This is a genomic window from Pseudomonas mandelii (assembly GCF_024138395.1).
In the GTDB taxonomy this organism is placed as follows: Bacteria; Pseudomonadota; Gammaproteobacteria; order Pseudomonadales; family Pseudomonadaceae; genus Aquipseudomonas; species Aquipseudomonas mandelii_E.
Map to the genome: position 1 here is coordinate 1 of NZ_JAMYDU010000002.1, position 115,343 is coordinate 115,343.

Below are 115,343 nucleotides of genomic sequence, written 5' to 3' on the forward strand. Positions count from 1 at the left end.
GCGTCCGTAAGATCGCCTTCGCCGGCAAGCCTGGCTCCTACAGGGGTGGTGTTTCAGGCAAAAAAAAACGGGGACGCAATCAATGCGTCCCCGTTTTTTTGATCGTTCCCACGCTCCGCGTGGGAATGCAGCCAGGGATGCTCTGCGTCCCCTTCAACGTCAGAACGCCGGCAATACCGCACCTTTGTACTTCTCGAGAATGAAGGCTTTCACTTCCGGGCTGTGCAGGGCAGCAACCAGTTTCTGCATCGCGGCGCTGTTCTTGTCGTCCGGACGGGCCACGAGGATGTTCACGTATGGCGAGTCGCTGCCTTCGATGACCAGCGCGTCCTTGGACGGATCGAGCTTGGCTTCCAGCGCGTAGTTGGTGTTGATCAGCGCCAGGTCGACCTGAGTCAGCACGCGCGGGATGGTCGCGGCTTCCAGTTCGCGGAATTTCAGGTCCTTGCTGTTCTCGGTGATGTCCTTCACCGTCGACAGGATGTTGTTCGAATCCTTCAACTTGATCAGACCAGCCTTCGCCAGCAGCAACAGCGCACGACCGCCGTTGGTAGCGTCGTTCGGAATCACCACGTTGGCGCCGCCCGGCAGCTCGGTCAGGGCTTTGTACTTGCTGGAGTAAGCGCCCAAGGGCTCCAGGTGTACACCGGCAACGCTGACGAGGTGGGTGCCCTTGGCTTTGTTGAACTCATCCAGGTACGGCTGGTGCTGGAAGAAGTTGGCATCCAGACGCTTCTCGGCCACCTGCACGTTCGGTTGGATGTAGTCGGTGAAGACTTTGACCTTCAGGTCCACGCCTTCTTTGGCCAGGGCCGGTTTAACGAACTCGAGGATTTCCGCGTGAGGCACCGGGGTGGCCGCGACGGTCAGAGTGTCGGCAGCGTGTGCGGAAAAGGCTGCAACGGCAGCGAACGCGACGAGTAGTTTTTTCATTCAGCTAACTCCTTGTGGGTACCCGCTTGCGGCGCCCGTTTGGCGCCTGCCAGCGAATGGCCGGCTCATGACTTATTTACGTGAGAAGTGGACAACCAATTTGTCGCCAACGGTTTGCAGCACTTGAACCAGCATCAGCAGCAACACCACCGTCACAACCATCACATCCGTCTGGAAACGCTGGTAACCAAAACGGATCGCCAGGTCGCCCAGGCCACCAGCGCCGACCACACCGGCCATTGCTGTGTAGGACACCAGTGTAATCGCTGTCACCGTAATCGCCGCGAAGATGCCCGGGCGGGCTTCCGGCAGCAAGGCGTTGGTGATGATCTGACGTGTCGTCGCGCCCATGGCCTGGGTCGCCTCGATGATGCCGCGATCCACTTCACGCAGGGCGGTTTCCACCAGTCGCGCGAAGAACGGCGTGGCACCCACCACCAGCGGTGGAATCGCGCCGGCGACACCCAGGGAGGTGCCGGTGATCAACACGGTGAACGGAATCATCACGATCAGCAAAATAATGAACGGCAGCGAACGCAGAATGTTCACCACCAGCGACAGCATCGCGTACACGCCTTTGGCTTCCAGCAACTGGCGCGGGCTGCACAGGAACAACAGGACGCCCAGCGGCAATCCCAAAAGCACGGTGAACAACAGCGAACCGCCGAGCATCAGCAGGGTGTCGCAGGTGGCCAGCCAGATTTCGTACCAGTCGATATTGGAAAAGAAACTCGTCAGGACTTCCATCAGCGCAGCACCTCCATGTGGACGTCGGCTGCGGTGAAGTGAGCAAACGCCGCGTCCATGTCGCCACCGGTAATGGCCAGGGTCAATTGCCCGTAAGGGACGTCTTTGATGCGATCGATACGACCGGCCAGAATGCTGTAGTCCACGCCTGTTTCCCGGGCGACGGTACCCAGCAGCGGCGCGTAGGTCGATTCGCCCTGGAAAGTCAGACGCACGATGCGCCCCGGCACGTGAGCGAAGTCGTCACGCTGTTCGCTTTCGTCGATATGCTCGTCTTCTTGCACGAAGCGCTTGGTGGTCGGGTGCTTGGGATGCAGGAACACCTCGGCCACCGGCCCCTGCTCGACGATCTTGCCGGCATCCATCACCGCCACCTGATCGCAGACCCGACGGATCACATCCATCTCGTGGGTGATCAGGACGATGGTCAGTTTCAGCTCACGGTTGATCTCGGCCAGCAGTTGCAGGACCGACGCCGTGGTCTGCGGGTCCAGGGCACTGGTGGCTTCATCGCACAGCAGGATTTTCGGTTTGGTTGCCAGGGCGCGAGCGATGCCGACACGCTGTTTCTGACCGCCAGACAGTTGCGCCGGGTACTTTTTCGCATGGTCAGACAGGCCGACCCGCGCCAGCAACTCCGCCACACGCCGGTCAATTTCGCTACGCGACAGTTCACCGGCGAGGGTCAGCGGCAGCGCGACATTGTCGGCCACAGTCTTGGACGCCAGCAGATTGAAGTGCTGGAAAATCATTCCGACCTGCTGACGGAAACGCCGCAGGCTATTGGCGTCCAGCGCGGTGACTTCTTCGCCATCGACGATGATCTTGCCGCCACTGGCGTTTTCCAGGCGATTGATCAGACGCAGCAGGGTACTTTTTCCCGCGCCGGAATGGCCGATCAGACCAAAGACCTGACCATTCTCAATCGTCAGATTGGTCGGATGCAGGGCGGGAATATCCTTACCGGCGACGCGGTAAATTTTGTGGACGTTTTGAAACTCGATCACGTAGCGAACCTTGTGGGGCGCGTTAGAAAAGGATCAGCGGTTAGCCGGGCGCGCATTTTAGCCTGTCCGTATAGAGGTTCTTAGCATTTATTTCGCATTCAACCAGCGATTTGGCAATAACGCGATCAAAGGTCAGAAAAAAGGAACGGCGCCAACTCCCCATCGGTCACTGATTAAGCAACTCGAGAATGCCTGGATGCCGTGTCCGGGCAATGGCTCATAAGCCTTGGCCCGACGGGAATCGCAACGAGGAGTTTACGTCTGATGAGTACTAAAAAGCCTGCCGCCCCCAAAAGCGCACTGGCCGGGACCGATACCCTGGACCGCACCAACACTAACGCCAAGCTCGACAGCCTGGAAAAATTTCGCTCCGACGCCACCGAACAGGCCTTGCGCACCAACCAGGGCGTGAAGGTCGCGGACAATCAGAACACGTTGAAGGGCGGCGCCCGCGGGCCGTCGTTGCTGGAAGACTTCATCATGCGTGAAAAGATCACGCACTTTGACCATGAACGTATTCCCGAGCGCATCGTCCATGCCCGTGGTACCGGTGCCCATGGTTACTTCCAGGCGTATGAAACCCATTCCGTCCTGACCAAGGCCGGGTTCCTACAAGACCCAAGCCAGAAAACGCCGGTTTTTGTGCGCTTTTCCACGGTGCAAGGTCCGCGCGGGTCAGGCGATACCGTGCGGGACGTACGAGGTTTCGCGGTGAAGTTTTTTACCGAAGAAGGCAACTTCGATCTGGTGGGCAACAACATGCCGGTCTTCTTCATTCAGGATGCGATCAAGTTTCCTGACTTCGTACATGCGGTAAAACCCGAGCCCCACAACGAGATTCCTACCGGTGGTTCGGCCCACGATACGTTCTGGGACTTTGTTTCCCTGGTGCCGGAATCCGCGCACATGGTGATGTGGACCATGTCTGACCGGGCGATCCCCAAAAGCCTGCGCACCATGCAGGGCTTCGGCGTGCATACGTTTCGCATGATCAATGCCGAAGGCAAGGCGCGTTTCGTAAAATTCCACTGGCGCCCCGCCGCTGGCACCTGTTCGCTGGTGTGGGATGAAGCGCAGAAGCTCGCCGGCAAAGACACTGACTTCCACCGTCGTGATCTCTGGGAGTCCATCGAGAGGGGGGACTACCCGGAATGGGAATTGGGCGTACAGATTGTCGAGGAGGAAAACGAACATGCCTTCGATTTCGACCTTCTCGACCCCACCAAAATCATTCCTGAGGAAGTCGTGCCGATCACTCCGCTGGGCAGGATGGTGCTCAACCGCAACCCGGACAATTTCTTCGCCGAAACCGAGCAGGTCGCCTTCTGCCCCGGGCATATCGTGCCGGGGATCGACTTCTCTAATGATCCGTTGCTGCAAGGGCGGTTGTTTTCCTACACCGATACGCAGATCAGCCGACTCGGTGGGCCGAACTTTCACGAGATCCCAATCAACCGGCCGGTGTCGCCATTTCACAACGGTCAACGGGATGCGCAACATCGCACCACCATCGACAAGGGACGCGCATCCTACGAGCCAAACTCTATCGACAGCGGCTGGCCCAAAGAAACCCCGCCGGCCGCGCAGAACGGTGGCTTCGAGACTTATCCGGAGCGCATCGACGCTGCGAAAATCCGTCAGCGCAGCGAGTCGTTCGCCGACCACTTCTCTCAGGCGCGGCTGTTCTTCCACAGCATGAGCAAGCACGAACAGGAACACATCATCGCGGCCTACAGCTTCGAGCTGGGCAAGGTCGAACGCGAATTCATTCGAGCGCGGCAGGTGAATGAGATCCTGGCCAATATCGATCTGGAACTGGCCAAACGCGTGGCGCAGAACTTGGGCTTGCCGGCACCGAAGGCCGGCACGGTCGAGGTGCGTCAAACTTCACTCGACCACTCCCCCGCCCTGAGTCAGGCCAACCTGCTGTCGGGGGATATTAAAACCCGAAAAGTAGCCATTCTGGCGGCCAACGGGGTGGATGGTGCGGCAATTGATGCGATGAAGAAGGCTCTGATGGCCGAAGGCGCGCACGCCAAATTGCTCGGCCCGACCTCGGCCCCCGTGACAACCGCCGATGGCAAAGCGCTGCCGGTGGATGCGTCGATGGAAGGTCTGCCTTCTGTAGCGTTCGACGCAGTGTTCGTGCCGGGTGGCGCGGCGTCGATCAAGGCGCTGAGTACCGATGGCGTGGCGCTGCATTACCTGCTGGAGGCGTACAAGCATTTGAAGGCAATCGCGTTGCATGGCGAAGCGAAGCAGTTGCTGGATGTGTTGAAGCTAGAGGTTGATGCGGGGTTGATCGTGGGTACGGATGCCACGCTGTTCAAGGCGTTTTTTGCCGCGATCGGTCAGCATCGGGTGTGGGATAGGGAGCCAAAAGCCAAGGCGGTTCCGGCTTAGGATTTTTATCGCCAGGAGAGGCGCCTTCGCGGGCAAGCCTCGCTCCTGCAAGGTTTACGCTGCACCTGTAGGAGCGAGGCTTGCCCGCGAAGCTTTTAGGGCTTACGCGGACTCAAAACCATCTGCGCCGGAATGTTGCGCAGAATCTGCTTGTTAAGCTTCAGATCAAACTCCGAATCCAGTTTCTTCACCCGTTTGGTCAGCAGCGTGGCCAGCCATGGGTAATCCTGGGTGCGCGGCGCCTGAATGCTCACATCGCACTGATAATTCACCACATCGGCGGCGATGGCATCCAGTTGTCGACGAAGCTTGCTCATATCGGTGAGATTCAACGCCACCGTAGTGCTTTCAGCCGTCGGGTCGATGACTTTGGCCTGAGGTTTGGCTTCGGCAGCCTTGAGAGCCGCTTCGGCTTTATCCAGTTCCGCCTTGCGCGCCTGGACAATGGCACTGTTGACGCCACCAGTCAGCGCCGGGGCCTTGGGCATCAATACCCGGGCACGGCTAAGGGCGGTGGCTGCTGCATTCACATCACCTTTCTGCAGCACGATCCGGCTGCGCAGCAAATAAGCTTCGGCCAATTGCCGCTGGTACTGCTCGAGGGATTGATCGTTGGGCGACTCGGCCTGCAACGCCGCCAATTGCCCTTCGGCGGTGGCCAGTTCGCTGCTGGCCAGGCTTTGTTCCAGCTGTGCGATAGCCGTGGCCCGCGCATCGGGGGCCTCGGTGGCCGCCGGTGGCGTGCTTTGGCAAGCGCCCAGCAGCAGCGAAAATGCGACAAGGAGCAGATAACGGGAGGCGAACAGCTTCATTCCTGCGACTCTCTATTTGCGCAAAAAACGAGCAAGTCTACACCCCTCGACGGGGCAGGACAAAACTCAGCAGAAACAGCGCGGCGGCCGTCACCACAATCGATGGGCCCGCCGGGGTGTCCTTGAACCAGGACAACGCCAGCCCGCCACACACCGCGAGCATGCCCAGCAGGCTCGCGCCCAATGCCATCTGCTCCGGCGAGCGGGCGTGACGCTGTGCCGCAGCCGCCGGAATAATCAGTAACGAAGTAATCAGCAACACGCCGACGATTTTCATCGCCACCGCGATCACCACTGCGATCAGCAACATCAAGGCCAGGCGCAACGCCGCCACAGGCAAACCTTCCACCTTGGCCAGTTCTTCGTGCACCGTGATCGCAAGCAATGGCCGCCACAACGTCACCAACATTGCCAGCACCGCCGCGCTACCGCCGAGGATCCAGGCCAGATCGGTAGGACTGATCGCCAACAAGTCGCCAAACAGATAGGCCATCAGGTCGATCCGCACTTCATGCATGAAGCTTAGTACCACCAAGCCAAGCGAGAGCGTGCTCGGTGCGAGAATTCCCAAAAGCGTGTCGGACGCCAGTGGCTGCCGTTGTTGCAATGTCACCAGCAATACCGCCAGCAACAAGCAGCCTACGGTGACCGCAACGGTCGGGCTGACATCCAGCAGAAAACCCAGCGCCACCCCGAGTAGCGCCGCGTGGGACAGGGTGTCGCCGAAATAGGCCATGCGCCGCCAGACCACGAACGAACCCAACGGACCCGCGACCAGCGCCAGGGCCAGACCTGCAAGCAGGGCATAAAGCAGAAAATCAGCCATGCTTGCAGCTATCTCCATGAACGTGAGTCGACGGGGCCGCGCTGACCACTGAGCCATGCAGGTCGTGGGCGTGGTCGTGATGGTGGTGATAAATCGCCAGGCTTTGTGCGTTTTTTCCGAACAGCTCGACGAATGCCGGATCGCCGCTGACCTGCTCGGGATGTCCGGAACAGCAGACGTGGCGATTCAGACATACCACCTGGTCGGTGGTGCTCATCACCAGATGCAGATCGTGAGAGACCATCAAAACGCCGCAACCATGACGGTCGCGCAAGCGTGTGATCAGGCTGTAGAGCTCGGCTTGACCGGCTACATCGACGCCTTGTACCGGCTCATCGAGCACCAGCAGTTCCGGCTCGCGCAACAATGCCCGCGCCAGCAGCACCCGCTGCATTTCGCCACCGGAAACACTTTGCACCGGGCTATCGATCACCTGTTCGGCACCGACTTCCTTGAGGGCGGCCAAGGCCCGAGCGCGGTCCACGCCCGGCACCAGACGCAAGAAGCGCAGGACCGAAAGCGGCAGGGTCGGATCGACATGGAGTTTTTGCGGCATGTAACCGACGCGCAACTTCGGCTTGCGCCAGACGCTGCCGCTGTCCGGTTTCAACAGGCCGAGCACCGCGCGCACCAGTGTGGTTTTGCCGGCACCATTAGGGCCGATCAACGTGACGATCTGCCCCGGCTCGACGCTCAGCTCGATGTTGTCCAACACGTTTTGCCCGGCAAAGGTGACAGCCACTTGCTCGAGGCGAATCAGCGCGTTGCTCATCAAGCCCCCTGGCAGCCCGAGCAGAGACCGACCACTTCGACGGTCTGGCCTTCGACGACAAATCCGACATCCTTGGCGCTGCCGATGATCGCATCGCTGATGGATTTCTGTTCGAGCTCGATGGCCGCGTGGCATTCGCGGCAAATCAGGAACTGACCTTGGTGGGCATGTTCCGGGTGATTGCAGCCAACGAAGGCGTTCAGCGAGGAGATACGGTGTACCAAACCGTTTTCCAGCAGGAAATCCAGCGCGCGGTACACGGTCGGCGGCGCGGCGCGGCGGCCGTCCTGCTCGCTGAGCACTGCCAGAATGTCGTAGGCACCCAGCGGTTTGTGGCTCTGCCACACCAGCTCCAGCACCCGCCGACGCAAAGCGGTCAGGCGCAGCCCCTGACGTGCGCACAAGGCATCGGCCTCAGACAATGCGCTATGAACGCAATGAGAGTGGTCGTGGGGACGGCTGGCAATCGGTGTTTTAGGCATGAGCGGCGACGAGTTTTGTGAGAGACGTTATTATGTTACCCGTTCTCGCCTCTTCGAGTGGTCATCGTGTCCCGACTTTTTTCTATCTTTGTCGCATTTGTCGCAAGTTTTCTGCTGATCGGCTCAGCTCAAGCCGACGTCAAAGTGCTCACCAGCATCAAGCCTCTGCAGCTGATCGCCGCCGCGGTGCAGGACGGTGTGGCGGTTCCGGAAGTCTTGCTGCCGCCCGGCGCCTCGCCCCATAACTATGCCTTGCGCCCATCCGACGTGCGGAAAGTGCAATCGGTGGATCTGCTGTACTGGATCGGCCCGGACATGGAAGGCTTCCTGCCTCGCGTGCTGAAAGGTCGTACGCTGCCCACCGTCGCGGTGCAGGACTTGCCTGCCCTGAAACTGCGGCATTTCGCCGAAGACAACCACTCCCACGAAGAAGAAGCCGACGAGCACGATCATGATCACGATCACCGCCCCGGCAATCTGGATGCGCATTTGTGGTTGTCACCGATCAACGCCCGCGTGATCGCCAGCAAAATGGCCGCCGATCTGAGTGCTGTCGATCCGGCCAACGCGGCGCGCTACCAGAGCAACCTCAAGGCATTCAATGAGCGACTGGACGCTTTAGACCTGCGTCTGAAAGCCCGTCTGGCGGGTATCGCGGGCAAGCCTTACTTCGTGTTCCACGAAGCCTTCGACTACTTCGAAGACGCTTACGGCCTCAAGCACACCGGCGTATTCAGTGTCGCAGCCGAAGTGCAACCCGGCGCCCAACACGTGGCAGCGATGCGCACGCGGTTGCAGGAAGTCGGCAAGACCTGCGTGTTCAGCGAACCGCCGCTACGCCCACGCCTGGCAGAAACCCTGGTGGCCGGGTTGCCGGTGAAACTGGCGGAACTGGATGCACTGGGCGGGTACACGCCAGCGACGGCTCAGGGGTATGAGCAGTTGCTGGAAAAGTTGGGGAATGATTTGGCGGGGTGTCTGGAGTCGTTGTAAGCAGGAAGTTTTGTGGTGAATTGTTCGCGGGCAAGCCTCGCTCCTACAGGATGTGTGCCGTTCATAATATGGGTGAACGACACAAATCCTGTAGGAGCGAGGCTTGCCCGCGAAGCTTTTTAAAGCGCAAATGGCAACGGCGTACTAACCTTCTGCCGCTGCGCCAAGCGCAACTGAAATTCCATCGGATCGTGAATCAGCACGTCCTGCCCGGCGAAGGACTCCGCGGCGATCAACCGCGACAACCAGAACCGTACGCACGCCACGCGCAGCATGGTCGGCCATAGCTCGGCTTCGGCAGCGGTAAACGGTCGCAGCGCGGCATAAGCGCCCAGCAATGCCCGCGCCCGAGCACCATCAAGCTGCCCTTGTTCATCCGAACACCAATCGTTCAAGGCAATCGCCACGTCGTAGAGCATCGGCCCCGAACAGGCGTTGTAGAAGTCGATCAACCCGGTCAGGTGCGTGCCTTCGAACATCGCGTTATCGCGGAACAGGTCGGCGTGGATGTTGGCGCGCGGCAGCGCCAGAATTTTCGTCTTCTGCTGTGTGATTTCATCCAGCGCCCGTTGCAGCAAATCGCTTTGCTCGGCATTCAGGTGGGAAAGCAACTGCGTGCCCTCCTCCAGCATCCAGTCCAGGCCGCGATCGGTTTTGCGTTTGATCATGTTGGCTTGGGTCGCCAAGTGCAGATGAGCCAGCAGCTCACCGACCTGAGCGCAATGCTGCGCATTGGCATCCTTGATGTGCTTGCCTGCCAGGCGTGGCTGCAACAGCGCAGGTTTGCCGGCCAGTTCGCGCAAGGCGACGCCGTCGGTGGTGCGCAGTGCATAAGGCACCGGCAGGTCAGCGTCGTGCAGCACGTCGAGCAGCTCGATGAAAAACGGCATCTCCTGCACCGGCCCGCGCTCGACCAGGGTCAGGACAAACTCGCCCTGCTCCAGGCTGATAAAGAAGTTGGTATTTTCGCTACCGGCGGCGATCCCCTGGAAATCAAGCAGGCGGCCGAGCCCGTAAGGGGCGAGAAAGGTTTCCAGCTCGGGCCGAGCCAGGGGGGTGAACACAGACATGGTTAAAACTGCCAGTACGGGCGCCGCGACTGCCGGCGCCGATTTAAGTTAGGAGCGGTTTACCACTCGAATATTTTCCACGACGGAATCAGCATATCCGGCTGGTCCGAGCGAATGAAGTTAGCGTCGGTGCCATCAGCGCGCACCAGGAAATACGGTTTACCGACTTTCGGGGTCACCTTGATGGCATACAAAAAACCATTCTGCCGATATTCCTGAATGGTTTTGTCGCCTTCCGTGCGGATCGTTACATCCGGGTCCGCCGAGGGCGCGTCGTCCGCCGCCATAACAGCCAATGGGGTGATTGCAAACAAACCAGCCAGCAACAAGCGATTTAGTGTGCGCATGATAACCTTGTCCCTTTGTCGTCAACGGTCCCGCTATTCTAGCGCCGGACCCGCCGAAAAGGTTGATCCTGCTCATGAGCCAAGCCCCCCTCGTCCTGGTGGACGGTTCTTCTTATCTATACCGCGCCTTTCACGCGCTGCCACCGCTGACCACGTCCAAAGGCCTGCCGACCGGTGCGGTCAAGGGCGTCTTGAACATGCTCAAGAGCCTGCGCAAGCAGTACCCGGACAGCCCGTTCGCCGTGGTGTTCGACGCCAAGGGCGGGACGTTCCGCGATGCGATGTTCGCCGAATACAAGGCCAATCGCCCAAGCATGCCCGACGACATGCGCGTCCAGATCGAACCGTTGCACGCCAGCGTCAAGGCCCTGGGCTTCCCGCTGCTGTGCGTGGACAACGTCGAAGCGGACGATGTCATCGGCACCCTGGCCCGCAGCAGCGCGGCCGCCGACCGTCCGGTGGTGATCTCCACCGGCGACAAGGACATGGCGCAACTGGTCGACGGGCACATTACCTTGGTCAATACGATGACCGGTAGCGCGCTGGACGTGGAAGGCGTGAAGGAGAAATTCGGCGTCGCTCCCGAGCAGATCATCGATTATCTGGCTCTGATGGGCGATTCGTCCGACAACATTCCGGGTGTTCCGGGTATCGGTCCCAAGACCGCTTCAGGCCTGCTGGTCGGCGTGAACGGCGGCCTGACCGAGCTCTATGCACAGCTCGACATCGTCCCGACCTTGCCGATTCGCGGCGCCAAAACCCTGCCGGCCAAGCTCGAAGAACATAAGGAGATGGCGTTCCTCTCCTATCAACTGGCAACCATCAAGATCGACGTACCGCTGGACATCGGTCTCGACGATCTGCAAATGGGTCCTCCGGATCACGACAAGCTCGCCGAGCTTTACACCCTGCTGGAATTCAAAAGCTGGTTCGAAGAGAACCAGCGCGACGCCAAGCGATCGGGTCAGGACATTGTCGAGGTCGTCCAGGAACAGCTGGGCGCCGCCGAAGCTAAGTACGAAACCATCCTCGACCAGAAGCACTTCGAGGCCTGGCTGGCCAAGCTCGACAAGGCACCACTGATCGCCTTCGTCACCGAAACCAATGGCACCGATGCTCAACATGCACAACTGGTGGGTTTGGCGTTTTCCGTCGCGGCCAACGAAGCGGCCTACATTCCGTTGACCCATTCCTACATGGGCGTGCCGGAGCAACTGGATCGCGACACCGTGCTGCTAGCGCTAAAATCGCTGCTGGAAAACCCGAATAAACTGAAAGTCGGCCAACACGCCAAGTTCGAAACCAACATTCTCGCTAACTGTGCCATCGGTGGCGATCAGAGCAACGGGATTATTGTTCAGGGCATTGCCTACGACACCATGCTTGAGTCTTACGTCCTGGACTCGACGGCCACCCGCCACGACATGGACAGCCTGGCGCTCAAATACCTGGGCCAAAGCAAGACCGACATTCAAGGGATCGCGGGCAAAGGCGTCAAACAGCTGACCTTCGACCAGATCTCTCTTGAGCTGGCGGGCCCCTATGCTGCCGAAGATGCCGATGTCACCTTCCAGTTGCACTTGGCGTTGCAGGAAAAACTGGCGGCAACGCCAAGCCTGGGCAAAGTGCTCAACGAGATTGAAATGCCGCTGATGCCGGTTCTGGCCCGTATCGAGCGCCAGGGCGCGCTCGTGGATGCCAACCTGCTGGGCATCCAGAGCGTCGAACTGGGCGAGAAACTGGTCGCCCTTGAGCGTGAGGCGTTCGCCATTGCCGGTGAAGAATTCAACCTGGGTTCGCCTAAGCAACTGGGCGTGATCCTCTACGAAAAACTCGGCTTGCCCGTACTCAGCAAAACCGCCAAGGGTCAGGCCTCGACTGCCGAAGCGGTATTGGCCGAGTTGGCCGAACAGGACTACCCGCTGCCCAAAGTACTAATGCAATACCGCTCGCTGAGCAAGCTCAAAAGCACCTACACCGACCGTTTGCCAGAGCAGATCAACACGCGCACCGGGCGCATTCATACGTCCTACCAGCAAGCCGTCGCCGCCACCGGACGTTTGTCGTCGATCGACCCGAACCTGCAGAACATTCCGATTCGCACTGCCGAAGGTCGTCGGATTCGTCAGGCGTTCGTCGCGCCAAAAGGCTACAAGCTGCTGGCCGCGGACTATTCGCAAATCGAATTGCGGATCATGGCGCACCTGGCCAAGGATGAAGGCTTGCTGCACGCCTTCCGCAATAACCTCGATGTACACCGCGCCACGGCCGCAGAAGTGTTTGGCGTCGAGCTGGACGCAGTCACCAACGATCAGCGTCGTAGCGCGAAAGCCATCAACTTCGGTTTGATCTACGGCATGAGCGCGTTTGGCTTGGCCAAACAGATCGGCGTTGACCGCAAACAGTCCCAGGCTTATATCGACCGCTACTTCGCCCGTTATCCCGGCGTACTGGAATACATGGAGCGCACCCGCGCCCAGGCCGCCGAGCAAGGTTTCGTCGAAACCATCTTCGGTCGTCGTCTGTACCTGCCGGAAATCAACGCGAAAAACCAGGCCCTGCGCAAAGCCGCCGAGCGCACGGCGATCAACGCCCCGATGCAAGGCACCGCGGCGGACATCATCAAGAAAGCCATGGTAACGGTGGACAACTGGCTGGCATCGTCAGGCCTGGACGCCAAAGTTATTCTGCAGGTGCACGATGAGTTGGTCCTCGAAGTACGGGAGGACCTCATCGACCAGGTGCGTGAGGACATTCGCGTGCACATGAGTAGCGCGGCACAACTGGATGTACCGCTTTTGGTCGAGGTAGGTGTAGGCAACAATTGGGATGAGGCGCACTAAGCCGTTGTGCTGCGGCACAGTGCCGCAGCACAAAAAGTCGACGGGCTATAGAGCGGAAAATGACGTCGATTATTTCCAATCGTTTTTGAAAATAGTCTGAACTAAATCCGTGAACCGCCACTCAGAGTTACTGAATGGCTGGTGAAGCCCTTCGATGCTCCTATGTTGTGTTAAGTGTTGGCAGATAATCTGGACCCCGCCCTAGCGGTCCGGAGCTTGAACCCCGGAACTTCTTCCTCCCCATATGAAGTCCGGGGTTTTTTTTGCCCGAACTTACTCAGCGGCAGTCTCGCTGCCCTTGTCCGCCAGTTCCATCCAGCCCGCCAATACAGTGTAGGCGTCTTCCAGGCCCATGCGCTTGGGTGCCGAAAACAGCTGGATAGTGATCGCATCGCCCCAGCCTTTACGGATTTCCGTCTGAACCTTGAGCAGCGCGTTTTTCGCCGCGCCATAGGTCAGCTTGTCTGCCTTGGTCAGCAAAATATGCATCGGCATGCCACTGGCGATGGCCCAATCGAGCATCAGGAGGTCGAAATCGGTCATTGGATGACGGATGTCCATCATCAGAATCAAACCTTTCAAACTCTCTCGACCGCCCAGATAGGCTTCGAGGTGACGCTGCCAGTGCAGCTTCAACGGGATCGGTACTTTCGCGTAACCGTAACCCGGCAGGTCGACCAGACGGCGTTCATCGTCTAGCTTGAAGAAGTTCAACAGCTGCGTGCGACCCGGAGTTTTCGAGGTCCGCGCCAGGCTGGCGTGTGTCAGGGTGTTCAACGCGCTGGACTTGCCGGCGTTGGAACGCCCGGCGAAAGCCACTTCAAAGCCTTCATCGTCGGGGCATTGGTCGACTTTGGCGGCGCTGAGCATGAAGGTGGACTGTTGGCACAGACCGAGGATGGGGTTCTTGAGTTGCATGGGATTTCCGATGTGGGCGGCGCCGGGAATGGACGCGGCAAGCAGTGTCGTTTCCGTTTCAGTGACGCCAGTATATAATGCCGCAGATTTTGTGTGCGCTTTGTCCCAGCGTAGGATGAAGTTCACGAGAGCGATTAACCTTGATTGCGCATTAGAACGCAGCACGCTCTCAACCCTGAAAAGGTCGTTTTATGACGAAATGGCTGCTAGCTGCCGGTGTCTTGATGCCGCTTTACAGCGCTCAGGCTACACAGGATCCGGAAGCTGTGTACAACCGTGTTTGTGGTGCCTGTCATTCCGGCCAACTACCCATGGCGCCCCGCAAGGGCGATCAGGAAGCCTGGACGCCGAGGTTGGCGAAAGGTATGGAGACGCTGGTGCAACACGTGACCCAGGGTTTCAAGGCGATGCCGCCGCGTGGTTTGTGCATGGACTGCAGTGCCGAGGATTACCGAGCCATCATCCACTGGATGAGCGAGTAAACCCGGCCCATAACTCTTTAACCCTTAGCCGTAGTTGGATTAGCTGATGAACAAATTGATCGTGAGTCTGCTGTTGACCGTGGGGATCTCCGGCATTGCCCATGCTGCAGGTGATGCGACTGCTGGTCAGGCGAAAGCCGCAGTATGTGGCGCCTGTCATGGCCCGGATGGCAATAGCATGGCGCCTAACTTTCCGAAACTGGCAGGTCAGGGCGAGCGTTATCTGAACAAGCAGCTGCACGACATCAAGTCCGGCAAACGCACGGTACTGGAAATGACCGGCCTGCTGACCAACCTCAGCGATCAGGACCTGGCTGATATCGCCGCCTACTACGCCAGCCAGAAAGGCAGCGTCGGCGCCGCCGACCCGAAAGTCGTGGCTCGCGGTGAAGCACTGTTCCGTGGGGGCGACCTGGCCAAGGGTCTGCCAGCCTGCACCGGCTGCCACTCTCCAGATGGCAAGGGCAACGCCGCTGCCGGCTTCCCGCACTTGGGCGGGCAGCATGCTCAGTACGTCGGCAAGCAACTGACCGATTTCAGAAAAGAAGAAGGCGGCCGGACCAACGACGGCGATACCAAACCGATGCAGAGCATCGCTAAAAAGCTGAGCGACGAAGATATCGCCGCAGTCTCCAGCTATATTCAAGGCTTGCACTAAGGCCTTGTGATCGAGCGTTGTGAGTGATGCACATCTCTTGCAACGTTAACACTCGATTAATCCGTCGATGCAAACATAAAAAGGGTAGCTTTGGCTGCCCTTTTTTGTGGCCGCTGCCGTTACACTACAGCACTCAAGCCCGCCGGAATCTGTCTGAAAACAGGTCGCGCGAGGCGCCCCAATTGTCCAGGAGTAAAGCATGCGTAATCTGATCATCAGCGCCGCGCTCGTCGCTGCCAGCCTGTTCGGCATGACTGCCCAAGCCGCCGAAAAACCTGAAGCGCCCTATGTCGAGCTGAGCAATCCGGTCCCGGTGGCCGTGCCTGGCAAGATCGAAGTCGTGGAGCTGTTCTGGTACGGCTGCCCGCATTGCTATGCCTTTGAACCCGTTGTTAACCCATGGGCTGAAAAGCTGCCTTCGGACGTGAACTTCGTACGCATTCCGGCCATGTTTGGCGGCCCTTGGGACGCACACGGCCAGATGTTCCTGACCCTCGAAGCCATGGGTGTCGAGAACAAGGTTCACGCGGCAGTGTTCGAAGCGATTCAGAAAGAACACAAGAAATTGACCGACAAAGAAGACATGGCCGACTTCCTGGCGACCCAAGGTGTCGACAAGGACAAGTTCCTGGCCACCTTCGACTCCTTCGCCATCAAGGGCCAGATCAACAAAGCCAAAGAACTTGCAAAGAAATATGAAATTTCCGGCGTGCCTACGATGGTCGTCAACGGCAAGTATCGTTTTGACATCGGCTCTGCCGGTGGTGCCGAACAAGCACTGAAACTGGCCGACCAACTGGTTGCCAAAGAGCGAGCGGCAACCAAGGCCGTCGCCAACTAAGCGCGGCACCTGCCATGCGCCGCTGGGGAACTGAACGCATCGTTGGCCTGCACCATCCGCGGGTCAACGAGCATCACCTGGAATCAACGGGGTTGCCCGTGGACAGCCGTCTGCGTTTGCTCAGTTTCAATATCCAGGTCGGCATCAGTACCGAGCGCTATCGGCACTATCTGACTCGCGGCTGGCAGCATCTTTTGCCGCACAACGGACGTGCCGATAACCTGCAAAAAATCGGCAATCTGCTGGGCGACTTCGATCTGGTCGCCTTGCAGGAGGCCGATGGCGGCAGCCTGCGATCAGGCTACGTCAATCAAGTCGAACACCTGGCGCAGCTCGGCGCCTTCCCCTACTGGTATCAACAACTCAATCGCAATCTCGGTCATCTCGGCCAGCACAGCAATGGCGTGCTCAGCCGCCTGCGCCCGTGGGCGATTGAAGATCATCCGCTGCCGGGGCCCAAGGGTCGCGGGGCCATTCTGGTGCGCTTCGGCGAAGGTCCGGAAGCGCTCGTGGTGGTGATGATGCACCTGGCGCTAGGTGCTCGGGCCCGAAGCCTGCAACTGGCCTACATCCGCGAGATGATCGGCGGTTATAAACATCAGGTGCTGATGGGCGACATGAACACCCATGCCAGTGACTTGCTGCAAAACTCCCCGTTGCGTGATTTGGGCCTGCTCGCGCCGCAACTGGAAGCGACGTTCCCCAGCTGGCGCCCACAGCGTTGCCTGGACCATATTCTGCTCAGCCCCACCCTGACCCTTGAAAAGGTCGAAGTGCTGGCACATCCCATTTCCGATCACCTGCCGGTCGCGGTAGAGATTCGTCTGCCGGGTTCGCTCACGGCCGATGCATTACCCGCGTTGAGTCCTGCCTGAATGAGCGACGAAACACAGCGCTGGAAAGAGAAATACCTCAAAAGCATCGAACAACAGGAAAAACTGGAACGTCGATGGGACGCCCGGCTCGACTTGCTGCGTCGTGGGCTGGTGCGCAGCACCCTGGCCGCAGAGGGTACCGATCGCGCCGTCGACCAATGCATGAAGGAAATGCGCGAAGTCGTGCGCACCGATGACATGGACGCCGGCCTGGCTGCCTTGCTCCCTCGCTTGGAAAAAGCCGTGCTCGACTCCGAGCAACGTCGGGAAACCCGCGTCGATCAAGTCAGTGCCGCACTGACGGCGCTGGTTTCTCAGCTGCAAGCGTTGCCGCTTCCCCGGGAAGTGAGCCGGCCACTGAAAAGATTCGCCAAACAGCTGGACGGACGCGTAGGCCAGGCTCGCGAAATCCCGTTGCTGCTCAGTGAGCTGAGCGGCTTGCAAGGCAAGGCCTTGAACCTGCTGGAGAACCCCACCGAACCGGATCGTCCGGGTTTTCTGCAGCGCCTGTTCAGTAGGGAAACGGAGGAGACCGCGCCACAGATCGCCGTCCCCGAATCACAAATGCCTGCCCCGCAACCTGTCGAACCGGTTGCAGCACCAACGGCCGAGCCCCCACAAGCGATGGTCAATAAACCGCAACGGGTGTTGCCAACCGTAGAAGCCGCCCCGCCCGCCGCCATGCTTCCTCAACCACCGCAAATTCAGGCGCCAACAGTGATGGCACCTGCCGTTGAAGTTGTAGCGTTTGACCCGCCCGCCCTTGAGCCAGAAGCTACGGGCAGCCGAGTCCCGGAGCTACAAACCCAACCCAGTATCGAGCAACCACAAGAGCCAGTTCAGGCGATCGCCACACCGGCCATCCAGGCTCTGCCGGCAATCAATCCCGATGAACTGATTCCGGTGGCCATCGAACCAGAGCCGTCCGGGCACGATATTCTGTATGCCCTGCCGGACTCGCCGGAACCGTCCTACAGCTCTGTCGCCAAGCATATCGAAGACACCCTGCTGGGCCTTCTCGATGACCTGGCGTTGCCTGAGCGCCATCGTCCGCAAGCCGAGGCGATGCGCGATCGTCTTCAAAACGGCTTGAACTGGTACGAACTGTTACCCATCCTCGATGACCTGGCCACATTGATGCTGGCGATCACTGACAGCGGCCAGCATGAATTCGAAGCGTATCTGCAGCAACTCAACGAACGCCTCGAGTCATTCCAGAGCAACCTGCAAGCCGCGAGCGACGGCCATGCCGACAACCGCTCGGCCGCGCGCGAAATGGACACGCAAATTCGCGAGCAAGTCGACGGCTTGCAAAATAGCATGCAGGAAGCGGCGGACCTTGATGATCTCAAGCATGTGCTGGAAAACCATCTCGAAGGCCTGCTCGGCACCATGGACCAACACCAAAAGCAGCGCGATGAGCGTGAGCAGGAAGTAGCTGCACGCCTGCAAAGCCTGGCCGAAAGGGTCGCCCACATGGAGCAGGAAGCCCTGGGTTACCGCGAGCACTTGGAAGAACAGCGCCAGAAGGCGTTGATCGATCCACTGACGGGCCTACCGAATCGAGCAGCCTGGAGCGAACGCCTGGAGCACGAAATTGGTCAATGGCAACAGCAAGGCAATACCCTGTTGCTGGCAATGCTCGACCTCGACCATTTCAAGCGCATCAATGACAACTATGGCCATCTGGCGGGCGACAAGGTCCTGAAAATCATCGCCAGCGTGCTACGCAAACGTCTGCGCGGGACGGATTTCATTGCTAGGTTCGGCGGTGAAGAATTTGTGCTGTTGATGCCAGCAACACTCCCTATGGCTGGCGCGAAACTACTGGAAACCTTGCGCGCATCGATCGAGGCCTGCCCGTTCCACTTCAAGGGTGAGCGAGTCACCATCACCATTTCCATGGGACTGACCGCCTTCAGACCCGGGGAACATAGCGACCTTGTGCTTAAAAGAGCCGATCAGGCGCTGTACCGGGCGAAAAATACCGGACGAAATCGAATAGAACTGGGCTGACGGCCAATTGTTCCATTTTGTTTAAAGGTGCATTTTTTGCCATCAGCGCCACAAGGCAATACGTTACACTGTTGCATTATTGTCTCGCGTGTATTGCCCTTGCCATGAAATGTCTTGTTCTTATCGCGTCGCTGCTTTTATTAGCCGGTTGTGCCAGTGGCCCCCGAATCGATACCAGCCACTCTTCAGCCAATCACGACAGTCGCATTCAGTTCGTGGTGATGCATTACACCTCCGCATCCTTGGAGACCTCGCTGCAATTGCTGACCCATGGCGAGGTCAGCAGCCACTACCTGATCAGCGACGACAAGCGCGCCACTATTTATAAGCTGATGGATGAAAACTTCCGGGCCTGGCACGCTGGCGAAAGCGAATGGCAAGGCCGGACCTGGCTGAACTCCAGCTCCATTGGAATCGAGATCGTCAATCAAGGCTTTGAGGACACCCCGAACGGGCGTCTTTGGTATCCCTACAGCGAAGCCCAGATTCAGTCGATGATCTTTCTACTCAAAGACATCAGCAAGCGCCAAGGCATTCGCCCCCGCAATATCATTGGCCATAGCGACATCGCGCCGATGCGCAAGCTCGATCCCGGCCCGCTGTTTCCCTGGAAGCGCCTGGCTGCCGAAGGCCTGGGGATCTGGCCGGATGAGCAGGCCGTGGCACGGCAGCAAGCGCAGTTCGCCGTGCAACTGCCAAGCATCAGTTGGTTTCAGGAGCAGCTTGCCCGCGTGGGCTACGCCACACCGCAAACCGGCGAACTGGATGTAGCGACACGCAATGTGCTGGCGGCCTTTCAGCTGCATTTTCGCCCTTCCCGTTTCGACGGTACTCCGGACGCACAAACCGCGGCGATTCTTCAGGTGCTGAATCAGACAAAATAATGACGCCCGCCCGACGGTCAGCGCTTTTTTCAAATCAGCAGCTATAACTCATTGGTAATTCTTCGGATATTCCATGATGCCTGCTGCTCGGGAGAGACTGCATAGCTGGTTCTATCGCCCTTGGTTTTTGGCGATGCTGGCTACTGCCTTGAGCGCAACGCTTTTAACGGTCGGCAGTTTGTTCGTGGCGATGCATCAGGTCGAGCACAACGAGAGTCAGGAAATGAATGCTCAAGGTGAGCGCTTCCTCGTCCGTCTCGAGCAACTGTTCGGACAGCTGCGCGAAAGCCTCGATGACCTGCAAGCCCAGCCACTGCGAGGTTGCGATGATGACATGATCGCCACCCTGCAGCAGGTCAGCTTCAATTACCGCTTCGTTTATGAAGCCGCTTATATGGACACTTCGCGAATCTGCTCCAACCGCCCCCGTCAGGAAGGGGTTTCGCTGATCCGACCGCCGGACATCAAGGGCCCCACCTACAGCTATTGGCTGAACACCACCACCGAACCCGATGAGAACCGCGCCGCGCTGATGCTTGGGCGTGGTAATTTCCGGGTTGCGACGTCCCGCGGGCATTTGACCGACATGGTCGATCTGTCGCCGGGGAGCAGCCTGCTGGTGGTGCTCGACCGCGGCACCCGGGCGATTCCGGTACTCGGTATCGAGCAGCCCTGGCCCCCCAAGGAACCCTGGCCCCCGAAAAGCCAGGATGCACTGCAAGTCACGCCTACCCATCTGATTTACCGAATGCCCACTAACACTCCCGAATATCAACTGGTACTGATCACGCCGCGCACCGGGATGCATGTGCCGGCGGTATGGTGGTGGCTACTGCCGGCTAGCCTGGCATTGAGTGCCTGTGTCGGCATTCTGGTGTTTTTGCTGGTACGCCAGCGTCAGTCGCTGGATGCAGAACTGCAGGGCGCCATACAGCGAGGCGAGTTGCAGGTGTTGTATCAACCGATCTTCGACCTCGACAGCCGCAACTGCGTCGGCGCCGAAGCCCTGCTGCGCTGGCGAAGGCCGGACGGCACGCTGACAAGTCCCGACCTGTTCATTCCGATGGCGGAGAATACCGGCCAGATCCGCCAGATGACTGACTTCGTATTACAACGCCTGCTGGAACAACTCGGGCAACTGTTGCGGTCCAATCCGCAGCTGTACATCTCGGTCAATCTGGCGGCCTGCGATGTCATGGTGCCGCGTATCGGCCAAGTGATGGCGCGCCTGCTGAGCATGCACCGAGTGGCGGCCAGGCAGATTGCCTTTGAAGTGACCGAGCGCGGATTGGTGGATGTGGTGGTGGCCAGAGAAAACCTGCAAGCCCTGCGGGATGTCGGGCATCAAGTGCTGATCGACGATTTTGGCACCGGCTATTGCAGCCTCGCCTACCTGCAAACCCTACCGGTGGACTGCCTGAAAATCGACAAGGCGTTTATCGACGCGCTGGGCCATGATGCCGCCAGCAGCGGCGTGGCACCGCACATCATTCGCATGGCTCAGGCCCTGCAACTCAAAGTGATCGCAGAAGGCATCGAACACGAAGCCCAAGCGGTTTTTCTGAGCAGCGAAGGGGTGAAGTTCGGTCAGGGCTGGCTGTTCGCCCACGCACTGAGTGCCGTGCAGTTCATCGAACTGATTACCCGTGGCCGCCGACTGACCACGCGACGCCTGGATGACGAAGCCTGAAAGGGCTCCGGTTTATATCGCCAGTGCCATGTAGAACTGCGTACCCTGCCCCGGCCGCGAATAGACCCCCATCCGCCCGCCGTGCAGCTGCACGATTTCCTTGCACAGCGCCAGACCGAGCCCGGCACCGCCCTTTTTGCGGCCAACCTGAACAAAGGGCTCGAAAATCCGTCCTTGCTGGCCGTAGGCAATGCCTTCGCCGTTGTCCTCGACGCTGATAATCATCCGCTCACCATGGCGCCGAGCCTGCAAACGTATCAGTCCGTCGTGGGAGGTATGGCGCAAGGCATTGTCGATCAGGTTATCGAGCACCCGTTCCAGTTGAGCCTGATCAGCTTGCAGCCGCGGCAACGGTCCCTGCACTTCCACCCGCAGTTCGATGCCCTTCTCTTGCGCCGGGCCGGCAAAACGCATCCGGGCCTGATCCAGCAAGTCTTCGATGCAGCACGGTGCCAGCGTGAGTTTTTGCAGACCGTTTTGATAGCGAGAGAAATTCAGCAGGTCGTTGATCAACTGCATCAGGCGCTGCATTTCTTCGTTGACGGTGTCCAGCAGGTCGGCCTCGCGGGAGTCTTCGGCAAAATGCGTCCGCTCGCGGAACAGGCCGAATGCCATGTGCATCCCGGTAACCGGCGTGCGCAACTCATGGGAGGCGCGCAGGACGAACTCGCTGCGTACTCTTTCAAAGGCGCGCTGTTCGGTGACGTCATGCAATACCATCACGGCGCCGAGAATATGACCCTGGGTATGGCTGACCGGCGTCAGGCTATACGTCAGCAATCGCGACTCCCCATCGACCTCGATGCTCAAGTCGTCCGGCGCTCGTTCCAGCGTGCCACCGCGCAATACCAGTTGCAGTTGTTCATCCAGCTCGGGACGCTCGAGCGCCGTGCCCAACCCTTGGCCAAGGCGATCGGTGTCCCAGCCTAACTGGCGCTGAGCCACCGGGTTGAGGTGTTCGAGATGACCTTGACGATCGATAATCAGCAAACCGTCGTCAATGCTGTCGAGCACCGCTTGCAAACGTTGCTGACCGGCGAGCAGCTCGTCGATATTGGTAGCCTGGTGCTCACGCAAGGCCTCGGCCATGATGCCGAAGCGGCGGGTCAACTGGTTCATTTCCACCGCGGAGGAAATCGGCAGGGTCACTTCGAAATTACCCTGACCAATGTTGTCAGCCGCCGCGGCCAAGGCCTCGATCGGTGCCCCGAACCGCCGGGCGATCGCATGGGCGGTAATGAACCCGATAAACAACACCGCCACCCCGACCAATCCAAGCAGGCCGGCAATTAACAGTGCCCGCTCCCGGGCCTTGTGTTCGATCTCAGTGATGTTTTCCAGGGCGCGCTTCTGTTCAGAGATCAAACCGTTTCGCAACGCGTTGAATTTTTCCGTGAGACTCCCATCATCACTGACTACCTGTACCGGAGCACGGGAAAGATCAAAAGCCTGCAGTAAGCTCTGATAATCAGCCTTGGCCTTTTTGAAACCATACTGGGTGCCCTCGCTGGACTGCTCGCGAGCAATGCCTTCGTCAAACAACTCAAGGGAATGCTGCCTGGATGCCTCGAACGCCGAAGGATCAGGTTGCTTGTCGAGCATGATGATCAGTTGATCACCCAGGGTCTGACGCAGCTTCAAGCCCAGATCCAGCGTGACGAAGTTGTCACGGATCAAGGCTTCCTGAGTCCCTGCCATCTGCATCACGCTGACCAGTCCGAGCAAAAGCCCAAGCAGCGCCACGGTGATCAGCGCGGAAATACTCAGAAACAGCCGGGTGCGCAACGTCATCGCCAGTTTCATCGGTTACGACTCACAGGTTGTACTGCTTGCGTTTGCGATACAGGGTCGAGGCATCGATACCCAAGGTCTTGGCCGCCTGATCCAGCGTGTCGGCCGTGGCGAGAACCGCGCCAATGTGAGCTTTTTCCAGTTCATCCAGGCTCAGCGCAGCACCAATGCGCGGCGTGTGGTTGGCCGGAGTCTCGGCCATGCCCAAGTGGTTGAGCTCTACCCGCTCCTGCGGACAAATAATGCTCGCGCGCTCCACCACGTTGCGCAGCTCGCGAATGTTGCCCGGCCAGCGGTAGCTGAGCAGCGCTTCGCGGGCATCGTCGCTGAAGCATCGGGCTGGACGCGAGTATTCCTTGACGAAGCGCGCCAGGAAACGGTCAGCCAGGTTCAGAATGTCTTCCCTGCGCTCGCGAAGCGGCGGCAAGTGCAAAGTGATGACATTCAGGCGATAGAGCAAGTCTTCACGAAAACGCCCCTCACGCACCATGTCTTCCAGGTTGAGGTTAGTCGCTGCGAGGATTCGCACGTCGGCACGACGGGTCACCGGGTCACCCACGCGCTCGTATTCCTTGTCCTGGATGAAACGCAGCAACTTTGGCTGCAAAGTCAGCGGAAAATCGCCGATCTCGTCGAGAAACAGCGTTCCGCCGTCAGCCTGATTGACGCGCCCCAACGTGCTTTCGCTGGCACCGGTGAAGGCGCCACGGCTGTGTCCGAAGAGCTCGCTGTCCATTAATTCGGCAGTCAGGGATGGGCAATTAATGGTGACGCAGGATTTCTTCTGGCGTTTGCTCCAGCCGTGAATCGCCCGTGACAGCTCACCTTTACCGGTGCCGGACTCGCCAAGAAGCAGGATATTGGCGTCGGTACTGGCGACCTGGCGCGCGGTTTCGAGCACCACTTTCATGGCCGGACTATAGGAATCCAGTCCCTCCTTGGGTTTGCGCACTTCACCTTCGAGGGCTTCCAGCCGCGCCGAGAGTTGGCGTACTTCCAGCTGTTTGGCAGTGGCCAGGCGCAACTGGTCGGGGCTGCAAGGTTTGACCAGATAGTCGGCGGCACCCGCTTGAATCGCATCCACTGCGGTGTCCACGGCCGAGTGAGCAGTGACAATGACTACTCGCATCCAGGGCGCCTGAATACGCATCTGGGCCAGCACATCCAGGCCGTTATCTTCACCCAGGCGCAAATCGAGGAAACACAGGTCGAAAACCTGGCGCTGCAACAAGGCTTCGGCCTGAGCAGCGCTGGTCGCGGTGGCCACGCTGTAGCCTTCGTCTTCGAGGCAATAGCGAAAGGTTCGGAGGATGGCGGACTCGTCGTCCACCAGCAGAATGCGGCCTTGATGCTCAGTGGCTGATTCCATGTTCCTACGCTCCTTTAATGGTTGAATTTGGTTAGGCCCGGAAAAAATCGGGCAACTTGCATGATTGATTGTGGCCGATTTCAGCCAAATCAGCGGAGCTATCTACTTCGCCATAAGATAACCCGCTGATTTATTTAATTTTTTATTAATGAACCGTTCTTCGGCGATTGCCTGCGTCCCTTTCTGACATCCGCGCCCTTCGTTCAATTCCAAAAATATTGAAAGTTTCGGCGAATTCATCGTGCATTACGCACGGCCTTGAATGGGCCATCGTGCAGGATGCGTCCAGAGCGATTTTCACAATTCATGTAACTCATTGATTTAAATCGTATTAAACCCAACAAAAAGGTGGCATGCAGGCTGCAGGTATCTGAGTACTCAGGGCATTTAATAAATCAGTGCCCGCCAACCTACCCACAGTGGGAGGAACTTCAGGATGAATCGCCAAGGTGCCGCCCAATTGCGTATCTCGCCGTTGCATATCCAGCAAGGCTTGTTCGCCCTGCTGGCATTGTTGATCACCTTGATTGGCGGCCAGCAGTTCTTGCGTTGGGAACAGAGCCAGCAGCCAGAGACGCCGCCACACCTGTCGATTCCCCACGCCCCCCAAACCCACTTTAGTGCCGTCAGCAACCAGGCTGACAGCGACTCGATGCGAATGATGGACGTCGACCAGGCCCAGCCTGTGGACGAGACGCCTCAGGAGCGTTGGGTGTTTTAAGCAAACGAACTTGGCGCGCTCAACGCGCCGGGATAAGCACCACCAGCAACACCTTTAAATAGAAGCGTAAGGAGAATCACCATGTTGAGCTGGGCAATCACATTCCTGATCATTGCCATCATCGCTGCAGTATTGGGCTTCGGTGGTATCGCGGGCACCGCCACGGGTATCGCCAAGATTCTCTTTGTCGTGTTCCTGGTGATGTTCATTGCTTCCTTCTTCTTTGGCCGCCGCGGTCGAGGCTGAACATGAGCATTTCGTTAAAGACAGTGGCAGCCGCCCTGCTTCTGGGCGGCAGTGCCATGGCAATGGCGGCCAACGATGGCCAGATGCGAGCCAATCAATTGCTCAATGCAGACCCGCAGTACCGTGAAACCTGGCAAGGCGTTGTGAAGAAAGAAGAACGCCTGCCGGAATGGGTGATGAACCTGTCCGGCGATGCCGAACAAATGAACGCCGTCGAAGAGGATGGCGACAAGTATGTGGTCGGGCCGCTCTGCGAAACGCAGCAGACGTGTCTGAACAAACGCTTGATCGTGGCATTCAGCTTCGACAAAAAGGACGCCTACGCCATGCTGGTCGAAGTGCCAGCAGGCCTGCCGGCCGACAAGTCGCCCACGCGACATGCCGATTACCGCTTCCTCGGCAAACCGAACGAAGGCATGCAGGAGTTGTTGATGGAGCAACTGAAGAAAGATCCGAACTGGTATTGAGTTTCGAAACACGAAAGAGGCCCAGCGCTTCTTTCCACTGCGCTACCCGAGGACGGTAGACGCATGACCAAGGGGTCGGGATGTTCTGACTGCTTCAGGGTCGGAGTGACCTACGGGTACAGGGAGTACCTGCGCAAGGGCCGGGTCAGGTAAAGCGCCGCCAGTTCGCCGGGGCCAAAGTGGCCCGACGAACTTGCGGAGCGCTTCAACGTGCAAAACGTTGATCTAGAGCATTCAGCTCATCTGTTCTTGGTGCATATTCCCCGCAAAACCGTTTCGCGGTGTTTCCTCTTGACCGTATATCGAGAAAGCTCCCGACTTTCCCGAGAGAGAATTCGCAGCCAAACGTAGGATTTTTCCTAAATTTCCGCTTATTTAAAAAACATCGACCTGCGCTGAAATGGCCGGCATACGGCACTTATGCCCGCCTGAATGTCGTTTTCAAACCGGTTGGGACGCGGGTTTCAGTTAGAAAATCTCATGCCGATTCGGCATAGGGTAGGCGTTTACGGCATTAGACGGCGCTTCCCTGCATCGGAATAGTTGCGCCTTTTTCGCTGCCTGAGAGCTGTAAATGCTCGCTCGCGGGGACCTTATACGGGGCCGATGCAAGAGGTGTTCGCCATTGAGCGTTTCAGTTCATGCATCAGCCTGAGTCAAACGCAAGTAAGGGTAAAGATATGAAGAAGGCAAAGCTTAGCCTCGCCTGGCAGATCCTCATCGGTCTGGTTCTGGGGATAGCAATTGGTGCACTGCTCAACCATTTCAGTGCCGAAAAAGCCTGGTGGATCAGCAACGTACTGCAACCGGCAGGCGATATCTTTATCCGTCTGATCAAGATGATCGTGATCCCGATCGTGATCTCCTCGCTGATCGTCGGCATCGCTGGCGTGGGCGACGCGAAGAAACTCGGGCGCATCGGTCTGAAGACCATCATTTACTTCGAGATCGTCACCACCATCGCCATTCTGGTCGGTCTGGTGCTGGCCAACGTGGTTCATCCGGGCAGCGGCATCGACATGAGCACCCTCGGTACGGTGGATATTTCCAAGTACCAGGCCACTGCTGCCGAGGTTCAGCATGAACATGCGTTCATCCAGACCATCCTCAACCTGATCCCGTCGAACATCTTCGCGGCTATGGCCCGCGGCGAGATGCTGCCGATCATCTTCTTCTCCGTGTTGTTCGGTCTCGGTCTGTCGAGCCTGCAATCGGACCTGCGCGATCCGCTGGTGAAGATGTTCCAGGGCGTATCGGAAAGCATGTTCAAGGTCACTCACATGATCATGAACTACGCCCCGATCGGTGTGTTCGCCTTGATCGCGGTGACCGTCGCCAACTTCGGCTTTGCCTCCCTGCTGCCGCTGGCCAAACTGGTCGTCCTGGTTTACTTCGCCGTCGCCTTCTTCGCCTTCGTGGTGCTGGGCCTGATCGCTCGCCTGTTCGGCTTCTCGGTGATCAAGCTGATGCGCATCTTCAAGGATGAGCTGGTCCTGGCTTACTCCACCGCCAGTTCCGAAACCGTGCTGCCGCGCGTGATCGAGAAGATGGAAGCCTACGGCGCGCCGAAAGCCATTTGCAGTTTCGTGGTACCGACCGGCTATTCGTTCAACCTCGACGGTTCGACCCTGTACCAGAGCATCGCGGCGATCTTCATCGCCCAGCTCTACGGCATCGACCTGTCGATCAGCCAACAGTTGCTGCTGGTGCTGACGCTGATGGTCACCTCCAAAGGCATCGCCGGCGTACCGGGTGTGTCCTTCGTGGTGCTGCTGGCTACTCTGGGCAGCGTCGGTATTCCACTGGAAGGTCTGGCGTTCATCGCTGGTGTCGACCGCATCATGGACATGGCCCGTACCGCGCTGAACGTGATCGGCAACGCCTTGGCCGTGCTGGTCATCGCACGTTGGGAAGGCATGTACGACGACGCCAAGGGCGAGCGCTACTGGAACTCCCTGCCGCATTGGCGCAGCAAGGAAAAGCTGCCGGTTGGCGAAATTTCCAGCAACTGATGTAGATCCCTGTAGGAGCGAGCGGTGCGGCGATCCGACTTGCCCGCGAATGGGACGCCGCGGTGTTTCAGTTGCACCGCGTTATCGTTCTTCGCTGGCAAGCCATGCTCCTACAGGACGGAGTTGCACGCACATTATGTGTAGAGCGATAAACGCTCGCAGACAAACCCCGGAGAAATCCGGGGTTTGTCGTTTCTGCCTACCCCGCTATCATTCGCCGCAACTTTCGGGGGATTTGACTGATGCTTAATGGCCTGTGGCTTGGCTTCTTCATCGTGGCGGCCGTATCGGCGCTCGCGCAGTGGCTGATCGGCGGTAACGCCGGGATCTTTGCGGCGATGGTGGAAAGCCTTTTCGCCATGGCCAAATTGTCGGTCGAGGTCATGGTCCTGTTGTTCGGCACCCTCACCCTCTGGCTGGGCTTTCTGCGGATCGCCGAGAAGGCCGGGATCGTCGATTGGCTGGCCAAGGCGCTGGGGCCGTTGTTCCTGCGCCTGATGCCGGAAGTGCCGGCCGGGCATCCGGCCATCGGCCTGATCACCCTCAATTTCGCCGCCAATGGCCTGGGCCTGGACAACGCCGCCACGCCCATCGGCCTCAAGGCCATGCGTGCGCTACAGGACCTCAATCCCAGCGACACGATTGCCAGCAATGCGCAGATCCTTTTTCTGGTGCTCAACGCCTCCTCCCTGACCCTGCTGCCGGTGACCATCTTCATGTACCGCGCCCAGCAAGGCGCGCCTGATCCGACGCTCGTATTCCTGCCAATCCTGCTGGCGACCAGCTGTTCGACCCTGGTCGGTCTGTTATCGGTGGCGGTCATGCAGCGCCTGCGCCTGTGGGACCCGGTGGTGCTGGCCTACATGATTCCCGGTGCCCTGGCACTCGGTGGTTTCATGGCGCTGCTGGCGACGCTCTCGGCGACCGCTCTGGCGAGCCTGTCTTCGATCCTCGGCAACCTGACGCTGTTCGGGCTGATCATGCTGTTTCTGGTGATCGGTGCATTGCGCAAAGTGAAGGTCTACGAGGCATTCATCGAAGGCGCCAAAGAAGGCTTCGAGGTGGCCAAGAACCTGCTGCCATATCTGGTGGCGATGCTCTGTGCCGTGGGCGTGCTGCGAGCATCCGGGGCACTGGATTTCGGTCTGGACGGGATTCGGCATCTGGTGGAATGGGCCGGTTGGGACACGCGCTTCGTCGACGCGCTGCCGACGGCCATGGTCAAACCTTTCTCCGGCAGCGCCGCACGGGCAATGCTGATTGAAACCATGAAGACCTCCGGCGTCGACAGCTTCCCGGCGCTGGTGGCGGCGACGATTCAGGGCAGTACCGAAACAACCTTCTATGTGTTGGCGGTGTACTTCGGTGCCGTGGGCATCCAGCGCGCGCGGCATGCGGTGGGGTGTGCGTTGCTGGCGGAGTTGGCGGGAGTGTTGGGGGCCATCGGAGTTTGCTACTGGTTCTTCGGTTGACCAGAACCCCTGTGGGAGCGGGCTTGCCCGCGATGGCGGTCTAACCGTCAACACAGATGTTGAATGTACCGGCCTCATCGCGGGCAAGCCCGCTCCCACAGGAATTGAGTGGTGGCTTTAGACCCTCAATGGCATATCCACGAACCAGTAACGTATCCAGCCGCACGACCACGCTCGCCGCTGTGCTCTTACTTTTCTTTGGCGGGTGTGCTGTCCAGGACCTTGAAGCGCAACACACCGATCAGCTGACCGTCCTCAGTCAGTACCCGAACCTGCCATTTGCCGGCGGGGTTGCCGGGGAAGTTCTGCTTGTGGGTCCAGGCGCGGTAGCCTTCCTTGCGCCCGCCGTGGATGTCCAGAGGAATACGGTCGACCTCTTTACCGTTGAATATCCAGACGTGATAAATCCGCTCCGCCAGACCCCGCGGGGCGTTGATCGCGGTGTACGCGTACAACCCGCCTCCGCGAATCTGTTCGGCGCTGACTTCTTCCAGACTCTTGCCGGGAGTTCGATCCTGCATTTGAGTGCTGATCGCCACATCGGTCATCCACAGAGTCGCCGGCGGAACCCAAGAGCGCAGCACCCAACCGGCGGCGCCGATACCGACGGTGATGCTGAGGATCGCCAGCGCATTGCGCACGGTGCGAATCGGGAAGATCGAGGCCAGGCTCGGGAACGACAGCAGCATGGCAATGCCCAGCGCCAGCTTGAAGCTCTGGGCGGTGGTCAGGTGCAGAATGACGGGCAGGGCGGTCAGCAGGGCCGCGAACAGGGTCAGGGTGTGCAACGCCAAAAAAGCCCAGCGGCGCGGCGCCAGCCATTTGTAGTAGAGCGGGTCGATGATCGAAATCAGCGCCGCCATGCTCAATAATCCAGTGAAGAATAACTGGCCGCTGTTCCAGGTGGTGGTGATCAAAAAGAACGGCAGGACAAAGAACAGGCTTTCCTGATGGATCATCTGCGTCGCGTAACGCAGCAGCGGCGGGGGTATTTCGCGCTTGAAGACCCTGGCGAACAGCTTGGTGAGGCTGTTCTCCAGCATCAGCCAGACCCAGCTGATCAGCATGATCGTGGTGATCCACGTCGCCAGACCTTGTTGGCGATCCACCAGCATGAAACTGCCGACCCCGGAGATGAAACCGCCAAACGCAATGACCCCGGGATAGCGCTTCATCAACTCGAGGAGGCGCTGTACGTACAGGGTCAGATTCGGCATTCGGCGATTCACACTAGTCGAGGGGAAAATCCTCGACAGGGTACCGCCCGAGGGGTCCTGTGGCGAGGGGGCTTGCCTCAATGCCGCGACGAAGAACCTGTGGGAGCGTGGCTTGCCCGCGAAGAATGCACCGCGGTTTTTCAGGTATTACGCGTCATCGTTCTTCGCGGGCAAGCCACGCTCCCACAGGTTCTGCGAACGCTTACTTTCTGCGATGGAAACGCCAACCCAATATTCCAAGCACCATCAATCCAAATCCCCCCACCATCGCCCACATCACCTGGTCATAACTCATCAGCGGCTTCTCGATCCGCAGATACCCCGGTTGCAGCAGCAACTCGCGCATTGCCTTGTTCGCCTCTGCCAGTGTCACGCCTTGCAGTGCCTTGGTCGGGTTAATGAAATGTCCATCCTCGTAGTCGCCAAGGGCGCTCCAGTAATAGTCCGCCAGAGCGCTATTGCCTTGCACGGCCCAAGTCTGGCGAGCGATGGCGGCCTGCCTGAGACGGGCAAAGGTGGTGGCGTCGAGGCCGTTCTTGAGCAGATCGGCTTTAAGCTCATCCAGCACGTGTTCTGCTGCCGGCACGTCGTCGCGATCAAGGTCGGCGTTCAGACTCATGAAGCCAACTCCGCCAAATACCTCGCGCTCGGCCGAGGGCCCGTAAGACAACCCATGGGTCAGGCGCAATTGGCGATAGAGCGCCCAGTCCAGATAATCCTTGAGCAGGTCGAAAGTTTCGTCGTGCTGATCTTCCAGCACCGGTTCCGGCACCAGCCAATGCAATTTGGCACCGCCGCCGACGAAACCGTTACTCAAGTTGCGCTCATGGGCCGCGCTGGCCTGAATGTCTGGCAGGGGCAGGTGAGCGCTAGGCTCAACCGGTTCGAGTGCGCCATAGGCCCGTTCCAGATAGGCCGGCAGCAAGCGGTCGAGGTCGCCGACCACGATCAGGCTCATGTTGTTAGGCGCGTACCAGGCCTTGCGCACGTTTTCCAGTTGCTCGCGGGTCAGGTGATCGACTTGCGCGCGCTCGGGGCATTTGAGGCCCAGCTCCACCGCCAACTGATTACTCGCGGTGTGCCCCAGATCCTGGCGATCCAGCCAGCGTTGCAGGCGCGAATAATGACCACCGTCTTCGCGCTCGACCACTTGCTTGGCGACGTTGATGGCATTGTCGTCGATACGGGTCTGGGTCAGCAGCGCCAACAACAGGTCGAGAACCTTGCGCTGGTTTTTCGCCGGGGCTTCGATGACGAAGGTCGTGTCGGCGTTGCTGGTATAGGCATTCCACTCACCGCCCAGAGCCTGCATGCGTTCTTCCAGACCGCCTTCGCCGGTAGCGTCGATGCCGCTGAACAGCAAGTGTTCGAGCAGATGCGGCAGTTCCTTGTCGGCGCAGCTGAAATCGTCCAGGCCTACGCCGACCACCAGCCGGATCGCCACATGCCCGCGCTCGGTGCCCGGTTTGAGGACCAATTGCAGGCCATTGCGCAAGGTGTAGCCCTCGACTTGAAAGCGATCAAGGGCGAGTGAAGGCAATGAACCGAGCAATAGACAAGCGAACAACAGACAACGCATAACGAGTTTCCGTACGACCAGCGTAAGTTCAACAGACTTCAAGCAACTGTGGACGTTCAGGGTGAATGAGTGATGTCAGTTATATCGTCGGCCGCCAGAGCGCCGGTGTCTGAAGTGCCCAACACCGCATAGGCGCTGCTGCAGAACAGTGAATTCAAGCGTCTCATGTCAGCAATCAATTCCAGATGCAGCGAACTGGTCTCGATACTTTGCACGATCTTACGGTTTAATCGGCTGACATGAGCGTGGGCCAGGCGGCGTTCCTGTGCGCGAAAGCGACGTTTCTCACGCAACAACTGGCGGGCGCTTTGCGGGTCGGCGCTGAGGAACACCGACAACCCCAGCCGCAGGTTAGCAATCAATTGGTTTTGCAGCCCCGCCAACTCCTCCAGACCGTCCTCGGAGAAAGACCGCCGTTGCGAGGTTTTCTGCTGCTGAACCTTGCGCAGCATGCGTTCGATCACGTCGCTGGCAAGTTTCAGGTTGATCGCCAACTCGATGGTTTCCGCCCAGCGCCGGCTGTCCTGCTCGCTGAGGTCTTCGCGGGGCATTTGCGCCAGATAGAGCTTGATGGCGCTGTAGAGCGCTTCGACATCATCGGTCTGACGACGTATTTCCTGGGTGACGGCGCTCTGTTTGCCGCGCAGCACGTCGAGCATGGCTTCGAGCAAGCTATCGACCAGATCCCCCATGCGCAGGGTTTCCCGGGCGGCATTGGCCAATGCCAGACTCGGGGTGACCAATGCGGTTGGATCAAGATGCCGCGGTTTGGCCGTGCCATTGATGTCCGGTCGCTCTGGCAACAACCACGCACAGAGCTTGGCCATCGGCCCGACGCTGGGCAACAGGATCAGGCACCGCGCGGTGTTGTAGAGCAGGTGGAAGCCGATGACCATTTCCTGCGGGCTGAAGTCGAGACTATCGATCCAGTGCGCCAGCGGATCGAGCACCGGAATGATCAGCAGCAGGCCGATCAGTTTGTACAACAGGCTGCCGAGCGCCACCTGACGGCCAGCCGCGTTCTGCATGCTGGTACTGAGGAAAGCAAGAATGCCGCTGCCGATGTTGGCGCCGATCACCAGGCCGATGGCCACTGGCAGGCTGATCACGCTGGCACCGGCGAGGGTCGCGGTGAGCAAAACGGCGGCCAGGCTGGAGTAGGAAATCATCGCAAACAGCGCGCCGACCAGAGCATCGAGCAGGATGTCGCCGGTCAGGGAGGCGAAGATGACCTTCACCCCTTGCGCCTGAGTGATCGGCGTGGCGGTCTCGACGATCAGTTGCAGCGCCAGAATGATCAGCCCCAGACCGATACTGACCCGGCCCATCTGCCCGACCCGAGTCTGCTTGCGCGACAGAAAGAAAATCACCCCGAGGAAAATCAGCAGCGGCGATAGCCAAGACAAGTCGAGGGTCAGTACCCGCGCCATCAACGCGGTACCCACGTCGGCACCGAGCATGGTCGCCAGGGCCGGGGTCAGCGCCATCAGGCCCTGACCGACAAACGAGGTCACGAGCATAGCGGTGGCATTGCTGCTCTGGACCATGGCGGTCACTGCGATCCCGGCGACAAACGCGAGCCAGCGCCTGGACATGTTATGGGCAATCACATGGCGCAAGTTGGAACCATAAACCCGCAGGATGCCGGTTCGGACGATGTGCGTGCCCCAGATCAACAAGGCCACGGCCGATAACAAATTGAGCAGGGTGAGCATGCAGACCCCCTGTGGTGCCAGCGCCCCAGTGGGGCAAGTCGACGGTGCCGCGCGTTTTTTTACGTTCTGTACTTAAGCTGTAGTTGGCTAACGGTCTGGGCGCCAGCATCGCATAGCTAAAGAGGGGATTGAAACAAAACTGTCATGTAGACGGGTTGCTGCAGAAAATGAGAAAGGGACCGGAAGGACGCTGCCGCTCAGTTGAAAAGGGTGCATGAACATAACCCTTGTGGCGAGGGAGCTTGGTCCCGTTGGGCTGCGCAGCAGCCCTAACATCGGGGGGATTTCAATCGCTGAAAAGATCCTCGCATAAAAAATTCTGCTCTTGGAAATATCGGTGCCGTCGTCTGAAGCGTCTCTTCATTCGCTGTAGTAATCCGAACCTACGCTAACATCGATCAGATACTTCGCCTTTTTAGGGTCACGCTCATTACAGCGGGCATAGCATTTGACGTTAAGCGCCAGACTGTATTTATGGGGTATCAACAGCACGGTCACCACTACGTGGTCAAATAATTCAGCCTGAAGCTCGCTTTTATTATCCTCGGTAGCGGTTTCAACCCAAGGATTTCTTTCGGCATCCCGCAGTACCCAACCAGCATTTTTGAATTGGTTCTGTAACTGATCGAGCACCACAATCAATTGATCGAACGGCAACGTTTCAAGCATCGGAGAAGTCGTCATAGTCGAGACTTTCCCCTCATCAAATCCAATCGCGCCAAACTTGGTGGCCGGCAGCGTAAAGCCATGGTCGAGATCATCAAATTGGACGACAACTGGATTGCTGATCCAGGTTGAACTCGGATGGGGGTGGCTCACTTGGGTAAACGGCAGTTTTGCGTTTGACTGGAAATGTGGAGTCTTTAACGACTGCTGCATATGGCTTGCCGATATGAAGGATCAACCCATCAATCGGGTAGTGAAAAGAGGTTAGGCAAATGAACAACATAAAAAACGCTGCTCTGTGCAAACAATTTCGATACCTTGGGAAGTGGTTCTTCATTTTTCAGTGTGATCACGGCCTACGCTGATATCGATCAGATATTTTGCCGTTGTTGAATCACGCTCATCGCAGCGCGCATAACACTTAATCAGAAGCAGCAAACTGTATTTCCCCGGCACGTAAAGATCGATGCCGTCAGCCTGATCGAAAAGCTTTGCCTGTAGTTGTTCACGCTCTGCAACAGAGTCGAGTCTGAACCAATCGTTCTTCTCTTCGGGCTGAAGCTCCCATCCTTGGTTTTTAAGGGTGTTCTGCAAGCCCTCCAACCGTTCCACTGCCTTTCTAAATGACATTGTTTCTAACATGGGCGACGTGGTCAGGGTTGTGACCTTCCGGCTTCCATAGGTAACCGCGCCAAAGACCGTAGGAGGAAGCTTGAACCCGTAATCAGGATCATCAAACTCTATAACGGTCAGGCTGGTAATCCATGTAGAACTCGGATGAGGAGGGTCTTTAGCGTCGTTAGGATCACCAGGATAAATTGCCGTGCTGCCTTCGACTGAGAATGTCGAGTCTTTGATGACCTGCTCGTAGGGCTTTCCTATGTAGACGGATAAAGTCTTGGTGCTCCAACGGGAATACACCAAGCTACCTGCCACGAGAAGAACGAAAAAAAACAAAATCATTCGGCGTTGATTTGAACTGATCACTGACGTACTCCATTTCCATTTGCGATATCTGTAATGGAGTTTTTTAACTGACCTTTAGTAGTTGGATTCTTTAGCAGGTTGTTGAATTGTGCGGCGGCCCGTAGGACGAACTCCATCCTTTGATTTTTATCCGCAAGATTGGCGAACGGATTGCTGCTGAAAGAAACGCTTCGATGGTCTGGTGCTCTGCACTGACTGGCCAATGTGAGTTGTATCCCCTCTGGAACGCCAGAAAGCAGACCTGTGACTACGGAAATAATGTCTGAGGCGTGTGTGCCACGAATGAGCGAGGCGAATTGCACGTCCTCATACATCGCGGGTTGCAGGATATTGATCTGCTCATGAGCAGCCATGGAGTTAACGCTGTCGGCAATTCTCCCAGCGTCGATTGCCTCAAAAGTCTCAAAAATTTCTTTATGGGCGACGCCGAACGCTACACTTTTCCCTATTGGCCACATCACATCCTTCGCTATTTCCCTTCGGCTTTTTAGGCATTTATCCATTTCCTTGTATCCACGCACCATAAAAAAGCGATGCAGGGGATAAACATCTAGAAATAGCGCAGTGTTACCCAATGCAAGCATCTCGTGCACGTAGTCCAGTTGTTGTTGAACTAGTGAGCGAGAATTGTCGCCGAAGGTTATGTCAGCAGTAGGAACCGGATTCTCTGACCTGGCTTTGTCTACTTCCTTTTGATCTCTAGGATCGGTTCGGCTGAATTTGAACCCGAGTCCTTCGAACAAAGTTTCCGACGGTGCGTCGCGCAATTTTCGGTGGGCATCTTTTTCTGCCGCGATTCCTTTTTGTAGCTTGGCAGCATGCAACAACCCACACCCCACTTGCTTGGAAGCAAACGCCGCCAACCCCGCCCACTGAAACCGGTTATCCGCCAGCCACAACTGCGCATACGCCGCGTTGATCTTGCGGTTGCGCGCCTGCGGGTCGGCAATCAGTACACCGCCCGGTGCAACCCAATCTTCGGCTTCTTTTTGAAACCTGCGCCACAGGCAGTTACAGGTCAGCAACGGCACTTCGACACGGGTTTTCGGGTTCGGACCACCCTTGGTGGTTTCGCGTTTGCAGGCGGGCAGTTCGCAGGTACTGTCCCAGAGTTTTTTCATGTCCAGGTCGTCTGGCGCGATGCATTGTCCGGTCATTTCATTCTTCCTTGAGGCGTCAGACAGTCCAGCGGACTACGGCGAGGTCAGGCTGTAGGGTGACGACGCTCTGAGTCATGCCCTGAGCGTTGGTCTGGCCTTTGACGATACGGCCTTCGGCGGTTTCGATTTCGTAGTCTTGTTCGGCGATCGGTTCGCCATTACCGGCGCTGACGGCTTTGAACTCCACCAGTGGCTGGCCAATGATCGGCAGGGGCGGGATAAATGGCGCGGGGGTGTGACTGTCGCCGATGATGACGCTGCCAGAGCCACCGACCACCACGCCGCCATGGCTCGCAGTGCTATCGATGGTCATGGCGTTCAAACCGTTGATGAACACCGTTGAGGAGAACCCGCCACTGAGAGCCTGGCCGCAAGTGCACTTGTCGTTAACCCGTGCGGCGGCGAGGCCGTCGAAGAAAACATCGGGCGAACCGCTGGCAATCGGGTTAGTGCCGTGGCCGGGGAGAGGGCAGGTGGTGGGGTCCGTGACGCGTGCAGCCGGTTTTCCAGACATATGCATTCCTTGTCATTGTCGTTTGATGCGAGCGGGGGACGCTAACCATCGAAGCTCTGTGCGTCAACCTTTGACGGAGGCGTGCTTGGGACGCAAGAAAAAACGTCAGATAATTCCTCGATTATCTTGATGCGATTCACGGACTCTACGGCGCGTGTTTAACAACACGTAGAGTTACTTCTCGGAGGCTACAACGCCTTGCGCCGTTGCCTACGGTTACGCCAGAATCCGCCGGCTTGTGCGCCTTGACCCTGGCCTCTATCGTTTCCCGGTCGCTGAAAAACAGTGATCGGGTTTGGTAGCCCGGAGTCCTGGCGCATAGCCACATTTTGCGGACGCTTTCTTAGGTCGCAGCTTTATGGTGGCCATGCGCAGGGTCCCTTCGGGGGCGCCGGTTCCAGTACTCCGGTCTACCAACCTGTGTATGGCCGCCACCCTTCGTTTGGTAGCGAGTGTGATGGCTCCACGTAACCAGTACTGGAGTTCTATCTATGTTCAAGGTAACGCCCAACCCACCGGACACCGATCCGGCCGCCCTACGCAAACCCAGCACAATCTTCATGATCGACCCCAAGATCGATAACGAAACCCTGCTCGCCCACGCCTGCGAATCGTTGGCGTCGGCCAGCGTCATGGCCAGTGATTTCGCCAGTTTTCTGGAAGGTCCGCAGCGCAACACACTGTTGGGGATTCAGCAGATCATCATGTTCGGGGAGCTGGCGGTGAATCGAGTGCTGGATAACCTCGATCCGCCTGGGTAATCACGCAGCCAAAAATTCCTGTTCGTCAGGCAAAAAAAATGTGGGAGCGAGCCTGCTCGCGATGAGGCCGTCACATTCAACATTGATGTTGATTGACAGGCCGCTATCGCGAGCAGGCTCGCTCCCACAGGTTTTGTGCACTGACTGATTCGTCAGTGCACAGCTTCAGGTTACTGCCCCGGAACATCCTTGCGCAGTTTCACCGGATCCTGCTGTTTGCGCTTTCTCGCCATGGCGGTGCGCATCTTGATGTTGATCGCTTCCACCGCCAGCGAGAACGCCATGGCAAAGTACACGTAGCCTTTTGGCAAGTGCACTTCGAAGGACTCGGCAATCAACACGGTACCGACCAGCAACAGGAACGACAGCGCCAGCATTTTCAGCGACGGGTGCTTGTCGATGAACTCGCTGATGGTGCCAGCCGCCAGCATCATCACCAGTACGGCGACGATGATCGCAGCGACCATGACCGGAACGTGGGACACCATGCCAACCGCGGTGATCACCGAGTCCAGCGAGAACACGATGTCGATGATCGCGATCTGGATGATGGTGTACAGGAAGCTGCCACCCTTGGCGGTCGGCTCGTCGTGGCTTTCATCTTCGCCTTCCAGCGCGTGGTACATCTCTTGCGAGCTCTTCCACAGCAGGAACAGACCACCGAAGAACAGGATCAGGTCACGTCCGGAAATACCCTGGCCGAACACTTCGAACAGGTCTGCGGTAAGGCGCATGACCCAGGTGATCGACAGCAGCAACAGGATCCGCGTGATCATGGCCAGTGCCAGGCCGAAAATCCGGGTGCGCGCCTGCATGTGCTTGGGCATGCGGCTGACCAGGATCGAGATCATGATGATGTTGTCGATGCCCAGAACGATCTCCAGGGCAGTCAGGGTGAAGAAGGCAACCCAGATTTCAGGGTTGGTCAGCCATTCCATGTGTATTCCTTTGAGGATGTGTTTAAACCACGAAGGGCCCAGGCTTCAAACAGCAAAGCCTGGACCCGTCATGGTAAGTCTTGGGCTTATAGAGTGCTGAACAGCGGAAAAATCCCCATCAGCAACGCAGCGACCAGTATGCACAGGCAAACCAGCACTGCCCACTTCAAGGTGAACCGTTGATGATCACCGAATTCGATACCGGCCAGAGCCACCAACAGATAGGTCGATGGTACCAGCGGGCTCAGCAAGTGGACGGGCTGACCGACGATCGAGGCACGTGCCATTTCCACCGCGGTTATACCGTAATGACTGGCTGCTTCGGCAAGTACCGGTAACACGCCGTAATAAAATGCATCGTTCGACATGAAGAACGTGAACGGCATGCTCACCAGCGCGGTGATCACAGCCAGGTACGGGCCGAGGAAATCGGGGATGACCGCCAGCAGGCTTTTCGACATGGCATCAACCATGCCGGTGCCCGACAGGATACCGGTGAAGATCCCCGCGGCAAAGATCAACCCGACCACCGCCAGTACGCTACCGGCGTGAGCCGCAACGCGCTCCTTCTGCATTTGCAGGCAAGGGTAGTTGACGATCATCGCGATACTGAACGCCACCATGAACAGCACCGGCAGCGGCAAGAGGCCGGCGACCAGGGTGCACATCAGCGCCAGGGTCAGGGCGCCGTTGAACCAGATCAGCTTTGGACGACGGGCGTCCGGAAACTGCGAAACGCTGATTTCGCTATGATCGACTTCATCACCGACCAGATGCAGTTCACCCAGACGCGCACGCTCGCGTTTACCGTAGAAGTAGGCAATCGCCAGGATCGCCACCACGCCGGCCAGCATCGCCGGGATCATTGGCACAAAGATGTCGGACGGGTCGACATGCAGCGCACTGGCCGCACGAGCGGTCGGGCCGCCCCAGGGGGTCATGTTCATCACGCCACCGGCGAGGATGATCAGACCGGCCATGATCCGCGGGCTCATGCCGATACGGCTGTAGAGCGGCAGCATGGCGGCCACGCAGATCATATAAGTGGTCGCGCCGTCACCATCAAGGGAAACGACGAGCGCCAGTACGGCGGTTCCGACCGAAACTTTCAACGGGTCGCCCTTGACCAGTTTGAGGATCTTGCGCACGGCCGGGTCGAACAGGCCGGAGTCGATCATCAGGGCGAAGTAGAGAATGGCGAACATCAGCATGACGCCGGTCGGCGCGAGCTTGGTGATGCCTTCGAGCATCATCGGGCCGATCTTCGGCGAGAAGCCGCCGAACAGGGCGAAGATGATCGGGATGATGATCAGAGCGATCAGCGCGGACAGGCGCTTGGTCATGATCAGGTACATGAACGTGATGACCATGGCGAAGCCAAGGAAAGTCAGCATAGGAATACTCCAGGCGTAGCGCGGCTAGGGAATGGCGAACCGGATGGGTCAGCGCAGAACGGGAAGCACGAGACGTACGGGCGGAGTTGCAGCGAGTAGGCGGGTAGTAGCGGACATCAGAATCACCATTGTTGTTGTTTAATGGACCGGGCGGGCGATAAAACACTCGCATTGGCCAACCGGTCTGTTGCCGGCAGTGAGGGCGATCCTAATCGCGGAAGCTTTCAGCCAGCTTTCGCGAGTGAAAGCATTGACCGAATGTACAACCGGTCGTCGGCCCGGCTGAAAGGCCGTAAACACGGGGTCAGGAGTAAAAAACATGGGCGAATTTCACACCGGCGGCTGCCACTGCGGACAAATCCGCTATCAATTCAGCGGACCATTGCATGACATCGCTCACTGCCATTGCTCGATTTGCCGACGGGTCAGCGGCGCAATCGTGACCACCTGGATCACCGTGCCCGCTTCGGCATTTACATGGATGGCGGGTACGCCGTCCCGGTACGAGTCTTCGTCTACTTGCGTGCGATATTTCTGTCCAAACTGTGGGGCGCAACTGGCGCTGGTGACGCAGCTCAGCCCCGAGAGCATCGATGTGACCATCGCCACCCTCGACCATCCCGAGCAAGCGCCGGCCGAGCGGCATATCTGGACGGACAGTCGTTTGCCGTGGCTGCATCTGGACGAACATTTGCCCGGCGAGGCCGAGGAACAACTCTGATCAAAAAACAGACAGGTTCAGCGGCCGGATCGCGCCCATCCAGATCGCATGCTCGGTGTGGTCGAGCAGATCGTCGCCGGTGTCCGGGTGCAGGAACACCACCAAACCTTTGCGGTTGAGCGCCAGCCACGGCAATACCGCGCCAAGGTGTTGCGGCTCGAAAGCCAATTGGCAGCTCCAGTCCGGGTGCGGGCCGACCGGGCGTTCGTGCAGACGCCCCATCTTCAGCGGAAACAATTGCGCTGCCTGCTCACACAAGGCCCGTGCCTGCGGCAGGGTGTTGGCGTCGAAATAGACATGGGCGTGGTAGCCCTTGATCGTTTGCATCTGAACCCCTCTGAAACCTTGTCGAACCCTCGCCGCTTCCCGCAGGTCACACACCATATATGCAAGAAAACAGGGAGCACGGCCATGAAAAATGCCGAAACCCCGGTGGTGAAGGTAGTGCTTTATGGTGCCATGAGTAGCCTGGGCAGTGCGCTGATGGCGGAAATGCTGCGGCGCCAGCATGAAGTGATCGCGATTCTCGATGACCTGACCGCGCTAGCACCGCGGCCAGGTTTGCGCACCAAGACCGGCAACCTGTTCGATGCCAAGCGGATCAAACAAAGCGTGGCCGGCTGTTCGGCGGTGATCTGCCTGCTCGATGCGCCAGGGTTGCCGATGAACAGTGAACACATCGAAAAATCCTTTGTGCCCGGCCCGGTCGAAGAGGTGCTGGCGGTGGATGCACTGATCGACGGCATGCAAGCCGCAGGCATTGCCCGCCTGTTTGTGGTGGGCGATTTCGAGGTGCTGGACGACCCTGAAATAGAAGACCCGTTGCAACGCCACGCCGCCGAAGAAATTCGCGAGGCTCTGCAAAGCAGTTCTTTGCACTGGACTATGGTGAATGCACCACGCCGCGTGCCCGGGTTGACCATCGAGCATTTCAGTCACGTCAGCAGTAGCCTGGAACCTGGTCTGGCCGCCGCGCTGGAACGGCTGAACAGGGTAGCGGTGGGGATTGCCGATGAGCTGCACCTGAACCTGCATGTTGGTGAGCATGTGAGTTTTGTCGGGACTTCGGAATCGTAAAGATCGTCCGAACCCGTTTACACCGCAATCGAAGGCAACGGGAGACCATTGAGCGATTGCGCGCTGCTGGCCTGTTCCGCCATCAACCAATCCACAAATAGCTGAATCAATGCCCCACGCCGTTTGCGCTGGGGCAGGACCACGTAATAACCCAGCCTGGAAATCACCGTGTCGGCAATCGGGCGACACAACAGCCCTTGCGCCAACAAGTTATCCACAAGGTGCCGCCACCCGATCGCAACGCCTTGACCGCCAATCGCCGCTTGAATCAGCAAGGTGTAATTGTCGAAGCGCAGTTGCCCCGGCGCTGGGGCCGAGGTGATTCCCAGTTCGCGAAACACACCGCTCCAGTCGAACCAGTTGCTGCTGTTTTCGCCTCGCAGGTGCAGCAGCGGAAATTCCAGCAATGCCTGAGCCGGCAAGGGCAGGGGACGGTCCTTCAATAGCAGCGGGCTGCACACCGGAAACACCTCTTCGCTGAACAGCCAGTGGCTCTCGCCTTGCTTGAACCGGCCATCGCCGAACAGCACCGCCACATCGATATCGGTTCGCAGCATGTTATGGCTGCGTTCGCTGGTGACCAGGCTGACGTCCACTTGAGGGTTGGCGGTATGGAAGCGGTGCAGACGCGGCATCAGCCAGTACGCGGCGAAGGCGAAGTCGGTGGCCACCTGCAACACTTCATGCTGTTGCTGTGCGCTGATTGCGCTTAATCCTGCATCGATATTCTGCAAACCGAGCTGAACTTGCTCGAACAGAATAGTCCCGGCTTCAGTCAGCTCGATACCGCGATAAATACGATCGAACAACCGTGTCGCGAGCTGTTCTTCCAACCGCTTGATCTGCTGGCTGATGGCCGGTTGCGTGGTGCCGAGCTCCACTGCGGCGGCGGTGAAGCTGCGTTGCCGGGCTGCGGCTTCAAAAGCACGCAGCAGGTCCAAAGACAAATCACCGAGGGCGTCATACATAAGCTGTGCTTATCCTAGTCATTGCCTGGCATGGGCTTTACCACAAAGATTATGGACTCCATGCTCGATCACAGCACTCTCGCATAAATATCCACTATGGAATGCCGCGATCACATGAAGCGCAAAAATATTCTTTTCATCATGGCCGATCAAATGGCCGCGCCAATGTTGCCGTTCTACGGTCCTTCGCCTATCAAACTGCCGAATCTCAGCCGCCTCGCCGCCGAAGGCGTGGTGTTCGACGCTGCTTATTGCAATAGCCCCCTTTGCGCGCCGTCGCGTTTCACTCTGGTCAGCGGTCAATTGCCGAGCAAGATCGGCGCCTATGATAATGCGGCCGACTTCCCCGCCGATGTTCCGACCTACGCCCATTACCTGCGGCGTCTCGGCTACCGTACCGCGCTGTCGGGCAAGATGCATTTCTGCGGTCCGGACCAGTTGCACGGCTATGAAGAACGTCTGACCAGCGACATCTATCCGGCCGATTACGGTTGGTCGGTGAACTGGGATGAGCCGGACGTGCGGCCAACCTGGTACCACAACATGTCGTCGGTGCTGCAAGCCGGGCCATGCGTACGCACCAATCAGCTGGATTTCGATGAAGAGGTGGTGTTCAAGGCCCAGCAATACCTGTTCGATCACATCCGCGAGGATGGCGAGCAGCCGTTCTGCCTGACCGTATCGATGACTCACCCACACGACCCGTACACGATTCCCAAAGCTTTCTGGGATATGTACGACAACGCCGACATCCCTTTGCCCCAGACACCTGCACAGGATCAACTCGATCCGCACTCCCAGCGTCTGCTCAAAGTCTATGACCTGTGGGACAAGCCGCTGCCTGTGGATAAGATTCGCGACGCGCGCCGCGCCTACTTCGGGGCATGTAGCTATATCGACAGTAACGTCGGCAAACTTCTGCAAACACTCGAGGAAACCGGCCTGATCGATGACACCATCATCGTATTCTCGGGTGACCACGGCGACATGCTTGGCGAGCGCGGCCTCTGGTACAAAATGCACTGGTTCGAAATGGCTGCCCGTGTACCGCTGCTGATCAGCGCACCGGGGCAATTCGGCGCTGGCCGAGTTAGCGGGGCGGTTTCAACCGCTGACCTGCTGCCGACCTTTGTGGAATTGGCCGGCGGCTCACTGGAGCCGGGTCTGCCGCTGGACGGCCGCTCGCTGGTTTCGCATCTGCAAGGGCAGGGCGGTCACGACGAGGTGTTCGGCGAGTATATGGCCGAAGGCACCATCAGCCCGTTGATGATGATTCGCCGTGGCGCCTACAAATTCATCTACAGCGAAGACGACCCTTGCCTACTCTTCGATGTACATAACGATCCGAAGGAACAGGAAGAACTCAGCCAGTCGCCGCAATATCAGCAGCTTTTCGAGGCGTTTCTCGCCGAAGCGCGGGCCAAATGGGATATTCCGGCGATCCACCAACAGGTGCTCGCCAGTCAGCGACGCCGGCGTTTCGTCGCCGACGCCCTGACCATCGGCAAGCTGAAGAGCTGGGATCACCAGCCACTGGTGGACGCCAGCCAGCAGTACATGCGCAACCATATCGACCTAGACGATCTGGAACGTAAAGCACGTTATCCACAACCCTGCCAAAACCAATAATGTTAAGGGGAAGTCCATGCAAAGGTTATCCACAGTACTGACGGTCGGGCTTCTGGCTCTGGGCAGCGCCTCGGCTTATGCCGAGCAAGGCTGCGAGACGGTGAAAATGGCCGACCCTGGCTGGAGCGACATCGCTGCAACCAACGCCATCACCGGGTTTCTGCTGGACGGCATGGGCTACAAGGCCAAGGTCGACACGCTGGCAGTGCCGATCATCTTTGGCGGTCTGAAGGATGGCCAAGTGGATGTATTCCTTGGTAACTGGATGCCGGCGCAGCAAGGCTTCTATGACAAGTTCGTGGCCAACGGCGACGTTACTCAACTGGCGAAGAACCTCGACGGCACCGAGTTCACGCTGGCGGTCCCGGATTACGTTTGGGACGCGGGTGTGCATAACTTTAACGACTTGAACAAGTTTGCCGACAAGTTCGACAAGAAGATTTATGGCATCGGCTCCGGTGCCCCGGCGAACATTTCGCTGCAAGAGATCATCAAGAAGAACGACTTCGATCTGGGTCAGTGGAAGCTGATTGAGTCCAGTGAACAGGCGATGCTGGCTGAAGTGTCTCGCGCAGTGAAGAAACAGAAGTTCGTGACCTTCCTCGGCTGGACCCCACACCCGATGAACGTGCAGCTGAAAATGCATTACCTGAAGGGCGGCGAGAAGTACTTCGGTGACACCGGCAGCGTTTATACACTGACCCGCAAAGGTTATGCACAGGCCTGCCCGAATGTCGGCAAGCTGCTCACCAACCTGAGTTTTACCCAGGAAATGGAGAACAGCATCATGGCCGAGGTGGTGAACAAAAAGGTCAGCAATGCCGCGGCGGCCAAGGCGTGGATCAAGGCCAATCCGGCGGTGCTGGATAAGTGGCTGGACGGGGTGAAGACCGTGGACGGGAAGGATGCGTTGCCGGCCGTGAAAGCCAAGTTGTAAGGGTTTGATCGTTCCCACGCTCCGCGTGGGAATGCATCCCGTGACGCTCCGCGTCACATCCCGAAGCGGACGCAGAGCGTCCATGGCGGCATTCCCACGCAGAGCGTGGGAATGATCAGCGTCGGTCCTGATACTCTTCCGTAAAACCCTGCCCGAGAGGACCCATGGCCTTCCCCAGCCGCCATTCACTCTTTCCCTTCCTGACCTGGTTGCCCCGGCAAACCCGCGCCAGCGTCGGTCGTGACCTGATTGTCGGCCTGAGCGGTGCGATTCTCGCGTTGCCACAATCGATTGCCTACGCCCTGATTGCCGGGCTCCCACCCGAATATGGCTTGTACGCCGCGATTATTCCGGTGCTGATCGCTTGCCTGTGGGGTTCGTCGTGGCATTTGATCTGTGGTCCTACGGCGGCCATTTCCATCGTCCTGTACGCCAGCGTCAGTCCTCTGGCTGTCCCCGCATCGCAGGACTACGTCACGCTGATCCTGCTTCTGACATTCCTTGCGGGCATTTTCCAGTGGTTGCTGGGTTTGCTGCGTTTCGGCGCCTTGGTGAATTTCGTCTCTCATTCGGTGGTGCTGGGCTTCACCCTCGGCGCAGCGGTGGTGATTGCCATTGGGCAACTGCCGAACTTGCTGGGGCTGGATGTGCCCAACCAGGCCACGGCGCTGAACAGCCTGATGCTGCTGTTCAGTCATCTCGGTGAGGTGGACAAACCCTCACTGGTACTGGGCCTGGCCACGGTGGTGGTGGGCATCGTGTTGAAACTGCTGTTGCCGCGCTGGCCGACGCTGTTGATCGCTCTGGCCTTGAGCGGCTTGTTGGTGTGGCTGTGGCCAGCGATGTTCGGTCATGTGCAATTGGTCAGTGCCTTTGTCGGGCGGCTGCCGCCCTTCAGCCCGCTGCCGCTGGATCTGGACCTGGTGTTGCGTCTGCTGCCCAGCGCGGTGGCGGTTGGGATGCTCGGGCTGGTGACCAGCCTGTCGATTGCCCGCTCCTTGTCGGCACGCTCGCAGCAGTTGCTCGACGCCAATCAAGAAGTCCGCGCCCAGGGTTTCTCGAACATGGTCGGTGCGTTTTTTTCCGGCTCACTGTCTGCCGGTTCCTTCACCCGCTCGGCCCTGAGTTATGACGCCGGAGCCTGCTCACCGTTGGCGGGGGTTTTTTCAGCGGTGTGGGTGGCGTTGTTCGCTATCTTCGGCGCGGTATTGATCGCGCACATTCCGATCCCGGCCATGGCCGGCAGCATTTTGTTGATCGCCTGGGGATTGGTCGACCATCGCGGCATTCGCGCCTTGTTGCGGGTCAGCCGTGCCGAGTTTTTGGTCATGGCGCTGACCTGTGTCGCGACGCTGTTGCTGGAGTTGCAAACAGCGATCTACGCCGGGGTGCTGGCGTCGCTGTTCTTCTACCTCAAACGCACCTCGCAACCTCGGGTGCAACATTGGCGTGAGGGCGACGAAGACATTCTGAGAGTCGGCGGTTCGATCTTTTTCGGCGCCAGCCATTACCTGCAAGTGCGTTTGCAACGGATGCACGGGGCGCGGGTGGTGATCGAGGCGCAGCAGATCAACTTCATCGATTATTCGGGCGTGGAAATGCTGCATCAGGAAGCGCGACGGCTGCTGCGCCAGGATCGCAGCCTGACCCTGCGGCGGGCACGACCGCAGGTGGTGGAAGAATTGAGGAAGCTCGAAGGCGCGGAGAAATGTCCGATTCGATTCGAAGATTGATACACAACCCTGTAGGAGCGAGGCTTGCCCGCGAAGGGAGCGCCGCAGTGATTCAGGCATACCGCATCATCGTTCTTCGCGGGCAAGCCTCGCTCCTACAGGGGATTATGCTGCGAGCTGGCGGCGGAGTTCGGCCAGCACTGGCGCTGTATCCGGGCGCACACCGCGCCACAGGTAAAAAGCTTCCGCCGCCTGCTCGGCCAGCATTCCCAAGCCATCCATCGCCACCGCCGCACCGTGCTCGCTGGCCCAGCGGCAGAACGAAGTCGGGTCCTTGCCGTACATCATGTCGTAGCAAACCGTCTTGCCCGGCTCGATCAAACTGCTGGCGATCGGCGGTACATCGCCTGACAGACTGGCGGATGTAGCGTTGATGATCAGGTCCACTGGCTCTTGCAACCAATCGAAACCGCTGGCCGACACCGGCCCCAAATCCGCGAACAACTCCGCCAGCAATTCGGCTTTTTCCACCGTGCGGTTGGCGATAATCACCGACGCCGGTTGCTCCGCCAGCAGCGGCTCGAGCGCACCGCGCACCGCACCGCCGGCCCCAAGCAGCAGGATGCGTTTGCCCGCAAGGCTGAATCCGGCGTTGACCGTCAGGTCCCGCACCAATCCGGCGCCGTCGGTGTTGTCGCCGAGCAGCGTGCCATCAGCCAGTTTGCTCAGGGTATTCACCGCGCCGGCCCGCTGAGCTCGCTGGGTCAAGCTGTTCGCCAAACGATAGGCATCTTCCTTGAACGGCACCGTCACATTCGCCCCACGCCCTTCGCGGAAAAATGCCTGGGCACAGCCGGAAAAATCATCGAGGGGTGCCAGCAAAGTGCTGTAGTCCAGTTTTTGCCCGGTCTGCTCGGCGAACAAACGGTGGATCAGCGGCGATTTGCTGTGGCCAATCGGGTTACCGAATACGACGTAACGATCCATCAGAACTCCTCGTTCAGGCCTTGGCCAACCAATCGCGGTCTTGCAGGAAGTACTCGGTCAGGCGCGCTTCTTCACTGCCCGGCTCGGCTTTCCAGTCGTAGGCCCAGCGCACTTGCGGTGGCAGCGACATCAGAATCGACTCGGTACGCCCACCCGATTGCAGGCCGAACAGCGTGCCGCGGTCATAGACCAGGTTGAATTCGACGTAACGGCCACGGCGAAACTCCTGGAATTCACGTTGTTTGGCCGTGAACGCATCGTTCTTGCGGCGATGCACGATGGGCAGGTACGCGTCGATGAACGCATCGCCGATGGCGCGCATGAAGGCAAAGCTGGTGTCGAAGTCCCACTCGTTCAAGTCATCGAAAAACAGGCCGCCGATGCCACGCGGCTCGTGGCGATGCTTGATGTGGAAGTAACTGTCGCACCAGGCTTTATAGCGCGGGTAGACGTCCGGGCCGAACGGCGCGCAGGCCTGTTCGGCGACGCGGTGCCAGTGCACGCAATCTTCTTCATTACCGTAATAAGGGGTCAGGTCGAAGCCGCCACCGAACCACCAGACCGGCTCTTCACCTTCTTTTTCAGCGATGAAAAAGCGCACATTGGCGTGGGACGTCGGCACATGCGGGTTGTGCGGGTGAATCACCAGCGACACGCCCAAAGCTTCGAAGCCTCGGCCGGCCAGTTCTGGCCGATGAGCGCTGGCGGAGGGTGGAAGACCGCTGCCAAAGACGTGGGAAAAGTTGACGCCGCCCTTTTCGATGACCGCGCCGTTTTCGATCACCCGGGTGCGACCGCCACCGCCGGCAGGGCGGGTCCAGGCGTCTTCGACGAAACGCGCGCCGCCGTCTTCAGCTTCCAGGGCAACGCAAATGCGGTCTTGCAGGTCGAGCAGGTAGGCTTTTACGGCCTCGGTGCGGGTAGTCATGGCATCACCTTGAATCGGGCAAAGCTACGCGGCGCTCTTACAGGCCGGCGGCAAATTGCTGCGTAGGATAACACTGCACCTTGTGCCGTCGCAGTTGACGAAGGTCAAGCTTAGGAGTTCGATAGAACGCTTTCGCGCTACAACTCTAGAAGCCAAGACCCAAGGAGAGTGCAGATGGCAAAGCGTATCCAGTTTCGCGCCCATGGCGGCCCCGAAGTGCTCGAATACGTGGACTACCAACCCGCCGAGCCCGGCCCGCTGCAGGTACGCGTGGCCAACAAGGCCATCGGCCTGAACTTCATCGACACTTATTACCGCAGTGGCCTGTATGCGCCGCCATCCCTGCCGTCGGGCCTGGGCGCTGAAGGCGCGGGCGTGGTCGAAGCAGTCGGAAGCGAAGTCACCCGCTTCAAGATCGGCGATCGCGTGGCGTACGGCAGTGGCCCATTGGGCGCTTATAGCGACGTTCATGTCTTGCCGGAAGCCAATCTGGTACATCTGCCGGACGCCATCAGCTTCGAACAGGCCGCCGGCGTGATGCTCAAAGGCCTGACCGTACAGTACTTGCTGCGTCAGACGTATGAACTCAAGGGTGGCGAAACCATTCTATTCCACGCTGCGGCCGGCGGCGTCGGTTCCCTGGCCTGCCAATGGGCCAAGGCCTTGGGCGTGAGGCTGATTGGCACGGTCAGTTCAGCCGAGAAAGCCGCGCTGGCGGAAGCCAATGGTGCCTGGGCGACCATCAATTACAGCCATGAAAACGTCGCACAACGCGTGCTGGAATTGACTGACGGTAAAAAAGTGCCGGTGGTGTACGACGGTGTAGGCAAAGATACTTGGCTGACATCGCTCGACAGCGTCGCGCCTCGGGGGCTGGTGGTGAGTTTCGGTAATGCGTCGGGCGCGGTGGATGGCGTGAATCTGGGGATTTTGGCAGCGAAGGGTTCGCTGTACGTGACCCGGCCGACCCTGGCGACCTACGCCAACAACGCTGAAAACCTGCAAAGCATGGCCGATGAGCTGTTTGAGATGATCATCAGCGGCAAGTTGAAGGTGGACATCAGTCAGCGCTATCCATTGGCTGAAGCGGCGAAAGCACAGACCGAATTGTCGGCGCGGCGTACGACGGGGTCGACCGTTTTGTTACCTTGAGGACGCCATCGCGGGCAAGCCCGCTCCCACAGGATTTCGGTCGTTCACATAATTTGCATACGACTCGGACCTGTGGGAGCGAGGCTTGCCCGCGATGAACGATGACGCGGTATTAATCCGGGCGCACAACATGGCCGGTGGCCAGATCGCGAATCACGCTCGGATTCTTCCGTCCACCCAGATTACCGCCCAGCACCCAATCAATCTGACCACGGAAATACTGCTCCACGCGAAGCCGCGTCCGCGCCGCCGGCCGCCCCTGAGGGTTGGCCGAGGTCGACACCAATGGCCCGACCAACGCACACAAATCCCGCACCAACGGGTGATCGCTAACCCGCAACGCCACGGTTTCGTGCACACCGGTAATCCACTGGGGCAACATATTTTGATGCGGCACCAGCCAGGTGTTGGGGCCAGGCCAGGTGCTGGCCATACGGTCCATCCACAATTCAGGGAAGTCTTCGAAGAGGAAGTCGAACTGGCGAATATTGTCGGCCACCAGAATCAGGCCTTTATCCACAGACCGTCCCTTGATCGCCAGCAGACGATAGACCGCCTCTTCGTCCCACGGGTCGCAACCCAGGCCCCAGACAGCTTCGGTTGGATAGGCAATGACCGCCCCGGCGCGAATTTCTCGTGCGGCTTGTTGCACACGCCAACTGTTAACCATGAAAGACTCTCCGGAATAAGGCTCTGCGCAGTTTACCGATCTTCCCTGTAAAACCTAGCGTCCCCGCGCAAGCCAGCGGCCGCTTTCACAGACCGCACGGCCGTCCATTTCCAGTTCCGTCAGCGCCGCCAACACTTTCGACAACGCCCAGCCGCTGGTGATCGCCAAGGCTTCGCTGGTATGGGGCGCCGCATGGAGCAATATGAGCAGCGGATGAGTCTCTGTCGCCTGCGGTGTTTCCGTGGATAACGGCAGCCGTTGCCAGCCGCGCAAGGCTTCGAGGATGTGCTCGATGGTTTCCACCAGCACCGCGCCGTCGCGGATCAGCTGATGGCAGCCCTTTGCCCCGGGGTGGTGGATCGATCCCGGAATCGCATACACCTCACGCCCCTGTTCCGCCGCCAGCCTCGCGGTGATCAATGAACCACTGGCAACACTCGCCTCGACCACGAGCACGCCGAGGGACAAACCGCTGATGATTCGATTGCGCCGGGGGAAATTGCTGGGAGAAGGGCCGGCGTCCAGCGGGAACTCCGAAAGTACCGCGCTTCCTGAAGTGATCATGGCGTCTGCCAGCCGCCGATTGCGCTGTGGATAAAAATTTTCCAGCCCCGTGCCAAGCACGCCGACCGTTTGCCCGCCAACGTCCAGAGCCGCCTGATGCGCGGCAGCATCGATACCCAGGGCCAAACCGCTGGTGATAACAAAACCGGCGCCAGCCAGAGTGCGCGAAAACGCGGCGGCAGTGTCCATGCCCGGTCGCGAAGCACGACGGCTGCCGACCATCGCCAGCTGTGGTTTTTCCAGAATCCCCGGATCGCCCGCGACGAATAACAGTGGCGGCGCATCACTGATTTGCGCCAGCAACGCGGGGTAGTCAGGTTGGTCCCACATCAGTAAATGCTGGCCCGGGCGCTCTAACCAGGCCAATGCGTGACTGGCGCCGTCACGAATTTCGCTGGAGCGCCGGGCTTCCGCGCAAGCGAGTGGCAGGCCCAATGCACGCCAGGCACTGGCCGGTGCGCTGATGGCTTTGGAGGCAGAGCCGAAGGCCTCAAGCAATTTCTTGAAACGCGCAGGGCCGAGTTCCGGCAAACGGTGCAGGCGTAAACGGGCTTCCAGTTCCGCAGGGGAAACAGACGTACAGGCAGACAGCGACATGGATCATCCTTGATCGTTATAGAGTCCCGTCGAATCGGGAATAAGCTGTGGATAACTCTGTTGGTAACTTGTGAGCAGGCTTAAGGATTTCGTACCTTGTCCAGCACCGCCAGAGAGCGCGATGCGTTAAGGACAAGCCCGTAGCTGAGCTTGTCGTAGGTGCGAAAGACCATCAGTAAACCGGCCCGCTCGTCGGGAATTTTCAATGGCTGACCGGTGATCCGGTCACGCACGGTTTCACCGGTTTTCATCACCACCAGCACATTGCCTTCGGCCAGACCATCGCGCTGGCCCTTGTTCAGCGTCACGACATCCAGCGCGCCGATTTGGGTGACCCCACGCGGCACATCGATGATCAAGCCGTTGATGTCGGTTGTTGGCGCACTGGGCATGAAGGTCGAATTGATCGAGCGCTCTTCACCGCTGAACAGCCGGTCGCCGAGTCGCACTTCCTGTGTGGTGCGTTGCAGGGCCAGGGTGGCGACGTCGCCTTCAGTGGCAATGATCTCGCCGCCACCGATGTCGTCGGCGTTGATCCCCAGAAACTCCTTGCTCTGCGGATCGGTGTACACCTTGCCCTGACGGAAGATGCCGTACACCGGTTGTGCCGGGTCGAAATGGCCCCGGGCGAATATCCGATCACCGGTGCCGCTGAGCACCCGTTCGGCGTCGCCGGCGACGATGTAGGGTGCCTTGTCGAAATCCTCTGCCTTGTCGACGATGCGATTGCTCAACAGAAAGCTGTTGATCGATTTCAGCGGAATGCTCGGAATCGCATCGGCCACCGGCGAGCTGCGGATTCGTGGCGAAAGCTTGATGGTGCCCCGGGAAGCGCCGCGATAGAGGGTCAGGCGTGGCTGACCGTTGACGTAGACCAGCGACAGCGTATCGCCGGGATAGATGAGATTGGGGTTTTCGATCTGTGGATTGGCCTGCCAAAGCTGCGGCCACTCCCACGGTTCACGCAGGTATTTAGCGGAAATGTCCCAGAGTGTGTCCCCTGCCACCACGGTGTATTGCTGTGGAAAACCTTCCCTGAGTTGCACTTGCCCGTGCGCAAAACCGGCCGAGGCCAGAAGGAGCAAGGCGAGTAGTGATTTCCTCATGCCGTGAATCCCTTTATTATGTACGTTCGCGTGAAACGCCAGAGCCCTCGTGGCTCGCTTCCGGCTCATTATTGAAAAGCCGGAAGCTACGTTCACAACGGTAGCCTGCATCTTCGGACCTGCCAGGCCATCGACCCGACTTTACCTCACACGTGCAGCAATTGAGCTTATGGCCATTTTAGACATCCTCGAATTCCCCGACTCGCGCCTGCGCACTATCGCCAAACCCGTGGCCGTAGTGGACGACGAAGTGCGTCAGTTGGTCGATGACATGTTTGAAACAATGTATGAAGCGCCAGGCATCGGCCTCGCCGCGACCCAGGTCAACGTGCACAAACGTATCGTCGTGATGGACCTCTCCGAAGACCGCAGCGAACCGCGGGTGTTCATCAACCCCGAGTTCGAAACCCTGACCGACGAGATGGAGCAGTATCAGGAAGGCTGCCTTTCGGTGCCGGGGTTCTACGAAAACGTCGACCGCCCGCAAAAGGTCAGGATCAAGGCCCAGGACCGCGACGGCCAACCGTACGAACTGATCGCCGAAGGCCTGCTCGCGGTGTGCATCCAGCATGAATGCGACCACCTCAACGGCAAATTGTTCGTGGATTACCTGTCCACGCTCAAACGCGACCGGATCAAGAAGAAACTGGAAAAGCTCCATCGCCAGAACGCTTGATGCCCTTCTTTTCAAAGGCTTGCTGCGGCAAGCCTTTTTCTTTTCAAGACGCTTTGTAATTGAGAGCTTTCATGACTGAGCCACTGCGCATTGTCTTTGCCGGTACCCCGGAATTCGCCGCCGAACACCTCAAGGCCCTGCTCGACAGTCCTTACGAGATCGTTGCGGTCTACACCCAACCGGACCGTCCGGCGGGCCGTGGGCAGAAGCTGATGCCGAGCCCGGTCAAGCAGTTGGCTCTGGAGCACAACATCCAGGTGTTGCAACCGCCAACCCTGCGCAACGAAGACGCTCAGGCTGAACTCGCCGCACTGAAACCGGACTTGCTGGTGGTGGTCGCCTACGGCCTGATCCTGCCGCAAGTGGTGCTGGATATTCCGCGTCTGGGTTGCATCAACAGCCACGCCTCATTGCTGCCACGCTGGCGCGGTGCGGCGCCGATCCAGCGCGCCGTTGAAGCGGGCGACAGCGAAAGTGGCGTGACCGTGATGCGCATGGAACTGGGTCTGGATACCGGGCCGATGCTGCTGAAAGTCACCACGCCGATCAGCGCCGAAGACACCGGCGGCAGCCTCCACGATCGCCTCGCGGAGATGGGCCCACCGGCCGTGGTGCAGGCGATTGCCGGCCTGGCTGCAGGCACTCTGGAAGGCGAAGTGCAGGACGATAGCCTCGCCACCTACGCACACAAATTGAACAAGGACGAAGCACGCATCGACTGGCGTCGCCCGGCAGTTGAGCTGGAGCGTCTGGTTCGCGCCTTCAATCCCTGGCCGATCACCCACAGCACGCTGAACAGCGAAGCGCTGAAAGTATTGGCTGCAAGCGTGGCCGAAGGGCAGGGCGCACCGGGGGAAATCCTCAGCGCCAGCAAGGACGGTTTGATGGTCGCCTGCGGTGAACAGGCACTATGCCTGACTCGTCTGCAATTGCCCGGTGGCAAGGCGCTGAACTTCAGCGACTTGTTCAACAGCCGTCGTGAGAAATTCGCCGTCGGTACCGTTCTTGGTCAAACGGCGGATGCTCAATGAATCCACGTCTGGCCGCAGCCAAGGCATTGGCCGCTGTTCTTAACGGAAAAGCCTCACTCAACAGTTCTCTGCCGACGCAAATGGACAAGGTCGAAGACCGTGATCGCGGCTTCACCCAGGACTTGGCGTTCGGCACGGCTCGCTGGCAGCCACGTTTGTCGGCGCTCGCGGCCAAGTTGCTGCAAAAGCCGTTCAAAGCGGCTGATGCTGATGTCGAGGCACTGTTGCTGGTCGGCCTCTACCAACTGCTCTACACCCGGGTTCCGGCCCATGCCGCCATCGGCGAAACCGTCGGTTGCGCCGACAAACTGAAAAAGCCGTGGGCCAAAGCCTTGCTCAACGCCGTGTTGCGCCGCGCCCAACGGGAAAGCGAAGCGCTGCTGGCCGAGCTGGAACACGACCCGGTGGTGCGCACCGCTCACCCACGCTGGCTGCAAAAATCCCTCAAAGCCTTCTGGCCTGAGCAGTGGGAAGCCATTTGCGCGGCAAACAACGCTCACCCGCCGATGATTTTGCGGGTCAACCGTCGCCATCACACCCGCGATGCTTATCTCGGGTTGCTGACTGAAGCGGGCATCGCTGCCACCCCGTGTGTTTACAGCCGGGACGGCATCATCCTCGACGCCGCCGCCGACGTGCGCAGCCTGCCGGGTTTCGTCGAAGGCTGGATCAGCGTGCAGGACGAAGCCGCGCAACTGGCCGCCGATCTGCTGGACCTGGCGCCGGGCCAGCGGGTGCTGGACGCCTGCTGCGCACCGGGCGGCAAGACCTGCCACATCCTTGAGGCCGAGCCTGAACTGGCCGGCGTGGTAGCGGTGGATCTGGAAGCCAAGCGTCTGGTGCGGGTGCGGGAAAACCTTGCCCGCCTGGGCCTGAGCGCCGTACTGATCGCCGCCGACGGCCGCGACACCGCGACCTGGTGGGACGGCAAACCGTTCCAGCGCATTTTGCTGGACGCCCCGTGCTCGGCCACCGGGGTGATTCGTCGTCACCCGGACATCAAACTGACCCGTCAACCCGATGACATCGCCGCGCTGGCGGTGCTTCAGAGCGAGCTGCTTGATGCCCTGTGGATAACGTTGGAAGTGGGCGGCATTCTGCTTTACGCCACCTGCTCCACGCTGCCGACCGAGAACACCGAAGTCATCGAAGCGTTTCTCGCTCGCACACCGGGTGCCCGTGAACTCGACATCGCCAGTCAGGCCGGCATCAAGCAGCCCCATGGTCGTCAGTTGCTGGCCCAGGAAGGCGGCCATGACGGGTTCTACTACGCCAAGCTGATCAAGATTGCCGCCGCGCGCGGTTAACCGGTTTTAAAGGAGTGACTGGATGAAAATCATCATCCTCGGCGCAGGGCAGGTCGGCGGTTCGCTGGCAGAACACCTGGCCAGCGAAGCCAACGACATCACCGTGGTCGACACCGATGGCGAACGCCTGCGCGACCTCGGCGATCGGCTGGACATCCGCACCGTGCAGGGCCGCGGTTCGCTGCCAACGGTACTGCGTCAGGCCGGCGCGGACGACGCCGACATGTTGGTTGCAGTGACCAACAGTGACGAAACCAACATGGTGGCCTGTCAGGTCGCTCACACCTTGTTCCACACGCCCACCAAGATCGCCCGGGTCCGCGAAGCCGCGTACCTGACCCGCGCCGAACTGTTCGATAACGAAGCGATTCCGGTCGACGTGCTGATCAGTCCGGAACAAGTCGTTACCAACTACATCAAGCGCCTGATCCAGCATCCGGGTGCGTTGCAGGTCATCGACTTCGCCGAAGGCAAAGCACAGCTGGTGGCAGTGAAAGCCTATTACGGTGGTCCGCTGGTGGGTCAGCAACTGCGACAGCTGCGCGAACACATGCCGAACGTCGAAACCCGCGTTGCGGCGATTTTCCGTCGTGACCGGCCGATCCTGCCCCAGGGCGATACGGTGATCGAGGCCGACGACGAAGTATTTTTCATCGCCGCCAAAGCGAATATTCGCGCGGTGATGAGCGAAATGCGCCGTCTCGACGAGAGCTATAAACGCATCGTCATCGCTGGCGGCGGGCAGATTGGCGAGCGTTTGGCCGAGGCCATCGAAAGCCGCTATCAGGTGAAGATCATCGAGATGAACCCGGCCCGCTGCCGCCATCTCTCGGATACCCTCGACAGCACCGTGGTGTTGCAGGGCAGTGCCTCCGACCGCGACTTGTTGATGGAAGAGAACATCGCCGACGCCGACATCTTCCTGGCGCTGACCAACGATGACGAAGCCAACATCATGTCGTCGCTGCTCGCCAAGCGCCTGGGCGCGAAGAAGGTGATGACGATCATCAACAACCCGGCCTATGTCGACCTGATCCAGGGCGGCGACATCGACATCGCCATCAGCCCGCAATTGGCGACCATCGGCACCTTGCTGGCCCACGTGCGGCGCGGCGATATCGTCAGCGTGCACTCATTGCGTCGAGGTGCGGCGGAAGCCATCGAAGCCATCGCCCACGGTGATGAGAAGTCGAGCAAGGTAATCGGTAAAGCCATCGAAAACATCGGCCTGCCGCCGGGGACCACCATCGGCGCGATCATCCGCGACGAAGAAGTGATCATCGCCCACGACGACACAGTGATCGAAGCGGGCGACCATGTGATTCTGTTCCTTGTGGATAAAAAGCATATTCGGGATGTGGAAAAGCTGTTTCATGTGGGGTTGAGCTTCTTCTGATCCGGCATTTTCAGCGGCTGGACGGGCCTCTTCGCGGGCAAGCCTCGCTCCTACAATGGATCACGCATGACCCGTAGGAGCGAGGCTTGCCCGCGAAGGCGATCTCGAACTCACCCAAAACCAAAGGTGCCATTGATGATCGAATCCCTGGAAAAAATGCTCGCCAAGGGTGTGGATAACTCGCTGCTGCGCTTCGGCCTGGGCAAGGGTTATCTGGATCTGGGTGAAAATGCCAAAGCCGCAGAGCATTTCCAGCGCTGCGTCGAGTTCGATCCGAAGTATTCGGCGGCCTGGAAGCTATTGGGCAAGGCGCATCTGGCGTTGGCGGACTACGCGGCGGCTCGTCAGGCTTGGGAACAGGGCCTGGAAGCCGCCCGCGCCCATGGAGACAAGCAGGCCGAGAAGGAGATGACGGTGTTTCTGAAAAAGCTTGAGCGTCAGGCGCACTGATCAAGATCAAAAGATCGCAGCCTTCGGCAGCTCCTACAAAGGCTCGGCGTACACCCCCGTAGGAGCTGCCGCAGGCTGCGATCTTTTGATTTTACTATCGCAGCCTGCGGTCAGCTCCTACGAGGTTATCCACAGCAGCCTCAATACCAGCGTTCTTCACCCGGTGGACGCTTCTTGAAGCGTTTCATGCTCCACATGTACTGGCTCGGATAAGCCCGCACATAGCGCTCGACGACCTGGCTCATCGCCGCGCAGGAGGTTTCGGTATCGGTGCTGTACATGGCCTCCGGCGCGGCTTCGAGGATCACTTTGTAACCCGAACCGTCCGACAGCCGCAGGGCATGCAGGAACACGCCGACCGCTTTGCCGCCGGCCAGCATGTTCGGGACGAATTTACTGGTCAGGGCCTGAGTGGCGAAGAACGGCACGAAGATCCCGGCGGATTCGGCCGGTTCCGGGTCAGCCGGAATGCCCACGGCACCACCTTTGCGCACTTCCTTGATCACGCTGAGGATGCCTTCCTTGGTGGAAGCCGCAACCCGGTTACCCAGTTGCACCCGCTGTTTGCGCAACAAGTCATCCACCGCCTTGAGCTTGGGCGGACGGTAGAAAATGATCGGTTTGCACTGGTTGCAATAGAAGTGGTTCAACACTTCCCAGTTGCCCAGGTGGCTGGTGATGCCGACCACGCCTTTGCCGGAGGCGAGGGCGTCTTTAAGCACATCGAGACCTTCGACTTCACGCACCAGGTCAATGGAACGCTGGGCCGGCCAGATCCACGCGCAAGCGCTCTCGGTCAGGGACTTGCCAATGTCTTTCAGGCTCTGGCCCACCAGACGCTCGCGTTCGGCCGGGTCCATTTGTGGGAAACACTTGGCGAGGTTGATCCGCACTACGTCGCGGGAACGGTTGGGGGTTTTCCACATGATCCAGCCAATCGCTGAACCCACCGCCTGCACTGCCCGCCAAGGAAGCAGTGCAAACAACCGCAGAGCGCCTACCAGCAAGGCGCCTTTCAACTTATCCACAGGTCACTCCTGATCTTGTGCTGTGCGCGAGGCGGCTATTCTAACCGCCGTTCGCCAAGGTGGCGTAGCGATCGCAATCCCGAGTGTGGTCCATGACCATGCCCGAGGCCTGCATCAACGCGTAACAAATGGTCGGGCCGACGAACGTGAAGCCGGCTTTTTTCAGGCCTTTGCTCATCTCGATAGCGATCGGTGTCACGGCCGGCACTTCACTGCGATCCTTGAAATGATTGATCACAGGCGTTCCGCCGACGAACGACCAGAGAAACCCCACCGGATCCTCCAGCGCCAGCCAGGCCTGGGCATTGCGCCGGGCGGCATTGAGTTTGAGGCGATTGCGGATGATCCCCGGATCGAGCATCAATTCATCGATTTCCACATCGCTCATCTGCGCCACGCGTTGTACGTCGAAGCCAAACAGCACCTCGCGATAACGCTTTCGTTTGCGCAACACGGTGATCCAGGAAAGCCCGGCCTGGAACCCTTCGAGCAAAAGCAACTCGAACAAACCCTGCGCATCGCGTAGCGGCGTGCCCCACTCCTGATCGTGATAAGCCATGTACAGCGGATCTTCGGTACACCAAAAGCAGCGTGGCATAAGGCTCCAGGGGGCGTGCGCAGGACCGAATCGGGTATACTCCCGCTCTTTAAATCGCAGCCCAAGAAACAGGTGAATTTCGTGAGCCAGCCTACGCCAGCCGTGCGTACCTTCCAAGACTTGATCCTCGCCCTCCAGCAATACTGGGCCGAGCAAGGTTGTGTGGTACTTCAGCCCTACGATATGGAAGTAGGCGCCGGCACTTTCCACACTGCCACATTTCTGCGCGCCATTGGCCCGGAAACCTGGAACGCCGCTTATGTGCAGCCCAGTCGTCGCCCGACTGACGGCCGCTACGGCGAAAACCCGAACCGTCTGCAGCACTACTACCAGTTCCAGGTAGTCCTGAAGCCGAACCCGGACAACTTCCAGGAACTGTACCTGGGCTCCCTCAAGCACGTGGGCCTCGACCCGCTGGTGCACGACATCCGCTTCGTCGAAGACAACTGGGAGTCGCCAACGCTGGGCGCCTGGGGTCTGGGCTGGGAAGTCTGGCTCAACGGCATGGAAGTGACGCAGTTCACTTACTTCCAGCAAGCGGGCGGCATCGAGTGCTACCCGGTGACCGGCGAGATCACTTACGGTCTGGAACGTCTGGCCATGTACCTGCAAGGCGTGGACTCGGTCTACGACCTGGTCTGGGCTGACGGTCCGTTCGGCAAGGTGACCTACGGCGACGTGTTCCACCAGAACGAAGTGGAGCAGTCGACCTACAACTTCGAACACGCCAACGTCGAGAAGCTGTTCGAGTTGTTCGACTTCTACGAAAGCGAAGCCAAGCGCCTGATCGAACTCGACCAGCCGTTGCCGTTGCCGAGCTACGAAATGGTGTTGAAGGCTTCCCACACCTTCAACCTGCTGGATGCGCGCCGGGCGATCTCGGTAACTGCGCGTCAGCAATACATTCTGCGTGTACGCACCCTGGCGCGTTCCGTTGCGCAAGCCTACCTGCTGGCTCGCGCCAAGCTGGGCTTCCCGATGGCGACCCCGGACCTGCGTGACGAAGTATTGGCCAAGCTGGAGGCTGCACAATGAGTGCTCAAGATTTTCTGGTTGAACTGGGCACCGAAGAACTGCCACCCAAAGCCCTAAACACCTTGGCCGATGCGTTTCTGGCCGGTATCGACAAAGGCCTGCAAGCTGCCGGCCTGAACTACGAAACCAAAACCGTCTACGCCGCGCCACGTCGTCTGGCCGTGCTGATTACCGCGCTGGCGACCCAGCAGCCGGATCGCAGCATCAACCTCGACGGCCCGCCGCGTCAGGCCGCGTTCGATACCGAAGGCAACCCGACTCAAGCAGCCCTGGGCTTCGCCAAGAAGTGCGGCGTCGACCTGAGCGAAATCGATCAGAGCGGCCCGAAGCTGCGCTACAGCCAAAGCATCGCCGGCAAGCCGACCGCGAGCCTGATGCCAACCATCGTCGAAGATTCCCTGAACGACCTGCCAATCCCCAAGCGCATGCGCTGGGGTGCTCGCAAAGAAGAATTCGTTCGCCCGACCCAGTGGCTGGTGATGCTGCTCGGTGACCACGTCATCGACTGCACCATCCTCGCGCAAAAGTCCGGCCGCGATTCCCGTGGTCACCGCTTCCACCATCCTGAAAGCGTGCGCATCACCTCGCCGGCCAACTACCTGAGCGATTTGCGTGCTGCCTATGTGCTGGCCGACGCCAACGAGCGTCGCGAGCTGATCAGCAAGCGCACTGAAGAACTGGCGACGCAGCAGGAAGGGACGGCCATCGTGCCGCCAAGCCTGCTCGACGAAGTGACTGCGCTGGTTGAATGGCCGGTGCCGCTGGTGTGCTCGTTCGAAGAACGTTTCCTCGACGTGCCGCAAGAAGCGCTGATCACCACCATGCAGGACAACCAGAAGTATTTCTGCCTGCTGGATGCCGACGGCAAGTTGCTGCCACGTTTCATTACCGTGGCCAACATCGAAAGCAAAGACCCGCAACAGATCATCGCCGGTAACGAGAAAGTGGTTCGTCCACGCCTGACCGACGCCGAGTTCTTCTTCAAGCAAGACAAGAAGCAAAAGCTCGAAGACTTCAACCTGCGTCTGCAGAACGTGGTGTTCCAGGAAAAACTCGGCAGCGTCTACGACAAGGCCGAGCGCGTTTCCAGACTCGCCGGGTTCATCGCGCAACGCATTGGCGGCAACGCAGCATGGGCTTCCCGTGCGGGCCTGCTGTCCAAGTGCGACCTGGCGACCGAGATGGTCGGCGAGTTCCCGGAGATGCAAGGTGTCGCCGGTTACTACTACGCCCTCAACGACGGCGAGCCGGAAGAAGTCGCACTGGCGCTGAACGAGCAGTACATGCCGCGCGGTGCCGGCGCTGAACTGCCGACCACCCTCACCGGTGCGGCCGTGGCCATCGCCGACAAGCTCGACACGCTGGTGGGTATCTTCGGTATCGGCATGCTGCCAACCGGGAGCAAAGACCCGTATGCACTGCGCCGTGCAGCGCTGGGCGTATTGCGCATCCTGATCGACAAGAAGCTCGACCTCGACTTGAACGACGCCGTGGCGTTTGCCGTGAATGCGTTCGGTACCAAGGTCAAGGCTGCCGGCCTGAATGACTCGGTGCTGGAATTCATCTTCGACCGTCTGCGTGCACGTTATGAAGACGAAGGCGTTGATGTCGGGACTTACCTGTCTGTCCGTGCCCTGAAGCCGGGTTCTGCGCTGGACTTCGATCAGCGTGTACAAGCGGTAGAAGCGTTCCGCAAATTGCCGGAAGCCGCAGCCCTGGCCGCTGTGAACAAGCGCGTTTCGAACTTGCTGAGCAAGGTCGAAGGCTCTGTTCCTTCGGTCGTTGAAGCCAAGTACTTCGACAACGCCAACGAGTTCTCCCTGTATTCGGCGATCCAGCAGGCTGACCAGGCTGTTCAGCCAATGGCCGCTGCGCGTCAGTACAGCGAAACGCTGGCCCGTCTGGCCGCCTTGCGCGAGCCGGTGGATGCGTTCTTCGAAGCGGTGATGGTCAACGCCGAAGATGCCAAGGTGCGAGCCAACCGCTATGCGCTGCTGGCACGTCTGCGTGGGTTGTTCCTCGGCGTCGCCGACATTTCGCTGCTGGGCTAAGGGGCTGCTGTTGAAACTGCTGATTCTCGATCGGGACGGAGTGATCAATTACGACTCCGATGCGTACATCAAGTCGGTGGAGGAGTGGATTCCGCTCCCCGGTTCGATCGAAGCGATCGCGCAGTTGAGCAAGGCCGGCTGGACGGTGGCCGTCGCTACCAACCAGTCGGGCATCGCTCGCGGCTATTACGACATCGCGACCCTGGATGCCATGCACGCTCGTTTGCGCGAGCTGGTGGCGGAGCAGGGTGGCGAAGTCGGGCTGATCGTCTATTGCCCGCATGGGCCAGACGATGGCTGCGATTGCCGCAAGCCAAAACCCGGGATGTTGAAAACCATCGCCGCGCATTACAACGTTTCGCTGACGAATCTATGGTTCGTCGGCGATACTCTCGGTGACTTGGAAGCCGCCAGAGCCGTCGACTCTCAGCCAGTTTTGGTAAAGACCGGTAAAGGCGAAAAGACGCAGGGCTTGACCCTACCGGCGGGCACTTTGATTTTTGACGATCTGGCGGCGATTGCCGCGGAACTTATCCACAACTAAGGCTCTTCTGACATCCTGGCCAAGGACTGATCGGGAGTGCGCTTGAATAGGCGGGCAATGCCCGCAACGGTAAATGTCGCCATGTCGATACTGCAGGCCATCAGAACTTTCCTCTTTTACCTGCTGCTGGGCACCAGCTCTTTGCTCTGGTGCACCCTGAGCTTTTTTATCGCGCCGTTTTTGCCATTCAAGGCGCGCTATCGCTTTATCAATGTGTACTGGTGCCGCTGCGCCTTGTGGCTGAGCAAAGTCTTTCTGGGTATCCGTTACGAAGTGAAGGGTGCCGAGAACGTGCCTGACCAGCCCTGCGTGATTCAGTCGAACCACCAGAGCACTTGGGAGACATTCTTTCTCTCGGCCTATTTCTCGCCTTTAAGCCAGGTGCTCAAGCGCGAACTGCTCTACGTTCCATTCTTCGGCTGGGCCATGGCCATGCTGCGACCGATCGCCATCGACCGTGGTAACCCGAAAGCTGCGCTCAAGCATGTGGCGAAGAAGGGCGATGAACTGCTCAAGGACAATGTCTGGGTACTGATTTTCCCGGAAGGGACTCGCGTTCCTTACGGCACCATTGGCAAGTTCTCCCGCGGTGGCACCGCGTTGGCCGTCAATGCGTCATTACCGGTGCTGCCGATTGCGCACAATGCCGGCAAGTTCTGGCCAAAAACCGGTTGGGCAAAGAAGCAAGGCGTGATCACCGTGATCATTGGTGCGCCGATGTACGCCGAGGGTAGCGGGCCGCGAGCCATTGCCGACCTGAATGATCGGGTGCAAGCCTGGAACGAACGGATGCAGCGCGAAATGGGTTCGCTGCCAGCCGCGCCGGCGGCACCCAACGCCACCGATCAAGTGACTGTCTGAGATTCTGTGGATAACCTGTGTACCGTTTTGTTGAAAAACGTCGTTTTTAGTTCTTAAGCTTATGATTTTCATACATATTTCTTAAGAACATAAAACATCGGAAAAGGTGCATAAGTTTATTTCTGACGTAAAAAACCGGCTGATATAGCCGGTTTTTTTATGCCCGCTGAAATCTTCTGGCTCACTCGCTCAATAGCGGTAACTGGACACTGAACGTCGTGCCTTGCCCCACCACGCTGTGACAGGAAATCCTCCCGCCATGACGATCCACCACGGCCTTGACCATGGACAAACCCAGCCCCAGACCATCGCTGCCATGAGCCGAGGCAAAACGCCGATACTGACTGAACAATTCGGGAAGTTCATCGACAGCAATCCCTCGCCCCTGATCGGCGATTTCACACATCAACCAGCCTTCGGCATAACTCACCCGCACCGATATCTGCGACCCTGCCGGACTGTACTTGATGGAGTTTTCCAACAGGTTGAACAGTGCCCGTGTCAGTAGCGATTGATCGGCCAGGACCAGCGCTTCAGCATCTTCGTCGAGGTCATGCAGCAACTGAATGTTCTTCAGATGAGCGATGCTCGAGGCCTGGTCGAACGTATCGAGCAACAACATCGCGAACATACTCGGCTGAAACTGATAGGCCTCGGACTCGGCTTTTGCCAACTGCACAAAAGCCTCGGTCAGGTTCAGCGCCTTGCGCACTTGCAACTCGATCTGGCTGAACACTTGAGTGTCTCCGGACACCTGATGCCGCTGAACATCGAGCAAGGCCAGAATCGCAGAGTGAGGAGCTCTGAGGTCATGAGACAAAAAGCGCAGCAGTACGGCTCGCTGTTCCTCGGCGTCGCGCTCGACGCTCAAGTCAGTGAGGCTCAGTAGCCAGCCAATCACGGAGTCGCCCTCGGCCGGCAACAGCGGTGCCAGGTCCAGACGCAGACTGCGTGCCTGAGTGTCACGAAACTCCAGCGGCTCCAGGGTCGACAACGCAGATGGCATTCCGTTGGACGGCACCGGGTAACCCAGGTCGCTCAGTTGCTCGAGCATGTCCTCGCCCACCAGACCACGGCAAAACACTTCTCGAGCCTTGCGGTTGGCCAACAGAATACATCCGTTCGGATCGCTGATCAGCGTCGCCACCGGCAGGTATTCAAGTCCATCGGCAATGAAGCGCCGGGTGTCGCGGGTCCGGCTCATGGCCTGCTCCAGCGCGACGATTTGCCCTTGCAGCACATCACCGGCCGGGGCCTGGGTGCGACGACGTTCGGGAAAGACTTTTGGCTCGCTGTCCAGGCGCGCCAGTTCCCAGCCGAAATAGGCAAGCACCGCGTTCAGCCGTCGCCAGTTCCAGATCAGATACCCCAGCAAAATACCCACCAAGCTCGCAGCCGGGGACCACCACCAGCCAAGCCGCAACAGTACACCCGAGCCCAGCAGAGCGGCCGCCATTGCACCTAGGGTCAGCCATAGCGCGCGACGCGGACGCACCAACAGCAGGCCCAGCAACTCGCCGACAATTACCACCGATAGCAACGCCGCCAAGCGCTGATCAAGAACCACAATGTTGCGCTTTTGTAGCAGTCCGTTGAGGATATTCGCCTGAATCTCGATGCCCGGTGTGGTGCCGATGCTGGCCGATTGCGGTGTCACGTAGCGGTCGCCCAGGCCTGCAGCGGTCGAGCCGATCAGGATCAAGCGATCGCGCAGCAACTCCGGTGGGACTTCACCGCGCAATACGCTGACGTAGGGCACAGTGGGAAAGCCCGCGTCGGAGTGGATGAAAGGAATCCGTATTTCATGGGCTCGCTGCCAGCCTTGCACTGATGGCAGGGCCGGGGTACCCGGCATTGGTACATTTCCCTTATCGGCGAGGGTTTCTTCGTACAGCAGCCAGGCCAGTTGCGGGCGTGTTTTTTGCGTCGGGCCTTCGCTTAAATACACGCTGCGCACGATCCCATCGGCGTCCGCTTCGGCATTGATGTGCCCCACACCTTTAGCACAATGGTGCAGCGGATCCACCGGTTCAATTTCCCCCAAGGGCTGACCATAACGCGCGACATCTTCGCGCAGCAGCGGCACGAAAACATTACCGGCTCGGCAGGCCGCCTGGGCTAAAAGCTGATCGTTCTCGGGTTGGCTATCAGGTTCACTGAAAATCACGTCGAATAGAACGCCTTTAACGTTCGCGGCGCTGAGCCGATCCAGCAGTCGGGCGTGCGTGGCCCGCGACCACGGCCATTGGCCAAGCTGCTGCAAGCTGTAGTCGTCGATCGTTACGAGCAGTATTCGGGGGTCCACCGGCAGCGGGCTTAGCCGGCGAAGGTTGTCATACAGCAAATTGCTCAAGATCAGGCCCTGGCTCATGGACAGCATCGCCGTCAGCGGCAACAGGATCAGACAGACCCACAGCCACTCGCGGACCATCCGCCGAAACAATCGCTGAGCCTGGGTCGGCTCGCGGTCATCCTTCCTTGGCCAGTTCTTCATTGGTCATCGGCCAAAGCGCTATTGGACACGAGTGGTCCTGGGGTAATAGAAAATGTCATACACCCCGGTCTCTCCCTCTAACCCCTGAGCGTCATACGCCGAAAGGCGAACATGGTAGAAAAACGCTTTCAGCCCGCTGAACTTGACCTCTGGCGTGCTGGAAAACTGCTCTTGCTTGATGTCCAGAAAGGCTGCGTCGGTGGCCACTTGCGCCCGATAACGCGTGGCCCCTTCGATGGGTTTCATGATCAATTGCCAGACAGGCACATTACCCGTCTGACCGGCCTGCCCCAACAAACGTGGGGCGGGTAACAAGTCGATTGGCGTCAACATGCCTTGTTTCTGAATACGCAAACCCTGACGGCCCATGACCTGGACCTCGTCAGCTTCAGCGTTCTGAATCCGTTTGGCAGCCGACCGGGCAGGGCGGGCGCCCGACGTTTCCTGATCACGATTGACCGCCACTTGTCCGTTCAAAACTTCAAGCAGTGCCTGGCCACCCTCATCGTTGCGCACCCGAAAATGCGTGCCCCGCACGCCCAGTACACCGACCGGCGTGACGATCTGAAAGCGATCATGGTCGCTGGCACGCTTGATCACATACGACTCAACCTGGCCCTGCTCAAGAATCACTCGAGGGATCGATTGCTCTTCATTGAGATGCAGGGTGATATGGGAACTGGAGGGCAGCACCATCCGCGAGCCATCACCCAGGGACAGGCTGACAAACGCCGAGGGTGAGGTTTGGACGCCTTCTTGCTCGTCAATCGACATACCTTCCTGCAATGGCGTCTGCTTACCTTTGGCATCCAGCTTCCAGGCTTCGCCGGTCAGATGCTCGACAGTCGCCGGCAGCGGTTGACCACGGCATTGTTGGTTTTCATCGATATAAGGCAGGCGTTTTGCCGAGACGACAGCCGCGGATGCACTTTGGATGAACAATCCCATCAGGCCAGCAAGCAGTAAAAGACAGACGCCAGAACGGCGTGGGAGCATTAAGGTCATGGGGTTCATGGATTGGCTTTTATGCTCTTATGAAAATCATGCCGGATAACGCACACAAGTATTGGAGGCACGATACCTGACTGGACGCTCTGGCAGATAGCCATGGGAGCAAAGGACATGAAAGATGACACATCCCTGTGTCGGGGCCGAGCAGGCACTCCGTGTGTTTTCCCCTGAACTGGAGACCGCCGAAAACCGGCGATCGACGGTCTTGCCAGGTTGGCTTGACGCTCCCTGCGTCGGAGCACATCCCAATGCCCCTGTGCCGCTCAGCGACAACGAATTTACCGGCATAAGTAATCTTGCGAAGTAATTCTGAATATTTGTTCAGAATTGGCCGAGGGCTAAAACACCCAGCGTTGTTGTGCAGAGCGGATCGGCAAGGCGTCTGTAGGCGATTGCACAGGAGCAAACCCAAGCGAATCACCCAGAACCGTATTGGCCCCTGTTGAATCGAAGTACCGCGTGACTGAGTAATCCTGGTCGACGGCTGGAATCGACTGGCGCGTCGTGCATCCCAGCCCGAGGACAGCCGCCAACATCAACGTCGCCAGCCTTGTGAACCCATTAGAAAGAATCCTTGGACGCATTTTTCCACCGTCCCTCTTGAGTATTGTGCCGATGATTCATCGCCTACCGGCGAAGTGACATCAGCGTAGCCATACTTGGGAACTTCGCAGCAATTCACCACAATTGTTCAGATTCAATCAAACAGCCTAAACTCCCGTAGGAATTTTCTTAAACTTTGCACTTTCGAGATGAAGGAAACACTCGGCATGCGTGTCGCAATACTGGATGACGAACCTGCCGAACTCCGCCGGGTGGAACAGACACTGCGACAGATCCCCTTAAGGGGAGAGCAGGCGTGGACGTTGCACAGCTTCGAGCGGGGAGAGGACTTGCTACGGCAACTTCGACGGGAGACTTTCGACCTGCTGATCCTCGATTGGCAACTACCCGATATCAGCGGCCTGGCGTTGTTGCGCTGGACCCGTGAACACATGGACGTGCCACCAGCCGCGATCATGCTCACCAGTCGCGATACCGAAAGCGATATCGTCCAGGCCTTGAACGCCGGAGCCGACGATTACGTGAGCAAACCGTTTCGTCCCAACGAGCTGATGGCCCGGGTCAGCGCGGTGCTTCGTCGGCATGGGCTGCAACGCGCGGCAGCCACCGAAATACTGACCTTCAATGACCTCGAATTCGACGACGCCGAACTCACCGTCACCCGTGCCTCCACCCCCATCAGTCTGACCGAACGGGAATACCGTCTTGCCCGTTGCCTGTTCGCCAATCTGGGCCGACCTTTGTCCCGTGAATATTTGTATGAGCGCTTTTGGACTCATGAAGAAATAGTCTCTTCCCGCCCGCTGGACACTCATATTTATCGCCTGCGCAACAAGCTGGGCCTGACGGCTGATCGCGGTTGGCAACTGCTGACGATTTACGGGTATGGGTATCGGCTTGAGAGCGTGGCCACCGCTAGCGCATGACGACCTTTTCGCCGATCAATAAAAAAGGCCAACGCTAAGCGTTGGCCTTTTTCGTTTTAGCGGTCCTGCCGGATCAGAAGTCCAGGTTGGAAACCGCCAAGGCGTTGCTTTCGATGAAGTCACGACGAGGTTCGACCGCATCACCCATCAGGGTATTGAAGATCTGGTCTGCGCCAATGGCGTCTTCGATGGTCACTTTGAGCATCCGGCGCTGGCTCGGGTCCATGGTGGTTTCCCACAGCTGATCCGGGTTCATTTCGCCCAGACCCTTGTATCGCTGGATGGTGTGACGCTTGGTGCTTTCAGCCATCAGCCATTCAAGTGCTTCCTTGAATTCGGTGACCGGCTTCTTGCGCTCACCGCGCTGGATGTACGCGCCGTCGTCCAGCAAGGTGCTCAATTGGGCGCCCAACGACACAACAGTCTTGTAATCGTTACTGCCGAAGAAATCGCGGTTGAAGGTGATGTAGTTCGACAGGCCGTGGGAGATCAGTTCGACCTCTGGCAGCCAGACGTTACGTTCACGGTCTTCACGCAGGCTGGCTTTGTAAACCAGGCCGGACTTCTCGACGGTGCGCAGGCGAACTTCGAACTGAGCCATCCAATCCTGCATCGCTGCGTGATCGGATAGTTGCTCCATGCTCACCGCTGGCAGGTAGATGAAGTGCTCGGTCAGTTCCTGCGGATACAGGCGCGACAGACGCTTGAGGGTCTTCATTACCAGACGGAAGTCATTCACCAGACGCTCAAGCGCTTCGCCGGAGATACCCGGGGCTTCTTCGTTCAGGTGCAGGCTCGCATCTTCCAGGGCCGACTGCGTCATGTACTCTTCCATGGCGTCGTCATCTTTGATGTATTGCTCTTGCTTGCCTTTCTTGACCTTGTACAGCGGCGGCTGAGCGATGTAGATGTAACCGCGCTCGATCAACTCCGGCAACTGACGGAAGAAGAAGGTCAGCAACAGGGTACGGATGTGCGAACCGTCGACGTCAGCATCGGTCATGATGATGATGTTGTGATAACGCAGCTTGTCGATGTTGTACTCGTCGCGGCCAATGCCGCAGCCCAGCGCGGTGATCAAGGTGCCCACTTCTTGCGAAGAGATCATCTTGTCGAAGCGTGCCTTCTCGACGTTCAGGATCTTGCCCTTGAGCGGCAGGATGGCCTGGGTGCGACGGTTGCGTCCCTGCTTGGCGGAGCCGCCAGCAGAGTCACCTTCCACGAGGTACAGTTCGGAGAGGGCAGGGTCTTTTTCCTGACAGTCAGCCAGTTTGCCCGGCAGGCCGGCGATGTCCAACGCGCCTTTACGGCGGGTCATCTCACGAGCCTTACGTGCCGCTTCACGCGCACGCGCCGCGTCGATCATCTTGCCGACGACCAGTTTGGCTTCGTTCGGGTTCTCCAGCAGGAAGTCGGAGAAGTACTTGCCCATTTCCTGTTCGACCGCGGTCTTCACTTCGGAAGACACCAGCTTGTCTTTGGTCTGGGAGCTGAACTTCGGATCCGGCACTTTTACCGAAATGATCGCGGTCAGGCCTTCACGGGCATCGTCACCGGTGGTGGCAACTTTGTGCTTCTTCGCCAGACCTTCAGCTTCGATGTAGGTGTTCAGGTTACGCGTCAGTGCGGAACGGAAACCCACCAGGTGAGTACCGCCATCGCGCTGTGGAATATTGTTGGTGAAGCACAACAGGTTCTCGTTGAAGCTGTCGTTCCACTGCAAGGCGATTTCAACGCCGATGCCGTCTTCACGCTGAATGTTGAAGTGGAACACCTGGTTGACCGGAGTCTTGTTGGTGTTCAGGTATTCAACGAACGCGCGCAGACCACCTTCGTACTTGAACAGCTCTTCCTTGCCGCTGCGCTCGTCCTTGAGGACGATGCCGACACCGGAGTTGAGGAAGGACAGTTCACGAATCCGCTTGGCCAGGATGTCCCAGCTGAAGTGGATGTTCTTGAAAGTCTGATCGGACGGTTTGAAATGGATCTGCGTACCGGTGGTTTCGCTCTCGCCAACGATTTTCATCGGCTCTTTCGGAACACCGTGGATGTAGGTCTGTTCCCAGATCTTGCCACTGCGACGCACCGTGAGAACAAGCTCCTCGGACAGGGCGTTTACAACCGAAACACCTACACCGTGCAGGCCGCCGGATACCTTGTAGGAGTTGTCGTCGAACTTACCGCCGGCGTGCAGCACGGTCATGATGACCTCGGCCGCCGAGACGCCTTCTTCTTTGTGCACGTCTACCGGGATGCCACGACCGTTGTCGCGAACGGTGATGGATTCGTCCGGGTGGATGATGATGCTGATGTCGTCGCAATGGCCGGCCAAAGCTTCGTCGATCGAGTTATCGACCACCTCGAACACCATGTGGTGCAGACCACTGCCATCGTCAGTGTCACCAATGTACATACCGGGACGTTTGCGTACGGCATCCAGGCCTTTCAGCACTTTAATGCTCGTTGAGTCGTACGTATTTTCTTCGCTCAATGCCTTCACTCCCGATGGTCGTGGGTCTGGGTGATACGGCCCTGTTCCACGTGGAACAGGGCGACTGGCGTTTCCGTCTGCCAGCCTTCCCTCAATAATTCGTGATCTACACAGGTAATAAAAACCTGGCAGCGTAAGTCTTCCAGCAAGCGGCAAAGCGCGCGACGGTGGTGCTCGTCCAGTTCGGACGGCAGGTCATCCACCAGATAAATACACTGGCCGCGACGGGCCTGGCTAACCAAGTGCCCTTGGGCGATCCGCAATGCACAGACCACCAACTTCTGCTGACCACGAGACAAGATGTCCGCGGCGTTATGTGCGCCCAATCTAAGACGCAAATCAGCGCGTTGTGGTCCGGCCTGGGTATGACCCATTTGCTGATCCCGCTGAAGGGACCCGGCGAGCACTGCACTCAACTCCCGGTCTTTATCCCAACCTCGGTAATAGCTGAGCGTTAAGCCCTCAAGCTCAACCAGTTCGCTCAAGGTCTGTTCAAAGACTGGTTTCAAGGCTTTGATGTAAGCGCGGCGGTATTCATCTATTTCAGCGCTGGCCTGGCACAGTTCCCTGTCCCAAACCGCTTGCGAAACGGCGTCAAGTGTACCATGTCGCAGCCAAGAGTTTCTCTGGCGCAAGGCCTTCTGCAAGCGCTGCCACGTGGACATGAATCGGGGTTCCACGTGGAACACACCCCAGTCGAGAAACTGTCGGCGAATCTTCGGCGCGCCTTCAAGCAGGCGGAAACTGTCCGGGTTGATCAACTGCAGCGGCAGGATCTCCGCCAGTTGCGCTGCGCTTCGGGCGTTCTGACCGTCGATGCGGATCTGGAACTCACCCTGACGGTCGCGAGATATCCCCAAGGCACTGTGTCCACCCTCGGCCAATTCGACCTGGCCAAATACCGTGCATGCCAATTGCTCGTATTGAATGACGGGTAACAGACGGCTACTACGAAACGAACGGGCAAGCCCCAGCAGATGAATGGCTTCCAGAACACTGGTTTTGCCGCTGCCGTTGGCACCGTAAAGAATGTTTATGCGGGGGGAGGGGGAGAAGGTCACCGGGTGCAGATTGCGCACCGCGGTGACCGAGACGCGACTTAAGGACATCTAGGTTCTGCTGAACATAATTACAGACGCATCGGCATGACAACGTAGGCCGAGTCGTCGTTGTCGGACTCTTGCACCAGCGCACTGCTGTTGGAGTCGGACAGGATCAAGCGAACCTGCTCGGTGGTCATCACGCCCAGTACGTCGAGTAGATAGCTCACGTTGAAGCCGATTTCCAGAGAGCCGCCGTTGTATTCAACACCCACTTCTTCTTCCGCTTCCTCCTGCTCCGGGTTGTTCGCCTGGATCTTCAGCTGACCATTGGCCAGTTGCAGACGGATGCCACGGTACTTCTCGTTGGACAGAATCGCGGTACGGCTGAACGCTTCACGCAGTGCCTGGCGATCGCCGAGTACTAGCTTGTCGCCGCCTTTAGGCAGAACACGCTCGTAGTCAGGGAATTTACCGTCGACCAGTTTCGAGGTGAAGGTGAACTCGCCGGTGGTGGCACGAATGTGGTGCTGGCCCAGCACAATGCTGACATTGCCGTCCGGTTCAGTCAGCAGACGCGCCAGTTCCAGAATGCCTTTGCGCGGCACGATGACCTGATGACGATCCGGTTGACCGATATCGGCCTGCATCGAACACATCGCCAGACGGTGACCGTCGGTGGCCACGGCGCGGATGATCCCGGCCGAGACTTCCAGCAGCATGCCGTTGAGGTAGTAACGAACGTCCTGCTGCGCCATGGCGAAGCTGGTGCGTTCGATCAAACGACGCAGTTTGCTTTGCTCAAGGCTGCAGGTCAGCGAGCCTGGGCCTTCTTCCACCGTCGGGAAGTCATTGGCCGGCAGGGTCGACAAGGTGAAGCGGCTACGGCCGGCCTTCACCACGAGCTTCTGCTCGTCGACCTTGATGTCGATCAGCGCATCGTTCGGCAGGCTCTTGCAGATGTCCATCAGCTTGCGCGCAGGCACAGTGATGGAGCCCGGGTCCGCAGGCTCTTCGAGTTGCACACGACCGACCAGTTCGACTTCCAGGTCGGTGCCGGTCAGCGACAATTGCTGGCCTTCGACAACCAGCAGCACGTTGGAGAGCACCGGCAAGGTCTGTCGGCGCTCGACGACGCCTGCGACCAGTTGCAGGGGTTTCAACAGGGCTTCGCGTTGAATGGTGAAATGCATGGTCTAGTCCCTTGCCTTAATAAGCTGCGCTGGTGTTCATCAAGTAGTCAGTGTACGCAGCAGGTTCTTATAGTCCTCGCGGATGTCCGCGTCGGATTCCTTAAGCTCGTTGATCTTGCGGCAGGCGTGCAAAACAGTCGTGTGGTCGCGGCCACCAAACACATCGCCGATTTCCGGCAGGCTGTGGTTGGTCAATTCCTTGGACAACGCCATGGCGACCTGACGCGGACGTGCCACCGAGCGTGAACGACGCTTGGACAGCAGGTCGGAGATCTTGATCTTGTAATACTCGGCGACGGTGCGCTGAATGTTATCCACAGAGACCAGTTTGTCTTGCAGCGCCAACAAGTCTTTCAGGGATTCGCGAATCAACTCGATGGTGATATCGCGGCCCATGAAGTGCGAGTGGGCGATCACGCGTTTGAGCGCGCCTTCCAGCTCACGTACGTTGGAGCGAATGCGCTGGGCAATGAAGAACGCCGCGTCGTGTGGCAGATCGACTTTGGCCTGATCGGCCTTTTTCATCAGGATCGCCACACGGGTTTCCAGCTCCGGCGGCTCGACGGCAACCGTCAGGCCCCAGCCGAAACGTGACTTCAGGCGTTCTTCAAGGCCTTCGATTTCTTTCGGATAGCGGTCACTGGTAAGAATGACCTGCTGGCCACCTTCAAGCAGGGCGTTGAAGGTGTGGAAAAACTCTTCCTGGGAGCGTTCCTTGCGGGCGAAGAACTGAATGTCATCGATCAGCAACGCATCCACCGAGCGGTAGAAGCGCTTGAACTCGTTGATTGCATTCAGCTGCAAGGCCTTGACCATGTCCGCAACGAAACGCTCGGAATGCAGGTACACAACCTTGGCATTCGGATTCTTCTTTAATAGGTGGTTACCCACAGCGTGCATCAAGTGGGTTTTACCCAAACCGACACCGCCATAAAGGAAGAGCGGGTTGTAGCCATGCTTGGGATTGTCCGCCACCTGCCAGGCCGCAGCCCGCGCCAGTTGGTTGGACTTGCCTTCGACGAAGTTCTCGAAGGTAAAGGTGCGGTTCAGGTAGCTGGTGTGCTTGAGCGCGCCTTCGACCTGCACCGTGCGCTGTTCGGAGCGAACCGGGGCCTGTTGCGAACTGGCGCCGGCCATTGGATCGAAGCTGTCACGGGACGGCTCTTCACTGACTTCAGCAACCTTTTGTGTCGCACGTTTGGTCGATGCAGCTGCCGGGGCTGGCGCCGGAGCGCTGACAGGCGCTTGAGCGGCCTGAGCCTGGGATGCCGCGGCGGCCAATGGGGCATTAGGTGCCGCACGCGGTGCCGAACTGCGTTTGCTGCCTATTAATAAGGAGAGCGCCGGCGCCAGGCCGTTGCCATGCTCATCCAGCAGTTCAAGGACGCGACCCAGGTACTTTTCATTGACCCAGTCGAGAACAAAACGATTCGGCGCGTAAACACGCAGCTCGTCGCCTTCGGCTTCGACCTGTAGTGGACGGATCCAAGTGTTGAATTGTTGGGCAGGCAGCTCATCGCGCAAAAGCTCTACGCACTGCTGCCAAAGTTCCACTGACACGGATATCCCCTAAGTTGAAAGCCGGTGAGGCCAAAACAAGCGGTCATTGTAGCGACCAGTCGTCCACTTATCCACATGCAGGTTGCGCACAGCACATGATTTATCAATGCGTTAACCCTCGAAAAGAAGACCAACGGTATGTGCATAAGCTCTGTGGATAACCACCCATGAGGGCACTGGACAAGTGGGGGCCAAACTCGGTGGATAACCTGCCTGTGGATAACTGGCCTTTCCACACACAGCTTATCCGATAGCGCAGCACAGGCTGACCACCGTTTTCCACCGTAGTTGTCATTCCCTGTACATCACGGTTTAGAAGGGCTAAAGGTAGTTATCCACAGACGAACGCGGCCCTAGCTTTTATAAGCTTTACAGAAAAGCTTTAAATAATTCCCTTCTTTATTTCTATATCTAGCGGACGACCTTCGGCGAGCAAATCGTCTGGAGATCTATTTATAAGGAAACGCTGGTTGGAAATTGACCTAGAGGCTTGCTTTCTCTAGAATCCCCGGTCTCTTAAAACGGGGGCCATTCCGGCCCGTTGTGGACGAACCAGGTAACACGACAATGAAACGTACTTTCCAACCAAGCACTATCAAACGCGCTCGTACCCACGGTTTCCGTGCTCGCATGGCTACCAAAAACGGTCGTGCCGTCCTGTCGCGTCGTCGCGCCAAAGGTCGTGCGCGTCTGGCAGTTTGATAATCCGGCACTGGAGGTGAGTCAGGACTTCAGTCGGGAAAAGCGTCTGCTTACCCCCCGGCATTTCAAGGCAGTCTTTGACTCCCCTACCGGCAAGGTTCCGGGGAAAAATCTCCTGCTCCTTGCGCGCAACAACGATCTTGATCACCCCCGTCTCGGGCTGGTTATCGGGAAAAAGAGCGTAAAGCTCTCCGTCGAGCGCAATCGCCTCAAACGTCTGATGCGCGAATCGTTTCGCCTGAACCAGGATTTACTGGTCGGTTGGGACATTGTTATCGTCGCGCGCAAAGGTTTGGGTGACGTAGAAAGCCCCGAATTGATTCAGCATTTCGACAAACTCTGGAAACGTCTGGCACGCAGCAAGCCGGTACCAGCAGTCAAAACCGAAACTGTAGGGGTAGACAGTCCCGATGCGTAAACTGGCACTCGTTCCGATCCAGTTTTATCGCTATGCCATCAGTCCCCTGATGGCCAGTCACTGTCGTTTCTACCCCAGTTGTTCCTGCTACGCGTATGAAGCCATAGAAAATCATGGCCTTCTGCGCGGTGGCTGGCTGGCCTTTCGTCGTTTAGGTCGCTGTCATCCGTGGAATCCCGGTGGTTATGACCCGGTTCCATCTATCCCTACCTCCCGTTCTTCTTCGATGGCCGAGTAATCATGGATATCAAACGCACGATCCTGATCGTCGCCCTGGCAATCGTGTCCTACGTTATGGTTCTTAAATGGAACCAGGACTATGGCCAGGCTGCCCTGCCGACTCAGAATGTTGCTTCCAGTACTACCGCACCGGGCCTACCGGATACGGCGACTGGCAATAATGCTTCTGTCAGTGACGACATTCCGCGCGCCCCAAGCGATACCAGTGCAACTGCACCTGCTGAAACACCAGTAGCTGCAAGCAAAGACCTCATCCAGATCAAAACGGATGTGCTCAACCTGGCAATCGATCCACAAGGTGGCGATGTTGCGCAGTTGACGTTGCCGCTGTATCCACGTCGCCAGGATCATCCGGAAATTCCATTCCAGCTGTTTGATAACGGCAACGAGAGGACTTATCTGGCTCAGAGTGGCCTGATCGGCACCAACGGTCCGGACGCAAGTCCTGCCGGTCGTCCGGTTTACTCCTCCGAGAAGAAGATTTATCAACTGGCTGACGGTCAAGACCAATTGGTCGCGGACCTGAAGTTCAGCAAGGACGGCGTCAACTACATCAAGCGTTTCACGCTGAAACGTGGCCTGTATGACGTAACCGTTTCCTACCTGATCGACAACCAGAGCGCTCAGCCCTGGTCTGGTGCAATGTTCGCGCAATTGAAGCGTGACGCCAGCTCCGATCCTTCTTCCAGCACCGCCACCGGCACCGCGACTTACCTGGGCGCCGCCCTGTGGACAAGTAACGAGCCGTACAAGAAAGTGTCGATGAGCGACATGGACAAGGCTCAGCTGAAAGAAACCGTCACCGGTGGTTGGGTTGCCTGGTTGCAGCACTATTTCGTGACTGCATGGATTCCGGTCAAGGGCGAAAACAACATCGTCCAGACCCGTAAAGACAGCAAAGGCAACTACATCATCGGCTACACCGCCCCGGCAATGACTGTCGCGCCAGGTGCAAAAGCCGAAACCAGCGCTGTTCTGTACGCGGGTCCGAAAAGCCAGGCTGTCCTGAAAGAGTTGTCCCCAGGTCTGGAATTGACCGTCGACTACGGCATTCTGTGGTTCATTGCCCAGCCAATCTTCTGGTTGCTGCAACATATCCACGCGCTGGTCGGTAACTGGGGCTGGTCGATCATCTTCCTGACCATGCTGATCAAGGGGATTTTCTTCCCGCTGTCGGCTGCCAGCTACAAATCCATGGCACGCATGCGTGCAGTGGCACCGAAACTGGCTGCGCTGAAAGAGCAACATGGCGACGACCGGCAGAAAATGTCGCAAGCCATGATGGAGCTGTACAAGAAAGAAAAGATCAATCCACTGGGTGGCTGCTTGCCAATCCTGGTGCAGATGCCGGTTTTCCTTTCGCTGTACTGGGTTCTGCTGGAAAGCGTGGAAATGCGCCAAGCGCCATTCATGCTGTGGATTACTGACCTGTCGATCAAGGATCCGTTCTTCATTCTGCCGATCATCATGGGCGTAACCATGTTCATCCAGCAGCAGTTGAACCCGACTCCTCCGGATCCGATGCAGGCGAAGGTCATGAAAATGATGCCAATCATCTTCACCTTCTTCTTCCTGTGGTTCCCGGCAGGTCTGGTGCTGTACTGGGTTGTGAACAACGTGCTGTCCATCGCACAACAGTGGTACATCACGCGTAAGATCGAAGCGGCTACCAAAAAAGCCGAGGCGTAACTTACTCTGTGGATAACCACTCAAAACGCCCCCTAGTGGGGCGTTTTGCTATCTGTCACTTTTGTCTGGATACCGGTTTATGAGCGTTCCTCGTGAAACCATCGCTGCCGTCGCCACCGCTCAAGGTCGCGGCGGAGTGGGCATCGTCCGTATTTCCGGGCCGCTGGCGAGTCTGGCGGCCAAAGCCATCAGCGGTCGCGAACTGAAACCACGGTTTGCCCATTACGGCCCGTTCCTCAGTGCAAACGAAGAGGTGCTGGATGAAGGCATCGCCCTATATTTCCCGGGACCGAATTCGTTCACCGGCGAAGATGTGCTCGAGCTGCAGGGCCACGGCGGGCCAATCGTTCTGGATATGCTGCTCAAGCGTTGCCTGGAACTGGGCTGTCGTCTGGCGCGGCCGGGTGAATTCAGCGAGCGCGCCTTCCTCAACGACAAGCTCGATCTGGCTCAGGCCGAAGCCATTGCCGACTTGATCGAGGCAAGTTCTGCGCAGGCGGCACGAAATGCCCTGCGTTCGTTGCAGGGTGCGTTTTCCCAGCGTGTGCATAACCTCACCGAGCAACTGATAGGCCTGCGCATTTACGTCGAAGCAGCCATCGACTTCCCCGAAGAAGAAATCGACTTCCTCGCCGATGGCCATGTCCTGAGCATGCTCGATAAAGTGCGCGACGAATTATCCACAGTGCTGCGTGAAGCTGGCCAAGGGGCCTTGCTCCGGGACGGTATGACCGTGGTAATCGCGGGCCGGCCGAATGCCGGCAAGTCCAGCCTCCTGAATGCCTTGGCTGGACGGGAAGCGGCGATCGTGACCGAAATTGCCGGCACTACCCGGGACATTCTTCGCGAACATATCCACATTGATGGCATGCCGTTGCACGTGGTCGACACTGCCGGCCTGCGCGATACCGATGATCAGGTGGAAAAAATTGGCGTCGAACGGGCGTTGAAAGCCATCGGTGAGGCCGATCGGGTATTGCTGGTGGTCGATGCCACAGCTCCCGAGGCCCTTGATCCCTTTGCCTTGTGGCCTGAATTCCTCGAAACCCGCCCGGATCCGGCAAAAGTTACGTTGATCCGTAACAAGGCTGACCTGACGGGCGAAGCGATTGCCCTGGAAGTCAGCAACGATGGCCACGTCACTATCAGCCTCAGTGCGAGGTCTGCCGGCGAAGGCCTGGAATTGCTGCGTGAGCACCTCAAGGCCTGCATGGGTTACGAGCAGACCTCCGAAAGCAGCTTCAGTGCTCGCAGGCGTCACCTGGAGGCACTGCGTCACGCGAGTGCGTCCCTCGAGCATGGCCGTGCGCAGCTGACGTTAGCGGGTGCTGGTGAACTGCTCGCCGAAGATTTGCGGCAGGCTCAGCAGTCTTTGGGCGAAATTACCGGCGCATTCAGCTCCGATGATCTGCTGGGAAGGATTTTTTCCAGCTTCTGTATCGGTAAATAGTCCCTTTCGCTGTCCACAGACAGGCCATTAGCGCCTGTCTGTTCTGTCCTTTTCTGAATTTTTTCCCCCAGTGCCGAGCAGATTCTTCGCTTGAGCGGATTTCCCTTGCCCGGGATTTGCTCATTCGACGGCTTTTCTGTGGATTAAGCCCTGTGAATAAGTGCCGCTAAGGGCAGTTGATAACAAGGCCTGAAAACTGGAGATAAACCCCTCTGTGGATAACCACCCCTTTCATCCACAGGCTTACACTGGTTATCCAAGGGCCTCCTTGGCACATGACCACAGGGTTTTGAACCTCTGTACATATTGAATATAAAGGGCTGTATCAATCTATCCACAGAAAGGTGGCTCAGTAGAAATAAACATAAAAACAAAGATTTAATAAATTTCTCTCTTTTTAATTTCTATAACCTCGACTTCTCCACAGCTGGTTAAATTTTGTGCAAAGGGTTCTTTAGGAAGGGCGAAGTCCCTATACTTGCCGACCAGGTCCAAAAACCTGAGCTCAAACTATTTCCGGATTACCTGACTGAAGCAGGCACGAGGTGCGTGGTGGATTTCCCTTCCCGTTTTGAAGTGATCGTCATCGGCGGCGGTCATGCCGGTACCGAGGCAGCACTGGCGTCAGCGCGTATGGGGGCAAAAACCCTGTTGCTGACGCATAACGTGGAAACCCTTGGTGCCATGAGTTGCAACCCCGCCATTGGTGGGATCGGCAAAAGCCATTTGGTTAAGGAAATCGATGCCCTGGGCGGCGCGATGGCCATGGCTACCGATAAAGGTGGTATTCAGTTTCGCGTATTGAACAGCCGCAAAGGCCCAGCCGTGCGTGCAACCCGCGCTCAGGCAGATCGGGTTCTGTACAAGGCCGCTGTCCGCGAAGCCCTGGAAAACCAGCCGAACCTGTGGATATTTCAACAGGCTGCTGACGATCTGATCGTCGAGCAGGAACAAGTGCGCGGTGTTGTTACCCAAATGGGCCTGCGTTTCTTTGCAGATTCCGTGGTGTTGACCACTGGCACTTTCCTCGGCGGACTTATCCACATCGGCATGCAGAATTATTCCGGCGGTCGCGCCGGTGATCCGCCGTCGATTGCGCTGGCTCATCGCCTGCGCGAACTGCCATTGCGGGTCGGTCGCCTGAAAACCGGTACACCGCCGCGCATCGACGGTCGCACTGTGGATTTCTCGGTGATGACCGAGCAGGCAGGGGATACGCCGATTCCTGTGATGTCGTTCATGGGCTCTAAAGAGCAGCATCCGAAACAGGTCAGTTGCTGGATTACCCACACCAATGCCCGCACCCACGAAATCATTGCCGCCAACCTCGACCGTTCGCCGATGTATTCCGATGCTGGGTTGATCGAAGGCATCGGCCCGCGTTATTGCCCATCGATCGAAGACAAGATCCACCGCTTTGCCGACAAGGAAAGCCATCAGGTCTTCATCGAACCCGAGGGTTTGACCACCCACGAGTTGTACCCGAACGGGATATCCACATCCTTGCCGTTCGACGTGCAGCTGCAGATCGTGCAATCGATTCGCGGCATGGAAAACGCGCACATCGTTCGCCCGGGTTACGCCATCGAGTACGACTACTTCGACCCGCGTGACCTGAAGTACAGCCTGGAAACCAAAGTGATCGGCGGTCTGTTCTTCGCCGGGCAAATCAACGGCACCACCGGTTACGAAGAAGCCGGCGCCCAGGGTTTGCTGGCCGGAGCCAACGCCGCACTGCGTGCTCAGGGCAAAGATGCCTGGTGCCCGCGTCGCGACGAGGCGTACATCGGCGTTTTGGTCGACGACCTGATTACCCTGGGTACCCAGGAACCGTATCGGATGTTCACGTCCCGCGCCGAATACCGTTTGATCCTGCGCGAAGACAACGCCGACCTGCGCTTGACCGAAAAAGGTCGCGAATTGGGTCTGGTGGATGACGCGCGTTGGGCTGCGTTCTGCAAGAAACGCGAAAGCATCGATCTGGAAGAGCAACGCCTGAAAAGTACCTGGGTTCGCCCGGGCACCGAGCAGGGCGATGCGATATCCGAGAAATTCGGTACGCCGCTGACCCACGAATACAATTTGCTTAACCTGCTGAGCCGTCCGGAAATCGACTACGCTGGTCTGATCGCGGTGACCGGTGGGGGCGCAGAAGATCCACAGGTCGCCGAACAGGTCGAAATCAAGACCAAATACGCCGGTTACATCGATCGTCAACAGGATGAAATCGCGCGCCTGCGGGCCAGCGAAGACACCAAACTGCCTGTGGATATCGATTACACGAACATCTCCGGTCTCTCGAAAGAGATCCAGAGCAAGCTCGGCGCGACCCGTCCAGAGACCCTGGGCCAGGCGTCGCGTATTCCGGGCGTGACTCCGGCAGCGATTTCGCTGTTGATGATTCATTTGAAAAAACGCGGCGCGGGCCGTCAGTTGGAGCAAAGCGCTTGAGTTCGTTGGTCACCTCGCAACACGCCGAAGAGTTATCCACAGGTGCTCGCCAGCTCGGTGTCAACCTGACGGAAGCCCAGCATGCCCAGCTGCTGGGTTATCTGGCCCTGTTGATAAAATGGAACAAGGCCTACAACCTCACGGCAGTGCGTGATCCGGACGAAATGGTTTCACGGCATTTGCTCGACAGCCTGAGCGTGATGTCCTTCATCGAAAACGGCCGCTGGCTGGATGTGGGCAGTGGCGGCGGCATGCCGGGGATTCCCTTGGCGATCCTGTTTCCCGAGTCGCAAGTGACCTGCCTGGACAGCAACGGCAAGAAAACCCGCTTCCTGACCCAGGTCAAACTCGAACTCAAACTGGATAACCTGCAAGTTATCCACAGTCGCGTCGAAGCCTTCCAGCCTGAACTGCCATTCAACGGGATCATTTCCCGTGCGTTCAGCAGCATGGAGAACTTCAGCAACTGGACTCGCCATTTGGGCGACGCAGAAACACGTTGGCTGGCAATGAAGGGCGTTCATCCTGCTGATGAGCTGGTAGCATTGCCGGCAGACTTCCACCTCGATAGCGAACACGCCCTGGCCGTACCCGGTTGCCAAGGCCAACGCCATCTGCTGATACTGCGCCGCACGGCATGATTGGGAACACAAGCAAGAATGGCTAAGGTATTCGCGATAGCGAACCAAAAGGGTGGTGTGGGCAAGACCACCACCTGCATCAACCTCGCAGCTTCCCTGGTCGCTACCAAGCGTCGGGTGCTGTTGATCGATCTCGATCCACAGGGCAACGCCACCATGGGTAGCGGTGTGGATAAACACGGCCTGGAAAACTCGGTCTACGACCTGCTGATCGGTGAATGCGATCTCGCCCAGGCCATGCACTATTCCGAGCACGGCGGTTATCAATTGCTGCCGGCCAACCGCGACCTGACCGCGGCCGAAGTCGTTCTGCTGGAAATGCAGATGAAGGAAAGTCGTCTGCGCAGTGCGTTGGCGCCGATCCGTGAAAACTACGATTACATTTTGATCGACTGCCCGCCGTCGCTGTCGATGTTGACGCTCAACGCACTGGTTGCCGCCGACGGGGTGATTATCCCCATGCAGTGCGAGTACTTCGCGCTCGAAGGGTTGAGCGACCTTGTGGATAACATCAAGCGCATTGCCGAACTGCTGAACCCGAACCTGAAAGTCGAAGGCCTGTTGCGGACCATGTACGACCCGCGTTTGAGCCTGATGAACGACGTATCGGCGCAGCTCAAGGAACACTTCGGCGATCAGCTCTATGACACCGTGATTCCGCGCAACATCCGTCTGGCCGAAGCGCCAAGCTATGGCATGCCGGCGCTGGCATACGACAAATCATCGCGGGGCGCGATTGCTTACCTGGCATTGGCGGGCGAGATGGTTCGCCGTCAGCGCAAAAACTCACGCATCGCCGCTGCTCAGGCAACTTAAGGAATCCCCATGGCCGTCAAGAAACGAGGTCTCGGACGTGGACTGGATGCACTGCTGAGTGGTCCGACTGTCAGCTCGCTGGAAGAGCAAGCGGTACAGGCCGATCAGCGTGAGCTGCAGCACCTGCCCCTGGACCTGATCCAGCGTGGCAAGTACCAGCCACGTCGGGACATGGATCCTCAAGCACTGGAAGAGCTGGCGCAGTCGATCAAGGCCCAGGGCGTGATGCAGCCGATCGTGGTTCGCCCGATTGGCAGCGGGCGCTTCGAAATCATCGCCGGCGAACGCCGCTGGCGCGCCAGCCAGCAGGCTGGTCAGGAAACCATCCCGGCGATGGTTCGCGATGTGCCGGATGAAACCGCCATCGCCATGGCGCTGATCGAGAACATCCAGCGCGAAGACCTCAATCCGATCGAAGAAGCGGTGGCCTTGCAGCGTTTGCAGCAGGAATTCCAGCTGACTCAGCAACAAGTGGCCGAGGCTGTGGGGAAGTCCCGCGTCACCGTCGCCAACCTGTTGCGTCTGATTGCCCTGCCGGAAGTCATCAAAACCATGCTGTCTCACGGCGACCTGGAAATGGGTCATGCCCGTGCCTTGCTCGGTTTGCCGGAAAATCAACAAGTTGAAGGGGCGCGACACGTTGTCGCACGGGGGCTGACTGTGCGCCAGACTGAAGCACTGGTTCGCCAGTGGTTGAGTGGCAAACCGGAGCCCGTGGAACCGGCAAAACCGGACCCGGATATCGCCCGACTCGAGCAGCGCCTGGCCGAGCGCCTAGGCTCTGCGGTGCAGATCCGCCACGGAAAGAAGGGTAAGGGGCAGCTGGTGATTGGCTATAACTCTCTTGATGAGCTTCAAGGTGTACTCGCACACATCCGCTGAAACAATTCCTCATGTAGCGTGAAGTCGGAAATCACTACCTGACAGTTGAATAGGGGCAGAACCGCCCCTATACTCTGCGCGCATTTTGTCGGCACAAATTATGCCAGGTTATTGAATTCCGGCAGCCGACCATTGGGGAGCAAAAGAGATGGAAAACCGCACGCCAGACCGCTTGCCGTTCCATCGCCTGGCAGTTTTTCCGGTGTTAATGGCTCAATTTGTCGTTTTGCTGATCGCCGCTTTGGCGCTCTGGCAATGGCATGGAGTCGTTGCCGGGTACTCAGGACTCTGCGGAGGCCTGATAGCCTTGCTTCCCAATATTTATTTCGCTCACAGGGCATTTCGGTTTTCCGGCGCCCGAGCAGCTCAAGCCATTGTCCGGTCTTTTTATGCCGGCGAGGCGGGCAAACTGATTTTGACGGCAGTGCTGTTTGCATTGACGTTCGCAGGTGTGAAGCCATTGGCGCCGCTGGCAGTATTCGGCGTCTTCGTGCTGACCCAACTGGTTAGCTGGTTCGCTCCCCTGCTAATGAGAACAAGACTTTCGAGACCTTAGGGCGTTTGAGGCAACCATGGCAGAGACAACCGCTTCGGGCTATATCCAGCACCACTTGCAGAACCTGACCTTCGGTCAGCACCCAACTGGCGGGTGGGGTTTTGCCCACACCGCAGCAGAAGCCAAAGAAATGGGCTTCTGGGCTTTCCACGTCGATACTCTCGGCTGGTCGGTCGCGTTGGGTCTGATTTTCGTTCTTCTTTTCCGCATGGCGGCAAAGAAGGCGACTTCCGGTCAGCCTGGTGCTTTGCAGAACTTCGTTGAAGTATTGGTCGAATTCGTCGATGGCAGCGTGAAAGACAGCTTCCATGGCCGTAGCCCGGTGATTGCACCGTTGGCGCTGACCATCTTCGTCTGGGTCTTCCTGATGAACGCCGTCGACCTGATTCCGGTTGACTGGATTCCTCAAGTGGCCATGTTGATCTCCGGCGATCCGCACATTCCATTCCGCGCCGTATCGACCACTGACCCTAACGCTACCCTGGGCATGGCCCTGTCGGTATTCGCGTTGATCATTTTCTACAGCATCAAGGTCAAGGGCATCGGCGGCTTCATCGGCGAACTGACCCTGCACCCGTTCGGCAGCAAGAACATCTTCGTTCAAGCCCTGCTGATTCCGGTGAACTTCCTGCTTGAGTTCGTGACACTGATTGCCAAGCCAATCTCGTTGGCACTGCGTCTGTTCGGCAACATGTATGCCGGCGAACTGGTCTTCATTCTGATTGCTGTGATGTTCGGCAGCGGTCTGCTCTGGCTTAGCGGCCTGGGCGTAGTTCTGCAGTGGGCGTGGGCTGTGTTCCACATCCTGATCATCACCCTGCAGGCGTTTATCTTCATGATGCTGACCATCGTCTACCTGTCGATGGCGCACGAAGAGAACCATTAAGACCAGTCTCGACTGGTCTGATGTCCCGCCCGGTAACACGGGTGGGGGCCCGAACAGGGCTATGAAACGATTTGTTTTACCGCTTTAAAATCTAAAAAACCTAAACCATACGACGTAAAAGTCGGGAGGAAAGATGGAAACTGTAGTTGGTCTAACCGCTATCGCTGTTGCACTGTTGATCGGCCTGGGCGCACTGGGTACCGCAATTGGTTTCGGCCTGTTGGGCGGCAAGTTCCTGGAAGGCGCAGCGCGTCAGCCAGAAATGGTTCCAATGCTGCAAGTTAAAATGTTCATCGTTGCCGGTCTGCTCGACGCCGTGACCATGATCGGTGTTGGTATCGCTCTGTTCTTCACCTTCGCGAACCCATTCGTTGGTCAACTCGCTGGCTAATCACTCGAATCGTCGAGTGATTAGTGTGTTGTGCAACGAACGAGCGAGGTGTTGGCGTGAACATTAATGCAACCCTGATTGGCCAGTCCGTTGCGTTCTTAATCTTTGTACTTTTTTGCATGAAGTTCGTATGGCCTCCGGTCATCGCGGCTTTGCACGAACGTCAGAAGAAGATCGCGGATGGACTGGACGCTGCCGCCCGAGCAGCTCGCGACCTGGAGTTGGCCCAAGATAAAGCGGGTCAACAACTGCGCGAAGCGAAAGCTCAGGCAGCTGAAATCATTGAGCAAGCCAAGAAACGCGGTAACCAGATCGTTGAAGAGGCTGTTGAAAAAGCCCGTATCGACGCTGACCGTGTGAAGGTTCAGGCTCAGGCCGAGATCGAGCAGGAACTGAACAGTGTCAAAGACGCGCTGCGTGCCCAACTGGGTGCACTGGCTGTCGGCGGCGCCGAGAAGATCCTGGGTGCCACAATCGATCAAAACGCGCACGCGGAGCTGGTAAACAAACTGGCTGCTGAAATTTAAGCGAGGGCGATCATGGCAGAATTGACCACGTTGGCCCGACCTTACGCTAAGGCAGCCTTCGAGCACGCCCAGGCCCACCAGCAACTGGCCTCTTGGTCAGCCATGCTCGGCCTGGCTGCAGCAGTGTCGCAAGACGACACCATGCAGCGCGTGCTCAAGGCCCCGCGACTGACGAGCGCAAACAAGGCCGCCACGTTTATTGACGTGTGCGGCGACAAGTTTGATGCCAAGGCACAGAACTTCATTAACGTCGTTGCCGAAAACGACCGTCTCCCGCTTTTGCCGGAGATATCCGCTCTGTTCGACCTGTACAAGGCTGAACAAGAGAAGTCGGTAGACGTTGAAGTGACCAGTGCTTTTGCATTGAACCAAGAACAGCAAGACAAACTCGCCAAGGTTCTCAGTGCACGACTCAACCGGGAAGTGCGCCTGCAAGTCGAGGAAGACAAATCCCTGATTGGGGGCATTGTCATCCGCGCCGGCGACCTGGTTATCGATGGCTCGGTTCGCGGCAAACTCGCGAACCTTGCCGAAGCATTGAAATCTTGAGTTTGAAGGGGCAGCAGAGCAATGCAGCAACTCAATCCTTCCGAAATAAGTGAAATTATCAAGGGCCGCATCGACAAGCTCGATGTGACCTCCCAAGCCCGTAACGAAGGCACTGTCGTCAGCGTATCTGACGGTATCGTGCGGATTCACGGTCTGGCCGACGTAATGTACGGCGAGATGATCGAGTTTCCGGGCGGCGTCTTCGGTATGGCTCTCAACCTGGAGCAAGACTCCGTAGGTGCCGTTGTATTGGGCGCATACCAGTCTCTGGCTGAAGGCATGAGCGCCAAGTGCACTGGCCGCATCCTCGAAGTTCCGGTGGGTAAGGAACTGCTGGGTCGCGTAGTCGACGCACTGGGTAACCCTGTTGACGGTAAAGGTCCACTGGGCAACACCGAGACCGACGCGGTCGAGAAAGTTGCTCCAGGCGTGATCTGGCGTAAGTCGGTAGACCAGCCTGTACAGACTGGCTACAAGGCTGTCGATGCCATGATCCCTGTCGGCCGTGGCCAGCGCGAGCTGATCATCGGTGACCGTCAGATCGGTAAAACCGCTCTGGCGATCGACGCGATCATCAACCAGAAAAACAGCGGCATTTTCTGCGTCTACGTAGCGATCGGTCAGAAGCAATCGACCATCGCCAACGTGGTTCGCAAGCTGGAAGAAAACGGCGCTCTGGCCAACACGATCATCGTGGCTGCCAGTGCTTCGGAATCTCCTGCGCTGCAATTCCTGGCACCGTACTCCGGTTGCACCATGGGTGAATTCTTCCGCGACCGCGGTGAAGACGCGCTGATCGTTTATGACGATCTGTCCAAGCAAGCAGTGGCTTACCGCCAGATTTCCCTGCTGCTGCGCCGTCCACCAGGCCGTGAAGCTTACCCAGGCGACGTGTTCTATCTCCACTCCCGTCTGCTGGAGCGCGCATCCCGCGTTTCGGAAGAATACGTAGAGAAGTTCACCAACGGCGCAGTGACCGGCAAAACCGGTTCCCTGACCGCACTGCCGATCATCGAAACCCAGGCTGGCGACGTTTCCGCGTTCGTTCCGACCAACGTGATTTCCATCACCGACGGTCAGATCTTCCTGGAATCGGCCATGTTCAACTCCGGGATCCGTCCTGCTGTGAACGCCGGTGTTTCGGTATCCCGTGTGGGTGGTGCCGCTCAGACCAAGATCATCAAGAAGCTGTCCGGTGGTATCCGTACCGCTCTGGCTCAGTACCGTGAACTGGCGGCATTCGCCCAGTTCGCTTCTGACCTGGACGAAGCGACCCGTAAGCAACTTGAGCATGGTCAGCGCGTTACCGAGCTGATGAAGCAGAAGCAATACGCACCAATGTCGATCGCTGACATGGCGCTGTCGCTGTATGCCGCTGAGCGTGGGTTCCTGACTGACGTCGAAATCGCCAAGATCGGCAGCTTTGAACAAGCGCTGATTGCTTTCTTCAACCGCGATCACGCCGATTTGATGGCGAAGATCAACGTGAAGGGTGACTTCAATGACGAAATCGACGCTGGCCTGAAAGCCGGTATCGAGAAGTTCAAGGCCACCCAAACCTGGTAAGCCGCAGCGGGAGCCGCAAGGCTCCCGCTTGCTAACCTGATAGGTGTTACATGGCAGGCGCAAAAGAGATTCGCAGTAAGATTGCGAGCATCAAAAGCACGCAAAAGATTACCAGCGCCATGGAAAAAGTGGCGGTCAGTAAAATGCGCAAGGCACAAATGCGCATGGCTGCTAGCCGTCCTTACGCGGAGCGCATCCGCCAGGTTATTGGCCATCTGGCCAACGCCAACCCGGAATATCGCCACCCGTTCATGATCGACCGTGAAATCAAGCGCGTCGGTTACGTCGTGGTGAGCAGTGACCGTGGTCTGTGTGGTGGCTTGAACACCAACCTGTTCAAGGCCCTGGTCAAGGACATGGCGGTAAACCGCGAAAACGGCGTCGAGATCGATCTGTGTGTTGTTGGTAGCAAGGGTGCGGCTTTCTTCCGCAACTTCGGCGGTAACGTCGTTGCAGCTATCAGCCACCTGGGTGAAGAGCCGTCGATCAATGACTTGATCGGCAGCGTCAAGGTGATGCTGGATGCCTACCTGGACGGCCGTATTGACCGCCTGTCCGTGGTGTCCAACAAGTTCATCAACACCATGACGCAACAGCCTACCGTGGAGCAGTTGATTCCACTGGTGGCAACCCCGGATCAAGAACTCAAGCACCACTGGGATTATCTGTACGAACCGGACGCCAAAGAGCTGCTTGACGGCTTGATGGTCCGTTACGTGGAGTCGCAGGTCTACCAGGCGGTGGTCGAGAACAACGCGGCTGAACAAGCTGCGCGGATGATCGCGATGAAGAACGCTACCGACAACGCCGGTGATTTGATCAGCGATTTGCAGCTGGTCTACAACAAGGCGCGTCAGGCTGCGATCACCCAAGAGATCTCGGAAATCGTCGGCGGCGCTGCCGCGGTTTAACGGTTCAAATATTCAGAGGATCCAGCTATGAGTAGCGGACGTATCGTTCAAATCATCGGCGCCGTTATCGACGTGGAATTTCCACGCGACAGCGTACCGAGCATCTACAACGCGCTGAAAGTAGTGAGCGCGGCCGAAACCACCCTGGAAGTTCAGCAGCAGCTGGGCGACGGCGTGGTTCGTACCATTGCGATGGGTTCCACCGAGGGCTTGAAGCGCGGTCTGGAAGTCACTGACTCCGGCGCAGCCATCTCCGTACCAGTCGGTAAAGCGACCCTGGGCCGGATCATGGACGTTCTGGGTAACCCGATCGACGAAGCTGGCCCGATCGACACCGAAGAGCGCTGGGGCATTCACCGTCCTGCGCCAACCTTCGCTGAACAAGCGGGCGGCAACGACCTGCTGGAAACCGGCATCAAGGTTATCGACCTGGTTTGCCCGTTCGCCAAGGGTGGTAAAGTCGGTCTGTTCGGTGGTGCCGGTGTAGGCAAAACCGTAAACATGATGGAACTGATCCGTAACATCGCCATCGAGCACAGCGGTTATTCCGTGTTCGCCGGTGTGGGTGAGCGTACTCGTGAGGGTAACGACTTCTACCACGAGATGAAGGATTCCAACGTTCTGGACAAAGTGGCACTGGTTTACGGTCAGATGAACGAGCCGCCGGGTAACCGTCTGCGCGTAGCACTGACCGGCCTGACCATGGCCGAGAAGTTCCGTGACGAAGGTAACGACGTTCTGCTGTTCGTCGACAACATCTATCGTTACACCCTGGCCGGTACTGAAGTATCCGCTCTGCTGGGCCGTATGCCTTCTGCAGTAGGTTACCAGCCGACCCTGGCTGAAGAGATGGGCGTTCTGCAAGAACGTATCACTTCGACCAAGGAAGGTTCGATCACTTCGATCCAGGCGGTATACGTACCGGCGGATGACTTGACTGACCCGTCGCCAGCGACCACCTTCGCCCACTTGGACGCCACCGTCGTTCTGTCCCGTGACATCGCCTCCCTGGGTATCTACCCGGCGGTCGATCCACTCGACTCGACTTCGCGCCAGCTGGACCCGAACGTGATCGGCCAGGACCACTACGACACCGCTCGCGGCGTACAGTACGTTCTGCAGCGTTACAAAGAACTGAAGGACATCATTGCGATCCTGGGTATGGACGAGCTGTCGGAAGCCGACAAGCAGTTGGTAAACCGTGCTCGTAAGATCCAGCGCTTCTTGTCGCAGCCGTTCTTCGTGGCTGAAGTCTTCACCGGTGCCTCGGGTAAATACGTTTCCCTGAAAGACACCATTGCTGGCTTCAAAGGCATCCTCAACGGTGACTACGACCACCTGCCAGAACAAGCGTTCTACATGGTCGGCGGCATCGAAGAAGCGATCGAGAAAGCCAAGAAACTGTAATCCCGGCGCCCGGCAACGGGCGCTAATTTAGGTTGAGGCAATCAGATGGCTATGACAGTCCATTGCGATATCGTCAGCGCGGAAGGGGAAATCTTTTCCGGTCTGGTCGAGATGGTGATTGCGCACGGTGCACTGGGTGATCTTGGTATCGCTCTGGGTCACGCGCCGTTGATCACTAATCTCAAGCCGGGCCCGATCCGCCTGGTCAAGCAGGGCGGGGAAGAGGAGGTGTATTACATCTCCGGCGGTTTCCTCGAGGTTCAGCCGAACATGGTCAAGGTTCTTGCCGACACCGTGCAACGCGCTGCCGACCTGGATGAAGCCTCCGCTCAGGAAGCCGTCAAGGCTGCCGAGAAGGCTCTGCACGACAGAGGCGGCGAGTTCGACTACGGTGCTGCTGCCGCACGTCTGGCCGAGGCTGCAGCTCAGCTGCGCACCGTCCAGCAAATCCGCAAGAAGTTCGGCCACTAATCGGCCATCGACTTATTGTGTGATTGATTAAAAAGGGTAGCCTCGGCTACCCTTTTTTCTTTTCTGACTTTTATCACCCGGTCGCAGCCGCTGACCCCCCAGGATTAGTAGCCTGTCATGTCTCTTGAAATCGTTATCCTCGCTGCCGGCCAAGGCACGCGCATGCGTTCGGCCTTGCCGAAAGTTCTGCACCCGGTTGCCGGTAACTCAATGCTTGGTCATGTTATCCACACGGCCCGGCAACTTGATCCACAACGCATTCATGTAGTGATCGGCCATGGTGCCGAAGTGGTGCGCGAGCGTCTGGGCGCCGATGACCTGAATTTCGTCCTGCAGGACCAACAGCTGGGTACCGGACATGCGGTGGCCCAGGCTGTACCGTTCATCAAGTCCGACACCGTGCTGATTCTGTACGGTGACGTACCGTTGATCGAAGTCGAAACCCTGCAACGTCTGCTCAAGCTGGCTGAACCGCAGCAACTGGGCCTGTTGACTGTCGAGCTGGATGACCCGACGGGTTACGGCCGCATCGTGCGCGATGCCGCCGGCAAGGTTACCGCCATCGTCGAGCATAAAGACACCAACGACCTCGAGCGTGCGATCACTGAAGGCAATACCGGCATTCTGGCGCTACCTTTCGAGCGCCTGGGCGATTGGATGAGTCGTCTCTCCAATAACAATTCCCAAGGCGAGTATTACCTGACCGACGTGATCGCCATGGCAGTCAGCGATGGTCTGGTAGTGGCCACTGAACACCCCCATGACACCATGGAAGTGCAGGGCGCCAACGATCGCAAGCAACTGGCCGAGCTTGAGCGTCACTATCAGTTGCGCACGGCTCGTCATTTGATGGCTCAAGGCGTGACCCTGCGCGACCCGGCGCGTTTCGATGTGCGTGGTGAGGTTACCGTCGGTCGGGATGTACTGATCGACATCAACGTGATCCTCGAAGGCAAAGTCGTCATCGAGGACGACGTGGTAATCGGCCCGAACTGCGTGATCAAGGACAGCACTCTGCGCAAAGGCGTGGTGATCAAGGCCAACAGCCATATCGAAGGCGCAATACTCGGTGAAGGCAGCGATGCTGGCCCGTTCGCTCGTTTGCGTCCCGGCACCGTGCTGGAAGCTCGCGCGCATGTGGGTAACTTCGTTGAACTGAAGAACGCTCATCTGGGCGAAGGCGCCAAGGCCGGTCATTTGACGTATCTGGGCGACGCCGAGATCGGTGCGCGCACCAACATCGGCGCGGGCACTATTACCTGCAACTATGACGGCGCCAACAAGTGGAAAACCGTGCTGGGCGAAGATGTATTCATCGGTTCCAACAACTCGTTGGTGGCGCCTGTGGATATCTCGGCGGGTGCGACCACGGCGGCCGGTTCGACCATTACCCAGAATGTGGATAAGACTCAGTTGGCTGTGGGTCGGGCTCGGCAGAAGAACATCGATGGCTGGAAACGGCCGGAGAAGATCAAGAAGAGCTGAGTTATCCACAGCGCATGACGTGGTGCTCATGAGATCGCTTTCGCGGGCAAGCCTCGTTCCTACGGACGGTGAAATTCCGTAGGAGCGAGGCTTGCCCGCGAAGCTTTTTATCCACAGATCATTTTTATCGCGTCCCGCTTGACGAAGTTTCGCTAATAGGTTTTGATTGCTTACGTTATCTTTCGAATCGAAACTTACCAAGCCATGTCAAAGCGCAACACACCCCAACGCCGTCACAACATCCTCGCCCTGCTCAATGAGCAGGGGGAAGTCAGTGTGGATGAGCTGGCCAAGCGCTTCGAAACCTCGGAAGTTACGATTCGCAAGGACCTGGCAGCGCTTGAAAGCAACGGCCTGTTGCTGCGTCGTTATGGCGGGGCGGTCACCATGCCTCAAGAACTGGTCGCCGACCTCGGCCAACCGGTTTCCAAATACAAGCAGGCCATTGCCCGCGCCGCCGTCACGCGGATCCGCGAGCATGCGCGAATCATCATCGACAGCGGCAGCACCACCGCCGCGATGATTCCGGAACTCGGCCAACAACCGGGTCTGGTGGTGATGACCAACTCCCTGTATGTCGCCAACGCTTTGAGTGAACTCGAGCACGAGCCGGTGCTATTGATGACCGGGGGAACGTGGGACCCGCATTCCGAGTCCTTCCAGGGTCAGGTGGCCGAGCAAGTACTACGCTCATATGACTTTGATCAGTTATTTATCGGTGCCGATGGCATCGATCTGGTGCGCGGGACCACTACCTTCAATGAATTGCTGGGCTTGAGCCGTGTCATGGCCGAGGTTGCCCGCGAAGTGATCGTGATGGTCGAGGCCGACAAGATCGGCCGCAAAATTCCCAATCTGGAGCTGCCATGGAGCAGCGTCCATACCCTCATTACCGATGATCGCCTGCCACTGGAGGCACGCGATCTGATTCAGGCCCGCGGCATTAATTTGATTTGCGCCGCCGTCAGTCAGGAGAACTAGCATGTGTGGAATTGTCGGTGCAGTCGCAGAACGTAACGTTACCGCCATCCTGCTCGAAGGCCTCAAGCGCCTGGAATACCGCGGCTATGACAGCGCCGGTGTGGCGGTGTACACCAACGACGAAAAACTCTTGCGCACGCGTCGTCCGGGCAAGGTCAGCGAACTGGAACAGGCGCTGATCGAAGAGCCTCTGGTCGGCCGTCTGGGCATTGCCCATACCCGCTGGGCGACCCACGGCGCGCCGTGTGAACGCAATGCTCACCCGCATTTTTCCGGTGATCTGGCGGTGGTGCACAACGGCATCATCGAAAACCATGAAGCCCTGCGTGAGCAACTCAAGGCGTTGGGCCACATTTTCACGTCGGACACTGACACTGAAGTCATCGCGCATTTGCTGCACGAAAAACTCAAGCTGCAACCCGACCTGACGGTAGCCCTGAAAGCGACCGTGCAAGAGCTGCACGGTGCTTACGGCCTGGCGGTGATCAGCGCCCTTCAACCAGATCGCCTGGTGGCGGCCCGCAGTGGCAGCCCACTGGTGATCGGTCTGGGCATGGGTGAAAACTTCTTGGCCTCCGATCAGTTGGCGCTGCGTCAGGTGACCGACCGTTTCATGTACCTGGAAGAAGGTGATATCGCCGAAATTCGCCGCGACAGCGTGCAGATCTGGGACATCGATGGCGCGCTCGTCGAGCGTGAAAGCGTTCAGTACCGCGACGGTGCCGAAGCGGCTGACAAGGGCGAATTCCGCCATTACATGCTCAAGGAAATTCACGAGCAACCGGTCGTGGTACAGCGCACTCTCGAAGGTCGTCTGAGCCATAACCAGGTGCTGGTCGAGGCATTCGGCCCAGGAGCTGCCGAGCTGTTCGCCAAGGTGCGCAATGTACAGATCGTCGCCTGCGGCACCAGCTATCACGCCGGCATGGTTGCCCGTTACTGGCTCGAAGAACTGGCCGGCATTCCGTGTCAGGTCGAAGTCGCCAGCGAATTCCGCTACCGCAAAGTAGTGGTGCAGCCCGACACCCTGTTCGTGAGCATCTCCCAGTCAGGTGAAACTGCCGACACATTGGCCGCCCTGCGCAATGCCAAAGAGCTGGGTTTCCTTTCCAGCCTGGCGATTTGCAACGTCGGCATTAGTTCTCTGGTGCGTGAATCAGACCTGACGCTGCTGACCCAGGCCGGTCGTGAAATCGGCGTGGCCTCGACCAAAGCCTTCACCACTCAGCTGGTTGGCCTGCTGTTGCTGACCCTGTCTCTGGGTCAGGTTCGCGGTACGTTGGCCGAAGGCGTCGAAGCCACACTGGTCGAAGAACTGCGTCGCCTGCCGACCCGTTTGGGCGAAGCCCTGGCAATGGACAGCACCGTGGAGAAAATCGCCGAGCTGTTCGCCGAGAAGAACCACACGCTTTTCCTCGGTCGCGGTGCGCAATTCCCGGTGGCGATGGAAGGAGCCCTCAAGCTCAAGGAAATCTCCTACATCCACGCGGAAGCCTACCCGGCGGGCGAACTAAAACATGGCCCGTTGGCGCTTGTGGATAACGACATGCCGGTGGTCACCGTGGCGCCGAACAACGAGTTGCTGGAGAAGCTGAAGTCCAACCTCCAGGAAGTCCGCGCCCGGGGCGGTGAACTGATCGTCTTCGCTGACGAGCAGGCTGGCATGACCAATGGCGAAGGCACTCATGTCGTTCAGATGCCGCACATCCACGACATCCTGTCGCCGATTCTCTACACCATTCCGCTGCAGCTGCTCTCGTACTACGTCGCTGTATTGAAAGGTACTGACGTTGACCAGCCGCGTAACTTGGCGAAGTCGGTGACGGTAGAGTAAGGCCGCAGCGACTGCTCCTGATGAGGCCCCGCAAGTCATGACGACTTCCGGGGCCTTGTGCATTCTGAACCTTCAGAATCTATAGGCTGGTATTCATCAGATCTATATAAATACTTGGTCTAGCAGATTAATTGGCGGTGTTACCAATCGTGGTCTAAACCTAAAGCCATATTGAAAAGCTTGCTATCAATATGGCGTCGCAGGGGACTCGCGGAGTTCGAGTACCTGCGTCTCAGGGAAGAAAATGATGTTCAAGGATGATTTCGCTCATGCATGATTATTTGCAAGAAAGTCGCTTTTCCATTGCTGATGGAACCTGCGGCCGGCTCATGAAGGCTTTTGCTCGATGGGCAACAAATCCGGACCCAGACACCTCGCTGAAGGCCCGATCCAGGGATCCCCTCCATCACCGCTTCGGCGGCGTAACACCGGCTTCCGCCGACAGTCAGGCTACCCGATGGCATGCCTGTTCCACGCGGCAATCGTCAAGGCACACGGCTTTGGCAACCTCAGGTAACAGCCCCGATAGACCGCGCGATGATGATCATCGTCATTGCGAGCTATCGATCTAAAAGAAGCACCTGCAAGGGTTCAAAACGAACGCTGGATTCTTTTGGCTTACTGGAAAATAAAGCCAGTCGGAATCCGTGTACACGTTCGTCCAACATTTCTACGTACGCAGCACCCACTTTTCCAGGATGGAGATGGTAATGACAGTACTCAGAGTTGGCATCGTTGGTCTCGGCAATCAGATGCAAGAAAATTTGCTGCCGACCCTATTGCAAATGCCGGACATTCGGATTGTCGCCGTATGTGACAGCGACCTTACCCGAGCCGCGCAAATCCACCGCTTTATCTCGGATGTCGTTATTACCGACGATTTCGACCATATGCTCGATACAGGCACGCTCGACGCCGTCGTCATGGCTTGTCCACCCCAGGCGCATCGAGATCTTTCGCTCAAGGCCATGGCCAAGGGCGTCCATGTGTTTGTCGAAAAACCACCGTGCTTCACCCTGGCTGAGCTGGAAAACCTGATTGAGGTCAGCCGTCAGACCAATGTGATCACTGGCGTGGGCATGAACTTCAAGTTTGCCAAGCCGATGCGTCAGTTGCGCGATATCACCCGCACCGAACAGTTCGGCAAAGTCGTACACATCCAACTCAACCATTACGCCAGCAAACCCACGGCACCACTCTGGGGCCTGGATTCGACACTGCGTTCCTTCCTGCTGGCTCAAGCGATCCATACGATCGACTTGGGGGTGACATTCGGCGGCGGTGAGCTGCGTGACATCGAATCACGGGTTCAACGGCATGACGACTCACTGTTGGTGAGCCTGGAATTGCAATTCTCGACCGGTGCCACGGTGAGTCTGTTGAGCGGCACGATGTTCCCGTATTTCGAGTTCGACATGAAGATCGTCAGCTCCAAATCGATGATGGTCGAGTTGAACAACCTGTGGAATATCACCATGCACGAGCCGGAGCATGGCACCAGTGCAACCGGCACTGCCAAGCGCTGGCGCGGGGCCTGGCAGCCTGGTCCGCTGGACTCCGGGTATGAACGCAGCGGCTATTTCGGTGAGTTGGAGAAGTTCTTCGACGCCGTGCGCAATCACGCACCGTACGAGGCCAATTTCGAAAGCCTGCTGCCGACCTTCAAAGTGATCGAGCAAATCTGCTACGCCGATAGCCAACGTGATATCGCGCCGGTGCTTCCCCTGCGCGCTGACCATTTCGCGAAATCCAAAGCCCAAGTCGGAGCCTGATTCAATGCCTTCTAATCAATCCAATGTCGCGACTGCCCGAGTGTCTGTTTCTGATAAGTATCGCCCGGTGTATGCCGACGACCTGCTGACCATGCAACAAACCCTGGAGCGTCCGCTGTCGGGCACCAGCGATGTGGTGACCGAGTACGAAAGCAAGCTTGCCCAGTGGTTCGACGCTCGGCATGCGATTGCCGTTTCGTCGGGCGGTGCAGCGCTGAGCGTGGCAATTTATGCCGCTGGCGTAGGTCCGGGCGATGATGTGCTGCTGACCCCGAGCTGCCCGTTGTGCACCATTTACCCGATCATTGCTGCCGGCGCCAATCCGATTTTCGTCGACACCCGCACCCATGGTTTTGGCGCCGATCCGGCATCGATCAAGGCCCGCATGACTCCTCGTACCCGGGCGATCATCGATATCCCGATGTGGGGCTATCCGACCGAAGTCGATGAGTTGCGCGACCTCACCCATAAATTGGGTATCAAGCTCATTCTGGACCTGGCGCATTCCCACGGTACAACCCTGCATGGCCGTCCGCTTTCGCAGTATGGCGACCTGTCGTGCTTCAGTACCCATGAACGCAAGCCGCTGGCCACCGGTGAGGGCGGTTTTATCCTGACCGACGACGATGCGCTGGCCCAGCGCAGCCGCGATTACAGCCGTTTCGGCAACCTTAACGGCAAGGATTTCGGGCTGAACTACAAGCTTGCGGCGCTGCCAGCGGCGCTGGGTGGCAGTCGTTTGGCGTCCCTGGCCGGTCAGATCGAGAAGCGCCGCGAGAACGCGACGTACTTCCTCGACAAGCTGGATCACAGCAAGGTGCGTGAGAAGAAAATCATTAATGGCGGTGTGCCGAACTACTACTTCCTGAACCTGGAACTGCACTTCGCCGATAACCGCGCCTTCATCGATTATCTGGACGAAGCCGGCATTCCCTCCGACATCAAACGTTACGGTTGCAAGGCACTCTATGAGTTTCCGGCATTGACCCAATACCGCAATGAGTGCCCGAATGCCGAAGCCTTGCTGGCGGGCATGACGACGATTCCGGTGCATCCGGACATCACCCTGGCCGAGCTCGACTACATGGCCGAACGCATCAACCAGTACGGTGCCCCGTGAATGACTGACACACTCGATCGCTCGCAATTGGATCGGCACTTCACCGCGTCCGGGTTCGTTCTGAACCCGGAGCGGGAGATGTTGCTGCTGCATCACCGCAAGCTCGACGTCTGGCTGTACCCGGGCGGCCATATCGAGCAAGGCGAAACCCCTGACGTGGCGGTGTTGCGGGAAATTTTCGAAGAAACAGGGATTCGCGCCCACCTGATCGGTGAGCGCGATGAAGAGCTTGCCGATGTCGAAACCGACGTCACGGTGCTGCATCAGCCGTACCGGATTCTGTGCGAATACATCAACGACAAGCGCGGGCCGCACTATCATCTGGACCTGATTTACGTCACGGCGACCGAGTTGCGCAGCGTCCCTGACAACAGGGAGGTGGAGCACGCCCGGTTCTTCACGCAAAAGGAAACGGCGAACCTGAAGATGTTCCCCAACTTCCGGCGCATGGTGGATCGGGTGTTTGCCGATGATGCGGTCTGGGACATGGTCGGCATGAAGGTGTCGAAATGAGTCTGGCGGCGGTTTCAACGCGAACCATCGCGCAGAAATGCTCTCACGCCACGGCCGACGATCTGCGGGAGCTTGAGCGGGCATTGCATAGCGGCCTGACCGGCACCTCGCAAATCGTCGACGAGTACGAGGCCGCGCTTGCGGCGCTGTACGGCGTGCGGCATGTGATTGCTGTATCGTCCGGCGCGGCGTCGGTGACGGCCGCGCTGGCCGGTGTCGATTTCCGTCCGGGGGATGAAGTTATCGTCGCACCGACAGGACCGATCTGTACCGTGCTGCCGATTTTGTCCCTGGGGCTGATGCCGGTTTTTTGCGATGTGGCGCCGGACAGTTTCGGCCTCGACCCAGTGGACCTGCGACGTTGCATCAGTGATCGCACCTGCGCGGTGATCGAGGTGCCAATGTGGGGTTATCCGATTCGCTCGGATGCCACTTGGGCGTATTTGCGTGAGGCAGGCATTCCGCTGATTCAGGACTTGGCCCACGCCCACATGACGCGCCTGAACGGCACCTGGCTTGCCCATCACGGCGAGATCAGCTGTTTCAGTACCCACGATTGTAAGTTCATCTCCACCGGCGAAGGTGGTTTTGTCATGACCGATGATGATGAGCGGGCAGCGCGCATCCGCGCCTACACGCGCTTCGGTAATCTGACAGGCGAAACCCTGGGCATCAACCTGAAACTCGGTGGCCTGCAAGCGGCGCTGGGTCTGGCGCGCTCGCGTCAACTCGGTGCGAACCTGCAGCACCGCCAGCGCAATCGCGAGCGGTTGCTGGGGATGCTGGACAACCCGGCCTTTCGGGAAATGCCGGTGGTCGCCGGTGGTGAAGTCAACGCCTATTCGTTGTTGCTGCAAGCCGTCGGGCACGATGGGCGCGAACTGGTGCACTACCAGCAGCGGCACGGTATCGAGTCGGATATCGGCAAGTACGATAACCAACCGCTGTACCAGTTGCCCCTGTTGACCCGCTACCAGCGCGATTGCCCCAACGCCGCCCGATTACTGCGTTCACTGACCACAGTGCCGTTGCACCCCGATCTGGTGGACGACGACCTGCATTACATCGCCAAGGTGCTCAATGACTACTCTCCCGCCTGAATCAGCCGGTCGCGGCCGCCATGCGGTGGTGATCGGCGGCAGCGTGACCGGTTGCCTGACGGCCGCGGTGCTCGCCCGTCGTTTCGAGCGCGTCACCGTGATCGAAAAAAGCAACTTCTACGACGAAACCGGCCCGCGCCAGAGCATTCCCCAGGAGCATCACGTGCATCTGCTGCTGTTGCGTGGCAAGCAGATCATCGAGGGCATATTCCCCGGAATCCTCAAGGCGCTGGAGCACAGCGGTGCGCAAGTTGCGGACCTTGGCCATGATGTGAAGTGGTATCAGGGTGGACGCTGGAAGAACCGCTACCGAAGCGGCATCTATGCGCACTATTGCAGTCGTCGACTGATCGACAACCAATTGCGCCGATGCCTGTCGCAGGTGCCACGGGTCGAGGTGCTTTCCGGCGCGCGGGTGACGCGTCTGGAGTTTTCCGGCCACAGCAACCCGCGTGCGGTGAGCGGGGTGGTGATTGACAGCGGCTCCGGCGAACACAGCCTGGCCTGCGATCTGGTGGTGGACGCCAGTGGCCGGGGCACGCACCTGCCAACGTGGCTGAAAGAGGCTGGGTTCGGCGCGGTCGAAACCAGCGTGGTCAAGACCGAGCTCGGTTACGCGTCACGCATCTATCGCCGCCTTCCGGCCTTCGCCGAGCAATGGCAGGTGCTGCTGGTGCTGCCCACTGCACCGGCGCAGAGTTCCATGGGGGTAATCAGCCCCATTGAAGGCGATCGGTGGATGGTGACGACCGGGGGATGGTTCGGCAATTTTCCTGGCAAGGACCCTGACGAGTTCTTGCAGGCCCTGGCCGCGCTACCGGTGCCGGATATCCATGAAGTCATCCGCGACGCCGAACCGCTGTCGGACGTTTTCACCTTCAAGATGCCGGGCAGCAGTCGTCGCCATTACGACCGTATCGAACACTGGCCGACCGGTCTGCTGGTGGTGGGCGATGCCCTGAGCAGCATGAATCCGCTCTACAGCCAAGGCATGACCATCGGTGCCCTCGAAGCCGATTGCATCGATCAACACATCGATGCAGTGCTGGGGCAATCGATCAGTTTTCAACAGTTACAGGCCTCGCTGTGTGGTGTGGTCGATGGCGCCTGGAACATGGCCACCACCGAGGATTTCCGTTTTCCGCAGACGCAGGGCGAGCGCAGTTGGCGTACCTGTTTCCACCATTGGTATGGCGCAGGCCTTGGCAAATTGTCGGCGAGCAATCGTCGCGCGCTCGAAACGCAAATCGGTGTGACCAACCTGGTGATGGAGCCCAGCCGGCTCTATTCACCGGCGATTGTGTCGCGTATCGCACTCAATGCCATCTTTCCCGGGAACACTCGATAATGATCGACGATCTCCTGCACTTCTCTGGCATCGAACACCTGGTGTTCGATTGGAACGGTACTTTGATCGACGATATCGATCTGGCCGTCTTCGCGGTGAATCGCTGTGGCGAGCATTTTGATGTGGCGCCCATCACCGCGGCTCAATACCGGGCCAAGTTCGATTTCCCCATCGCCGATTTCTACGCGTCGTTGGGTTTTGATTTTGCGCAGACCCCGTTCCCGATCATCGTCCAGCGCTACCTTGAGCATTTCGACGCCAATGTTGCGCAATGTCGGTTGCATGACGGTGTCCTCGAGTTACTCGATGCGGCGCGGCGCGCAGGCATTGGTGTGTCGATCCTGTCGGCGTCCCACTGCGATGTGCTTCTGCAAACCCTGGAAGCCAAGGGCCTGCGCGATTGCTTCGAGCACGTGGTGGGGCTGACGCACAATCACGCGACCAGCAAGGTCGCCGAGGCAGTCGTCCTGCAGCAAACCCTCGGCACGCCGGCCGCTCGCACCCTGTTTGTCGGCGATACCCTGCATGACTTTGATGTCGCTCGTTCCGTGGGCTGGCAACCGGTGTTGGTTACCACCGGCCATCAGGACGCCAATCGCCTGCGTCGCAGTGGCGCGATGCTGTTCGACGGACTGGGTGAGTTGCTGACCCGCTTCAGCCCCGACGACATGCGCGTCATCGAACTCGGGGAGGCCTGATCGTGACCACACCGCAGATTGTTCTTGTTTGCCTGATCGCGACAACGCTGCTATTGCGTGCGCTGGTCACCTTTTATTACCGCGACAAGCAGCGTGTGCTGCGTTTGCTGAAGCTGGAACCGCGCCTGCCCGATCGCAAGGAGCATTACTACCGACCGCTGGATGAATGGTTCGCACCGTTGCCGTTTATCTGGGTCTGGCTGGATATCGTCGCCGCCGTGCTGCTCGCGTCGATTTATTCCACGCCGTTGATGTGGCTGGGGGTGGTGCTGTGGAGTGGCGGGCGCATGCGGGCGCTGCAAGAGTTCGGGCACAACGCTGTGCATTTCGCCTTGTGTCGGCACCACGCCTGGCAATGGTGGCTGGGCAACGTGTTCTATCAGTTCCCGATATTCAAGCGCGACATGCGCAGCCGTCACCAGGCGCACACCATCGAACACCATCGCAACCCCAATCATCCGCAACTGGACCCCAACCGCGCACGCGTGCACGCCGGCGGTTATGTCGCCGGGTTGTCGCCGGGTGGCTTCTATCGCTTGTTGCTGTACCCGCTGACCCCTGCCGGGGCCTGGGTAAATCTGAGCACGATGGTGCGCAACAGCCTGTTGAATCATTCCCGGGTGACGACGGTGATCCGCTGGCTGAGTGTAATGGCCGTGGCGGCGCTGCTTTACTGGGCGGGTGGCTGGAAAGGTGTGGTGTTTGGCTGGTTGCTGCCGTTGCTGACGTCGTACCCGGTCTATGCCTGGGTCTCCTTGCTTACCGAACACCGCTGGTTCATCGAAGGGTCGTCAAGGGACCGACGTGATCTCGAATACCTGGCCGGTCGGCCCACCGACTACTTCGGCCTGAGCGGCTGGATGGTGCGTGTGTTTATCGCGCCGACCTCTGATGCCTATCACCTGGCCCATTCGCTGTATCCGGGGGTGCGCTGGAATTACCTGCCGGCAATCGACCGTCATCTGAAGATTCACGAACCGCGCTACAGCAACAACGCCAGTGAAGGCCTGCTGTTGCGCCGGGGCAACGCACCGACGGCGCTTTCGGAGCTGTACGAGCGGCTGGTCAGCACCGAACAAGAAGAATCCATCCTGAAGACGAGAGGCAATACGTGACGAACTCAACGGAATTTCAACAGGTGCAACGCATTGGCATTATTGGTGGCAGCGGTCTTCAGCAGCTGCCAGGTCTGGAAGATATTCGCCTGGTCGAAATCGAGACCGCATTCGGCCAGCCTTCCTCCCCCATCACCCTTGGCACGCTCAACGGCGTGCCGGTGGCCTTCGTACAGCGTCATGGGGTTGGGCACACGATTCCACCCGCCTCAATCAATGTGCGCGCCAACATTGCTGCGCTACGTCACGTCGGTTGCACTCAAGTGTTATCGGTCAGTGCGGTGGGCAGCCTCAGCCACGATGCGCCACCGGGCAGTTTCGTGCTGATAGATCAATTCATCGATCGTACCATCCAGCGTGACAAGACCTTCTTCGGCCCAGGCCTGGTAGGGCACGTGCCGTTCGGCAATCCAGTGTGCGGGCGCATGCATGCTGTCCTGGCTGAGAGTGTGAAAACGACGGATGTTCAGGCACTCGATAGCGGCACTTATGTCGTGATGGAAGGGCCGCAATTTTCGACCCGGGCCGAATCGAACCTCTATCGCCAATGGGGCGGCACTGTCATCGGCATGACCGCGATGCCCGAGGCGAAACTGGCTCGCGAAGCCGAACTTTGCTACGCGATGATTGCCATCCCCACCGACTTCGATTGCTGGCATGAGTCCCATGAGGATGTGAACGCCGCCCTCGTCGCCCAACGCATGGCCGACACCTTCACCCTGACTCGCCGATTGGTCACCGAGGCGGTTTCGCGTCTGGGCGAGCATCGCGGTGCCTGCCCGTGCGGCTGTGACCGCGCCCTTGATACGGCGGTGATGACCGCGCCTGAACACCGTGACCCGGCCATGGTGGATCGTTTGCTGACCGTCGCACCCAACGCCATACACCTGAGATCGAACAAGGATTGAAATCATGAATCAAGCCATTGCCACCAAGGATCGCGTGCGCATCAAGCAGGTCGAGGTACTGTCGGATAACTGGTACGTACTGCGCAAAACCACTTACGATTTCCAGGGCCGCGACGGCACCTGGCGAAACATGTCCCGGGAGACCTACGACCGTGGCAACGGGGCGACGATCCTGCTTTACAGCAAGTTGAAGCAGACGGTTGTACTGACCCGGCAATTCCGGTTCCCGGCCTTCGTCAACGAACACGACGGCATGCTCATTGAGACCTGCGCCGGCCTGCTGGATCGAGACGATCCACACACCTGTATTCGCAAGGAAACCGAGGAAGAAACCGGTTACCGGATTAAAGACGTGCGCAAGATTTTCGAGGCTTTCATGAGCCCTGGATCGGTGACCGAACGCTTGTATTTCTTTGTCGGCGAATATTTCGACGAGGACAAGCTGGGGGAGGGGGGCGGCGTCGAAGCGGAGGGCGAAGAGGTCGAGGTGCTTGAACTGCCCCTCGACGAGGCCCTGGCCATGATCGAGACAGGCGCTATCAGTGACGGCAAGACGATCATGCTCTTGCAGTACGCCAAATTACACCGGCTACTGGAGTGAGCATGAACGAGCTTATTGCGATCAGCTCAATGGAAAACGCCGAACTGGCCGAGTTCGTCGACGGCATTGCTGCTCACGTCGGTTTACCCGTGCGCCTTACCCGTTGGTCAACCGCCGAACTGGTCGAGCGTTTGCGCAGCGACACCGCCGGGCTGTGGGACCTATTGCTGGGCACGGCGGCCACCGCGTTGCTGGACCCGGCACTGGCGTCGCTATTGATGCCCCTCGACAACCTGGACGTTTCGGCCTTGCCTTCCTCGGCGGTTGCGCAAGACCGACGCTGGTTCAGCCCATCCGGTTTTGTACCGGCGTTCTGTTACGACCCGCACGTGTTGGCAGAGCAAGGTCTTGCGCCGCCCACAACGTGGGAAGCCCTCTGTGCCGCGCACTGGTCGGGGCGCCTTGCGTTGCCGGATCCGGCGCGCTCGGGCGCAGGCTATCTGCACCTGAGTGCGCTCCTTGAGCATTACGGTGACGGCGCCTGGGAGATGCTCGACACGATTGCCCGGTTGCAGCCGTCGATCAGCGGTTCGTCCACCGCGCCGATCGAGGCGGTGCTTGCCAGTCAGGCGTGGCTGGGGGTGACCGTGTCAACGGCGGCTACCCGGGCCGCCCAGGAACATCCTTCGCTACGCTGGTGCGTGCCCGATGATGCGCGCTGCTACGAGTATGAAGTGTTCGGTTGTCGTGCCGGTTCGGCCAAGGCTGTGCAGGCACAGCAAGCGCTCGGCTGGATGCTCACACCCGCGGCGGCGGCGATCAGTCGCCGCTTCGGCAAAGTGGTGTTGGGCGGTGTTTCGGGTGGCGAACTGAAGGTCAGCGACTTGCAGGCGCTGGATGCGCAAAAGGCCAGTCAGGCGAAGATTGCCCGTTGCGCGCAGTGGCATTCCCTCTTTGCTGAACGAGTGCTCGATGAGTAAGTTGCCCATGACTGATACCACGCGCAACGACTGGCCCGTACCCGTCGACGGACATCCCTGGGGCATCTACCTGATGTTCGGGCTCTTCGGCGCCCAGCAAGGCATGTTGGGTCCGATCATGCCTTTTTTGCGCGGTGAACTCGGGCTGGACCTGCGCTGGACCGGTTTGCATTTTGCCGCCTACGCGTTGGGCCTGGCCTTAGTCGGCTTTCCGTATCGCTGGCTGGAGCGGCGTTCGTTATCCATCGGCATGGGGCAAATCGCGATTGCCTCGATCGTGGTTGCCAGCGGTTTGTTCAGCCTGGCCAATTACCTGCCGATGACGCTTCTTGCCGCGATGTTGATGGGGTTGTCGGGTGGGTTGGTCATGGCGGTTGGCCAAGCCATGCTGGGCGCTCGCTATCAGGAACAAGCAGCGGCAAAACTGGTGGCGGCCCACGTGGTTGCCGGTCTTTGCGTGCTGGGCGGCGCCTTGCTGGTGGGCGGCGCGACAGCCGTCGATTGGTCTTGGCGGGTGGCGCCACTGGTCGTTGCGGTGTGTGCGATCCTGCTGGTGGTGGCGTCGCGCACGGCGTATCGAATGGACGCGGGGTCGCCACATGACGTTCGGCTTGTGCAGGGCAAGGATAGCCTGCCTCTTGGACGACGGTTGCAGCTGAGCCTGTGGGCGTTGGTAATCCTGGGGATTTCGGCGGAATGGGGCGTCGGTTTCTGGGGCGCCGAGTACATGAAAACCCATGTGCAGATCAGCGCCTCGGCAGCGGCGACCTTGATGAGTGTGTATTTCGCAGGTACGGTCTGCGGTCGCCTGGCCAGCAGCTATGCGTTGCGCGCAATCACACCGCTGACGCTGCTGGTGGCGGTAATGCTGGGGGCAATCGCCACGTTGTTGGTGTTGTACTTCACGCAAGAGCGATGGGCCACGACCGCTTTCACCTTTGTACTGGGTGCCTGCCTGGGCAATTTTTTCCCGCTGATCCTGGGCTCGGCGATGAGCATCGCGCCCCGCGCCAGTTCCGCGCTCAGTACCCAGGCATCGCAAGCGGTGGGGGTGGCGTTGTTGCTGGCGCCGTTTCTGCTCGGCCTGCTCTCGGAACGGATAGGCGTAGAAGCCGCCTTCAGTTTGTTGATTGTGTACCCCATTCTCATGTTGCCGGTTGTGCTGGGGTTGCGCGGCGCGTTATCCACAGGCAATGCGGTTATTCGACAGGAGTAAGTGTCAATTGGTTATCTCTGCACTGTTGTTCGACCTGGATGGCACCCTCATCGATACCGATGAGTTACACCTCAATGCTTACAATCAATTGTTGGCGCGCTGGGACCGCTCGATGGACATCAGCTATTACAAAGCAAATGTCATGGGCTTTCCGGACGACATGATCTTCGGCGGGTTGTTTCCCGATATGCCCGTAGCGCAATACGCGGCACTGGCGGCGGAAAAAGAGACAATGTTCCGCGCTCAATTGGGTGAAACCCATCCTGTGCCCGGGGTGCTGCGCATTCTTGACTATGCCGACGCCGCCAGCATTCCCGTGGCTGTGGTGACCAATGCCCCGCGTGAAAATGCAGTGGCCATGCTGAGCGGAATGGGGATTGCCGACCGCTTCGATACGTTGGTGATTGGTGGCGAACTGGCACGCGGCAAACCGCATCCGATGCCGTACCTCACCGCCCTGGAAATACTCGGTGTCGAGGCGAGTGATGCGATTGCCTTCGAGGACTCGCTGGCCGGTGTGCAATCGGCTTCGGCGGCCGGCATCCATACCTTTGGCATGCTGGCCGGGCTGCAAGAAAACCAGCTTCGCGAGGCCGGTGCCCGGAGTATTATCCGGGACTTCAACGATGCTGCCCTGTGGGACTGGATCAAACCCGTCTCTTGATCCATCGTCCCCCGGGTCTAAGTGTGTCGGGTGGCGGCACACGACTGGCCGAGGACACCGATGGACCGATTCCAGGAAATGCAAGTCTTCGCCACCGTAGCCCAGGAGCAAGGCTTCTCAGCCGCGGCGCGGCGATTGGGGATGTCGGCGGCCAGTGTCACCCGCGCCGTGGCGGCGTTGGAGAAACGCATCGGCACCCAGTTGCTGACGCGTACCACCCGCAGCGTGCATTTGAGTGAGGCGGGTCAGCGTTATCTGGAGGACTGTCGGAGAATTCTCACCGAGGTGCAGGAAGCGGAGGATTCGGCCGCCGGCAGTCACGCCCAACCCCGTGGGCAACTGACGATCACGGCGCCGGTATTGTTCGGTGATTTGTTCGTTACGCCGGTCATGGTCGGTTACCTGACTCAATTCCCTGAAGTCAGCATCAACGCTCTACTGGTCGACCGGGTGGTGAGCATGGTCGAGGAGGGCATCGATGTGGCTGTGCGCATCGGTGAGTTGCCTGACAGTAACCAACATGCAATTCGCGTGGGCGAAGTGCGGCGGGTGATCTGCGCTTCCCCCGGATTCCTGACTGACCGTGGCCGGCCTCGGCATCCTGCAGATTTGAGCGCAGCCCCGATTATCGCCACCTCGTCCATTGGGCAGCACAGAAGCTGGCCGTTCCTTGACGGGGGAGAGCCGATCAGCGTTCGTCCGGAACCGCGTCTTGTGGTCACCGCCAATCAGGCGGCTATCACGGCCGCTGCCATGGGGCTTGGCCTGACCCGAGTACTGTCGTATCAAGTGGCGAGCAAGGTCGCCGCCGGTGAATTGGAAATTGTTCTGGCCGACTTCGAACTGCCCCCGCTGCCCATTCATGTGGTCTACCAAGGTGGGCGCAAGGCCCCGGTGCGGGTCCGTAGTTTTGTCGACTTCGCGGTGAACGTACTGCGCGAACACCCGGCGCTGCATGGCTGAAGGGTTATTGCACTGGCTGAAATAATGGATTGCGTTTGCTGGTTATTCTGTTGCTTTGGTTGCGGATGGAAGATGGCCCTCTATAGGCGCTGATCTTCCTGGACGACGCCACCACCCAGCGGAGTCGACCATGCAAGCCATCAAACTCTACAATTTCCCCCGTTCTGGCCACGCTCACCGTGTGGAGCTGATGCTGTCGCTGCTGCAACTGCCGACCGAGCTGATCTTTGTCGATTTGGCCAAGGGCGCTCACAAGCAAGCGGATTTTCTTGCGCTCAACCCGTTCGGTCAGGTTCCGGTGATTGATGATCAAGGCGTGGTGCTGGCCGATTCCAACGCGATCCTGGTTTACCTTGCGCTGAAATACGGCAACGGTCGCTGGCTGCCAACCGACCCGGTCGGTGCGGCCAAGGTTCAGCGCTGGTTGTCGGTCGCCGCCGGGCCGATTGCCTTTGGCCCGGGCAGAGCAAGGCTGATCACGGTGTTTGGTGCGCCTTTCAATGCGCAAGAGGTGATCGCTTATGCCCACACCTGGCTCAAAGTGATCGATCAGGAACTGGGCGCAACGCCCTATCTGGTTGGTAGCGAACCGACCATCGCCGACATCGCTGCGTACAGCTACATCGCCCATGCACCGGAAGGCAATGTGTCGCTGGATGACTACGCCAACATCCGCGCGTGGCTGGCGCAGATTGAAGCCTTGCCAGGGTTTGTCGGCATGCCGCGCACCGTTGCCGGTTTGCAAAAAACCGCCTGATGTTCACGGTCCGATTCAGTCGGGCCGTTTTTATGCGCGATGAGCGCAGGGGAGAAGCCGTTATGGAACGTTCACCTTGGCACGCAGGCGAGACCCAGTTGCAGGCTCACATGGGTGTCGCCGAGCGAATGGACACATTAGGTCGTAGGGTGATTCGCAGCGAGATGCCGGATCAGCACCGCACCTTCTATCAGCAACTGCCGTTCATGCTGTACGGCGCGGTTGATGCTGACGGCAACCCTTGGGCCAGTATTCTTGAAGGGCAGCCAGGTTTTGCCCATTCTCCGGAGCCTGCGCTGTTGCAGTTCGGCAGCCTGCCTGGCCACGACGACCCTGCACAACTGCAAGATGGGGCGGCGATCGGTCTGCTCGGTATCGAACTGCACACCCGACGTCGCAACCGTCTCAATGGTCGGGTCGACGCTGTAACGGCGAGCGGCTTCGAGGTGACGGTGGAGCAATCTTTCGGCAATTGCCCGCAATACATTCAATTGCGCCAGTTTCGCTCGGTGCCCTTGGCGGATCCTGTGACCCGTGTCGCGCAGCATCTCCACGGGCTGGATGACGCGGCCAAAGCCATGATCGCCAGCGCCGATACCTTCTTTGTTGCCAGTTATGTGGACGTCGATGACCAACGCTCGGTGGACGTTTCTCATCGGGGTGGCCAGGCCGGTTTCGTCCAGGTCGAGGGCAATCGCCTGACCATCCCGGACTTCGCCGGCAATATGTTCTTCAATACCCTGGGCAACCTGCTGATCAATCCTCGAGCCGGTTTGCTGTTCATCGATTTCGATTCCGGTGACCTGCTGCAACTCAGCGGTCGCACGCACATCATCCTTGAAGGCCCACAGGTCGAAGCCTTTCTAGGGGCCGAGCGGCTGTGGACATTCGAGGTGGAGCGCGTAGTGCGGCGGCCCGCGGCGCTGGCCTTGCGTTGGCGCTTTGACGGTGTGTCCCCCAAAAGTTTGCTGACTGGGACTTGGGCGCAGGCGAACGCACGCCTGCAAGCCCAGGCCCTGGGTGGCAGCGGGGCCCTTTAGAAAAAGATCGCAGCCTTCGGCAGCTCCTACAGGGTGTAAACAAATCCCGCGTAGGAGCTGCCGAAGGCTGCGATCTTTTGATCTTCAGGCAGTCCTACAAACGATGATTTTAGGGGGAGGTTTCCGACAGGTTTTGACGGTTGTCGGGTGGGAAGTGAAGTGGATAGGCTTTGGGGGTCGCTGCACATCAGCGATCGGGTCTGGAACAAAGCAGATGACATAATGCGGCTCATTTTGAGCACCGCAGTTATGGCGGCTGTGCGTGGGAGACCTTCGGGTCTGCCGGGTTTGATCCTTTACCGGTTTTTCCAGTCCGCGTACAGCTGCCACCCTTTTCGTCTGGAAAACGAAAAATGGCAGCTCCATCTCTTTAAGGATCTTTGCCATGTTCAAGCCGACACCAAATCCGCCTGAAGCGGACAGTACCTCCCCTTACGAATCCCTCAATTCAAAAAAACTCAACGAAGCCGCTAACCGAGCGCTCGATCACTACCTCAACCCCTCCGCCCTCAAATCACCCGCGACCCGCAAGCCGAGCACGATGTTTATCGTTGCGCCGGATATCAAAGACGAAGACCTGTTGGCCCATACCTGTGAATCGTTGGCCCAGGCCAGTGTAATGGCGAGTGATATTGCGGGGTATCTGGAAGGGCCGCACCGGCACGCGGTGATGGCGATTCAACAGATCGTCATGCTGGCAGAACTGGCGGTGAACAGGATGCTGGATAACGTGAACATACCCAAACCTGCGCCACACAGCTGATCCCTTGTAGGAGCGAGGCTTGCCCGCGAAGGCGGCCTGCCATTCAACATTGATGTCGGCTGATACGTCGCCTTCGCGGGCAAGCCTCGCTCCTACGGATTCAGGCGTAGGACAGGGATTTTTCTTCCAGCAGTTCTTCGTACAACTCCGTCCACTTGCGACCCATTTCTTCCGCCGTGAACAACTGCCGATAACGGGCCTCAGCCTTCACGCCCATTTCGGCCGCAAGCATCGGGTTTTCCCACAGCGTGCGCATGGCTTCGCGGAACGCCTGTGGATGACTCGGCGGCACTACCAGCCCGGTTTCGTTGTGGATGTTGATGTAGCTGGTGCCGGTGCCGATTTCGCTGGAGATCATCGGTTTGCCGTACATCGCGCCTTCGAGCAAAGAGATGCCGAACGCTTCGGAGCGCAGGTGCGACGGAAATACAATTGCGTAACTCAGTTGCAGCAGCGCGACTTTGTCTTCGTCGCCAAGACGCCCGAGAAAGTGAATATTGCGCAAACCCAACGCCGCGGCCTGGGCGTGCAGTTCGGTTTCCAGCGGCCCGGCGCCAATGATTACCACTGGATAATCCACGTCTTTCAAGGCCTCGAGCAGAATGTGCAGGCCTTTGTAATAGCGCATCACCCCTACAAACAGGAAAAACTTATCCCCAAGCTTTTGCCGCCAATGGTCCATGCGGTCGTTATCGGCCTGTGGATAACCGGCCTTGTTCAGGCCATAGGGAATGACGCGAGTCTTGTCCCGAAACTGCTGCAGTACGTCACTGGTGTGCAGATAGTTGGGAGACGCGGCGACGATCCGGTCAGCGTTGGCGAGGAAGCGGTTCATCAGTGGCCGGTAAAGTTTGAGCAGGTGTTTCTGGCGAATGATGTCCGAGTGGTAGGTCACTACGCTGGGTTTGTTCATGGCGCTGAAGAAATGCACCAGGTCCATGAATGGCCACGGGAAGTGGTAATTGACCACGTCCGCCTCGGCGGCCATTTCGCGAAATTGCTTGAAGACGCTGTAAGAAAAACCTGTGGAAGCGAATTGAATATCGAGTTTGGCCCGATGAACTTCGTGCTGCCCGAGTTGCACCACCGGCGGTGTCGGATCGGCACTGAGGGTCAACACTTGGCTTTCAATGCCATGCTGGGCGCCGCTTTCGCACAACTGGAAGATCACTTGTTCGATCCCGCCGACCGAATCAGGCAGGTACGTCTTGAAAAAATGAAGAACTCGCATTCAACCTCCCATAGCCTGGCGGTAGGCGCGGGCGGTGATCTTCGCGCAACGCTCCCAGGAAAATAAGCTTGCCTGCTGCAATCCGGCGTTCGAGCATGCCTGCCAATGTGCGTGATCATCGATCAGTTGGCGCATGGCATCGCGCAGGCCGTCTGGATCGTCAGGTTCAATATAGTTGCCCGCAACGCCTGCGACTTCGGGCATGGCCGAACGTCGGGTCAGGATGACCGGCGTGCCGCTGGCCATGGCCTCCAGCACCGGTAGACCGAAGCCTTCATAGAGCGACGGGAAAATCAGCGCCCGGGCGCCCGCCAACAGCTGCGCGACCTGCTCGTCGGGCAGATAACCCAGTAAACACACATGACCATTGGCTAATGCCTGGCGCAGTTCATCGCTGAACTGTTCGCGCTGCCAGCCGGCCATGCCGACGATCAACAGCGGAAAGCGCTGACGCAATGCTTCCGGAAGTTGGGCGTGGGCGCGCAGGGCCAGGGTCAGGTTCTTGCGTGGTTCCAAAGTGCCGACGCAGAGAAAATAATCGCGCATCTCGACCCCGTGAGCCTTGAGCACCGCATCGATGGCCTCGGGTTCGCGGGGGTGGAAACGTGCCGCCACGCCCAGCGGGGCAACCACAAAACGCTCGGCCGGCAGTGCGAACCAGGCCTGAGCCTCGTCGGCAATGTACTGCGAATCGGTGAGAATAAGCTGCGCCCGTTGGACGCCATCGGCCAGGCGCCGCTCGATTTCTCGCAGGCGTGCCGGCGGTTGCGTCTCGGGATAGTGCAAGTGCGTCAGGTCATGCAGGGTGATGACCGTCGGGCCGTCGAACGATAACGGCCACAGACTGGGTTCGTGATAAAGGTCGATCGCTTTGGCGCGGCCTTGATCAAAGCGTTTCTGCGCCAGCCAGCGTCGAGCCTGATACGCCCCGGGTATTTGCCGCAGCAACGGCGTCAGTCGCGAGTAGCCGGGCATGGCGGCATCGGGTAGCGAAGAACTCCATCCCCAGCCATGGAACAGCGACAACTCGACGTCTGGCTCACCAGCCAGGGCATTCACCAGTTCGGCGACGTAATGGCCGATGCCGGTGCGCGGAGCCTGGAGAATTCGGGCGTTAAGGGCAATTCGCATGTTGCCTCTCTTGCACCACGGGTGTTTCCCCAAGGTTGCGCAGGGTTCGTTCGGCCAGTTGCGCACTGGCTTCACGCCAGCCGATCCATCGCCAGTCCGCCACATCGCGGGCGGCCGGGAATAGTTTGCTGCTCTCGAATCGAGTGACCAGATCGGCCAGGCTTTGTGGTTCGGCCAGGTCGAAGTACGCCATGAACTCGCCGCCTATTTCGCGGAAGACCGGGATGTCGCTGCCCATGGCCGGCAGGCCGCGCTGCATGGCTTCCACCAGCGGCAGGCCAAAGCCTTCGACGTAGGACGGAAACACCAGCGCACTGGCGTGGGAATAGGCGTGCTCCAGGCTGGTGTCGCTCAGGTCGTTAAACATGAACAGTCGCGTATTCAGCTGCGGGTGATTGCGCACTCGAGCGAGCAGGGCATCGCATTTCCAGCCAATGCGCCCGGCGATGCACAACCGGGCTTTCGAGCCTGCGGCCCAGGCGAGTTCAAAGGCATCGAGCAAGTAGTCGTGGTTCTTGCGTGGCTCGATGGTGCTGACCATCAGGAACACCGGTTCCGGGGTCTCGAACAGCCGTGTCAGGCGTGTTTCGATGGCGGCGGTTTCGTCGCGCAGGTCCAGCTCGGAGCCCAGGTGGAAATAGTCGAACCACAAGGTGTCGGCGATGGCAGGACCGACTCGACGATGCAATTCCTCGCGCACCTGATCGCGCACCGTGGCGGAAATCGCCACGTAGCCGTCGGCGGTTTTAGCGATCCA

Annotated in this window: 107 protein-coding genes and 1 pseudogene (1 of these 108 running past the window's edge); 69 read left to right on the top strand and 39 right to left on the bottom strand. The window is 58.5% G+C overall.

Annotated elements, in window-relative coordinates; all coding sequences use genetic code 11:
- Nucleotides 1-159 precede the first annotated feature (159 nt).
- The 3 genes from NHU87_RS03375 to NHU87_RS03385 all read right to left on the bottom strand — a co-directional run bounded on the left by NHU87_RS03375 (nt 160) and on the right by NHU87_RS03385 (nt 2,687).
- Nucleotides 160-933, bottom strand: coding sequence for a MetQ/NlpA family ABC transporter substrate-binding protein (locus NHU87_RS03375; protein WP_253545635.1), 774 nt, complete (start codon nt 931-933; stop codon nt 160-162).
- A 72-nt stretch (nt 934-1,005) separates the two neighbouring features.
- Nucleotides 1,006-1,680 (bottom strand): methionine ABC transporter permease, encoded by a 675-nt coding sequence (locus NHU87_RS03380; protein WP_253545637.1) that lies wholly within the window; start codon nt 1,678-1,680, stop codon nt 1,006-1,008.
- The gene (locus NHU87_RS03385; protein ID WP_253545639.1) at nt 1,680-2,687 is read right to left on the bottom strand and encodes a methionine ABC transporter ATP-binding protein; all 1,008 of its coding nucleotides are present in this window, start codon (nt 2,685-2,687) and stop codon (nt 1,680-1,682) included. The genes NHU87_RS03380 and NHU87_RS03385 overlap by 1 nt, the downstream gene beginning before the upstream one ends.
- Before the next feature lie 264 nt (nt 2,688-2,951).
- Between NHU87_RS03385 and katE the strand changes: the two genes are divergently transcribed.
- On the top strand, nt 2,952-5,090 hold the full coding sequence (gene katE / locus NHU87_RS03390) for a catalase HPII (RefSeq protein WP_253545641.1): 2,139 nt from the start codon (nt 2,952-2,954) through the stop codon (nt 5,088-5,090).
- A gap of 95 nt (nt 5,091-5,185) precedes the next feature.
- Here katE and NHU87_RS03395 read toward each other — a convergent pair whose 3' ends face one another.
- The 4 genes from NHU87_RS03395 to zur are packed head-to-tail and all read right to left on the bottom strand — an operon-like array spanning nt 5,186 to nt 7,982.
- Nucleotides 5,186-5,902, bottom strand: a complete 717-nt coding sequence (locus tag NHU87_RS03395) for a PA5502 family lipoprotein (RefSeq protein ID WP_253545643.1) — start codon at nt 5,900-5,902, stop codon at nt 5,186-5,188.
- A 37-nt stretch (nt 5,903-5,939) separates the two neighbouring features.
- Complete coding sequence (znuB, locus tag NHU87_RS03400; RefSeq protein WP_253545645.1) at nt 5,940-6,728, bottom strand: zinc ABC transporter permease subunit ZnuB; 789 nt, start codon at nt 6,726-6,728, stop codon at nt 5,940-5,942.
- Nucleotides 6,721-7,500: a zinc ABC transporter ATP-binding protein ZnuC gene (znuC, locus tag NHU87_RS03405; RefSeq protein ID WP_253545647.1), complete on the bottom strand. Its 780-nt coding sequence runs from the start codon at nt 7,498-7,500 to the stop codon at nt 6,721-6,723. The genes znuB and znuC overlap by 8 nt, the downstream gene beginning before the upstream one ends.
- Nucleotides 7,500-7,982 carry a zinc uptake transcriptional repressor Zur gene (gene zur, locus NHU87_RS03410; protein ID WP_253545649.1) on the bottom strand — a complete coding sequence of 161 codons (483 nt, stop codon included), beginning with the start codon at nt 7,980-7,982 and terminating at the stop codon, nt 7,500-7,502. Before zur ends, znuC begins: the two co-directional genes overlap by 1 nt.
- 66 nt (nt 7,983-8,048) lie before the next feature.
- Here zur and znuA point away from each other — a divergent pair, with 66 nt between their 5' ends.
- Nucleotides 8,049-8,975 (top strand): zinc ABC transporter substrate-binding protein ZnuA, encoded by a 927-nt coding sequence (gene znuA, locus NHU87_RS03415; RefSeq protein ID WP_253545651.1) that lies wholly within the window; start codon nt 8,049-8,051, stop codon nt 8,973-8,975.
- 119 nt (nt 8,976-9,094) lie between these two features.
- On the opposite strand, the gene NHU87_RS03420 is transcribed toward znuA, so the two are convergent.
- A complete protein-coding gene (locus NHU87_RS03420) occupies nt 9,095-10,045 on the bottom strand; it encodes a homoserine kinase (protein WP_253545653.1) in 951 nt (316 codons plus the stop codon).
- Between the two features lie 59 nt (nt 10,046-10,104).
- Nucleotides 10,105-10,392: a DUF2782 domain-containing protein gene (locus NHU87_RS03425; RefSeq protein ID WP_253545655.1), complete on the bottom strand. Its 288-nt coding sequence runs from the start codon at nt 10,390-10,392 to the stop codon at nt 10,105-10,107.
- Between the two features lie 74 nt (nt 10,393-10,466).
- Here NHU87_RS03425 and polA point away from each other — a divergent pair, with 74 nt between their 5' ends.
- A complete protein-coding gene (gene polA, locus NHU87_RS03430) occupies nt 10,467-13,235 on the top strand; it encodes a DNA polymerase I (protein ID WP_253545657.1) in 2,769 nt (922 codons plus the stop codon).
- Nucleotides 13,236-13,508: 273 nt separating this feature from the next.
- Here polA and yihA read toward each other — a convergent pair whose 3' ends face one another.
- Nucleotides 13,509-14,153: a ribosome biogenesis GTP-binding protein YihA/YsxC gene (yihA, locus tag NHU87_RS03435; RefSeq protein WP_253545659.1), complete on the bottom strand. Its 645-nt coding sequence runs from the start codon at nt 14,151-14,153 to the stop codon at nt 13,509-13,511.
- A 191-nt stretch (nt 14,154-14,344) separates the two neighbouring features.
- On the opposite strand from yihA, the gene NHU87_RS03440 reads away from it, so the two are divergent.
- The 7 genes from NHU87_RS03440 (at nt 14,345) to NHU87_RS03470 (ending at nt 21,599) form a co-directional block, all read left to right on the top strand.
- The gene (locus NHU87_RS03440) at nt 14,345-14,635 is read left to right on the top strand and encodes a c-type cytochrome (RefSeq protein ID WP_038980343.1); all 291 of its coding nucleotides are present in this window, start codon (nt 14,345-14,347) and stop codon (nt 14,633-14,635) included.
- Nucleotides 14,636-14,681: 46 nt separating this feature from the next.
- Nucleotides 14,682-15,293, top strand: coding sequence for a c-type cytochrome (locus NHU87_RS03445; RefSeq protein ID WP_253545661.1), 612 nt, complete (start codon nt 14,682-14,684; stop codon nt 15,291-15,293).
- Nucleotides 15,294-15,492: 199 nt separating this feature from the next.
- Nucleotides 15,493-16,134 (top strand): thiol:disulfide interchange protein DsbA, encoded by a 642-nt coding sequence (gene dsbA / locus NHU87_RS03450; protein ID WP_253545663.1) that lies wholly within the window; start codon nt 15,493-15,495, stop codon nt 16,132-16,134.
- 14 nt (nt 16,135-16,148) lie between these two features.
- The gene (locus NHU87_RS03455; protein WP_253545665.1) at nt 16,149-17,009 is read left to right on the top strand and encodes an endonuclease/exonuclease/phosphatase family protein; all 861 of its coding nucleotides are present in this window, start codon (nt 16,149-16,151) and stop codon (nt 17,007-17,009) included.
- Entirely contained in the window at nt 17,010-19,025 is a 2,016-nt protein-coding gene (locus NHU87_RS03460) for a diguanylate cyclase (protein ID WP_253545667.1), read from the top strand. It abuts the gene before it with no gap.
- A 104-nt stretch (nt 19,026-19,129) separates the two neighbouring features.
- Entirely contained in the window at nt 19,130-19,909 is a 780-nt protein-coding gene (locus NHU87_RS03465; RefSeq protein WP_253545669.1) for an N-acetylmuramoyl-L-alanine amidase, read from the top strand.
- Between the two features lie 73 nt (nt 19,910-19,982).
- Nucleotides 19,983-21,599, top strand: coding sequence for an EAL domain-containing protein (locus NHU87_RS03470; RefSeq protein WP_253545671.1), 1,617 nt, complete (start codon nt 19,983-19,985; stop codon nt 21,597-21,599).
- A 12-nt stretch (nt 21,600-21,611) separates the two neighbouring features.
- Here the strand turns inward: NHU87_RS03470 and NHU87_RS03475 are convergent, their stop codons facing one another.
- A complete protein-coding gene (locus NHU87_RS03475) occupies nt 21,612-23,402 on the bottom strand; it encodes an ATP-binding protein (protein WP_253545673.1) in 1,791 nt (596 codons plus the stop codon).
- Nucleotides 23,403-23,412: 10 nt separating this feature from the next.
- Nucleotides 23,413-24,759 (bottom strand): sigma-54-dependent response regulator transcription factor AlgB, encoded by a 1,347-nt coding sequence (gene algB, locus NHU87_RS03480; protein WP_253545675.1) that lies wholly within the window; start codon nt 24,757-24,759, stop codon nt 23,413-23,415.
- Between the two features lie 436 nt (nt 24,760-25,195).
- On the opposite strand from algB, the gene NHU87_RS03485 reads away from it, so the two are divergent.
- The 5 genes from NHU87_RS03485 (at nt 25,196) to NHU87_RS03505 (ending at nt 29,677) form a co-directional block, all read left to right on the top strand.
- Nucleotides 25,196-25,480 (top strand): hypothetical protein, encoded by a 285-nt coding sequence (locus NHU87_RS03485; protein WP_253545677.1) that lies wholly within the window; start codon nt 25,196-25,198, stop codon nt 25,478-25,480.
- 81 nt (nt 25,481-25,561) lie between these two features.
- A complete protein-coding gene (locus NHU87_RS03490; protein WP_003177151.1) occupies nt 25,562-25,726 on the top strand; it encodes a DUF1328 domain-containing protein in 165 nt (54 codons plus the stop codon).
- A 2-nt stretch (nt 25,727-25,728) separates the two neighbouring features.
- Nucleotides 25,729-26,193 (top strand): inhibitor of vertebrate lysozyme family protein, encoded by a 465-nt coding sequence (locus tag NHU87_RS03495; RefSeq protein ID WP_253545679.1) that lies wholly within the window; start codon nt 25,729-25,731, stop codon nt 26,191-26,193.
- A gap of 680 nt (nt 26,194-26,873) precedes the next feature.
- Nucleotides 26,874-28,205: a glutamate/aspartate:proton symporter GltP gene (gltP, locus tag NHU87_RS03500; protein WP_253545681.1), complete on the top strand. Its 1,332-nt coding sequence runs from the start codon at nt 26,874-26,876 to the stop codon at nt 28,203-28,205.
- 242 nt (nt 28,206-28,447) lie between these two features.
- On the top strand, nt 28,448-29,677 hold the full coding sequence (locus NHU87_RS03505; RefSeq protein ID WP_253545683.1) for a nucleoside recognition domain-containing protein: 1,230 nt from the start codon (nt 28,448-28,450) through the stop codon (nt 29,675-29,677).
- Between the two features lie 188 nt (nt 29,678-29,865).
- Here the strand turns inward: NHU87_RS03505 and NHU87_RS03510 are convergent, their stop codons facing one another.
- From NHU87_RS03510 to NHU87_RS03540, 7 genes are all read right to left on the bottom strand, one after another.
- Entirely contained in the window at nt 29,866-30,894 is a 1,029-nt protein-coding gene (locus NHU87_RS03510) for a DUF5924 family protein (RefSeq protein WP_253545685.1), read from the bottom strand.
- Between the two features lie 202 nt (nt 30,895-31,096).
- Nucleotides 31,097-32,473, bottom strand: a complete 1,377-nt coding sequence (locus tag NHU87_RS03515; protein ID WP_253545687.1) for a M16 family metallopeptidase — start codon at nt 32,471-32,473, stop codon at nt 31,097-31,099.
- Between the two features lie 56 nt (nt 32,474-32,529).
- A complete protein-coding gene (locus tag NHU87_RS03520) occupies nt 32,530-34,188 on the bottom strand; it encodes a Na/Pi cotransporter family protein (RefSeq protein WP_253545689.1) in 1,659 nt (552 codons plus the stop codon).
- Between the two features lie 360 nt (nt 34,189-34,548).
- Nucleotides 34,549-35,067, bottom strand: coding sequence for a hypothetical protein (locus tag NHU87_RS03525; protein WP_253545691.1), 519 nt, complete (start codon nt 35,065-35,067; stop codon nt 34,549-34,551).
- A gap of 120 nt (nt 35,068-35,187) precedes the next feature.
- Complete coding sequence (locus tag NHU87_RS03530; RefSeq protein WP_253545693.1) at nt 35,188-35,841, bottom strand: hypothetical protein; 654 nt, start codon at nt 35,839-35,841, stop codon at nt 35,188-35,190.
- Nucleotides 35,838-36,998: a DUF2515 family protein gene (locus NHU87_RS03535; protein WP_253545695.1), complete on the bottom strand. Its 1,161-nt coding sequence runs from the start codon at nt 36,996-36,998 to the stop codon at nt 35,838-35,840. Before NHU87_RS03535 ends, NHU87_RS03530 begins: the two co-directional genes overlap by 4 nt.
- 19 nt (nt 36,999-37,017) lie before the next feature.
- Complete coding sequence (locus NHU87_RS03540; RefSeq protein ID WP_253545697.1) at nt 37,018-37,515, bottom strand: PAAR domain-containing protein; 498 nt, start codon at nt 37,513-37,515, stop codon at nt 37,018-37,020.
- 491 nt (nt 37,516-38,006) lie between these two features.
- Between NHU87_RS03540 and NHU87_RS03545 the strand changes: the two genes are divergently transcribed.
- Nucleotides 38,007-38,276 carry a DUF6124 family protein gene (locus NHU87_RS03545; protein WP_253545699.1) on the top strand — a complete coding sequence of 90 codons (270 nt, stop codon included), beginning with the start codon at nt 38,007-38,009 and terminating at the stop codon, nt 38,274-38,276.
- A gap of 170 nt (nt 38,277-38,446) precedes the next feature.
- On the opposite strand, the gene NHU87_RS03550 is transcribed toward NHU87_RS03545, so the two are convergent.
- Nucleotides 38,447-39,214, bottom strand: a complete 768-nt coding sequence (locus tag NHU87_RS03550) for a TerC family protein (RefSeq protein WP_253545701.1) — start codon at nt 39,212-39,214, stop codon at nt 38,447-38,449.
- A gap of 86 nt (nt 39,215-39,300) precedes the next feature.
- Nucleotides 39,301-40,608 (bottom strand): CitMHS family transporter, encoded by a 1,308-nt coding sequence (locus NHU87_RS03555; protein ID WP_253545703.1) that lies wholly within the window; start codon nt 40,606-40,608, stop codon nt 39,301-39,303.
- A 319-nt stretch (nt 40,609-40,927) separates the two neighbouring features.
- On the opposite strand from NHU87_RS03555, the gene NHU87_RS03560 reads away from it, so the two are divergent.
- Nucleotides 40,928-41,329 (top strand): GFA family protein, encoded by a 402-nt coding sequence (locus NHU87_RS03560; protein ID WP_253545705.1) that lies wholly within the window; start codon nt 40,928-40,930, stop codon nt 41,327-41,329.
- On the opposite strand, the gene NHU87_RS03565 is transcribed toward NHU87_RS03560, so the two are convergent.
- Nucleotides 41,330-41,656, bottom strand: coding sequence for a DOPA 4,5-dioxygenase family protein (locus NHU87_RS03565; protein WP_253545707.1), 327 nt, complete (start codon nt 41,654-41,656; stop codon nt 41,330-41,332).
- A gap of 84 nt (nt 41,657-41,740) precedes the next feature.
- Here NHU87_RS03565 and NHU87_RS03570 point away from each other — a divergent pair, with 84 nt between their 5' ends.
- Nucleotides 41,741-42,406, top strand: a complete 666-nt coding sequence (locus tag NHU87_RS03570) for an NAD(P)-dependent oxidoreductase (protein ID WP_253545709.1) — start codon at nt 41,741-41,743, stop codon at nt 42,404-42,406.
- A gap of 17 nt (nt 42,407-42,423) precedes the next feature.
- Here NHU87_RS03570 and NHU87_RS03575 read toward each other — a convergent pair whose 3' ends face one another.
- A complete protein-coding gene (locus NHU87_RS03575; RefSeq protein WP_123720082.1) occupies nt 42,424-43,374 on the bottom strand; it encodes a choline sulfate utilization transcriptional regulator in 951 nt (316 codons plus the stop codon).
- A 114-nt stretch (nt 43,375-43,488) separates the two neighbouring features.
- Here NHU87_RS03575 and betC point away from each other — a divergent pair, with 114 nt between their 5' ends.
- The 3 genes from betC to NHU87_RS03590 all read left to right on the top strand — a co-directional run bounded on the left by betC (nt 43,489) and on the right by NHU87_RS03590 (nt 47,673).
- Entirely contained in the window at nt 43,489-45,003 is a 1,515-nt protein-coding gene (gene betC, locus NHU87_RS03580; protein ID WP_253545711.1) for a choline-sulfatase, read from the top strand.
- Nucleotides 45,004-45,019: 16 nt separating this feature from the next.
- Nucleotides 45,020-45,940 (top strand): choline ABC transporter substrate-binding protein, encoded by a 921-nt coding sequence (choX, locus tag NHU87_RS03585; RefSeq protein WP_253545713.1) that lies wholly within the window; start codon nt 45,020-45,022, stop codon nt 45,938-45,940.
- Nucleotides 45,941-46,104: 164 nt separating this feature from the next.
- Nucleotides 46,105-47,673, top strand: a complete 1,569-nt coding sequence (locus tag NHU87_RS03590; RefSeq protein WP_253545715.1) for a SulP family inorganic anion transporter — start codon at nt 46,105-46,107, stop codon at nt 47,671-47,673.
- Between the two features lie 105 nt (nt 47,674-47,778).
- Here the strand turns inward: NHU87_RS03590 and aroE are convergent, their stop codons facing one another.
- A complete protein-coding gene (gene aroE, locus NHU87_RS03595; protein WP_253545717.1) occupies nt 47,779-48,600 on the bottom strand; it encodes a shikimate dehydrogenase in 822 nt (273 codons plus the stop codon).
- A 13-nt stretch (nt 48,601-48,613) separates the two neighbouring features.
- Nucleotides 48,614-49,528 (bottom strand): oxygen-dependent coproporphyrinogen oxidase, encoded by a 915-nt coding sequence (gene hemF / locus NHU87_RS03600; RefSeq protein ID WP_253545719.1) that lies wholly within the window; start codon nt 49,526-49,528, stop codon nt 48,614-48,616.
- A 174-nt stretch (nt 49,529-49,702) separates the two neighbouring features.
- Here hemF and NHU87_RS03605 point away from each other — a divergent pair, with 174 nt between their 5' ends.
- Complete coding sequence (locus NHU87_RS03605) at nt 49,703-50,680, top strand: NADPH:quinone reductase (RefSeq protein ID WP_253545721.1); 978 nt, start codon at nt 49,703-49,705, stop codon at nt 50,678-50,680.
- A 112-nt stretch (nt 50,681-50,792) separates the two neighbouring features.
- On the opposite strand, the gene NHU87_RS03610 is transcribed toward NHU87_RS03605, so the two are convergent.
- From NHU87_RS03610 to NHU87_RS03620, 3 genes are all read right to left on the bottom strand, one after another.
- On the bottom strand, nt 50,793-51,350 hold the full coding sequence (locus NHU87_RS03610) for an L-threonylcarbamoyladenylate synthase (RefSeq protein WP_253545723.1): 558 nt from the start codon (nt 51,348-51,350) through the stop codon (nt 50,793-50,795).
- A 54-nt stretch (nt 51,351-51,404) separates the two neighbouring features.
- Nucleotides 51,405-52,511 (bottom strand): DNA-processing protein DprA, encoded by a 1,107-nt coding sequence (dprA, locus tag NHU87_RS03615; RefSeq protein WP_253545725.1) that lies wholly within the window; start codon nt 52,509-52,511, stop codon nt 51,405-51,407.
- Nucleotides 52,512-52,591: 80 nt separating this feature from the next.
- Nucleotides 52,592-53,617 carry a LysM peptidoglycan-binding domain-containing protein gene (locus tag NHU87_RS03620; protein WP_253545727.1) on the bottom strand — a complete coding sequence of 342 codons (1,026 nt, stop codon included), beginning with the start codon at nt 53,615-53,617 and terminating at the stop codon, nt 52,592-52,594.
- A gap of 169 nt (nt 53,618-53,786) precedes the next feature.
- On the opposite strand from NHU87_RS03620, the gene def reads away from it, so the two are divergent.
- From def to NHU87_RS03645, 5 genes are all read left to right on the top strand, one after another.
- Nucleotides 53,787-54,293, top strand: coding sequence for a peptide deformylase (gene def / locus NHU87_RS03625; protein WP_253545729.1), 507 nt, complete (start codon nt 53,787-53,789; stop codon nt 54,291-54,293).
- Between the two features lie 71 nt (nt 54,294-54,364).
- Entirely contained in the window at nt 54,365-55,324 is a 960-nt protein-coding gene (fmt, locus tag NHU87_RS03630; RefSeq protein ID WP_253545731.1) for a methionyl-tRNA formyltransferase, read from the top strand.
- Entirely contained in the window at nt 55,321-56,631 is a 1,311-nt protein-coding gene (gene rsmB, locus NHU87_RS03635) for a 16S rRNA (cytosine(967)-C(5))-methyltransferase RsmB (RefSeq protein ID WP_253545733.1), read from the top strand. The genes fmt and rsmB overlap by 4 nt, the downstream gene beginning before the upstream one ends.
- 22 nt (nt 56,632-56,653) lie before the next feature.
- Nucleotides 56,654-58,027: a Trk system potassium transporter TrkA gene (gene trkA / locus NHU87_RS03640; RefSeq protein WP_253545735.1), complete on the top strand. Its 1,374-nt coding sequence runs from the start codon at nt 56,654-56,656 to the stop codon at nt 58,025-58,027.
- A gap of 132 nt (nt 58,028-58,159) precedes the next feature.
- Nucleotides 58,160-58,477 carry a tetratricopeptide repeat protein gene (locus tag NHU87_RS03645; RefSeq protein ID WP_253545750.1) on the top strand — a complete coding sequence of 106 codons (318 nt, stop codon included), beginning with the start codon at nt 58,160-58,162 and terminating at the stop codon, nt 58,475-58,477.
- Nucleotides 58,478-58,617: 140 nt separating this feature from the next.
- Here NHU87_RS03645 and NHU87_RS03650 read toward each other — a convergent pair whose 3' ends face one another.
- The gene (locus NHU87_RS03650) at nt 58,618-59,505 is read right to left on the bottom strand and encodes a lysophospholipid acyltransferase (RefSeq protein WP_253545753.1); all 888 of its coding nucleotides are present in this window, start codon (nt 59,503-59,505) and stop codon (nt 58,618-58,620) included.
- Nucleotides 59,506-59,545: 40 nt separating this feature from the next.
- Nucleotides 59,546-60,103, bottom strand: coding sequence for a DNA-3-methyladenine glycosylase I (tag, locus tag NHU87_RS03655; RefSeq protein ID WP_253545755.1), 558 nt, complete (start codon nt 60,101-60,103; stop codon nt 59,546-59,548).
- A gap of 81 nt (nt 60,104-60,184) precedes the next feature.
- Here tag and glyQ point away from each other — a divergent pair, with 81 nt between their 5' ends.
- From glyQ to NHU87_RS03675, 4 genes are all read left to right on the top strand, one after another.
- A complete protein-coding gene (gene glyQ, locus NHU87_RS03660) occupies nt 60,185-61,138 on the top strand; it encodes a glycine--tRNA ligase subunit alpha (protein ID WP_003213601.1) in 954 nt (317 codons plus the stop codon).
- The gene (gene glyS, locus NHU87_RS03665) at nt 61,135-63,189 is read left to right on the top strand and encodes a glycine--tRNA ligase subunit beta (RefSeq protein WP_253545757.1); all 2,055 of its coding nucleotides are present in this window, start codon (nt 61,135-61,137) and stop codon (nt 63,187-63,189) included. Before glyQ ends, glyS begins: the two co-directional genes overlap by 4 nt.
- A gap of 4 nt (nt 63,190-63,193) precedes the next feature.
- Nucleotides 63,194-63,733 (top strand): D-glycero-beta-D-manno-heptose 1,7-bisphosphate 7-phosphatase, encoded by a 540-nt coding sequence (gene gmhB / locus NHU87_RS03670; RefSeq protein WP_177409434.1) that lies wholly within the window; start codon nt 63,194-63,196, stop codon nt 63,731-63,733.
- Between the two features lie 81 nt (nt 63,734-63,814).
- A complete protein-coding gene (locus NHU87_RS03675; protein ID WP_253545759.1) occupies nt 63,815-64,594 on the top strand; it encodes a lysophospholipid acyltransferase family protein in 780 nt (259 codons plus the stop codon).
- Between the two features lie 181 nt (nt 64,595-64,775).
- On the opposite strand, the gene NHU87_RS03680 is transcribed toward NHU87_RS03675, so the two are convergent.
- The gene (locus NHU87_RS03680) at nt 64,776-67,088 is read right to left on the bottom strand and encodes a CHASE2 domain-containing protein (protein WP_253545761.1); all 2,313 of its coding nucleotides are present in this window, start codon (nt 67,086-67,088) and stop codon (nt 64,776-64,778) included.
- 18 nt (nt 67,089-67,106) lie between these two features.
- Nucleotides 67,107-68,036: a FecR family protein gene (locus NHU87_RS03685; RefSeq protein WP_253545763.1), complete on the bottom strand. Its 930-nt coding sequence runs from the start codon at nt 68,034-68,036 to the stop codon at nt 67,107-67,109.
- Between the two features lie 833 nt (nt 68,037-68,869).
- Here NHU87_RS03685 and NHU87_RS03690 point away from each other — a divergent pair.
- On the top strand, nt 68,870-69,589 hold the full coding sequence (locus NHU87_RS03690; protein WP_253545765.1) for a response regulator transcription factor: 720 nt from the start codon (nt 68,870-68,872) through the stop codon (nt 69,587-69,589).
- A gap of 73 nt (nt 69,590-69,662) precedes the next feature.
- Here the strand turns inward: NHU87_RS03690 and gyrB are convergent, their stop codons facing one another.
- The 4 genes from gyrB to dnaA are packed head-to-tail and all read right to left on the bottom strand — an operon-like array spanning nt 69,663 to nt 75,873.
- Nucleotides 69,663-72,080 (bottom strand): DNA topoisomerase (ATP-hydrolyzing) subunit B, encoded by a 2,418-nt coding sequence (gene gyrB, locus NHU87_RS03695; protein WP_253545767.1) that lies wholly within the window; start codon nt 72,078-72,080, stop codon nt 69,663-69,665.
- 5 nt (nt 72,081-72,085) lie between these two features.
- Entirely contained in the window at nt 72,086-73,189 is a 1,104-nt protein-coding gene (recF, locus tag NHU87_RS03700) for a DNA replication/repair protein RecF (protein WP_008007898.1), read from the bottom strand.
- 20 nt (nt 73,190-73,209) lie between these two features.
- Nucleotides 73,210-74,313 carry a DNA polymerase III subunit beta gene (dnaN, locus tag NHU87_RS03705; RefSeq protein WP_007903001.1) on the bottom strand — a complete coding sequence of 368 codons (1,104 nt, stop codon included), beginning with the start codon at nt 74,311-74,313 and terminating at the stop codon, nt 73,210-73,212.
- 39 nt (nt 74,314-74,352) lie between these two features.
- Nucleotides 74,353-75,873: a chromosomal replication initiator protein DnaA gene (gene dnaA / locus NHU87_RS03710; protein WP_008007897.1), complete on the bottom strand. Its 1,521-nt coding sequence runs from the start codon at nt 75,871-75,873 to the stop codon at nt 74,353-74,355.
- 567 nt (nt 75,874-76,440) lie between these two features.
- On the opposite strand from dnaA, the gene rpmH reads away from it, so the two are divergent.
- From rpmH to NHU87_RS03895, 37 genes and pseudogenes are all read left to right on the top strand, one after another.
- A complete protein-coding gene (gene rpmH, locus NHU87_RS03715) occupies nt 76,441-76,575 on the top strand; it encodes a 50S ribosomal protein L34 (protein ID WP_003213577.1) in 135 nt (44 codons plus the stop codon).
- Nucleotides 76,576-76,591: 16 nt separating this feature from the next.
- Nucleotides 76,592-76,993 (top strand): ribonuclease P protein component, encoded by a 402-nt coding sequence (rnpA, locus tag NHU87_RS03720; RefSeq protein WP_038983561.1) that lies wholly within the window; start codon nt 76,592-76,594, stop codon nt 76,991-76,993.
- Nucleotides 76,986-77,231 carry a membrane protein insertion efficiency factor YidD gene (gene yidD, locus NHU87_RS03725; protein ID WP_074872215.1) on the top strand — a complete coding sequence of 82 codons (246 nt, stop codon included), beginning with the start codon at nt 76,986-76,988 and terminating at the stop codon, nt 77,229-77,231. The genes rnpA and yidD overlap by 8 nt, the downstream gene beginning before the upstream one ends.
- A gap of 2 nt (nt 77,232-77,233) precedes the next feature.
- A complete protein-coding gene (gene yidC / locus NHU87_RS03730; protein WP_253545769.1) occupies nt 77,234-78,922 on the top strand; it encodes a membrane protein insertase YidC in 1,689 nt (562 codons plus the stop codon).
- A 79-nt stretch (nt 78,923-79,001) separates the two neighbouring features.
- Entirely contained in the window at nt 79,002-80,372 is a 1,371-nt protein-coding gene (mnmE, locus tag NHU87_RS03735) for a tRNA uridine-5-carboxymethylaminomethyl(34) synthesis GTPase MnmE (protein ID WP_008073644.1), read from the top strand.
- Between the two features lie 552 nt (nt 80,373-80,924).
- Nucleotides 80,925-82,823: a tRNA uridine-5-carboxymethylaminomethyl(34) synthesis enzyme MnmG gene (mnmG, locus tag NHU87_RS03740; RefSeq protein WP_253545771.1), complete on the top strand. Its 1,899-nt coding sequence runs from the start codon at nt 80,925-80,927 to the stop codon at nt 82,821-82,823.
- Nucleotides 82,820-83,464 (top strand): 16S rRNA (guanine(527)-N(7))-methyltransferase RsmG, encoded by a 645-nt coding sequence (gene rsmG, locus NHU87_RS03745; RefSeq protein WP_038980416.1) that lies wholly within the window; start codon nt 82,820-82,822, stop codon nt 83,462-83,464. Before mnmG ends, rsmG begins: the two co-directional genes overlap by 4 nt.
- A gap of 18 nt (nt 83,465-83,482) precedes the next feature.
- Entirely contained in the window at nt 83,483-84,280 is a 798-nt protein-coding gene (locus NHU87_RS03750; protein WP_008007890.1) for a ParA family protein, read from the top strand.
- A gap of 9 nt (nt 84,281-84,289) precedes the next feature.
- Nucleotides 84,290-85,162, top strand: coding sequence for a ParB/RepB/Spo0J family partition protein (locus NHU87_RS03755; protein ID WP_008007888.1), 873 nt, complete (start codon nt 84,290-84,292; stop codon nt 85,160-85,162).
- A 148-nt stretch (nt 85,163-85,310) separates the two neighbouring features.
- Nucleotides 85,311-85,718 (top strand): F0F1 ATP synthase subunit I, encoded by a 408-nt coding sequence (locus NHU87_RS03760; protein WP_007903021.1) that lies wholly within the window; start codon nt 85,311-85,313, stop codon nt 85,716-85,718.
- A 16-nt stretch (nt 85,719-85,734) separates the two neighbouring features.
- Nucleotides 85,735-86,604, top strand: a complete 870-nt coding sequence (atpB, locus tag NHU87_RS03765; RefSeq protein WP_007903023.1) for a F0F1 ATP synthase subunit A — start codon at nt 85,735-85,737, stop codon at nt 86,602-86,604.
- 133 nt (nt 86,605-86,737) lie between these two features.
- Entirely contained in the window at nt 86,738-86,995 is a 258-nt protein-coding gene (gene atpE, locus NHU87_RS03770) for a F0F1 ATP synthase subunit C (RefSeq protein WP_002555987.1), read from the top strand.
- Nucleotides 86,996-87,051: 56 nt separating this feature from the next.
- Nucleotides 87,052-87,522 (top strand): F0F1 ATP synthase subunit B, encoded by a 471-nt coding sequence (locus tag NHU87_RS03775; RefSeq protein WP_007903028.1) that lies wholly within the window; start codon nt 87,052-87,054, stop codon nt 87,520-87,522.
- 12 nt (nt 87,523-87,534) lie between these two features.
- A complete protein-coding gene (locus NHU87_RS03780) occupies nt 87,535-88,071 on the top strand; it encodes a F0F1 ATP synthase subunit delta (RefSeq protein WP_007903030.1) in 537 nt (178 codons plus the stop codon).
- Between the two features lie 21 nt (nt 88,072-88,092).
- Entirely contained in the window at nt 88,093-89,637 is a 1,545-nt protein-coding gene (gene atpA, locus NHU87_RS03785; protein ID WP_253545773.1) for a F0F1 ATP synthase subunit alpha, read from the top strand.
- Nucleotides 89,638-89,687: 50 nt separating this feature from the next.
- Nucleotides 89,688-90,548 (top strand): F0F1 ATP synthase subunit gamma, encoded by an 861-nt coding sequence (gene atpG, locus NHU87_RS03790; protein ID WP_095052279.1) that lies wholly within the window; start codon nt 89,688-89,690, stop codon nt 90,546-90,548.
- A gap of 27 nt (nt 90,549-90,575) precedes the next feature.
- Entirely contained in the window at nt 90,576-91,955 is a 1,380-nt protein-coding gene (gene atpD, locus NHU87_RS03795) for a F0F1 ATP synthase subunit beta (protein WP_253545775.1), read from the top strand.
- A gap of 45 nt (nt 91,956-92,000) precedes the next feature.
- Nucleotides 92,001-92,426 (top strand): F0F1 ATP synthase subunit epsilon, encoded by a 426-nt coding sequence (locus NHU87_RS03800; RefSeq protein ID WP_237885142.1) that lies wholly within the window; start codon nt 92,001-92,003, stop codon nt 92,424-92,426.
- Between the two features lie 117 nt (nt 92,427-92,543).
- The gene (glmU, locus tag NHU87_RS03805; protein WP_253545777.1) at nt 92,544-93,911 is read left to right on the top strand and encodes a bifunctional UDP-N-acetylglucosamine diphosphorylase/glucosamine-1-phosphate N-acetyltransferase GlmU; all 1,368 of its coding nucleotides are present in this window, start codon (nt 92,544-92,546) and stop codon (nt 93,909-93,911) included.
- A 204-nt stretch (nt 93,912-94,115) separates the two neighbouring features.
- Nucleotides 94,116-94,892, top strand: coding sequence for a DeoR/GlpR family DNA-binding transcription regulator (locus NHU87_RS03810; protein WP_253545779.1), 777 nt, complete (start codon nt 94,116-94,118; stop codon nt 94,890-94,892).
- Between the two features lies 1 nt (nt 94,893).
- Nucleotides 94,894-96,726 (top strand): glutamine--fructose-6-phosphate transaminase (isomerizing), encoded by a 1,833-nt coding sequence (gene glmS, locus NHU87_RS03815; protein WP_253545781.1) that lies wholly within the window; start codon nt 94,894-94,896, stop codon nt 96,724-96,726.
- A 710-nt stretch (nt 96,727-97,436) separates the two neighbouring features.
- On the top strand, nt 97,437-98,498 hold the full coding sequence (locus NHU87_RS03820) for a Gfo/Idh/MocA family protein (RefSeq protein WP_253545783.1): 1,062 nt from the start codon (nt 97,437-97,439) through the stop codon (nt 98,496-98,498).
- 4 nt (nt 98,499-98,502) lie between these two features.
- Nucleotides 98,503-99,618: a DegT/DnrJ/EryC1/StrS family aminotransferase gene (locus NHU87_RS03825; protein ID WP_367399007.1), complete on the top strand. Its 1,116-nt coding sequence runs from the start codon at nt 98,503-98,505 to the stop codon at nt 99,616-99,618.
- The gene (locus tag NHU87_RS03830) at nt 99,619-100,131 is read left to right on the top strand and encodes an NUDIX hydrolase (protein WP_038980441.1); all 513 of its coding nucleotides are present in this window, start codon (nt 99,619-99,621) and stop codon (nt 100,129-100,131) included.
- Nucleotides 100,128-101,231, top strand: coding sequence for a DegT/DnrJ/EryC1/StrS family aminotransferase (locus NHU87_RS03835; protein WP_253545787.1), 1,104 nt, complete (start codon nt 100,128-100,130; stop codon nt 101,229-101,231). The genes NHU87_RS03830 and NHU87_RS03835 overlap by 4 nt, the downstream gene beginning before the upstream one ends.
- A complete protein-coding gene (locus tag NHU87_RS03840; protein WP_253545789.1) occupies nt 101,212-102,579 on the top strand; it encodes an NAD(P)/FAD-dependent oxidoreductase in 1,368 nt (455 codons plus the stop codon). Before NHU87_RS03835 ends, NHU87_RS03840 begins: the two co-directional genes overlap by 20 nt.
- Nucleotides 102,579-103,277, top strand: a complete 699-nt coding sequence (locus NHU87_RS03845) for an HAD family hydrolase (RefSeq protein ID WP_253545791.1) — start codon at nt 102,579-102,581, stop codon at nt 103,275-103,277. Before NHU87_RS03840 ends, NHU87_RS03845 begins: the two co-directional genes overlap by 1 nt.
- 2 nt (nt 103,278-103,279) lie before the next feature.
- Nucleotides 103,280-104,392, top strand: coding sequence for a fatty acid desaturase family protein (locus NHU87_RS03850; RefSeq protein WP_253545793.1), 1,113 nt, complete (start codon nt 103,280-103,282; stop codon nt 104,390-104,392).
- Nucleotides 104,389-105,300 carry an S-methyl-5'-thioadenosine phosphorylase gene (gene mtnP / locus NHU87_RS03855; RefSeq protein WP_253545795.1) on the top strand — a complete coding sequence of 304 codons (912 nt, stop codon included), beginning with the start codon at nt 104,389-104,391 and terminating at the stop codon, nt 105,298-105,300. The genes NHU87_RS03850 and mtnP overlap by 4 nt, the downstream gene beginning before the upstream one ends.
- 4 nt (nt 105,301-105,304) lie before the next feature.
- Nucleotides 105,305-105,901 (top strand): GDP-mannose pyrophosphatase NudK, encoded by a 597-nt coding sequence (nudK, locus tag NHU87_RS03860; protein ID WP_038980451.1) that lies wholly within the window; start codon nt 105,305-105,307, stop codon nt 105,899-105,901.
- Between the two features lie 2 nt (nt 105,902-105,903).
- Entirely contained in the window at nt 105,904-106,821 is a 918-nt protein-coding gene (locus NHU87_RS03865; RefSeq protein WP_253545797.1) for an ABC transporter substrate-binding protein, read from the top strand.
- A 7-nt stretch (nt 106,822-106,828) separates the two neighbouring features.
- Nucleotides 106,829-108,037, top strand: coding sequence for an MFS transporter (locus NHU87_RS03870; protein ID WP_437180818.1), 1,209 nt, complete (start codon nt 106,829-106,831; stop codon nt 108,035-108,037).
- A gap of 7 nt (nt 108,038-108,044) precedes the next feature.
- Nucleotides 108,045-108,701, top strand: coding sequence for an HAD family hydrolase (locus tag NHU87_RS03875; protein ID WP_253545801.1), 657 nt, complete (start codon nt 108,045-108,047; stop codon nt 108,699-108,701).
- 60 nt (nt 108,702-108,761) lie between these two features.
- The gene (locus tag NHU87_RS03880; protein ID WP_253545803.1) at nt 108,762-109,664 is read left to right on the top strand and encodes a LysR family transcriptional regulator; all 903 of its coding nucleotides are present in this window, start codon (nt 108,762-108,764) and stop codon (nt 109,662-109,664) included.
- A gap of 130 nt (nt 109,665-109,794) precedes the next feature.
- Nucleotides 109,795-110,421: a glutathione S-transferase family protein gene (locus tag NHU87_RS03885; protein ID WP_253545805.1), complete on the top strand. Its 627-nt coding sequence runs from the start codon at nt 109,795-109,797 to the stop codon at nt 110,419-110,421.
- A gap of 62 nt (nt 110,422-110,483) precedes the next feature.
- Nucleotides 110,484-111,443: pseudogene (locus NHU87_RS03890) on the top strand (FAD-binding oxidoreductase); the annotation flags it as partial.
- Nucleotides 111,444-111,846: 403 nt separating this feature from the next.
- On the top strand, nt 111,847-112,224 hold the full coding sequence (locus NHU87_RS03895) for a DUF6124 family protein (RefSeq protein ID WP_253545807.1): 378 nt from the start codon (nt 111,847-111,849) through the stop codon (nt 112,222-112,224).
- 100 nt (nt 112,225-112,324) lie between these two features.
- Here NHU87_RS03895 and NHU87_RS03900 read toward each other — a convergent pair whose 3' ends face one another.
- The 3 genes in view from NHU87_RS03900 to NHU87_RS03910 are tightly spaced (each overlapping or abutting the next) and all read right to left on the bottom strand, a layout consistent with a single transcriptional unit that may run on beyond the window.
- Nucleotides 112,325-113,455 (bottom strand): glycosyltransferase family 4 protein, encoded by a 1,131-nt coding sequence (locus tag NHU87_RS03900; RefSeq protein WP_253545809.1) that lies wholly within the window; start codon nt 113,453-113,455, stop codon nt 112,325-112,327.
- The gene (locus NHU87_RS03905) at nt 113,456-114,586 is read right to left on the bottom strand and encodes a glycosyltransferase family 4 protein (protein WP_253545811.1); all 1,131 of its coding nucleotides are present in this window, start codon (nt 114,584-114,586) and stop codon (nt 113,456-113,458) included. It abuts the gene before it with no gap.
- A protein-coding gene (locus tag NHU87_RS03910; protein WP_253545813.1) for a glycosyltransferase family 4 protein crosses the window boundary here: on the bottom strand, nt 114,570-115,343 show its 3' portion. Its footprint extends 594 nt past the window's final position; the window shows 774 of its 1,368 coding nt (coding positions 595-1,368); its start codon lies beyond the right edge, outside the window; its stop codon occupies nt 114,570-114,572. Before NHU87_RS03910 ends, NHU87_RS03905 begins: the two co-directional genes overlap by 17 nt.

Coding starts and splice junctions, on each gene's coding strand:
- NHU87_RS03375 (WP_253545635.1), bottom strand. CDS start 933: ATGAAAAAACTACTCGTCGCGTTCGCTGCCGTTGCAGCCTTTTCCGCA.
- NHU87_RS03380 (WP_253545637.1), bottom strand. CDS start 1,680: ATGGAAGTCCTGACGAGTTTCTTTTCCAATATCGACTGGTACGAAATC.
- katE (WP_253545641.1), top strand. CDS start 2,952: ATGAGTACTAAAAAGCCTGCCGCCCCCAAAAGCGCACTGGCCGGGACC.
- NHU87_RS03395 (WP_253545643.1), bottom strand. CDS start 5,902: ATGAAGCTGTTCGCCTCCCGTTATCTGCTCCTTGTCGCATTTTCGCTG.
- znuB (WP_253545645.1), bottom strand. CDS start 6,728: ATGGCTGATTTTCTGCTTTATGCCCTGCTTGCAGGTCTGGCCCTGGCG.
- znuC (WP_253545647.1), bottom strand. CDS start 7,500: ATGAGCAACGCGCTGATTCGCCTCGAGCAAGTGGCTGTCACCTTTGCC.
- zur (WP_253545649.1), bottom strand. CDS start 7,982: ATGCCTAAAACACCGATTGCCAGCCGTCCCCACGACCACTCTCATTGC.
- NHU87_RS03420 (WP_253545653.1), bottom strand. CDS start 10,045: ATGTCTGTGTTCACCCCCCTGGCTCGGCCCGAGCTGGAAACCTTTCTC.
- NHU87_RS03425 (WP_253545655.1), bottom strand. CDS start 10,392: ATGCGCACACTAAATCGCTTGTTGCTGGCTGGTTTGTTTGCAATCACC.
- polA (WP_253545657.1), top strand. CDS start 10,467: ATGAGCCAAGCCCCCCTCGTCCTGGTGGACGGTTCTTCTTATCTATAC.
- yihA (WP_253545659.1), bottom strand. CDS start 14,153: ATGCAACTCAAGAACCCCATCCTCGGTCTGTGCCAACAGTCCACCTTC.
- NHU87_RS03440 (WP_038980343.1), top strand. CDS start 14,345: ATGACGAAATGGCTGCTAGCTGCCGGTGTCTTGATGCCGCTTTACAGC.
- NHU87_RS03445 (WP_253545661.1), top strand. CDS start 14,682: ATGAACAAATTGATCGTGAGTCTGCTGTTGACCGTGGGGATCTCCGGC.
- dsbA (WP_253545663.1), top strand. CDS start 15,493: ATGCGTAATCTGATCATCAGCGCCGCGCTCGTCGCTGCCAGCCTGTTC.
- NHU87_RS03455 (WP_253545665.1), top strand. CDS start 16,149: ATGCGCCGCTGGGGAACTGAACGCATCGTTGGCCTGCACCATCCGCGG.
- NHU87_RS03460 (WP_253545667.1), top strand. CDS start 17,010: ATGAGCGACGAAACACAGCGCTGGAAAGAGAAATACCTCAAAAGCATC.
- NHU87_RS03465 (WP_253545669.1), top strand. CDS start 19,130: ATGAAATGTCTTGTTCTTATCGCGTCGCTGCTTTTATTAGCCGGTTGT.
- NHU87_RS03470 (WP_253545671.1), top strand. CDS start 19,983: ATGATGCCTGCTGCTCGGGAGAGACTGCATAGCTGGTTCTATCGCCCT.
- NHU87_RS03475 (WP_253545673.1), bottom strand. CDS start 23,402: ATGAAACTGGCGATGACGTTGCGCACCCGGCTGTTTCTGAGTATTTCC.
- algB (WP_253545675.1), bottom strand. CDS start 24,759: ATGGAATCAGCCACTGAGCATCAAGGCCGCATTCTGCTGGTGGACGAC.
- NHU87_RS03485 (WP_253545677.1), top strand. CDS start 25,196: ATGAATCGCCAAGGTGCCGCCCAATTGCGTATCTCGCCGTTGCATATC.
- NHU87_RS03490 (WP_003177151.1), top strand. CDS start 25,562: ATGTTGAGCTGGGCAATCACATTCCTGATCATTGCCATCATCGCTGCA.
- NHU87_RS03495 (WP_253545679.1), top strand. CDS start 25,729: ATGAGCATTTCGTTAAAGACAGTGGCAGCCGCCCTGCTTCTGGGCGGC.
- gltP (WP_253545681.1), top strand. CDS start 26,874: ATGAAGAAGGCAAAGCTTAGCCTCGCCTGGCAGATCCTCATCGGTCTG.
- NHU87_RS03505 (WP_253545683.1), top strand. CDS start 28,448: ATGCTTAATGGCCTGTGGCTTGGCTTCTTCATCGTGGCGGCCGTATCG.
- NHU87_RS03510 (WP_253545685.1), bottom strand. CDS start 30,894: ATGCCGAATCTGACCCTGTACGTACAGCGCCTCCTCGAGTTGATGAAG.
- NHU87_RS03515 (WP_253545687.1), bottom strand. CDS start 32,473: ATGCGTTGTCTGTTGTTCGCTTGTCTATTGCTCGGTTCATTGCCTTCA.
- NHU87_RS03520 (WP_253545689.1), bottom strand. CDS start 34,188: ATGCTCACCCTGCTCAATTTGTTATCGGCCGTGGCCTTGTTGATCTGG.
- NHU87_RS03525 (WP_253545691.1), bottom strand. CDS start 35,067: ATGCAGCAGTCGTTAAAGACTCCACATTTCCAGTCAAACGCAAAACTG.
- NHU87_RS03535 (WP_253545695.1), bottom strand. CDS start 36,998: ATGACCGGACAATGCATCGCGCCAGACGACCTGGACATGAAAAAACTC.
- NHU87_RS03540 (WP_253545697.1), bottom strand. CDS start 37,515: ATGTCTGGAAAACCGGCTGCACGCGTCACGGACCCCACCACCTGCCCT.
- NHU87_RS03545 (WP_253545699.1), top strand. CDS start 38,007: ATGTTCAAGGTAACGCCCAACCCACCGGACACCGATCCGGCCGCCCTA.
- NHU87_RS03550 (WP_253545701.1), bottom strand. CDS start 39,214: ATGGAATGGCTGACCAACCCTGAAATCTGGGTTGCCTTCTTCACCCTG.
- NHU87_RS03555 (WP_253545703.1), bottom strand. CDS start 40,608: ATGCTGACTTTCCTTGGCTTCGCCATGGTCATCACGTTCATGTACCTG.
- NHU87_RS03560 (WP_253545705.1), top strand. CDS start 40,928: ATGGGCGAATTTCACACCGGCGGCTGCCACTGCGGACAAATCCGCTAT.
- NHU87_RS03565 (WP_253545707.1), bottom strand. CDS start 41,656: ATGCAAACGATCAAGGGCTACCACGCCCATGTCTATTTCGACGCCAAC.
- NHU87_RS03570 (WP_253545709.1), top strand. CDS start 41,741: ATGAAAAATGCCGAAACCCCGGTGGTGAAGGTAGTGCTTTATGGTGCC.
- NHU87_RS03575 (WP_123720082.1), bottom strand. CDS start 43,374: ATGTATGACGCCCTCGGTGATTTGTCTTTGGACCTGCTGCGTGCTTTT.
- betC (WP_253545711.1), top strand. CDS start 43,489: ATGAAGCGCAAAAATATTCTTTTCATCATGGCCGATCAAATGGCCGCG.
- choX (WP_253545713.1), top strand. CDS start 45,020: ATGCAAAGGTTATCCACAGTACTGACGGTCGGGCTTCTGGCTCTGGGC.
- NHU87_RS03590 (WP_253545715.1), top strand. CDS start 46,105: ATGGCCTTCCCCAGCCGCCATTCACTCTTTCCCTTCCTGACCTGGTTG.
- aroE (WP_253545717.1), bottom strand. CDS start 48,600: ATGGATCGTTACGTCGTATTCGGTAACCCGATTGGCCACAGCAAATCG.
- hemF (WP_253545719.1), bottom strand. CDS start 49,528: ATGACTACCCGCACCGAGGCCGTAAAAGCCTACCTGCTCGACCTGCAA.
- NHU87_RS03605 (WP_253545721.1), top strand. CDS start 49,703: ATGGCAAAGCGTATCCAGTTTCGCGCCCATGGCGGCCCCGAAGTGCTC.
- NHU87_RS03610 (WP_253545723.1), bottom strand. CDS start 51,350: ATGGTTAACAGTTGGCGTGTGCAACAAGCCGCACGAGAAATTCGCGCC.
- dprA (WP_253545725.1), bottom strand. CDS start 52,511: ATGTCGCTGTCTGCCTGTACGTCTGTTTCCCCTGCGGAACTGGAAGCC.
- NHU87_RS03620 (WP_253545727.1), bottom strand. CDS start 53,617: ATGAGGAAATCACTACTCGCCTTGCTCCTTCTGGCCTCGGCCGGTTTT.
- def (WP_253545729.1), top strand. CDS start 53,787: ATGGCCATTTTAGACATCCTCGAATTCCCCGACTCGCGCCTGCGCACT.
- fmt (WP_253545731.1), top strand. CDS start 54,365: ATGACTGAGCCACTGCGCATTGTCTTTGCCGGTACCCCGGAATTCGCC.
- rsmB (WP_253545733.1), top strand. CDS start 55,321: ATGAATCCACGTCTGGCCGCAGCCAAGGCATTGGCCGCTGTTCTTAAC.
- trkA (WP_253545735.1), top strand. CDS start 56,654: ATGAAAATCATCATCCTCGGCGCAGGGCAGGTCGGCGGTTCGCTGGCA.
- tag (WP_253545755.1), bottom strand. CDS start 60,103: ATGCCACGCTGCTTTTGGTGTACCGAAGATCCGCTGTACATGGCTTAT.
- glyS (WP_253545757.1), top strand. CDS start 61,135: ATGAGTGCTCAAGATTTTCTGGTTGAACTGGGCACCGAAGAACTGCCA.
- NHU87_RS03675 (WP_253545759.1), top strand. CDS start 63,815: ATGTCGATACTGCAGGCCATCAGAACTTTCCTCTTTTACCTGCTGCTG.
- NHU87_RS03680 (WP_253545761.1), bottom strand. CDS start 67,088: ATGAAGAACTGGCCAAGGAAGGATGACCGCGAGCCGACCCAGGCTCAG.
- NHU87_RS03685 (WP_253545763.1), bottom strand. CDS start 68,036: ATGGGATTGTTCATCCAAAGTGCATCCGCGGCTGTCGTCTCGGCAAAA.
- NHU87_RS03690 (WP_253545765.1), top strand. CDS start 68,870: ATGCGTGTCGCAATACTGGATGACGAACCTGCCGAACTCCGCCGGGTG.
- recF (WP_008007898.1), bottom strand. CDS start 73,189: ATGTCCTTAAGTCGCGTCTCGGTCACCGCGGTGCGCAATCTGCACCCG.
- dnaN (WP_007903001.1), bottom strand. CDS start 74,313: ATGCATTTCACCATTCAACGCGAAGCCCTGTTGAAACCCCTGCAACTG.
- rpmH (WP_003213577.1), top strand. CDS start 76,441: ATGAAACGTACTTTCCAACCAAGCACTATCAAACGCGCTCGTACCCAC.
- yidD (WP_074872215.1), top strand. CDS start 76,986: ATGCGTAAACTGGCACTCGTTCCGATCCAGTTTTATCGCTATGCCATC.
- yidC (WP_253545769.1), top strand. CDS start 77,234: ATGGATATCAAACGCACGATCCTGATCGTCGCCCTGGCAATCGTGTCC.
- mnmE (WP_008073644.1), top strand. CDS start 79,002: ATGAGCGTTCCTCGTGAAACCATCGCTGCCGTCGCCACCGCTCAAGGT.
- NHU87_RS03750 (WP_008007890.1), top strand. CDS start 83,483: ATGGCTAAGGTATTCGCGATAGCGAACCAAAAGGGTGGTGTGGGCAAG.
- NHU87_RS03755 (WP_008007888.1), top strand. CDS start 84,290: ATGGCCGTCAAGAAACGAGGTCTCGGACGTGGACTGGATGCACTGCTG.
- NHU87_RS03760 (WP_007903021.1), top strand. CDS start 85,311: ATGGAAAACCGCACGCCAGACCGCTTGCCGTTCCATCGCCTGGCAGTT.
- atpB (WP_007903023.1), top strand. CDS start 85,735: ATGGCAGAGACAACCGCTTCGGGCTATATCCAGCACCACTTGCAGAAC.
- atpE (WP_002555987.1), top strand. CDS start 86,738: ATGGAAACTGTAGTTGGTCTAACCGCTATCGCTGTTGCACTGTTGATC.
- NHU87_RS03780 (WP_007903030.1), top strand. CDS start 87,535: ATGGCAGAATTGACCACGTTGGCCCGACCTTACGCTAAGGCAGCCTTC.
- atpA (WP_253545773.1), top strand. CDS start 88,093: ATGCAGCAACTCAATCCTTCCGAAATAAGTGAAATTATCAAGGGCCGC.
- atpG (WP_095052279.1), top strand. CDS start 89,688: ATGGCAGGCGCAAAAGAGATTCGCAGTAAGATTGCGAGCATCAAAAGC.
- atpD (WP_253545775.1), top strand. CDS start 90,576: ATGAGTAGCGGACGTATCGTTCAAATCATCGGCGCCGTTATCGACGTG.
- NHU87_RS03800 (WP_237885142.1), top strand. CDS start 92,001: ATGGCTATGACAGTCCATTGCGATATCGTCAGCGCGGAAGGGGAAATC.
- glmU (WP_253545777.1), top strand. CDS start 92,544: ATGTCTCTTGAAATCGTTATCCTCGCTGCCGGCCAAGGCACGCGCATG.
- NHU87_RS03810 (WP_253545779.1), top strand. CDS start 94,116: ATGTCAAAGCGCAACACACCCCAACGCCGTCACAACATCCTCGCCCTG.
- glmS (WP_253545781.1), top strand. CDS start 94,894: ATGTGTGGAATTGTCGGTGCAGTCGCAGAACGTAACGTTACCGCCATC.
- NHU87_RS03820 (WP_253545783.1), top strand. CDS start 97,437: ATGACAGTACTCAGAGTTGGCATCGTTGGTCTCGGCAATCAGATGCAA.
- NHU87_RS03825 (WP_367399007.1), top strand. CDS start 98,503: ATGCCTTCTAATCAATCCAATGTCGCGACTGCCCGAGTGTCTGTTTCT.
- NHU87_RS03830 (WP_038980441.1), top strand. CDS start 99,619: ATGACTGACACACTCGATCGCTCGCAATTGGATCGGCACTTCACCGCG.
- NHU87_RS03835 (WP_253545787.1), top strand. CDS start 100,128: ATGAGTCTGGCGGCGGTTTCAACGCGAACCATCGCGCAGAAATGCTCT.
- NHU87_RS03840 (WP_253545789.1), top strand. CDS start 101,212: ATGACTACTCTCCCGCCTGAATCAGCCGGTCGCGGCCGCCATGCGGTG.
- NHU87_RS03845 (WP_253545791.1), top strand. CDS start 102,579: ATGATCGACGATCTCCTGCACTTCTCTGGCATCGAACACCTGGTGTTC.
- nudK (WP_038980451.1), top strand. CDS start 105,305: ATGAATCAAGCCATTGCCACCAAGGATCGCGTGCGCATCAAGCAGGTC.
- NHU87_RS03865 (WP_253545797.1), top strand. CDS start 105,904: ATGAACGAGCTTATTGCGATCAGCTCAATGGAAAACGCCGAACTGGCC.
- NHU87_RS03870 (WP_437180818.1), top strand. CDS start 106,829: ATGACTGATACCACGCGCAACGACTGGCCCGTACCCGTCGACGGACAT.
- NHU87_RS03880 (WP_253545803.1), top strand. CDS start 108,762: ATGGACCGATTCCAGGAAATGCAAGTCTTCGCCACCGTAGCCCAGGAG.
- NHU87_RS03885 (WP_253545805.1), top strand. CDS start 109,795: ATGCAAGCCATCAAACTCTACAATTTCCCCCGTTCTGGCCACGCTCAC.
- NHU87_RS03895 (WP_253545807.1), top strand. CDS start 111,847: ATGTTCAAGCCGACACCAAATCCGCCTGAAGCGGACAGTACCTCCCCT.
- NHU87_RS03900 (WP_253545809.1), bottom strand. CDS start 113,455: ATGCGAGTTCTTCATTTTTTCAAGACGTACCTGCCTGATTCGGTCGGC.
- NHU87_RS03905 (WP_253545811.1), bottom strand. CDS start 114,586: ATGCGAATTGCCCTTAACGCCCGAATTCTCCAGGCTCCGCGCACCGGC.